Below are 109,277 nucleotides of genomic sequence, written 5' to 3'. Positions count from 1 at the left end.
AGCACCACCAGGTCCTCGCCGCTCGCGCCCTTCTGCGGGCCGTAGACGGTGGCGGCCCCGCGCGGGCCGAGCAGCGGGTTGTCGACGTCGCAGGCCACGATCACCTCGACGCCCTCCAGCGTGCGGGCCAGCGGGCCGGGGACGATCCGCTCCAGCCTTCTCAACGCGGCGCCACCGGGGAGCAGTTCGGCGCCCTCGGCGTCCAGCAGGGAAACCCCGAGCGCCTGCAGCAGACCGGCGCCGCCGTCGGTGCCGGCGCTGCCGCCGAGTCCGAGCACGATCCGCCGGGAGCCCCGGCCGACCGCCCGGCCGATCAGCTGGCCGACCCCGTAGGAGCCGGCCGTCAGCGGGGCGGTCCGGCCTCCGGGCAGCCTGGCCAGCCCGGAGGCCTGGGCGAGTTCGACGACGGCGGTGGTGCCGCGGACGGCGAGCGCGGCGTCCACCGGCAGGCCGGTGGGGCCGGCCACCGTGGCGGGAACCCTGGCGAAGCCGGCCGCGAGGGCGGCGGCCAGGGTGCCCTCGCCTCCGTCGGCGACCGGCAGTTCGCGAACCTCGGTGCCGGGGGCGGCGCGGCGGATGCCTGCGGCGATCCGGGCGGCCGCCTCGGCGCCCTCCAGGGTGCCCTTGAACTTGTCGGGCGCGACGACCACATGACCCTGGTGGCGGTTGGCGGACATGGTGGGGGCCTCACTTCCGGGCTGGGTCTGGCGATGGTTCATCAAGCATGGGCCCCCGCCGGGTGCGAAGCGCCGGGCAGAGGTCGGCACCCGTCGGCCGACGACTGACAGCTGACAGCTGACAAATTTCAGATGACAGATAACAGATAACAGATTCTGTCAGCTGTCAGTCCCGTCCCCGGGCCGGCGACCGCAGCCACCGGGTGCTCCGCGATGCGGAAGAGGAATTCTGTTCCACGGAATCCTCCCCAGCCCGTCGAGCGACCACCAAGGCACCCGCAACCACCCACCCGCCGAATCGAACCGACCCCCCTCCCGCCCATCGCTAGAGTGAGCAGGTGCGATTGATGGTGGAGTTCACGACAGAACCGTTCGAGCTGGAGACCTTCCCGCCGCACGCGGCGGCGGCCCGCCGGGCGGTCGACGAGGCCGGACTGGCCGTCTCGGTCGGCCCGTTCGGCACCGGCGCCGAGGGCGGGGCGGACCAGGTGCTGACCGCCGTGACCGCGCTGCTCCGCGAGAGCCTGGAGGCCGGCGCGACCCGGATCTCGCTCCAGCTCAGCGTGCTCGGCGACGCCGGGAACACGGACGGCGCGAGCGGCGAAGCCGGCGAGGGTGGCAGGCCGTGACCGAGCAACCGCAGCACCCGCTCGCCTCGGCGCTCAAGCCGCTGCTCGACGCGGTCGGCGCGACGGCCGTCCCGCTGGACGAGGCGAAGCCCGAGGACGTCGTCCTGGAGTGGGAGGGCGAGCGGGCGCTGGCCGTCCGCCTGCCGCACCTCGGCAGCGCGCTGGACCGCCTGCTGGCCGAGACGACCCGCCAGTTCGGCGGCCGGCCACTGGCCGAACTGGAGCGCTCCGAGAAGCAGCGCGTGGTCGCCCTCCTGGAGGAGCGCGGCGCGTTCACCGTCCGCCACGGCGTGGAGACGGTCGCGACGGCGCTCGGCGTCAGCCGCTTCACCGTGTACAACTACCTCAACCGCCAGGACGCTTCGAAGTCGAACTGACCCGGAACCGCACCGGAGCCGCCCACGGACCCGCTCCGGGCCGCACGTCAGCCCGAACGGGCACGCCCCGCCGAGGAGGTCACTCCGACCCGCGCCCCGGCGGGGCACACTTGTCTCATCATCCATAACCCGCCCCGGCGGCCAGGCCCGCCGGAGGCGATGACACCAACCGTTCAACAAAGTGTTGACGGCCCGATCCCGCCGATCTAGCTTGTGCGGGTGGCACCACTCCCAGGAGGTCCACTCGTGACCAACCACCCCCGCGCCGTCGACGCCCCTGACGGCCTCGACGCCCTGGCGGCCGCCGACGCCGCCGGGCTGAGGGAGATCCTGCTGGGCGTCTGCGCCAGCCGCGCCTGGGCCGACGCCGTCGCGGCGACCCGCCCCTGGCGGGGCCGCCGGGCCCTGCTCGACGCCAGCGCCGCGGCCACGGCGGCCCTCTCCGCGGCCGGTCTTCGCGACGCGCTGGCCGGCCACGCCCGGATCGGCGTCCCCGGGGCGGGCGACGCCACCACCGAGCGGGAGCAGGCCGGAGTCCGCGGCGCCGACCCGGCCCTGCTCGACGAGCTGCGGAGAGCGAACGCCGCCTACGAGGCCAGATTCGGCCAGGTGTTCCTGATCTGCGCGACCGGCCGCACCGCCGCCACCGTGCTCGCCGCCCTGCGCGAGCGCCTCCCCAACACCCCCGCCGCCGAGACGGAGATCGTCCGGGACGAACTGCGGAAGATCAACGAGATCCGCATCACCCGAATGCTCGACGGAGCCTGACGTGGCGTCGGATCAAGAATCAGTGAGGCCACCCCGCCCATGACCGGTATCTCCACCCACGTGCTCGACACCAGCCTCGGCCGCCCCGCCGAGGGCGTCCCGGTCGAGCTCGCACTGCGCACCGGGGGCGGCTGGACGGTGCTCGGCACCTCCGCCACGGACTCCGACGGCCGGGCCACGGACCTGCCGGCCGTGCAGGCGGGCGCGGTCGTCCGGCTGGTCTTCGACACCGCCGCGTACTTCGCCCGGACGACCGAGGACCAGCCGTTCTTCCCGGAGGTCTCGATCGTCTTCACCGTCGCGCCCGCGCAACACCACTACCACGTGCCGTTGCTGCTGAACCCGTTCGGCTACTCGGTCTACCGCGGCAGCTAGGCCGTTCGATTGAGAGGGGCACCACGCCATGGCCCACGTGCTCGGTCAGAACCAGTACGGCAAGGCGGAGAACCGCATCGTCCGCGTGTGCCGGGATTCCGCCCGCCACGAGATCAAGGACCTGAACGTCTCGGTCTCCCTCTCCGGCGACCTGGCGGACGTCCACCTCACCGGATCCAACGCCAACTGCCTTCCCACCGACACCACCAAGAACACCGTCTTCGCCTTCGCCAAGCAGTACGGCATCGAGTCCGCCGAGGCCTTCGGCATCCTGCTGGCCCGGCACTTCGTGGACCACACCGAGCGCGGGGTCATCCACCGGGCCCGGATCCGGATCGAGGAGTACGCGTGGGAGCGGATCCCCACCTCCGGCACCGCCACCCGCCCCACCGGCTCCGAGGAGGCCGGCCACTCCTTCGTGCGCAGCGGCCAGGAGGTCCGCACCAGCGAGATCGTCTACGACGGCCAGGGCGTCCAGGTGATCTCCGGTCTGAAGGACCTGGTCGTGCTGAACTCCACCGACTCGGAGTTCTGGGGCTACATCAAGGACAGGTACACCACCCTCCAGGAGGCGTACGACCGGATCCTCGCCACCCAGGTCACCGCCCGCTGGAAGTACGGCTACACCGGCCGTGACGGCGAGGCCCAGCCGCACTGGAACGCCTGCTACACCCAGGTCCGGCGGGACCTGCTGGAGGCCTTCGCCGAGACCTACTCCTACTCGCTGCAGCAGACCCTGCACGCGATGGGCACCCGCGTCCTCGACCGCCGCGCCGAGGTCGACGAGGTGCGCCTCGAACTCCCCAACAAGCACCACTTCCTGGTCGACCTGGAGCCGTTCGGGCTCACCAACGACAACGAGGTCTACTACGCCGCCGACCGGATGTACGGCCTCATCGAGGGCACCGTGCACCGCGAGGGCGTCGTCCCGGTCATCCCGGTCGCCTGACCGGCATCTCCCCTGGAGTTCCCATGGCCGTCCAGCCCCCGCCCGCCGACCGGCGGACCGTCATCGAGAACGCGGCGATCGCCACCGTCGACGCCCACGACACCGAGTACGCCCGCGGCCACGTCGTCGTCCTCGGCAACCGGATCGAGTCGGTCGGCGAGGGCCCCGCCCCGGCGTGGCCGGACCCCGCGGCGCGCCGGATCGACGCGCGGGGCCACCTGGTCACCCCCGGCCTGGTCAACACCCACCACCACTTCTACCAGTGGATCACCCGCGGCCTCGCCCAGGACGACATCCTCTTCGACTGGCTGGTCGCCCTCTACCCGACCTGGGCCCGGATCGACGACCGGCTCGTGCACGCCGCCGCCCGGGGCTCCGCCGCCGCCCTGCTCAAGTCCGGCTGCACCACCGCCGCCGACCACCACTACGTCTTCCCCCGGGACGGCGGCGACATCCTCGGCGCCGAGATCGAGGCCGTGCGCGAACTCGGCCTGCGGTTCACCGCGTCGCGCGGCTCCATGGACCGGGGCAGGAAGGACGGCGGCCTGCCCCCCGACCACGCCGTCGAGGACCTCGACGCCATCCTCGCCGCCTCCGAGGAGGCCGTCGACCGCCACCACGACGCCTCCCCCGGCTCCATGCTGCGGATCGCCCTCGCCCCCTGCTCGCCGTTCTCGGTCTCCACCCGGCTGATGCGCGAGTCCGCCGAACTCGCCCGCCGCAAGGGCGTCCGGCTGCACACCCACGGCTCCGAGACGGCCGAGGAGGAGGCGTTCTGCAAGGAGTTGTTCGGCATGGGCCCCACCGACTACTTCGAGTCGGTCGGCTGGCTGGGCGAGGACGTCTGGATGGCGCACTGCGTCCACATGAACGACTCCGACATCGCCAAGTTCGCCGGGACCGGCACCGGCGTGGCGCACTGCCCGTCCTCCAACGCCCGGCTGGGCGCCGGGATCGCGCGGGTGCCCGAGATGCTGGCGGCCGGCGTCCCGGTCGGCCTCGGCGTCGACGGCACCGCCTCCAACGAGTCCGGCGAACTCGGCACCGAACTGCGCAACGCCCTGCTGCTCAACCGCCTGCACGGCTCACCACGGGCGCTCACCGCCCGCCGGGCCCTGCGGCTGGGCACCATGGGCGGCGCCCGGGTGCTCGGGCGGCAGGACGAGATCGGCTCGATCGAGGCCGGCAAGCTCGCCGACCTCGCGCTGTGGAAGGTCGACGGCCTGATGCACTCCTCGATCGCCGACCCGGTCGCCGCGCTCGTCCTCGGCGCGCTGCCGCCGCTGGCGCTCCTCCTCGTCAACGGCAACACCGTCGTCGAGCAGGGGCGGCTGACCACGGTGGACGAGGAGCGGATCGCGCGGGACTGCGCCCGCGCGGCCAGGGATCTCTCCACTCGCGCGATCTGACGCTGTCTCGGACCTCCCCGGAAATCCCGGTGGTACAGGGACGGCGCCGGCTCCCACCCCCGTGGGGCGCCGGCGCCGCACCCGGCTCAGGAGGTCTGCGGCGCGGCCGACCCCCGCACGGCCGCGCCCCGTACCGCCGGCAGCAGCGCGGGACCGGCCAGCGCGAACACCCCCGCCAGCACCACCCAGCCGACCGCCCCGTGGTCCACCGCCATCAGCGTGACCACCAGCGGCCCGATCACGTGCGCGCCCGCCTGCCCGCTCAGGAACACCCCCTGGTACTCGCCGTGCGCCCGCGGATCCGCCAGGTCCAGGCTGAGCGTCCAGCCGCCCGCCGAGGTGAGCAACTCCCCCACGGTGTGCACCAGCGCGCCCGCCAGCAGCGCCGCGGCCGCCGCCCACCCCGGGCCGTACCCCGCCACCGCGTAGGCCAGGCAGCCGGCCGCCAGCAGCAGCGCCCCCTGCGAGCAGGCCCGCGCCGCCGAGGGGACGTCCGCCACGCCCCGGCTCGCCCGCACCTGGAACAGCACCACCAGCAGGCAGTTGACCACGTTCACCGCCGCGACCGTGGCGGCCGGCGCCTCGGTGCCGAGCACGATCCACAACGGCAACCCGACGGTCAGCACGGCGAGTTGCAGCTCCAGCACCGCGTGCAGCACGGTGACCAGCAGATACCGGCGGTCCCGCAGCGCCGTCCAGCGCCCACCCGGGCCGGTCCGGCCAACCCCACCGCCGGCCGCGGAGGTTGCGGGCAGCGACAGCCCCACCAGCAGCGCCGTCACCCCCAGGAAGCTCACCGCGTCCAGCACCGCCATCGTCACGTACCCGGCGTAGGAGTCCGCCTGCAGGGCGAGCGCCGCGCCGCCCGAACCGACCACCAGGCCCGCGTTCGCCACCGACCGCAGCAGCGCCCGCGACCGCACCTGCCCCTCGGCCGGCAGCGCCCGCGCGATCAGCGCGCTGCGCACCGCCGCCGCACCCCGCGAGAGCACCGTCGCGGCGCAGGCCAGCGCCACGAAGGCGGCGAAGGAGTGCACGAAGGCGTAGCCGAGCACCGCCGCCGCCTCCAGCGGGCCGAGCACGAGCAGCAGCCGCCTGCTCCCGGTCCGGTCGGCGAGCCGCCCCATCGGCACCCCGGCGAACACCCCGCAGATCCCGGCGACGGTGAGGCCGAGCGCCACCGATCCGGGCGTCAGGCCGATGGCGCGGGTGAAGAACAGCACGTTCACCGTGACGAACAGCCCGTCACCGACGGCGTTCACCAGGGTCATCAGCGCCAGCCGGCGCAGCAGCGGATCGGCGGGCAGCAGGCGGCGGCCGGGGGCACGCGGGCGTGCCCCCGCAGAGGTGGAGGAGGTCATGGCAGAAGCACAGCGGGGTTCCCGGACGGGCGGAATTCTTTTACCGTTACGGTCAATGTTCGAGTTCCGTCTCGGCGTCGACGACCTCGCCGCCACCTGGTTCGCCTACTCCCCGCTGCAGGAGGCGGTGCTGGGCCTGCGCGCCCGCCGCCGGCCGTCGTACTACCCGGAGCAGCAGCCGTGGATCGCCGGCTGGCAGGACCGCTACGCCACCCTGGACACCGAACTGCTGGACGTGCTGACCGCGCCGAGCGGCTTCGTGCCGGACTTCCTGACGCCCCGCCCGGACGTGCCCCGGCCGGACTTCGACAGCGAACTGGCACGACTGGCCGCCACCCCGCCGGAGGTGGTGCGGGCGGACCTGCTGGCCGCCTACCCGGGCGGCGGATGCCCGCTGCCCCCGGTGCTGGCGGCGCCGATCGACGACCCGGCGGCGCTGGCCGCGCTGACCGCCCGGGCGGCGGAGGCGCTGTCCGGGTACTGGAGACGGTGCCTGGCCCCGGCGTGGTGGCCGCGGGCGCGGTCGGTGCTGGAGGCGGACCTCGCGTACCGGGCCCGGCTGCTCTCCGAACGCGGCGCGGAGGGCCTGTTCGCGGACCTCGACGCCCGGATCTCCTGGCGGGACGGGGTGCTGCGGCTGATCGACCACACTCCGGTGGTCCGGGCGCTCGGCACCTCGGTGGTGGACGTGGCGGGCCGCGGACTGGTGCTGATCCCGACACTGGGCGGACGCGGCGCGCAGACCGACATCACCCAGGACGGCCCGCCGCTGATCACCTACCCGGCGCGCGGCAGGGCCACCATGGCGGAGGGCCTGCCGGGCACCGCCTGCACGGAGGGGCGGGCGCTGCCGGCCGGGCTGGTGGGGCTGATCGGCCCGGCCCGGGCGCGGCTGCTGGTGCTGCTGGCGGCCCCGGCCAGCACCACGGAACTCGCCCACCGGCTGGGGGTGACGCCGGGCGCGGTCAGCCGGCACCTCGGCGCGCTGGCGGCGGCCGGCCTGCTGGAGCGCACCCGGCACGGCCGCCGGGTGCTCTACCGGCGCAGCGGCCTCGGCGACGCGCTGGCGGCAGGCCGGCCCTGAGGCGGCCCCGGTACGGCCCGGGGCGCCCCGGGGCGGCTGACGGCGGCCGAGGGTGCCTGAGGCGCTTGACGGCGGCCGAGGGTGTCTCAGTCCAGCAGGGGCAGCGCGGGCAGGGTCAGGAAGTCCACGAACTCCTCGTCCAGGGCGACCTGTTCGAACAGTCGCGCGGCCTCGTCCCAGCGTCCGGCGGCGTAGCCCTCGTCGCCGAGTCCGGAGCGCAGCGCGGCCAGCTCGTCGGCGACCAGGCGGCGCACCAGTTCGGCGGTGGCCTTCTCGCCGGTGTCGGCGAGGACGACGTCGTTGTGGATCCACTGCCAGATCTGCGAGCGGGAGATCTCGGCGGTCGCGGCGTCCTCCATCATGTGGAAGATGGCGACCGCGCCGAGGCCGCGCAGCCAGGCCTCGATGTAGCGGATGCCGACCTGGACGGCGTTGTGCAGCCCCCGGCGGGTGCAGCTGCCGCCGGCGCCGGCGATGTCGAGGAGCTGCCCGGCGGTGACCTCTCCGGCCGGTCCGGGGGCGTCCTTCTGGTGCGGGCGCCCGCCGAGGACGGCGTCGAAGCAGGCGCGGGCGACCGGGACGAGGTCGGGGTGGGCGACCCAGGAGCCGTCGAAGCCCTGGCCGGCCTCGCGGTCCTTGTCGGCCCTGACCTTCTCCAGGGCGGCCGCGTTGACCTCGGGGTCCTTGCGGCTGGGGATGAAGGCGGCCATCCCGCCGATCGCGTGGGCGCCGCGCCGGTGGCAGGTGCGCACCAGCAGCCGGGCGTAGGCGGCCATGAACGGGGAGGCCATGGTGACGCTGTTGCGGTCCGGCAGGATGTGGTGCGCGCCGGCGTCGCGGAAGTTCTTGACGAGGGAGAACAGGTAGTCCCAGCGGCCGGCGTTGAGGCCGGCGGCGTGGTCGCGCAGTTCGTGGAGGATCTCGTCCATCTCGAACGCGGCGGTGATGGTCTCGATGAGCACGGTGGCGCGGATCGTGCCGTACGGGATGCCGAGTTCGGCCTGGGCATGGGTGAAGACGTCGTTCCAGAGCCGGGCCTCCAGGTGGCTCTCGGTCTTCGGGAGGTAGAAGTACGGCCCGGAGTTGGGGTCGTCCGCGCCGCGCGCGAGCAGCCGGGCGGCGTTGTGGAAGAAGTAGAGGCCGAAGTCGAGGAGGGCGCCGGCCACCGGTTCGCCGTCGACCAGCAGGTGGCGCTCGTCGAGGTGCCAGCCGCGCGGGCGGACGACGACGGTGGCCAGCTCGGCGGCGGGCCGCAGGGTGTAGGCCTTGCCGGCGGGGGTGGTGAAGTCGATCCGGCCCTCGAAGGCGTCGGTCAGGTTGATCTGGCCGCCGAGCACGTTCTCCCAGGTGGGCGAGGTGGCGTCCTCGAAGTCGGCGAGCCAGACCTTCGCGCCGGAGTTGAGCGCGTTGATCGCCATCTTGCGGTCGGTGGGGCCGGTGATCTCGACCCGGCGGTCCCGCAGCGCCCTGGGGGCCTCGGCGACCCGCCAGTCGGCGGCGCGGACGGCGGCCGTCCCGGGGAGGAAGTCCAGGGTGCCGGTGCGGGCGATCTCGGAGCGGCGTTCCCGTCGGCGGGCGAGCAGCTCGCGACGCCGGCCGTCGAACGCGCGGTGCAGACCGGCGACGAAGGCGAGCGCCGGCGCCGTGAGCACCTCCTCGGCCCGGTCGACGGGCGGACCCGCGACCGTGACGGCCGCGGTGGCGGAGGCTCCGGATCCCTGATCTTCAGCCATGAGCACGACACTCCTTGCTGGAGGACTGGATTCTGTAAGGTGGAGATTAGTTTCCGCGATACAGAATTTCAACGGACTGTTGAGCTGATTGCCGGACCGCACCCCTCCCCGACAGCGCTCCTCCCGACAGCGAAGGGACCGCCGGTGGCCCCGACCTCCGACAGCACCGAGAGAACGACGACGGAGCGCGCGAGCGGCGGAGTGCAGTCCGTCGAGCGCGCCTTCCAGCTGCTGGAGGCGCTCGCCGACTCCGGCGGCGTGGCGACGCTCAGCGAGCTCGCCGCCTCCTCCGGCCTGCCGATGCCGACCATCCACCGCCTGGTTCGTACCCTCGTCCAGCAGGGCTATGTCCGCCAGGACTCCGCCCGCCGCTACACGCTCGGCCCCCGGCTGATCCGGCTCGGCGAGACCGCCGGCCGGCTGCTCGGCAGCTGGGCCCGCCCCTACCTGGCGGAACTCATGGAGGCCACCGGCGAGACCGCCAACCTGGCGGTACTGGAGGGCGGCGAGGTGGTCTACGTCGGCCAGGTGCAGTCGCGGCGCTCGATGCGGATGTTCACCGAGGTCGGCCGGCGGGTGCAGCCGCACTGCACCGGCGTCGGGAAGGCGCTGCTGGCGCAGCTGCCGGAGGAGGAGGCCCGCGCCGTCCTCGGCCCCGACCCGCTGCCCGCGCACACCCCGCACACGGTGACCGACCCGCAGGAGCTGATGCGCCAGCTGGCCGAGGCCCGCGAGCGCGGCTTCGTGGTGGACGACCAGGAGCAGGAGATCGGGGTGCGCTGCATCGCGCTCGCCGTCCCGGGCGCGCCGACCCCGACGGCGCTGTCGGTCTCCGGTCCGGAGGCCCGGATCCGGGCCCTGGAGGAGCCGGACGGCGCGGCGTCCCTGGTGCCGGTGATGCAGGCGATCGCGACCAGGCTCGGGCAGGTCCTGGCCCCCTGACAGCCGGCCCCGCGGACGGGGAACGTCCGTACGTCTGGCGTTCGCCCGTTCGAGCCCTCCCGAGGGCGGGTTGCCCCCGGGTTGCCCGGGCCCGGCGGACCCGTCGGCGACGCTGGTCCGGACGCGGCCCGCGACGGCGCGGGGCGCCGGACACGGAGGGCAGGTGGGCGGGATGACCCGCAGTGGATCCGTTCGAGGTCTCCTCGGTAGGTCCTTGGCGGTGGGGTGCGCGGTGGCGGCGCTGGCCGCCGGGCAGGCGTGGGCGGACGACTGCACGGCGGACGACCAGGCTCTCGCACCGGCCGTGAGCGCCCCGGCGGCCGAGCCGGCGGGCGACCAGGCGGCGGGCGACCAAGCCGCGGGCGACCAAGCCGCGGGCGGACAGGCGGCGGACGATCAGGCCGCGGGCGACCCTGCGACGGTGGGCCCGGACGCGGCGAACCCGGGGGCTTCCGGCACCGGCTCGGCAGCGGCGGCCCGGCCGTCGGACTCCGACCTCTACGTGGTCCGGATCGACCCGGACGCCGCCCCGCCCGGCGGCACCACGACGGTGCACGCCTTCATCGGCAACCTCGGCCCGGACACCACGGCCTCGCCGTTCACCGTCGTGGTCACCCTGCCCGATGGCGTCAGCGCCGAGGGCCCGTACTTCCCGGAGAACTGTTACGCCTTCCAGGAGGGCCACCGGGTGCGCTGCACCTTCCCGGCCGGGCTGCCACAGTTCCGCAGCGCGACGGCGCTCGTTCCCGTCCGGCTGGCGGAGACCGTGCCGGCCCCCGGCACGCTGACCGGGGGCTGGGTCTCGGTGCGCAGCGTCGACGACTGCAACGAGGAGAACAACCGGCAGCCGTTCGAGATCGCGGTCGTCGAGACCACCGGTCCGCGACCGGCGGTCTGACCGGCGGACTGGGGGGGGCGGACTGGGGGGGCGGGCTGAGGGGCGGACCGAACGGCACTCCGGCCGCCCGCTGGAGCGGCCGGGTTCTCGGCCTGCTGCCGGGCCGGCGGCCGTCCTCCGCCGGCCCGACGGCCGCCGTGGCCGGTCGGCGGTGGACGCGATCGGCTCCGCCGGGCGTCCCGGCGGACGGCGGAGCGGGGTGCCGGAGCTGTCCGGGGTGGCGGGTCCGACAGGGAAAGTGCGCCACGGAGGCGGGGTGGTCGGATAGGTTGGAGATCCATCCGCGCCGACCGGAACCGTCCGGACCGCGCCGGGCACCTCACCCGGAGACAAGGAGACCCGCCCCACCATGACCGCGTCCCTGCCCGCCTTCGCCGGCCGCACCTACCTGTTCCGGGTCGACAACGGCGCGGCCTTCCGCAACGCCTACTCGGCCGACGGCAAGCGGCTGCGCTGGGAGGGGCTCGGCGAGTCGGCGGGCCAGTGGGAGGACGTCACCCTGCACGTCGCCGAGGTCGGGCCGCAGCTGTACTTCGTGAGCTGGACCGAGGTGAGCGGCATCACCGTCAGCCACGTCATGGACCTGGCCCGGATGACGGTCCGCGCGTTCTGGACCTACGAGGGCGAGGGCGGCCGGGTCGGCGAACTGCACACCGGCACCCTGGAGCAGGTGGCCTGAGCCGGATCCCCGGGCCGGGTCCGCTTCCGGTCCCCGGCTCCTGGTTCCCGGCTCCTGGCCGCTGCTTTCCGGCCACCGCGCTCCGCGCCGGATCCGGTCAGGCCGGCCGGCCGGCGGCCGGGACGGCCAGGCGCTGGGAGATCCACTCCAGCGAGGACGGCAGCAGCCGGCTCCAGGTCTCGAAGTTGTGGCCGCCGGTCTCCAGCATGCTGTAGGAGACCTTCATCGGGCTGTGCGCGGCGGCCACGAACGCCTCGGTATCGCGGCGGTAGTCGCCGTCGCCCTCCTTGGTGCCGGCCAGCAGCACGGCGATCTTGGGCTGCGGGAGGTTCTTGAGCCGCCACATCAGGTCGGCCTCGTTGCGCCGCTGGGCGCTGCCCTTGAAGAGGTCACCGGTGGTCGGGTCCTCGGCCGCCTGGTAGTAGCCGGAGAGCGAGACGGCGGTCGGGAAGACCTCCGGGTGGCGCATCGCCAGCTTGAGCGCGCAGTAGCCGCCGGTCGAGTTGCCCATGAAGGCCCAGGCCTGCGGGTCGGCCGACACCCGGTAGGTCGCCTGGACCGCCGAGGGCACGTCCTTGGTGAAGTACGTCTCGGACTGCGCGCCGCCCGGGATGTCCTCGCACTCGGTGTCCTGCGGCAGCGCCGGGGAGGGGCGAACCAGCACCATCACGGTCGGCTGCATGCGGCCCTCCTGGAGCAGCTTGAGCGCCGCGCCCGGGTAGTTGAGCCGGGTGACGAGGTTCTTGGCGATGCCGGGGAAGCCGGTGCTGACGATCAGGACCGGGAACTGCTTCTGCGCGTACTCCGGCTGGAAGTACTGCGGCGGCAGGTACACGTACCCCTCGGTGGAGAGGCGGGTGGTGGCCCCGTCGATGCGGACCTCGCGGATCTCGCCGGACTTCTCGGGGTCGCGGCCGAGCGCCCCGCCACCCTGCACCTCGGCGTGGCCGATGGTCTCCACGCGCAGCCGCCCGGAGGCGTCCACCTTGTTCTGGATGACCACCGGACCGTTGTCGCCGGTGCCCAGCAGGTCGTCCCAACTGCTGTAGAACGCGAAGTAGTTGTTGGCCACCAGGCCGAGCGCGGCGAGCACGGTCAGCTGGGTGGCGAGCAGGGCGCCGATCCGGCCGAGGACGGCCTGCCAGCTCCGCTTCGACAGTCTGGGCCACAGCCAGACCGTTCCGGCCATCGCCGCGACGGCGATCAGGACGGTCAACGCCAGCACCTTGTGGCTCGTCAGACCCATGTCGTGTTTGCTCCCACGCCTCGTACTCCCCCGCCCCCGGGGGAAGGACACCCGGGAGGGCCGCCCCGGTTCCCCCGTCCGCGACGGGGCCGTCGCCCGGCGCGACCACTCAGCCTAGCGCCCCCGTGAGCCGCTCCGCCCCCGCCGACCAGCGGTGACGGTCTCGCCCTGGAGGAGGAGACGCCGCGCGGAGGTGACGGATGGGGGACGGCGACGGGCGTGGGACGAGCCGTGGGTGGCGCGCGCGGGTGACGCGGGCGCGGTCAGTTGACGTGCTTCCCGAGGTGCTCCCAGAGGCCGAGGCCCTCGGTGAGTTCGCGCACGCAGCGGGCGCCGAGTTCGCGGGGCGAGCCGGGTCCGGTGGCCGGGGCGCCGGAGAGCGCCCACTGCTCCAGGGCGACCCGGATGGCAGCGGTGGCGGCGGCAGCGGCGAGCCGGATCTCCAGGGCATCGGTCCCCGGCGGGCAGCGGTCGGCGATCGCGGCCCGCAGCCGCTCCTCGGAATCGGCGTGCACCCGCTGCCAGACCGAGGCCAGGCCGGGGTCGCGCAGCAGCTCGCGGGTCCAGCGCATGGCCTCGTCGGCCTGCGCGTCGCTCGGGCTCAGCGACTCGGCCGCCGAGCGCTCCAGCGCCTCGCGGACCGGCAGGTCGGCCGCGCTCTCGGTGAACAGCCGCACCCAGCGCTCCCCGCCGGCCGCCAGCAGCGGGGCGATGGCGTCCTCCTTCTCCGAGAAGTAGCGGTAGAAGGTCCGCAGCGAGATGCCGGCCGCGTGGGCGATCTCCTCGGCGGTGGTGGCCTCGGCGCCGCGGGCGGCGAACAGTTCGGCCGCGGCCTGGGCGATCTCCAGCCGGGTGCTCTCGCGGCGGCGCTGGGTCAGGGTGGGGCGTCCGGTCACGGGCTCAGCGTACGCGGACGAAGCGATTGTCGGCACGTCGCGCCGAACCTGCACGTCGAGACTTTTTGGCACGACGTGCCATATGGGCGTACCGTGCCAGTGAGGTCGAGAGACCACGAACGGAACGGAGTACCACCATGGAGCGCTTCACCGGACGCAACGTCCTGATCACCGGCGGCGGCTCGGGCATCGGCCAGGCCACCGTGCACCGGATCCTCGCCGAGGGCGGGCGCGTCGTCGCCGTCGACGTCAACGAGGACGGCCTGAAGGCGACGCTGGACCGCGCCACCGCCGACGGCGTCGCCGACCGCCTCACCACGACGGTGCTGGACGTGTCGGACGAGGCCGCCGTCAAGGCGGGTGTCGCCGGGGCCGTGGCTGCGCTCGGCGGCCTGGACGCGCTGGTCAACGCGGCCGGGATCCTGCGTTCCGCGCACACCCACGAGACCAGCCTGGAGTTCTGGAACAAGCTGATCGCGGTCAACCTGACCGGCACGTTCCTGATGACCCGCGAGGCGCTGCCCGCACTGCTCGCGGGCGGCAAGGGCGTGGTGGTGAACTTCAGCTCCACCTCGGCGACCTTCGCCCACCCCTACATGGCCGCGTACGCCGCGACCAAGGGCGGCATCCAGTCCTTCACCCACGCGATCGCCGCCGAGTACGCCAAGCAGGGCCTGCGTGCCGTCTGCGTCGCGCCGGGCAGCATCGACAGCGGCATGACCCACAACCCGGGCCTGCCAGCGGACGCGGACTTCAGCCTGCTCGCCAAGCTCTCCCCCGCGCTCGGGCAGGGCTTCGCCGGGCCGGAGACCGTCGCCGGCGTGATCGCCATGCTCGCCTCGGACGACGGCGCGTTCGTCACCGGCACCGAGCTGCGGATCGACGGCGGCACCCACATGTGACGCCGGGGCGGCGCCGCCGGAGCAGCGCCGGGCTCAGGCCTGGCCGACCGGGCTCGACGGGCTGACAGCTGACAGATTTCAGATGACAGATAACAGATTTCAGATTCTGTCAGCTGTCAGCTGTCAGCCCCCGCCGGTACCGCCCGCCACGCGACCGCGAAGGCCCGGGCGGGGTTCGCGGTGAGGAGGCGGTGCGGGAGCTCGGGGCCGAACTCGCGGGCCAGGCGGGGCGCGAGGGCGGTGAGCAGGTGGGTGGGGCCCGGGGCGTGGCGGGCGCTGCGGGTGGTGGTGTCGCCGCCGAGGAGCAGGCGGTCGGCGTGGCCGGCCTCCACGAGGGCGGCCACCGTGTCGAACAGGTGGTGGTCGGTCGCGTGGTGCGCGCGGGAGGGACCGTCCAGCGCCAGGAAGGCTCCGGCGGCGGCGAGTTCACGGTGCAGGCGCAGGTCCGGGTGCCGGTTGAGGTGGCCGAGGATCACCCGCCGGGGCGGGACGCCGTGGCGCTCGCACAGCAGGTCGAGGACGTCCGGCGCGGCGGTGCCGAGTTCGTGGTGGACGGCGATCGGCGCGCCGGTGGCGTGGTGCGCCTCGGCGGCGGCCGCCATCACCCGCCGGGTGTGGGCGTCCAGGCCGTGGTAGTCGCCGGCCACCTTGATCAGTCCGGCGCGGACGCCCCCGGGCGCGCCGTGCAGTCCGGTGGTGAGTTCGGCGGTGAAGAACCCGGCCAGCCCGGCGTAACGCCGTTCGAGGTCGGCCGGGTCGTAGTGGACGGCCTGGTGGAGCCCGGTGGCGGCGACCAGGTGGACCCCGGTCGCGCGGGAGAGCCCCGGCAGCGCGCCGGACGCCCGCCCCATTCCGGCGGGCGTCCACTGGACGAACGCCCGGCCGCCGGCCGCCGCGAAGGCGCGCAGCACCTGCTCGGCGGCGGCCGGGTCGTCGAGCTCCTCGCCGGGTAGCCGGGGGCTGCGCAGGAAGAGGTGGTCGTGGGCGTCGCAGACGCCGAGTTCGGCGGGGTCCACGTCACCGAGGACGGTGCGGACGGCGACGGACGGACCGGCGGTGGCGTTCACGCCGTCTCCGCGAAGGTGGCGGCGGCGACCCGCAGTCCGGCCAGTGCCTTGGGGACGCCGACGTAGGGCGCGAGGTGGACCAGGACCTCGGTGATCTCCTCCTTGGTCAGGCCGACCCGCAGGCTGTTGCGGACGTGGTCGGCGAGCTGCGGTTCCACGCCGCCGAGCGCGGTGAGCGCGGCCAGGTTGGCCACCTGGCGGTCGCGCAGGGCGAGTCCGGGCCGCTGGTAGGTGCCGCCGAAGAGCGCGGTGACGATCCAGTCGGGGAATCCGGGGGCGAGGCCTTCGAGCGCGTCCAGGGTGTCGGCCCGGGTCTTCGGCCCCGCGAGCTCGGCGAGCAGGGCGTAGCCGGCGGCCCGGTCGAGCGGCGCGGGAGCGAGGCCTTCGCCTCCGTCGACGCCGGTTCCGGGTTCGGGGGTTGTCGAGGCCGGGCGCATCGGGCTGGGTGGTCCTTTCACCAGTGGCGGCCGACGGGCAGCCGGTCGAGTTCGGGGCTGGAGAGGTGGTGCACGCGGAAGCGGGTGCCGGGCACGGCGTCCGGGGCGGCGCCTCGCCAGAGGGCGAAGCTCAGCAGTTCCCAGCGGGCCGGGTCGACGGCGACGGCGGCGGTGTGCAGTTCGGGGTGGTCCGGCAGCGCGGCGAGGGCGTGCTCGACGGCCTCGGCGGGGTCGGCGCCCTCCGGGAGGAGGTCGATCTGCCGGGTCGCGGTGGCGGGCGCTCCCACGCCGGGTGCGCCCACGGCGGGGCCGCGGCGCAGGCCCGCGCCGAGCCAGTGCCGGACGGCGGGGCGCCCGAAGTCGGCGCCGAGGCCGCGGAATCCGGGGCCCCAGAGGAAGGAGTTCATGCCCTCGGCCGTGCGCCAGAGGTAGAACGGCGCGTACTGGTTGACGGGTGAGCCGTCGAGACCGCGTTCACGCACCAGATAGGCCTTGAGGCCGAGCCCGGGGTGGTCGTCGAGCAGGTGGCCGCGGGTGGCGACCCGCCGGTGGATGATCCCCATGTCGTAGTCGGCGGGGAGGGTGATCTCGTACTGCATGGCATGCACGGGGGGCTCCTCGGGGGTCGGGCCGACGAGGCTCAGTCGGCGCGGTGCGCGGCGAGCAGGGCGAGGGCCCCGCGGACGGCCCGCTCGAACGGTTCGGCGCTGTCGGCGGCGCGGGCGAGCACGTAGCCGCCCTGCACGACGGCGACCACGGCGGCGGCGAGGTCGGCGGGCTCGGCGCCCGGCCGCAGCTCGCCGGTCGCCTGGCCCTCGGCGATCACCTCGGCGATCCGGCCGCGCAGCCAGTCGAAGGTCTCCTCGACGGGCGCCCGCAACCGGGGGTCGGCGATCACCTCCGGGTCCTGGGCCATCCGGCCGATCCGGCAGCCGCGCAGCACGTCGCGCTCGCGCCGCAGGTAGGCGGCGACCCGGTCGTGGACGCCGCCGGGGCCGGAGAGGTCGGCCTCCGCGACGGCGCGCATCTGCTCGGCGCTGCGCCGCAGGGCGGCGGCGGCCAGGCCGGGCTTCCCGTCGAAGTGGTGGTACATGCTGCCCTGGCCGACGCCGGCGCGCTGCTGGATGGCCTTGGGGCTGGTGCCGACGTAGCCGCGTTCCCAGAGGAGTTCCTGGGTGCTCTCGATGAGGCGGTCCTGGGTTGCCATGCCGATCACTGTACCTACAGGTACAGGATGCTGTACATACCAGTAGGTACAGAACGCTGCGGCGGACCCGGAACCACGAGGCCGTGGGCCGCCCCCCGGCGGTCCACGGCCCTGCGTGATCGTCGTCCCCGCCCGGCCCGGCCCGCACTCCTCGGCGGACGGTGGCGCAGATCACCCCGGGCGGCCTCGGCCTGGCAGGATGTCGGCATGACCTACCTCGCCGCGGATGACCGCTACGCCTCGATGTCCTACCGCCGGGCCGGCCGCAGTGGCGTGCTGCTCCCCGCCGTCTCCCTGGGCCTGTGGCACAACTTCGGTGACGCCCAGCCGCTGGACGTCCAGCGGGCGGTGCTGCGCCGCGCCTTCGACCGTGGTGTCACCCACTTCGACCTCGCCAACAACTACGGCCCGCCGTACGGCAGTGCGGAGCGCAACTTCGGCCACCTCTTCGCGCAGGACTTCCGCCCGTACCGGGACGAGCTGTTCATCGCCTCCAAGGCCGGCTACGACATGTGGCCCGGCCCGTACGGCCAGGGCGGCAGCCGCAAGTACGTGCTGGCCAGCCTGGACCAGTCGCTGGACCGGATGGGCCTCGACTACGTCGACGTCTTCTACTCGCACCGCTACGACCCGGACACCCCGCTCGAGGAGACCATGGGAGCGCTGGCCTCGGCGGTCCGGGCGGGCAAGGCGCTGTACGCGAGCATCTCCAACTACCCGGCGGAGCAGCACCGGGAGGCCGTGGCGATCCTGCGCGAGCTGGGCACGCCGGTCCTGATGAACCAGTGCGCGTACTCCGTCCTCAACCGCTACGTCGAGGAGGAGGGGGTGCTGGACGCGGTCGCCGACACGCAGACCAGCCTGATCGCCTACTCCCCGCTGGCGCAGGGCCTGCTGACCGACCGCTACCTGTCCGGGAAGGTGCCGGCCGGGTCGCGGATGTCGATCGGCCGGTTCCTGCGCGAGGAGGCGCTCACCGAGGGGAAGCTGGAGCAGCTGCGGGCGCTCAACAAGGTGGCGGAGCGCCGCGGGCAGACGCTGGCGCAGCTGGCGCTGACCTGGGTGCTGCGGGACCCGCGGGTGGTGTCGGTGATCATCGGCGCGAGCAGCGTGGCGCAGCTGGACCAGAACCTCGACGCGCTGGCGGGCGGTCCGCTGACGGACGAGGAGCTGGCCGACATCGACGCGCTCACCCGGTGAGCCGCTGCTCCGGCAGGGTGCTGACCCGGTGAGTCGCTGATCCGGTGATCCGGTGATCCGGTGAACGGCTGACCTGCCGGGCGGCCCGCCGGGCGGGCATGCCACGGTGCCCGGCCGGTTGACGCGCGATGCGTGACCGGCCGGGCACCGCGCTCGTTGGACCGCGCGTACGGGACCGTCCGTACGCGTCCTTCGAGACCTCGGGAGCCCGCCGTGCGGACGTACCTCCTCCGGGCCGTCGCCCGTTTCGCCCGGCAGCTGGCGCTGACCTCGCCGCTGCCGTTCCCCGTCCTGCTCGGCTCGCTACCGCCGGCGGATGCCCAGCGCTGGTAGCACCGTCTCGGCGACCCGGTGGGCCTCCTCCAGCAGCGGGTTGCCGGAGAGGATGAAGGTGTCCACACCGAGCGACTCGAACTCCTGGAGCCGCTCGATCACCTGGGCCGTGGAGCCGACCACGGCGGTGCCGGGGCCGGGGCGGAACAGGCTCATCCCGGGCCAGAGGTTGGGGTACACCTCCAGCTCCCGCGCCCTCGCCGGGACCTTGCCGCCGTGCTGGCGGAACTGCCGCTGCCAGCCGACCCCGTCCTCCCCGCGCACCCCGCCGAGCTGCCGGGCGTAGGTGGCCTCGCTGGTGACGTCGAGCAGCCGGTCGGCGGCGGCCCAGGCCTCGTCCTCGGTGTCGCGGACGATGAGGTGCAGCCGCAGCCCGATCCGCAGGCTCCGGCCGTGCGCGGCGGCCCGCTCGCGGACCAGGTCGAGCTTCTCCTTCAGCTGCTGCGGCGGCTCGCCCCAGGTCAGGTAGACGTCCACGTGCTCGGCGGCCATCTCGATACCGGCCGCCGAACTGCCGCCGAACCAGAGCGGGATGCCGCCCGGCTGGACCGGGGCGAGTTCGCGCAGGCTCGCCCCGGCGTTCCGCAGGTCGTAGAACTCTCCCTTGTGGTCGAAGACTTCACCGGCGGTGAGGCGCTTGACGATCGACCAGTACTCGGCGCTGAGCCGGTAGCGGTCGTCGTGCTCGACGTGCAGGCCGTACTCGCGCAGCTGCTCGGTGGAGCCGTTGACCACGTTGAAGCGCAGCCGGCCGCCGTGCAGGTGGTCGAAGCTGAGCGCCATCTTCGCCAGCAGGGTGGGCGCGATCAGCCCGGGGTGGACGGCCAGCAGCGGCTTGAACGCCGGGGTGGTGGCGGCGGCCAGGGCGTTGCCGAGGTCCCACACGTCGTAGAGGTCGGTGGCCAGCAGGGCGCCGGTGTAGCCCAGGCGCTCGACGCTGCCCGCGAGTTGCTGGAGGTAGCGGACGTCGACCGGGCGGCGGCCGGCCGGCTCCCACGGGTAGTGGCCCTCGCGCGGGATGATGTACCAGAGGACTTCGGAGGCCATCGGTCAGACCGCCTCGGAGCCGGTGCCGGCGACGGCGACAGCGACGGCGGCGGCCACCGGGGCCTCCAGCGCGGGCAGATGGGCGTCGGCGACGGTCACGGCGCGGTCGATGAAGCCGACCCGGTGGAAGATGTCGGCCGCCTCCTGCTGCTCGGCGACGAACGCGGCGGTCGCCGGCTCCAGGCGCCACGGCAGTGCGGCCAGCGCCGTGTGCCAGTCCTCGGCGGTGCCGCCGAGGTCCTCGGCGGCGATCGCGGCGGCCTCCGGCAGGTGTGCGGCCACCCAGGCGTCCGCGCGGCGCAGTGCGGTGGCGATCGCGGCGACCACCTCGGGGCGGTCGGCCGCGAAGCCGCGCCGGGTGAAGAACACCGAGCGGTCGGTGATCACGTCACCGGTGCGGACCAGCTCGCGGAACTCGCCGCCGCGCCGGGCGGCGGCCAGCTCGGCGCCCTGGGCGATCCAGCCGGCGATCGCGCCCTCGCGCAGCCGCTGCGCCTGGTCCTCCCCGGCGGACGGGCGGACGGCGGTGACGTCGGTGGCGTAGGAGAGGCCCTCCGCGTGCAGGGCCTTGGCGAGCAGGTGGGTCTGCCAGGAGCCGATGGCGAGGACGACGGTGCCGCCCTTGAGGTCGGCGACCGTCCGCACCGGGCCGTCGGCCCGCACCAGCAGCGCGCCGTGGTCGGGGCGGGGCGCGGAGACCGCCGCGTAGACGAGGTCGTGGCCGGCGGCCTGGGCGGTGACCGGCGGGGTGGAGCCGGTGCCGCCGAAGTCGATGGTGCCGTCGGCGAGCAGCTCGCCGGTGCGGGTGCCGTCGCTGTAGTGGTGGAACGCGCCGGTCTCACCGAGCGGGGCCAACTCCTCGTCCAGGTAGTCGAGTCGGGAGAGGTAGTAGAGCGAGGGGTTGCTGGCGTGGACGCCAAGGGTGATGGCCATGGGGATCAACTCCTGTGGTGCGGGCGGGGGTCGGACGGGCAGGCGGGGAGGAAGGGGTGGGCGGTACGGAGGGGCAGGCGGGTGGTTCGCAGGGGTCAGTGGACGCCGAGGTCGGCGAGCAGACGGCGGCGCAGCTCGGCGAAGGCCGGGTCGGCCGGGTCGCGCGGGCGCTCGACGATGACGCGTTCGTCGCGCACCAGCTTGCCGTCCCGCAGCACGGCGACCCGGTCGGCGAGCCGGACGGCCTCGTCCACGTCATGGGTGACCAGCAGGACGGCCGGCCGGTGACGGCGGACCAGATCGCCCACGAGGTCCTGCATGCGCAGCCGGGTGAGCGCGTCCAGTGCGGCGAACGGCTCGTCCAGAAGGAGCAGTTGGGGTTCGCGGACGAGCGCCCGGGCGAGCGCGGCGCGCTGCGCCTCGCCGCCGGAGAGGGTGGCCGGCCAGGCGTCGGCGTGCCGGTCGAGGCCGACCTCGGCGAGCGCCTTGAGCCCGGTCTCCCGGGTGGCGGCGCCGCGCGGCAGGCCGACGGTGACATTGGCGAGCACCCGCTTCGAGGGGACCAGCCGGGGCTCCTGGAAGACCACCGTCCGCACCGGCGGCACCAGGACGGTGCCGGCGTCGGCCCGGTCCAGGGCTCCGAGGATACGCAGCAGGGTGGTCTTGCCGGTGCCGCTGGCGCCGAGCAGGGCGACGAACTCGCCGCGGCCGATGGACAGGTCGACGCCGTCGAGGACGGCCCGGGTGCCGAACACCCGGCGCAGGCCGCGCAGGTGGACGGCGGGCTCGGTGGCGGGCTCGGTGGCGGTGGCGGGGGTGGCGGTGGTGTTGGGGACGGTGGCGGCGGGTGCGGGGGCGGTGCTCATCGGGTGGCTCCCTGGGTGACCTTGCGCCAGGGCATCAGGACGCGCTCCAGGAGGCGCACGACGCCGTCGGCGGTGAGTCCCAGCAGTCCGTAGATCAGGATGCAGACGGCGAGGATGTCGGTGCGCGAGTAGTTCTGGGCCTGGGCCATCAGATAGCCGATCCCCTCGGTGGAGTTGATCTCCTCGGCGGCGATCAGCGCGATCACGCTGAGCGTCATGGACAGCCGCAGTCCGGACAGCAGCGCCGGCAGCGCGCCGGGCAGCACGACGGTGCGCACGATCGCCCAGCGGCCGAGGCCGAAGCTGCGCATGGCCTCGATGAGCTTGCGGTCGGTGGTGCGGACGCCGCCGGAGGCCGACACATACATCGGGAAGCTGGTGGCGACGCCGATCAGCGCGACCTTGGCGGTCTCGGTGATGCCGAACCAGACCATGAACAGCGGGACGAGGGCGAGGAAGGGGACGGTGCGCAGGACCTGGATCGCCGAGTCCAGCAGTTCCTCTCCGAGGCGGAAGAAGCCGGTCACGACGCCCAGCACCAGGCCGGTGGTGGCGCCGATCAGCAGACCGAGGCCGGCCCGGGTGAGCGAGACGGTCAGGGCGTCGGCGAGTTGGCCGTTGCCCCACAGTTCACCGACCGCCTCGGCGACCTGGGCGGGCGAGGCGAGCACGTCCTGGGTGAGGACGCCGGTGGCGGAAGCGAGGGCCCAGCCGCCGAGCAGGGCCAGCGGGCCGAGGGTGCGCAGGGTGAGGGCGAGGGCCCGGGGGCGCGGGGCCTGCAGGCGGGTGCGGGGTTCGACCAGGCCCGCCGCGCGGGCGGCGGCGGTGGCGTGGTCGGCATCCCCGCCGGTGGCGGCGGGTATGGCGGCGGGCGTGCCGGCGGGTGCGGCCGTCGCGCCCAGCGGATCGGTGGTGGTGCTCACTTGGCACCGGTCCCGAGCTTGTCGACGTCGATCAGGTAGGGCTTGACGTCGACGAGTTGCTTGGTGACCTTCTGGTCGGCGAAGAACGCGGCGACGGTGCCGAAGCGGGTGATGTCGCCCTCGGCGATGGCCCCGGCGGCGGAACCCTGCCGGGTGACCGCGATCGCGACGTCCTTCTCGGCGGGGGTGACGGCGGTCGGCCCGGAGTCGGTGAAGACGTTGAGGTAGGCGGCCGGATCGGCCTTCTCCTTGAGGCCGTTCTCGCGCAGGTAGTCGTAGAAGGCCCGGACCACCTCGGGGTGCTTGTCGGCGAACCCGTTGCGGACCGCCCAGACGGCGTAGTTGTCGGAGCCGACCTCCTTGCCGTTGACCAGGAAGTGGGCACCGGAGTTGGCGATCGACGGGGTGGAGAAGGTGTTCCAGGTGGCCCAGGCGTCGACCTGGCCGGAGTTGAAGACGCCCGCGGTCTGGTCGGCGCGCAGGTAGACCCGCTCGACCTTGTCCGCCGGGACGCCGTTCTTCTCCAGCGCCTTGAGCAGCAGGTACTCGCTGGTGCCGCCCTGGCTGACGGCGACCTTGCGGCCGACGAGGTCCTGCACGCTCTTGATCGGCGATTCGTTCTTCACCAGGATGCCCTCGCCGACGCCGTCGGGGGCGGTCTGGGCGAACAGCTTGAAGCCGGGCTTCTGGGCGAGCGCGGCGACGGCGGAGGTGATCGAGCCCTGGGCGACGTCGAGCTGGTCGGCGGAGAGTGCCTGGGCGGCCGGCGCGAACGGGCCGGCGCTGCCGGTCCAGGAGACCTTGGCGTGGACGGCGGCCAGCGCCCGGTCCAGCGAGCCGTCCTTCTTGCCGAGGGCGAGGAAGCCGTTGTTGCCGGGGTCGGGCACCCGCAGCACCACCTCGGCCTTGCCGCCGTCGGCGGAGGCCTTGGCCCCGTCGGCGGACGAGCCGCAGGCGGCCAGGGCGGTGGTGGAAAGCAGTGCGGTGGCGGCGAGGGCGAGGCGGGAGGGCTTCACGGGGTCGACTCCTGAGGAGGGTGTGGCGGGGGGGGTGACGGGGGTGGCGGCGGGTGTGCGGGTGGAGGGGTAGCGGCGCTGGGCGGGAGCGGCTGACAAATGACAGCTGACAGATTTCAGCTGACAGATTTCAGCTGACAGATAACAGATGACAGATTTTGAAATCTGTCAGCCGATCCCCGTCAGCGGCCGTGGGTCCGGCCTTCGGCGCGGCGGGCGGCGAGCAGGGTGCGGGCGGCGTGGAGCGGCTCGGGGTCGGTCCAGGCGTGGACGTCGACCGGGCCGGCCAGGAATCCGCTCCGCTCAAGGAATCGCTTCTGCTGGTCGAGGAGGGTGAGCCGCTCCTCGGAGAGATCGAGGTGCAGGGTGCGGTGGCCGCCGCGCGCGTACGCTCCGGCCACACCCTCCTCCCCCGCACCGGTCTCGGCGCTCAGGATGCGCGCGACCTCCGCCGGGCGGGCGGCGGCCCAGTCGGCGGCCTCCAGCAGCACGGCGAGGAAGCGGGCCACCAGGTCCGGGTGCTCGTCCAGCAGTTGCTGGTGGACGGTGATCGGCCGGGGCGTGCCGTTGTTCACCCGGACGCGGCGGTCCGGCACCTCGTCCAGCTCGACGGCGACCTCCGCCCCGATCCGGCGGGCCGCCTCGACCGCGAGCGCGCCCTTCACGTAGACCGCGTCCACGACGCCGTCGCGCAGCGCCGCCAGCTCCGCGGCCCACTGCCCGCCACCCGGCGCGGCCGGCACGTCCACCAACTCGGCGTCGTCCAGCGTGAGCCCGGCGATCGACAGGGCGCCGTGCAGGCCGGCCAGGGCCATCGCCCGCCAGAAGTCGATCGCTATCCCATGCTGTGGGACGGCCAGCCGGCGGCCGCGCAGTTGCCCGGGCCCGGTGATGCCACTGCCGGCCCGGACCAGGACGACCTGGCGCTCCTCGATCCAGGTGAGCCCGATCAGCCTGGTCCGCTCACCGCGCGAACGGGCCCAGAGCGCCGGCACGTTGCCGCCCTCGCGGAACAGGCCGGTCAGGGCGTGGGTGTAGTGGTGGTCGGCGGCCACCTCCGGCGGCACGTCCTGGAGCGAGCGGACGGCGATGCCGTCGGCGGCGAACTCCCGGCCGAGCCAGCCCTGATCGGCCGCGATGCCGGTCGCGGTGGGCACGGGGCAGCGGGTGAACCAGAGGGTGTCGGGCACGTCGGGGGCGTCGGGGGCGGAGACGCCCGGGGCGGAAGCGGCCGGGGCGGCGGTGTTGTCATGGCTGGGCACGGTGGGCTGGTCCTCTGCGGCAGGGTGCGCGCACACGCGGTGGGGCGCGGCGCGGCACGGGTCACCAGGCGTGACGGGGCGGGGAGTCCGTGGGGTGGTCGGCGCGAACGGGAACGGCGCGTCAGCGACAACAGGCGCAGGGGGCGGGGCACCGGCGGTTCGTCACGGCGCTGCTCCTTCCTGCGGTCGGTGCGCGGTGGACGGGGCTCGTCCGGTGCGCTGTGCCGAGCGTTCCACGACGGACCCGCACCGGACAAGGGCTTGCCACATCATGGGACAGGTTGTTCATGAACGGCATCCTTTTGCAACGCCGTTGACACATTCCCGCAGCACGCGCTGCCATAGTCTGGGAGCGACTCCGGTGAACCGGCCGGAGCCACGGACAGAACGAGAGGTGCCATGGCCGAGGCCGTCACCGCCGTCCAGAGCCCGCCGGCCGGCGCCCAGGCCGTCCAACGGGCCCTCGGGTTGCTGCACTGCTTCCACGACAACGGCCCGGATCTGAGCGCCTCGGACCTGGCCCGCCGGATGGGACTGTCGGTCTCCACCGCGCACCGTCTGGCCCGCACCCTGGTCAGCGCCGGTTTCCTGGAGCAGGACGAGCACACGGCCCGCTACCGGCTCGGCCCGGCCGTCGCGGAGCTGGGCCAACTCACCTTCCACCAGCGGGGCCTGCACCTGGCCGCCCCCGAGCTCGACCTGCTGTCGCGGCGCACCGGCGCCGCCGCCGACCTGGCGATCCGCAGCGGCCCGCACGCGGTGATCCTGGTGGGCGCCTCCGTTCGCCCGGACACCGGGCTGGGGCTGCGCCGGCCGCTGCACTCCACGGCGCTCGGCAAGGTCCTGCTGGCCTGGCCGCGCCCGGGGGACGCGGGGGTTTCGACGCTGGGCCCGCTGCCGCCGTTCACCGACCGCACCATCACCGAACCGGACCGCCTGGGCGAGGAGTTGGAGAAGGTCAGGACGGCCGGCTACGCGCTCAACGACGGCGAGTCGGCGGCCGGGGTGCGCACGGTGGCCGTGCCGGTGCTGGACGGCGCGGGACAGGCCCGCTTCGCGCTCGCCGTCCGCTCGACGCCCGCCCACCTCACCGACGAGCGGCTGGACTGGTTCCTCGGCCACGCGCGGTCCTGCGCCGGCGCGCTCGCCGTCCTGCTGCTGCCGCCGGACCAGCGAATATGACGGACCGCCAGACATGCCGGAAGGGCCGGGCGTTCACGGGAACGCCCGGCCCGGTGGGCGGCGGTCAGGCGACCGGGGTGTACTTGTAGCCGACCCGACGGACCGTCACGATGCTGTCCCGGTAGGCCACTCCGAGCTTGCGGCGCAGCCGGGCCACGTGCACGTCCACCGTGCGGCCGTCGCCGACGTGGCCGTAGCCCCAGACGGCGGAGACCAGGTGGTCGCGGGTGTGCACCCGCTGCGGGTGCTCGGTCAGGTGGGCGAGCAGCTCGAACTCCAGGTACGTGAGGTCGAGCAGCCGCCCGTCCACGTAGGCGTTGCGGCGCTCCACGTCGACCGTGATGCCGCGGCCCGCGGGCCGCACCGGACGGACGGGGGACGCGGTCGCGAACGCGCCCGAGGCGGACGCGCCGGGGACGGAAGGACCGGGGACGGAAGCGCCCGCGACAGCGGGGCCGACGACGGACGGGCCGGCGCCGAACGGCGCGCCGGCGGCCGGAGCCGCGGCGGGCGCCGGGGCCCCGATCGCCGCGACCGGGAAGCCGGTCGCGGCGGCACCGCCCGCCGGAGCGGCGGCGGCGCCGTCGGCCGGGACGAGCACCAGGTAGCCGACCATCGGCTGCCCCGCCGAGGCGCCGAACTGCGCCCCGTACTGGGCGAGCAGGGCCTGCGGCAGCGAGCCCTGCGGCAGCGCGGCGACCACCGCCGCACCCTCCGGCAGCGCCGCGAGCAGCGCCTGCGGCGGGAGCACCGGAACGGCCGGGGCCGGCCCGGGCACTCCCGGGACGACGGACGGGACCGCCGCGGCGGTCGGGACGGAGCCGGGCTGGCCGGGCACCGGGCGCTGCGGACCGGGCCCGCCGTGCCGGCGTTCGGGATTGGCGGGGACGGAGCGGACCGCGCGCAGGTGCGGGGTCGCGGAGGGGAAGGAGAGGGTGGCCGTGGAGGTGGTGGACATGATGCCGCTCATTTCGCGCGTGACGGACGGGGTGGAGTCGTCTGCGCGTCGACCGGGCGTGCTGCCGAAGACTGACCCGAGGTCAGCGGAGGGAGTGCCGGGACGCGCTGGGCGAGCCCGGACACGTCTGATCGAACAGGTGCGGCTGCCGGGACGGCCAGAACGGCTCGAGGTCGGGGTGCCGGCCTCTTCTTCCGTCCGCAGCGTGGTTCCCGCGCCCATCCGACCGGGTGGCCCCCGCGTCGCACCGCATCGTCCCGGCCGCCCCGGCCGTCCCTGCCGCGACGCGCACGGCGGCGCTGACGGTGACGGTGGTGGCGACGGCCGGGTGGAGGGTGGTGCTGGCGAGGTTCACTGGTGCTCTCCGCGAAGCGGGCAGGGACGACGGCGGCCCACCGGACGGCTGGTGTCCGGTGCTGCCGGGTCGACGGTGCGAGGGGCCGTGGGCTTCCGCCGGGCCCGGTCGGGCGACCCGGTCGGGCCGGGCCGGCCGGGAAGGCTCCCCGGGCGGCGGGCTACGGCGACGGTGACGTGGACGGCGAGGGGTGGTGACGTCAGCGACAGCAGGCGCTGCAGATCAGCGCCTGGTCGATGTACCGCCGAACGGTCAGCGCCGGGGTGACCGGAACGGGGCGAGCCGGGAAGGCGGATCCGGCCGCGGCACGTCGCTGGTCGACGTTCACGGTACGGTCCTCCCCCCTCTGGTCTCGATGCGCGGGCACGTCCCTGTGCCGCGCTGCGGCGCGCGCCGGGCGCACTCGGTGCGCGGCACGTTCGAGGCACCCCGGCGACGGGCCGGGCGGCCTTCGTTCCCAGAGCCTTCCACGCCGGGCCGGTCAAGGCAACCTGCCGCGCGTCGATCGTCCGGCATGTGAACACCGGAATGAGACGCTGACGCGGCGCCACCCTCCGTGGCGGGGAGGGCGAACCGGCGCCGGGGCCCGTCCGGCCCTTCTCCCCGCGCCGGGTCCGACCCCGCCCGCGGCCGCCTCAGACCGGGGCCGGCGCGCCCCGGCGGCGGGCGGCGGCGTGCTCGACCAGCGCCACCAGCAGCTCCTTGCCGTCCTCCCGCAGGCGCGCGTCGCAGAGCAGCACGGGGATGCCCGGGTCGAGGTCCAGCGCGTCCCTGACCTCCTCGGGGGCGAAGACCTCGCTGCCCTCGAAGCAGTTCACGGCCACCAGGAACGGGATGCCGCGCTGCTCGAAGAAGTCCACCGAGGGGAAGCAGTCCGCCAGCCGGCGGGTGTCGGCCAGCACCACCGCGCCGAGCGCGCCACGGGCCAGCTCGTCCCAGACGAACCAGAACCGGTCCTGACCCGGCGTGCCGAACAGGTAGAGGGCGAGCCCGGGCCGCAGGTCGATCCGGCCGAAGTCCATCGCCACCGTGGTGGTGCGCTTGGCCTCCACGCCCGCGGTGTCGTCCACCGGGCGGCCCAGTTCGCTGAGCTCCTCCTCGGTGCGCAGCGGGCGGATCTCGCTGACCGAGCCGACCAGGGTGGTCTTGCCCGCGCCGAAGCCGCCGGCGACCAGGATCTTCACCGCGACCGCCGGGCCGCCCCGCCACCGCGGGTCGTTGGCTCGGTCCTCGGCTCGGTCGTCGGCCCCGCTGCCGGCCCGGCCGCGGGCGGGCGGCGGCGGGACGGCGGTGGCGGTCGCGGGCAGGTCAGAGCGCACGGAGTCCATTGATCACGTCTCGCAGCAGGCGCTCGTCCGGCAGCTCGGCGAGCGGAACGGGTCGGGTGACGCTGATCAGGTCGGCGTCGTAGAGGTCGCCGAGCAGGACGCGCACGACGCTGACCGGCAGGTCGGTGTAGGAGCCGAGCTCGGCCACGGAGATCGGCTCCCGGCGGCACCAGGCCAGGATGGTCTGGTGCTCCGGGTCGAGCACGTGCGCGGGCACGGCCCCCGTGGCCGGCGCGGGGTCCTTGGCGATGATCAGCGAGATCAGGTCGAACAGGCCGTCCTCGACCGGCCGGGTGCGGCCGCGGGTCATCGAGTAGAGCCGCACCACCGGGCCGGCCTCGTCGTCGAACCAGCGGTCGTCGACCGGCGTCCGCGCCCGGAACAGGTCGAGCTCGGGCCCGTCCTGCGCCGGGACGGCCGGGCCGATGTCCGGATCGACCGGGACGGCCGGGCCGTCCGGCCCCCGGTCGTCCCGTCCCGGTTCCGGTTCGGGGGGCACCGGCGTCGGGTCCTCGTCCGCCATCGGACCGCTCATCTCCCGGGCGGGGCCACGTCGGCGCGCGGTTCGGCGGCCAGGTGCTCGCCGACCCGCTTGACCAGCAGGGCCATCTCGTAGGCGATCTGGCCGATGTCCGCCTCGGCCTCGCTCAGCACCGCCAGGCAGCTGCCGTCGCCGGCCGCGGTGATGAACAGGAAGGCCTCGTCCAGCTCGACCATGGTCTGGCGCACGCCGCCGACCTTGAAGTGCCCGCCGGCGCCCTTCGCCAGGCTGTGGAAGCCCGCCGCGACGGCGGCCAGGTGCTCGGCGTCCTCCCGGTCGAGGTCGCGGGAGGCGCCGGTGGCCAGGCCGTCGCTGGAGAGGATCACCGCGTGCCGCAGCGCGGCGACGCGTCCCACCAGGTCGTCCAGGAGCCAGTTGAGGTCTCCGGGCGACTGCGTCGAAGTGGTCATTGAATCTGTTCCTTCCGCTGGAGCGGGTGGTGCGGGTGGTGCTCTTGGTGCTTGTCGTGCCGGTGGTGCTCTTCGTGCCGGTGGTGCGGGTCCTGCGGGGTCGTACGGGTCTTACGGATCGTGCGGGCCGGGCGCGGGTCAGACCGGTGGTGCGGGTGGTGCGGTGCCTTCGGACGGCCCGTCGGACAACGGACCGGCGGGTGCGCCCGGTTCCGCCGCCGCGCGCGGAGCACGGACGAGCCTGCTCGGCGGCGGCACGGGGGCGCGGCGGGCGAGCGGCGCCGGCTCGCCCCCGGCGGGGCCGGGCAGCGCCGCCGGGGCGGGCGCCGGGCTGATCGCGCGGCGCGCCTGGTCCGGCGGCTGCCAGCCGGGCACGGGCCGCGCGGCCGCCGCCGAGGCCGCAGGCGGGGCGGGCGCCGGGGAGGTGCCCCGGCCGCGGGTGAAGCCCCGCTGGAACGAGGCGAAGGTGGCCCGGGCCTCCTCGGGCGAGCGCTCGCGCACCGCCTCGGCTCCCCCGTCCGCGCGCTCGCCGGCCGGAGCGGCGGCAGCGGCCTCCGCCGCCCGCTCGCGCAGTTGCGGGGCGAGGCTCGCCTGCCGGACGCGGCGCGGCAGGGCGCCGCCCGGCGAGGCGGTGTCACGCACCGGTGCGGTGTCCTCGGGGACCGTCGCCGCGACGCCCGGCAGGCCGTCCGGCAGGCTGTCGCCCGGCGCTCCGTCCGCCGGGGCCGCCCCGTCGGCCTCGGCGCGCCGGTGCCGTCCGGTGCCCGGTCCGGCCGGCTCGCCGCCGGGCGCCGGGACGAGCACCGGCCCGCCGTTGCCCCGTGACCGGCGCGGCAGTCCGCCGGGCGTGCGCGCGGGTTCCGGCGCCGAGGGGCGCGGCCCCCCGCTGATCCGGTGCCGCCCGCCCGGGCCGTTCGCCGCTTCGGTGCCGTTCGCCGGTTCGATGCCGTTCGGACCGCCGGTGCCGCCGTCCCCGTCCGCGCCGAGCGCCGGCACCGCGACCAGGTCGCGCCGACCCGCCGCCACCCGCCGTCCCCCGGCCGCTCCCGGGCTCGTACCCGTGCCGGGACCGGACCCCGAGCCAGAACCGGAGCCGGAGCCGGAGCCGGTCCGAACCCCCCGGCCCGAACCCGTCGCGGGCGGCTCCGGCAGTCCGTCCGGCGCCTCCGCCAGCAGCTCGCGCGGGATCAGCACCACCGCCGTGGTCCCCCCGTACGGCGAGGGCCGCAGGTGCACCCGGATGCCGTGCCGCCGGGCCAGCCGGCTGACCACGAACAGGCCGAGCCGGTCGGTGTCGGCGAGGTCGAACTCCTGCTCCACGGCGAGACGTTCGTTGATCCCGGCGAGGGCCTGCTCGCTCAGCCCGAGCCCCCGGTCGTCGATCTCCAGCGCGAAGCCGTGCGCCACCACCTCGCCCTGGACGGTGACCTGGGTGGCGGGCGGGGAGTACACCGCCGCGTTCTCGACCAGTTCGGCGACCAGGTGGGTCACGTCCGCGACCGCGCTGCCGAGCAGTCCGGTGCCGGGGAACGGCCGGACGATCACCCGGGCGTAGTCCTCGACCTCGCCGACCGCCGCGCGCACCACGTCCACCATCCGCACCGGCTTGCGCCAGGCCCGGCCGGGCGAGCCGCCGGCCAGGATGATCAGGCCCTCGGCATGCCGGCGCATACGGGTGGTGAGGTGGTCGACCTTGAAGAGGTCCTCCAGCTCCGCCGGGTCCTCGGTGCGCCGCTCCATGGTGTCGAGCAGGGTCAGCTGGCGGTGCAGCAGCACCTGGCTGCGCCGCGCCAGGTTGACGAAGACCGCGGAGACGCCGCGCCGCAGTTCGGCCTGCTCGACGGCGGCCTCGACGGCGGCCCGCTGCACCGCGTTGATCGCCTGTCCGACCTGGCCGATCTCGGCCGGGCCGAACTCCAGTTCCGGGGCCTCGGTGGCGACGTCCACCGCCTCGCCCTTGCGCAGCCGCAGCATCACCGAGGGCAGCCGGGTGCCGGCCAGCTCGTTGGCGGCGTTGCGCAGGCCGATCAGCTCGCGGACCAGGCCTCGGCCGATCCGGTAGGAGATCAGGATCGAGAGCAGCACCGCGACCAGGCCGATCACACCGGCGATGCCGCCGCGCCAGAGCAGGCCGATCGCGTACGCGTGGTCGCGGTCGTCGATGGTGCCGGCCAGCCGGGTGTTGATCGCCGCGAGGTCGCCGAGCGCGTGGTCGGCGATCTGCCGCCAGTCGCTGCCGTTGAGCGCCTGGACCACGCGCTCGGGGCCGCCCGCGCCGACGAAGTCCGCCTCGGCCCGGGAGAGCGCGGCCCAGGCCTCGCCGCCGCGCAGGGCGATGTAGTCGGCCTGGTCGACCGGGTCCAGCTCGGCGATGTAGACGGTGAACAGGGCCTGCTGGTTGTGCAGGGCGTCGAGCGCGACCTGGTACTGCTCGGCCGTGGGCCGGCCGGTCGCGGTGCGCAGCCCCTCCATCGCCGCGTCCTCCTGGGAGAGGTACTCGCGGGCGCGCACCAGCTCGGTCAGGATCGTCCCCTGCCGCGGGAGCTGGCCGCTCTGGCGGGCCACGAAGGCGGACCGGAAGCCGAAGGTGGGCTTGACCAGGTCGGTGTACTGGGCGAGCGCGAACTCCCAGTTGAGCGCGGCCCGGCCGACCTGCGCGCGCAGCGGCGGGAGCTGGTCGGCGGCGGCGAGGATCTGCAGCAGGCGGCCGCGCTGGGCCTCGTCGAGCCGGCCGCTGCGGACGTCCTTCTTCTGCCGCAGGACGGCGAGGTCCCGGTCGGTGACGGCCTGCGCCTGTTCGAGGGCGTCCCGGGCGGCGCGCGAGGCCGGGTCGGCCAGCCGTCGGACGGCGGCCCGGCGCTCGTTCTGCAGGTCGTGTGCGTACTGGTCGACCGGGGTGCCGAACTCCTGGTACGTCCTGCTGAGGTCCAGCCGGCTCCAGACGTCACCGGCGGTGGTGAGCGTCGCGTACGCCCAGAGGGCGGCGAGGGCCACGATGGGCACCAGGAGCAGCGCGATGATCTTCGCGCGGATCGAGCTGCTGCGCAGACGCATGGAGTCCTCGGTCGGAAGTGCCAGGCGCGGACGGGGTGCGGGCGGCGGGGTCGGTGGGGGGCGTGGAGCGGCGCGGACGGGAGGCGGGATGGTACGGACCAAGTGCCGGTCCGGGGGTGGTTTTCAGGACAGGCCGGGAAGCCCCGGCCGCAGGTCTGCGAGACTCTACTACGCCCTGACCACTCGTTCGAGGGTCGAACCCGGCCTCTCTTCGCCCCGGGCCGGATCATGTCCGGATCGGCACCGAGATCACCGGTTTCGCACCGGCGGCGGGCAGCCCCGCGCGGCACCGCCGACCGGCCGCGCCCGACACCGCCGCACGGCCCCGCCCCGCCCCGCCGACCGGCGACGTCGCAGGCGGATGACCGTTCGGCGGCACTTTTCGCACGGACCGGTGCCGATCTCGTCGCGTCACGGTCACAACCCTGGGCAGTCGGCACGCCATCCGATAGTTTCGCTCCACCTGCAGGACGGATCGGGGGGATCGTGCGCGAGTTCACCACCCCCGCCCCGGCCGGAGCACCGGCCACCGGCGGGCTGGCCGACTCGCTCTACGACGCCGCCGAACGCTCGCCCGGCCTGGTCCAGTTGGCCCGTCGTACCCCCGGAAGCGCGCGGGCCCCTCGGGGCGCCCGCGCGGCCGGCGGAACCGGCACCACCGGCGCAGGCGGCGCAGGCGGCACGGACCGCGCGGCCGGCACGGACGGCTGGCAGGACGTCACCGCCGCCGCCTTCCGCGACGAGGTGCTCGCCCTCGCCAAGGGCCTGCTCACCCGCGGCGTGCGCTACGGCGACCGGGTCGCACTGATGTCCCGCACCCGCTACGAGTGGACACTGTTCGACTACGCACTCTGGTCGATCGGCGCGATCCCCGTCCCCGTCTACCCCACCGCCGCGGCCGAGCAGGTCCGCTGGATCCTCGCCGAGACCCAGGCGGTGGCCTGCCTGGTCGAGGACGAGGACCACGCGATGACCGTCGGCGCGGTCTGCGACGCGCTGCCCGAGCTGACCGGCATCTGGCAGCTGGACCGGGGCTGCGTCGCCGCGATCACCGAGGACGGGCGCGGGGTCCCCGACTCGCTGGTCCACCGCCAGCGGCTCGGCGTCACCGCCGACACCGTCGCCACCGTCGTCTACACCTCCGGCACCACCGGCCGCCCCAAGGGCTGCCTGATCACCCACGGCGCCCTGGCCACCGCGGCCGACGCGCTGCTCGCCTGCTGGGACGAGGCGCTGTACGACACCGGCGGCCAGCAGCCGTCCACCGTGCTGTTCCTGCCGCTGGCGCACGTCTACGGGCGGATGGTGCAGATCGCGGCGTTACGCGGCGGCTTCCGGCTCGGCCACGTCGCCGAGGTGTCCACCGACGCCCTGCTGCCCGCGCTCGCCGCGCTGCGCCCCACCTTCCTGCTGGTCGTCCCGTACCTGCTCGACAAGGTGTTCCAGCAGGCCCGGCGCACCGCCGAGGAGACCGGACGCGGCGAACTGTTCGAGCAGGCCCGGCAGGTCGCCGTCGACTGGGCCGCCGGCCGCGAGCAGCGCGCCTTCGGGCGCGGCCCCGGCCCGGGCGCCGGACTGCGGCTGCGCCACCTCGCCTACGAGCGCACCGTCTACCAGCGGCTGCGCGCCGTGTTCGGCGGCCGGCTGCGGACCCTGATGTGCGGCGGCTCGACGCTGGAGCGCGAACTCGGCCTGTTCTACGCCGGGATCGGCTTCCGGCTGTACGAGGGCTACGGGCTGACCGAGACCTCGGCCGCGATCACCGGCAACCCGCCCGGGCGGGCGAAGATCGGCACGGTCGGGCGGCCGGTGCCCGGTGCGACCGTCGCGATCGCCGACGACGGCGAGATCTGGGTGCGCGGCCCGGGCGTCTTCGGCGGCTACCTCAACCACCCGCGCTGCACCGCCGAGTCGCTGTTCGAGGGCTGGTTCGGCACCGGGGACCTCGGCAGCCTGGACGAGGACGGCTATCTGACCATCACCGGCCGCAAGAAGGACGTCATCGTCACCAGCAGCGGCAAGAACCTCGTCCCCGCCGCCCTGGAGATCCGGGTCGAGACCCACCCGCTGGTCTCGCAGTGCATGGTGGTGGGCGACGACCGCCCCTACGTGGCCGCGCTGATCACCCTCGACCCGGCGGCGCTGGCGCACTGGCTGAAGCGGCGCGGGCGCGGACAGGCCGACCCCTGGGCGGTGCTGACCGACGAGGAGCTGCACGCGGAGATCCAGCGCGCCGTCGCGGCGGCCAACACCGCCGTCTCGCGCGCCGAGTCGATCCGCGCGTTCCGGTTGCTGCCCCGGGAGTTCGACATCGACCAGGGCCTCCTGACGCCCTCCCTGAAACTGCGGCGGGCGGCGGTCACCGCGTACTACGCGGCGGACATCGAGGAGCTGTACGGCCCCTGACGGCACGTCTTGTCCCTCTTTCCGCACGGGTGGTACCGGGTCCGGTGGTCGGCACCGGGGGGAATCCGGGGGCGGCTCCGGCACCGGGGGCAGACGGCGGGCCGCCACTCCTTGACGATCGGAGTGGTCCAGTCCATTGTTTTTCTCCGGTCCGAGTGCGGCGCGCCAACGGCTCCCGCCCCCTCCGGGAGCACCCCCACATCCCGTTTCCCGCGCGCCCGCCCCAACGGGCGCGCGTCCCCACGCAGGAGTCCCCACGTGTCCATCTCCTCGCGCATGTCCGCACGCCTGTCGGCACTGGGCGCCTGCGCCGCGCTGCTGACGGCCGGCCTCGCCGGGCCCGCCACGGCGGCGCAGCCCGGGGCCGCCGCGTCCGGCGGCGCCACCGCCCCCACCGTCAACCTGGCCACCAACCCCGGGTTCGAGATCCCCGCCTCCTCGCTCGCCGACTGGGGCAGCGTGCCCGGCTGGCGCTGTTCCGGCGGGCCCGCCAAGGCCTCCGTCACCACCGCCGCCCCGCACTCGGGCGCCTCTGCCCTGGCCGTCGCCCCGGCGGGCGACGAGTCCACCGGCGAGTGCGCCCAGACCGTCTCGGTCCAGCCGGGCACCACCTACACCGCCTCCGCCTGGGTCCGCGGGAAGTTCGTCTTCCTCGGCGCCACCGACGGCACCGACCGCCCGACCGCCCCCGCCTGGACGGAGGACACCCGCGGCGGCTGGCAGAAGCTCACCACCCGTTTCACCGCCGGCCCCACCGCCACCACCGTCCGCCTCGCCGTCCACGGCTGGTACCAGCAGGGCCCGTTCGCGGTCGACGACGTCCGGGTGGACGGCCCGGCACCCGCGCCCGCGACCGGCGCCGCCTCGGTGCCGACCAGCGACAAGGTGGTCTTCTTCACCGTCGACGACGGCTGGCAGACCTCCCCGGAGGCGGAGCGGTTCATCACCGACCACCAGCTGCCGATCACCGCCTTCCCGCTGCCGATGGCCGCCGCCAACAACCCCGGCTACTTCCAGCGGGTCGCCGCCGTGCCCGGCGCCTCCGTGCAGAACCACAGCGTCTCCCACCCCGACCTCACCAAGCTCACGCCCGCCGAGCAGCAGGTGGAGATCTGCGACGCCCGGGACTCGCTGACCCGCCTCTTCGGCACCGCGCCCACCGTGTTCCGCCCGCCGTACTTCGCCTGGAACGCCGACACCCTGCAGGCCGCGGCCAACTGCGGCATGCGCACCGTGCTCACCGCCGACGCGGACTTCAGCTGGGGCGCCTCCAACGTCTGGCACGAGGGCACCCTGTCGCCCGGGGACGTCGTCCTCATGCACTGGAGCGACACCCTCGCCGGTGACCTGCAGCGTGCCCTGGCCGCCGCCGAGGCGGCCGGTCTCAAGCCCGCCGGCCTGACGTCCTACCTGCGCTGAGGACGCCGCACGCCACTCACGCTCCACCTCGCACCACCTCGCACCGCCGGTCCCGCGACGGGGCCGGCGGTGCGCCCTTTCCGCGCCCTGCCCGTGGCCGGGACGAGATCCTCCGCCGTCAGACTCGTCGCCGTGGGGAGACCGGGGGTCCGAACCTTCCGCCGCGGGCCGCGCTCCTTCCCGCCGCACCACCCGCCCGCCGACTGGGCCTCGGACGGCGGGCCGCTCCCGCCGCCCGACGAGCGCCCGCGCCGCTACGGCATCGACGTCCGCACCACCGAACCCGCCGCCTCCCACGTCTCCTTCAGCACCGGCGACCTCGCTGGCCTCTCCCCCCGGACAGGTCTGGGCGCACGCCCGGATCTGGACCCTGGAGGAGTTCGACTCCTACGCCCGCACCTCGTGCTGAGCGCCCTGCGGGCCTCGCTCACGACCCGGGCCCGCCCCGGCCGGCTCGGCCGGCTGACCGCGCGTTGACAGGGCGCGGGCGGGGTGCTCTGATGGGCGCGTGCAGCGTGGCGCCGGCCAAAGAGAAGTGGGCCGGCCGGCAGCCGGGCCGGCACCCGACACCGAGGGACGACGCGTGATGAGTTCGTACTCCGCTCCCCTTTTCCTGACCCTTCGCGCGGCCGCGGCCCAGACCGTGGCCGTCGCCCACCCCTGTTCGGAGATCTGTCCAGGCGCATGCCCATGTCTTCTTCCTCTCCCCAGTCCCTTTCCGATTCCTTCTCCGAGTCCTTCTCCCCCGCCCGGTCGTCCGCTCGGCCGCCGCTGTCGTTCAACCAGAGCGTCATCGAGGAGTTCCGCGCCAACGGCGGGCGGGTCGGCGGCCCCTTCGAGGGCGGAGACCTGCTCCTGCTGACCACCGCCGGTGCGCGAACCGGCCGGGAGCACACCGTGCCGCTCGGATTCGTGCGCGCCGAGGGCCTGCTGCTGATCGTCGCCTCGGCGGCCGGGGCGCCCGAGCACCCGCAGTGGTACCGCAACCTGATCGCCCGCCCGGCGGTACGGGTCGAGCTCGGCGAGGAGGTGTTCGAGGCGACCGCCGTGCCGGCCGAGGGCTCGCGGCGGGACCGGCTCTTCGCGGCCGTCGTCCGGGCCGCGCCCGGGTACGGCGACTACCAGCGGCACACCCGGCGGGTCCTGCCGGTGGTCGCGCTGGAACGCCGCTGAACGGACGGGCCCGCCGGTCCCTCCCCCGTGTGGGGGACCGGCGGGCCCGGGCCTGGTCAGGCCCCCTGCGGATCCGTTCAGGCCTGGGCGGAGAAGACCTGGAGGTAGCCGCCCGAGTGGCCGGCGGCGTTGGGGTGGTAGCTCTCGTCCACCGGCAGCGTGGTGCTGCGCAGCCAGGTGGTGCCGGAGCCGCAGATCTCGTGCTCGCGGTAGATCGAGCGCACGTCACCGAAGGCGAAGCCCGCGTTGGCGGCGCGCTTGGCGAGGACGTCGTCCAGCGCGTCGGCGGCGCCGTTGATGGCGGCCCGCTTGGTGTCGCCGATGCCGAGGATGCAGCTGCCGCCGATCTTGTAGAGGTGCGGGTAGCCGAGCACGACGACCCGGGCGTTCGGCGCCTTGGCGCGGATCGCCGAGTAGACCCTGTCGAGCTGGGCCGGCAGCGTGCTGGTGGCGTAGTTCTTCGCGGTGGCGACGGCGTTGAGGCAGGCGCTCTCGGAGTCCAGGACGCACGTCTGCATCGTGCTCGCGAAGCCCGCGTCGTTGCCGCCGACGCTGATGCTGACCAGCGTGGTAGTCGAACTCAGCGAGGAGATCTGGTTGTTGATGACGTCTCCGGTCTTCGCCCCGGCGCAGGCGACGAACTTGAACGACGACGGCGCGTGCGCGTTCTTCCACAGGTACGCGTACGCGAGGGTGCTGCGCTTGCAGCTCCCGCTCTCACTGGTGTAGCTGCCGGCACCGAGGCCGGAGGCGTACGAATCGCCCAGGGCGACGTAGTTGGCACCGGCGGCGTGGGCCGATCCGGCCGTGGCCAGCGTGGTGAGGGCGAGGAGGGCCGCGGTGACGGCGACGGACATGGCTCGGGCAGGGCGTGACATGAGTCCTCCTGGTCGTGACGTGCGTCACGGAATTTGATACCAGGCGGTAGCTTTCATGTGAAGTTGTCATGCCAAGGCAATTGACGAACAGTCTGACAACCGCCGGGTTAACGCACCCTTTTCTCACCACGCGCGACGGGGCAAGCGCCGTTGGTGACCGAACGGAGCGTCACCCGGCCGGAGGACGGCTGCCGGTGGAGGGTTGACGACCGACCGAGGGGCGGCGGACGGCCGGGCGACGACGACCGGGTGAAGGGCTGCGGCGGCGAGCGCGTCAGCCGGGTTCGCCGTCGTGGACGACGATCTCCAGCTCGAAGCCCTGGCGGTCGATCAGGTGGACCGTCCCACCGGTGTCCACCCGGACCGTCCAGCCGGCGGCGAGCGCGGCGGCCACCGCCGACCGGTCACCGTGCACGGCGAGGTGGTTCAGGCCCGCCCGCAGCCGCTGGTGACCTCCCGGCAGCAGGGCCGGCGACTGCTCGATCACCAGGTAGGCGTCACCGAGGCGCCAACTGCGGCCGCTCGGCCATTGCTGGAACGGCTCGCACCCGAGCGCGAGCAGCACCGGGCCCCACTGCCGCGCCGCGAGCGCCAGGTCGTCCGTCCACAGCTCCACGTGGTGGAACAGGCCGCGGGGGTGCGGCGGTCGAGGAGCGCTCACCGGCCGTCGCCCGGGCCGGTGGAGCCGGTGGGCGCGGCGTCCGGGGCCGCACCGGGGAACACCTCGCAGCCGTCGACCGGCAGTTCCTCGATCGCCTCGTTGGCCGCGGCGGGCACGCCCAGCCACCGGACGGCGGTCGCCACCGCCGCCCGGGCCTGGCGCAGCCCGGGCTCGCCCCAGCCGAGCAGCTCGACGGCGAGACCCGGCGCCACGAGCAGCCGCCGGTAGTGCCGCCCCGAGGCGGGGTCCGCCGCGCTCGGGCCGACCGCCCGCAGCGCGGCCGCCATCCGGACCCGGGCGCACTCGTTCCCGCCGTTGGCCGACCCCACCCGGTCGTAGAGGTAGCCGAGGTAGTACGCCGTGCCGATCAGCGCCTGCGCCTCCTCGCCCGCCTCCCGGGCGAGGGCGGAGCCCGGGTCCCCGGCGTCCTCCGGCTCCAGCGACCCGCCGGGCAGCGAGACGATGCCGTCCTTCGGGTTGACCAGCGTCAGCACCCGGCCGTCGGGGGCGAACAGCCACCCCCACGACTGCTTGACCGCGAGCCCGGAGGGCACCGGCTCGCCCGGCCGCCACGGCCACCCCGCGGTGGGACGCCTGCGCACCCGTCCGAGCAGCTCGGCGATCTCCGCGCTGTACTCGATCCGGCTCATGCGTCCCCCCTTTCGGTTCGGGCTCGCCGGACCGGCGGTGCGCGGGGACGTTCACGGGACGTTCGCGGGACGTTCGCGGTGCGCGGTTCGGGGCCGAGCGGGCAGGCGCGGCGGCGTGGGGCACCGTCCGTTCCCACTGTTGATCTTCCCCGAAATCTTCCCCGAACAGGCGGTCGATGAACAGTCCCCAGCGCCGCTTGGTGGACACCGAAGACCGAACGCGCTGGTCAGCCGGGTCAGTCCAGGGGCTCACCGCCGTCCTGCCGCCTGGGTGACACCGGCAGGGGGAATCCAGGCCCCGGAACGGCGGCCGGCGGGAAGGGCAGCCCGCGTCCGACGTCGTCGGCCAGCTCGTCCAGCACCTCCCGGACGGTCATCGGCCGCAGCCGTCCGGCGTGCAGCGCCCAGCCGCGCACCACCTGCCCGCCGGGCACCGCCGGGTCCCCGTGCAGCACCACCGCCCCGGCGCCGCCGGCGGCCAAGCCCGCCGCCAGCGTCACGCAGAACGCCTCGCCGTCCCGCCCGCCCGTGCCCGACCGGCCGCCTTCCACCAGGAGGTCGGTCGCCGAGGTCAGCTCCTCGCCGTCCTCGGGGCCGTGGCAGCGCACGGTCAGCAGATGGAGACCGTCACCGGCACCCGCCGCCACCGCCGACCGGACCTCGACCGCGTGCCGCAGCACCGCCACCAGCCGCCGCTCCCCCGGCGGCCCCTCGCCGACCGCCGCCAGCAGCGCCGCCATCGCGATGGAGATCCGCACCCTGGCCCGGTGGTCGTCGACCAGCTCCGGCAGCAGGACCGCCAACCGCTGCCCGGCGTAGACGAACGGCTCCCCCGCCAGCTCGGGATCGGCCGCGTACGCGACGCGGGCCGCCGCGCCCCCGGGGTCGAAGCCGAGCGCCTCGCAGTACTCCTCGTAGTCCGCCGGGTCCAGCACCCGCAGATGCACCTCGACGCCGTGCCCGGCCAGCGCCCGGAGCTGGACCGCCACCCGCCGCAGGTAGGCCCGGAAGGACAGCCCGCCGAACAGCCCGTACCCCGCGAGGTCGGCGAAATCGGCGGCACGCACCACCAGGGCCAGCGCCACCGGCTGCGGCGGCGGCGCCCCGCGCGGCCGCCCCGAGCGCCACCCCCGCGCCCCGGGCCCGCCCGACCCGCCGCCCGGAGGCCGTCCACCAGGGCCGCGCGCCCCCGGTCCACCCGGCCCGGGCCGCCGCTGCCCGGCACGCCCGCTCCGCATCCCGTCCCGCTTTCCGTCCCGCACGCCCATCGCGCCACCCTTTCGCTGCCGACACCCGCCACACCGGCCCCACGAGCCCCTCGGCTCCCGGCGACCGCGACCCTACATACCGTCACTGACAATCCACCCTGCGCGACCTCCACAGGTCGCGCGGGAAGCCGCCGCCCCGGCACGGCGGCCACCTTGACTCTCAGCGACGGTGACCCTACACACGGCCACTGACAGTCCGCCCGGTGCGGCACCCGCCGCCGAGGGGTGGACGGGAAGCCGCGACCGGGGACCGGACGGCCGGGGTGCCGCCCGTCGTGCGACGAGGGATCACGCCCCGGCGGCCGAGGGCGCTGCCCCTGCCACGGCCGCGCCGGGCCGCAGCGCTCGCGAGGGACCGTGCGGCGGGCGGGAGTGCATGGCGCGGACCAGGCTCTCGGCACCACCCCCCCATGCACCGACGGGCCTCCCCGAGAACCGCCCCGGCCGCCCAAGGCGGGCGAGACGGCCCGGGGTGGCCGGGGGTGGCAGGCCACGGCGGCCGAGGCGGCGTGGCGGGCCAGGCGAGACGGCCGGGGTGGCGGAGGGCCACTGGGTGGGGTGGGAATCCGCGGTCCGGGGCCGCTTGTCGGTGGCGCCCGTTATGGTCGGGGACCATGCGACTGCTGCATACCTCCGACTGGCACCTCGGGCGATCGTTCCACCGGGAGAGCCTGCACGACGCCCAGCGCGCCTTCCTGGACCACCTGGTGGCCGTGGTCCGGGACCGGGGCGTGGACGCCGTGCTGGTCGCCGGGGACGTGTACGACCGCGCGCTGCCGGGTCTGGAGGCGGTGGCGCTGTTCGACGACGTGCTGCACCGGCTGGCCGGCCTCGGCGTGCCGACGGTGTTCATCAGCGGCAACCACGACTCCGCCCGCCGCCTCGGCGTGGGCGCCGGGCTGATCGGCCGGGCCGGCGTCCACCTGCGGACCGACCCGGGCGAGTGCGCCGAGCCGGTGCTGCTGGCCGACGAGCACGGTCCGGTCGCCGTCTACGGGCTGCCCTACCTGGAGCCGACGCTGGTCCGGGAGCGGTTCGGACTGGCGCGCGGCGGGCACGCGGCGGTGCTCGGCGCGGCGATGGAGCAGGTCAGGGCCGACCTCGCGGCCCGCCCCGCCGGCACCCGCGCGGTGGTGCTGGCGCACGCCTTCGTCACCGGCGGCGAGCCCAGCGACAGCGAGCGCGACATCGCGGTGGGCGGAGTCGCGGCCGTCCCCGCCTCCCTCTTCGACGGCGTGCACTACGCGGCGCTCGGCCATCTGCACGGCTGCCAGACGCTCGCCCCGCACCTGCGCTACAGCGGCTCCCCGCTCGCCTACTCCTTCTCCGAGCACGAGCACCGCAAGAGCATGTGGCTGGTCGACCTCGCGGCGGACGGCGAGGTCACCGCCGAACGCGTCCCCTGCCCGGTGCCGCGCCCGCTGGCCCGGCTGCGCGGCCGGCTCGACGAGCTGCTCACCGACGAGCGCTACACCGCCGACGAGCAGTCCTGGGTGCAGGCCACCCTCACCGACCCGAGCCGCCCGAGCGAGCCGATGGAACGGCTGCGCCGCCGCTTCCCGCACACCCTGCAGCTGCTCTTCGAACCGGAGGAGACGGCCCCGGCCGCCTCCTCCTACGCCGCCCGGGTCGGCGGGCGGACGGACCTGGAGATCGCCGAGGGCTTCCTGCGGCACGTCCGCCCCGGCGCCGAGCCGGACCCGCAGGAGCTGGACTGGCTGCGCGAGGGCTTCGAGCGCGTCCGGGAGACCACCGACCGGAAGGCGGAGCTGCCCCGATGAGACTCCACCGGCTGACCGTGACCGCCTTCGGCCCGTTCGCGGCCACCGAGACGGTCGACTTCGACGCGCTGGCCGCCGGCGGACTGTTCCTGCTGCGCGGCGCCACCGGCGCGGGCAAGAGCAGTGTGCTGGACGCGGTCTGCTACGCCCTCTACGGCGAGGTGCCCGGCACCCGCCGCGCCAACCGGCTGCGCAGCGACCACGCCGCGCCGGACCGGCTGACGACCGTCCGGCTGGAGCTGACGCTCGGTGGGCGGAGGCTGGAGATCACCCGGATCCCTGAGCAGCCGCGGCCGAAGAAGGTCGGCCGCGGCATGACCCTCGAACGCGCCCAGACGCTGCTGCGCGAGTGGTCGGCGGACGGCGCCGGCACCGGGGACGACGCGCCGGGCTGGCGGGCGGTCAGCAAGTCGCACCAGGAGGCCGGGGAGGAGATCCACCGGCTGATCGGGATGAGCCGCGACCAGTTCTGCCAGGTGGTGCTGCTGCCACAGGGCGACTTCGCGCGGTTCCTGCGGGCGGACTCGGAGGAGCGCGGAAAGCTGCTGCGCCGGCTGTTCGACACCGAGCGGTTCCAGTCCGTCGAGGCCTGGCTGACCGAGCGGCGCCGGGCCCAGGAGGCCGCCGTCCAGGCCGGGCGCCGCCGGCTGCGGGATCTGGCGAGCAAGGCGGAGCAGGCGGCCGGCCCGGACGCCGAGCCGGCCGCGGGCCGGGTGCCCGGCGAGGAGGAGTCCGGCCCGGCGGGGGTCCCGGCGGCCACCGAGCTCACCCTGGGTGTGCTGGGCTGGGCGGCGGTGCTGCGCGGCGGCGCGGCCGAGCAGCTGGCCGTCGCCGAGGCGGCGCTGGCGGGCGCGGAGGAGGCGCATCGGGCCGCGCAGCGCGGGCGGGAGGCCGCCGAGCAGCTGGCCGACCGGCAGGAGCGGCACCGGCAGGCGGTGCGGGAGGCGGCCCGCCTCGCCGAGGACGAGCCCGCCCGGGCGGAGGACCGCCGGCGGCTGGCGGCGGCGCAGGCGGCGGTCGGCGTCGAGTCGGTGCTGCACCTGCGCGAGCGCGCGGCGGAGGCGTACCGGCAGGCCCGGGAGGAGGAGCACCGGCACCGCGCGGTGCTGGCCGGGCTCGCCGACGGCCCGGCGGGACGGACCGTCTCGGCGGGACGGACCGTCTCGGCGGGCGGCGATGCCGCGGACGGCGGGGACGGAGACGGTGGGGGCGCCGACGGGGACGGCGGCGCGGCGGGCGGGGGCCCGGCGCTGGCGCACGCCGAGGCCGAGGAGCTGGCCGGGGCCGAGCGGCGGCTGCGCGCGGAGGTCGTCCGGCTGGAGGCGGCCCGGGAGGACGAGCGGCGGTGCGCCGAACTGGACGGCGCGCGGGCGGCGCTGGCCGCCGACCTGCGGCGTGCCGAGGACCTCGCCGAGGAGGCGGGCGACTGGCTCGCCGAGTTCGAGGCCCGGCTGGCCGCCCTCCAGGCGGAGGAGGCGGCCGCCCGGGACGCCGCCGGGCGCGTCGAGCGGCTGGACGCCCGACGGGCGGATCTGGCCGCCCGGCTGTCCGCCGCCCGTGACCGGGACGGGCTGGGCGTGGAGATCGACCACGCCCGGCCACGGGTCCTCGCGCTGCGGGCGGAGGCGCTGGACGCCCGCCAGTACGGGCTGGACCTGCGCGAACGCCGGCTGGCCGGGATGGCCGCCGAGCTGGCCGCGCGGCTGGGCGCCGGGGAGCCGTGCCGGGTCTGCGGCTCGACGGAGCACCCGGCCCCCGCGCGCCCGGCCGGGGAGCCGGTCCGGCCCGAGGACGAGGAGCGCGCCCGGCGGGCCCAGACGGCCGCCGAGCAGGCGGCCGAGGCCGCGGAGCAGAAGCTGTCCGGCCTCCAGGTGCGCCGGGCGGCGGCGGCCGGAGCGGCCGGGGAGGAGCCCGCCGAGGCCCTGTCCGCGGGGCTCGCCGAGCTGGAGCGCGAGCACCGCGAGGCGCTCCGGGCCGCCGAGCGGCTGGCTCCGGTGGGTCTGGCGATCGAGCGGCTCACCGCCGAGCAGGCCGTCCGGCGGACGGCGCTGGCCGGGGCCCGCGAGCGCGGCGCCGAGCTGGCCGCCCAGGCCCGGACCCTGCACACCGAGCAGGAGAAGCTGGGCGCCCGGGTGGCGGCCGCCCGGGGCGACGCGCCGTCGGTGGCGGAGCGCGCGGCCGCCCTGAACCGGCTCGCCTCGGCCGTGGCGGCGCTGGTCGGCGCGGCCCGGTCCGCCACCGAGGCGGCGCATCAGCTCAAGCGGGCCGACGACGAACTGGCCGGCGCCGCGGTGGCGGCAGGGTTCGCGAGCGCGCGGGACGCCGCCGCCGTGCTGCTGCCCCGGCAGGAGCGCGAACGGCTGGAGCAGCGGCTGGACCGGCACCGGGCGGAGCTGGCGGCGGCCGAGCGCCGGCTGGCCGAGCCGGAGCTGGCCGCGGCCGCCGCGCTGCCGGCCGCGGACCTGCCGGGCACCCGCGCCCTGCTCGGGGCGGCCACCGACCGGCTGCGGGCGGCGCACGCGGCACGGGACACGGCCCGGGAGCGGTGCGCGGCGCTCGCCGTGATCGGGCGGCAGCTGGCCGAGCTGGCCCGCTCGCTCGCCCCCGAGCTGGAGCGGTACGCGCGGATCAGCCGGCTGGCCGCGCTGGCGGCGGGCACCTCGGCCGACAACCGGCTGCGGATGCGCCTGGAGTCGTACGTCCTGGCCGCGCGGCTGGAGCAGGTGGCGGCGGCGGCCAGCGACCGGCTGGTGCGGATGTCCGGCGGACGCTACACCCTGGTCCACAGCGACGACCGGGGCGCGGGCAACAAGCGCTCGGGCCTGGCCCTGCGCGTGGTGGACGCCTGGACCGGCACCGAGCGCGACACCGCGACGCTCTCCGGCGGCGAGAGCTTCTTCGCCTCGCTGGCCCTGGCGCTCGGTCTGGCGGACGTGGTCACCGACGAGGCCGGGGGCATGCCGCTGGACACCCTGTTCATCGACGAGGGCTTCGGCAGTCTCGACGAGCACACCCTGGAGGAGGTGATGGACGTCCTCGACGGTCTGCGCGAGCGGGACCGCGCGGTCGGCATCGTCAGCCACGTCGCCGATCTGCGCAGCCGCATCCCGGCCCAGCTGCTGGTCCGCAAGGGCCGGCACGGTTCGACCCTGGCCCTGGCCGGGCGGGAGGACGCCTGACGCGCGTCTGCCGCAGACCTGACGCGCGCCTGACGCGCGCCGCGGCCGGGCCGGGTCGCCCCGGACCGGGCCGCCGCGAACCCGCTCCCGTCAGCCGGAGCAGGCGATCCGCTGGGCCTGCTGCCAGGCGCAGACGGGGCACAGGGTGCTGCCCGGGCGGTCGGCGGGCAGTTCGGTCGGCTCGCCGCACAGCACGCAGTCCGCGCGCGGGCCGGTGAGGTCCGGATCGGGCAGCAGCGCCGCCACGGCGTCGCCGTCGCCCGGGGCGAGGACGCAGACCTGGTCGGCCGCCGAGCCGCCGCCGTCCGCGAGGCCCTCGGGCTCCGGGGCGCGGGCGGGGCGCGGGTCGTCGGCGCGGCCCCTGTCGTTCACGGCAGTTTCGCTCATGGGGCCCTCTCTACTCCTCGGCCGGGCCCCGTGCAAGACGCTCCCGGACGGCCGGTACGGTGGCGGCATGCCCGACTCGCCCGGTACCGCCCCGGATCCCGGCGCCGCCCGCCCGTCCGCCCTCACCCGGCGGCTGCTGGCCGCCCGGGCCGCCGCGCCCAGCTACCGCGAGGTGGGCGCCACCCGCGGCGCCCGGCTGCCGGAGGGCTACGCGCACCTGCGTCGGCGGGTCCACCTCGGGCACGGCCCGGACGTCCTGGCGCGCGCCGGGCGGTTCGTCCTCGGCTGGGGCTGCCAGCTGGGCACCGGCTTCGCCGTGTACCCGTACGCGCCCGCCGAGGCGGGGTCGACCGTGCTGCTGCGCCTCGCCCTGCCCGGCACCCGCCGGCCCCGGCTGGTGATCCCGTGCCGGGTGGTGTGGCGGGTGGACGAGCCGGACCGGATCGGCTTCGCCTACGGGACGCTGCCGGGGCACCCGGAGCGCGGCGAGGAGGCGTTCGTGGTGTCCATGGACGCCGCGGGCGAGGTGTGGTTCGAGGTGAGCGCCTTCGCCCGGCTCGCCGCCTGGTACGCCCGGCTCGGCCGTCCGGTCGCCGTGCTCTGCCAGTACCTGGCGATCGAGCGGTACCTCGCCGCCGTCGTCGAAGCGGCGGCCGGCGAGGTACCGGCCGGTGAGGCCCCGGCGGTCGAAGCCGACGCCCACGCGCGCGACCGCGCCGGCGACCGCGCCGAGGCCGCCTCGGGCGGGCCGGCGGCGGGGTAGGGCCGCCGGCCGGGGACCGTCGACTCGGGTCCGCCGGCCCGGGCCCGTCAGCCCAGGAAGGAGAGCCGGACCGTCCGCCTGGGGTTGTCGCCGTTGGTGTCGACGAGGACCACCGACTGCCAGATGCCCAGCGCGAGCCGCCCGTCGATCACCGGCAGGGTGGCGTGCGGGGCGACCAGGCCGGGCAGGACGTGGTCGCGTCCGTGGCCGGCGCTGCCGTGCCGGTGCATCCAGCGGTCGTCGGCGGGCAGCAGGTCCCGCAGGGCGGCGAGCAGGTCGGCGTCGCTGCCGGAGCCGGTCTCCAGGACGGCGATCCCGGCCGTCGCGTGCGGGACGAAGACGTTGAGCAGTCCGTCCCGCCCGGCCGCGTGCCCGTCGAGGAACCGGGAGCAGCGGTCGGTGATGTCCAGCGCGACCTCCTGGCTGCCGGTGGTGATCTCGAAGGTCTCGGTCCGGAAGGACGTGGAGTGGGGGGTGGTGTGGATGTGGTCCGCCATGGCGTCATCCTCGCCCACGTCCGGGGGCGGGCAGACCAGCCTCGCCGACTCTCCGTGCCGGTGGGGCAAGTCGTCGTACCCTGAGAGGTTCAGACCAATCCGGGCGGCCCCGGGCGGCCCGGTTCCGGGCATGCTTCCGGGCATGCCGAAGACCCGACGGTCACGGGGATCCGTCGGGCCGGTGCTGGTGGGTGCGGGGGGCGGCGGCGCGCCCCGGGGCCGGTCGGCCCCTCAGCCGCGCCCGCCGAAGAGACCGCGGCGCAGCCGGCGCAGCGGCGCCAGCAGCCTGACCCGCGCGTGGCGGCGCGGCGGCGCGGTCGGGGCACCGAGGCCGCTCGGCGTCAGCTCCCTTATCAACCCGAGCGCCTCGGCGGTGTCCACCGCCGGGAGTGCGGGCGCGCCGAGCACAGCCAGGTGTCGGTCGATCCGGCGGCCGGTCGTACCGACACCGCACTGGACCGCCGGCACGCGGGGCCGAGTCCGCACTTGCATGTGTTCCATCTGATTTCCCACCCCTACGAGGCGCCAGGGCCGTGAGGCGAAGACTATCCGCGACAGACGGTCTTCGCGCAACCGTCCCGGTGTTCTGCCACCGTATCGTGCGGCGTCAACTGACACCGCACCAGGGGCTGCCCGGGCGGTCACGACTAGGCATCAATGATGGTGCACGACCGGGCACCCGTCAGCGGGTTCGTCGGAGTACGGGCCCGGCGCCCGGCGCGAAGCCGCGCGCCCGGCACGCGAGGTGACCACTCCCTCACACCCCGTGCCCGCCGGGCGGCCCGCGGGAACCACCAACCCGGGCCCGGATCGGTACGACTATCCGTTTAGGAAGTGAACACAGACGAGGGATTGACGTGGGAGTCGGCTCCAAGCAATATCTGTAGCGACCACGCGGGCGCGAGCCGCGCCCACCATCGTGTTCGACTGATGAAGACTCCGGCTCCCCCGTTCCTACTGCCAGGCCGCCTCGACGCTGCGGCGGCCGGGTTCGGGCGGTGCCCGGACCGGCGGCCGGCCGTAGAGGGTCGGCCGGGCCGCCACCAGGCTGCCGGTGCCACCCCGCACGGGGTCCGGCACCGGCGGCTCCGTCAGCCGCGGCACCGGCGGGTCCGGCACCGGCGACCTGCGGGTTCCCCCGGGCGCCCCGCTCGGTAGACTCGGCCAGCGTGCCAGTCCTCCTCAGCATCGTGCTCCCGGTCCACGGGGTGGAGCGCTTCCTGCCGCGCTGCCTCGACTCCCTCCTGGCGGACACCCCCTCCACCGAGTCCCGGTTCGAGGTGATCGCGGTCGACGACCGCTCCCCCGACCGCTGCGGCGCGATCCTGGACGAGTACGCGGCCCGCGAGCCGCGCCTGCGCGTCCTGCACCTCGCCGAGAATCAGGGCCTCGGCGGCGCCCGCGCCGCCGCCCTGCCCGAGGTGCGCGGCGACTACGTCTGGTTCGTCGACAGCGACGACTGGGTGCCCGAGGGCACGGTGGCCGCCCTCCTCGACGAGCTCGCCGCCGAGGCGCGGCGCGAGGACGGCGGCGAGGCGCCCGCCGACGTGCTGCTGACCGACTTCACGCACGTCTACCCCGACGGCGGCACCGAGCCCAACCCCTGGCGGCACGTGCTGACCGGCTCCCCGCTCGTCGCGGGGTGCACGCTGGCCGAGCACCCCGCGCTGTTCAGGACCGTGATGTCGGTCTGGAACAAGGTGTTCCGCCGGGAGTTCCTGCTCGGGCTCGGCGTCTCCTTCGGCCGCGGCTACTACGAGGACATCTCCGTCACCTACCCCGCGCTGCTCGCCGCCGGGCGGCTGCGCTACCTCGACCGCCCCTGCTACTTCTACCGGCGCGGCCGGGCCGGGGCGATCACCAGCACCGCCTCCGCCAAGCACGCCGACGCCTTCGCCCAGTACGACGCGATCTTCGCCTTCCTGGACCGGCCCGACCGCCCCGGCCGGCCCGTCCCGGAGGCGCTGCGCACCCTGGTCTTCGAGCGGACCGTGCAGCAGGCGCTCACCGTCTACGACACCCCGGGGCTGGTCCCGGTCGGGCTGCGGCCCGAGTTCTTCCGCCGGATCGCCGAGCACTTCGCCCGGCACCGCCCGGCGGGCTACCGCTTCCCCGGGGGCGTGCGCGGGGTGCAGTACCGGCTCGCGGCGCGCGGCGCCCGGCGCGCGTACGCGGAGCTGCGCCGCACGGGGCGGCTGCCGCGCGAACTCAAGCGCGGGGCCCGGGCGGTGGCGCCGGCCCTGAAGAAGGGGGTGCGCAGCAGCGCCCGGTTCACCGCGTACAACGCCTTCCGCCGGATGCCGCTCGACCCCGGGCTGGCGGTGTACGCCGCGTACTGGCACCGGGGCTACGCCTGTAGCCCGGCCGCGATCTACGAGAAGGCGAAGGAACTGGCGCCCGCGATCCGCGGGGTCTGGGTGGTGGAGAACCGGACCCAGGCGGCGGCGCTGCCGGAGGGCGTGCCGTACGTCATCGTCAACACCCCGGCCTACCTGAGGACGATGGCCACGGCGAAGTACTTCGTGAACAACGTCAACTTCCCGCGCACCATGGTGAAGCGGCCGGGCACGGTGCACGTCCAGACGCAGCACGGCACGCCGCTCAAGGCGATGGGCATGGACCTCAGGGACCACCCGGTGGCGGCCGACGGGATGGACTTCGACCGCCTCCAGGAGGCGATCGACCGCTGGGACTTCCTGGTCTCCTCCAACCCGCACACCAGCGAGCACTTCGCCCGGGCCTTCCCCGGCCGCTACGAGATGCTGGACACCGGCTACCCGCGCAACGACCGGCTGGCGAACGCGACGCCGGCCGAGACGGCGGCGATGCGCGAGCGCTTCGGGCTGGAGCCCGGGCAGCGGGCCGTGCTGTACGCGCCCACCCACCGGGAGGCGCGCGGCGGCTACGTGCCGCTGCTGGACGTGCGGGAGCTGGCACGGCGGCTGGGACCGGGGTTCACGCTGCTGGTGCGCACCCACTACTTCCACACCGGCGGCCCGGGCGACCTGACGGAGCAGGAGGGCGCGGCGCGGATCCTGGACGTGTCGGCGCACCCGACCGTGGAGGACCTCTACCTGGCGGCGGACGTGCTGGTCACGGACTACTCGTCGATGATGTTCGACTACGCCGTGCTGGACCGGCCGATCGTCGTCTTCGCGCCGGACTGGGAGGAGTACAAGCGGGACCGGGGCGTCTACTTCGACCTGTTCGAGCAGCCGCCGGGCGCACTGACGACGGATCCGCAGGGGCTCGCGGCGGCGCTGCTGGCCGGGGATCCGGAGCCGGTGGCGCGGGCGGAGTTCCGCAAGCGGTTCTGCCCGTGGGACGACGGCGGGGCGGCGGAGCGGGTGGTCCGCCGGGTGTTCCCGACCACCGGCTGAGAACGGGCCGCCGTACGACACACGGTGGCAGGGGCGCGCGGGAACACGGCGACGGGCCCCGGGGAGCGAGCTCCCCGGGGCCCGTCGGGCGTCGCGTCTCGCGACAGCCCCGGCGCGTGTCGCGTCAGCCCTGGCGCGCGGCCAGGAACTCCTCGAAGGTCAGCTCACCGTCGTGGTCGGTGTCCATCGTCTTGATGACGGCCTCGGCCACGGCGATCGAGGTGGTCAGGTCGCCGAGCTCACGCGCGACCAGCGCGTACTCGGTGGCGGTGATCCGGCCGTCGCCGTTCACGTCGTACTTGTCGAACGCCGCGCGGATGTCGTCGACGTCGGCCATGGGCCCTCCAGGGATGATCAGCTTCTTATGTGTCATTCCGACGGCCGTACCCTACCCGGCCGTGGTGAGCGCCACGGTCGGCGGGAGTGGACGGCCGCCGGGGTGGGTGTCGTAGTCTGCGGGTCTGATCCCGGCCCGGCCGGGCCGACCAACGCCGTTCGTCGTCACCCCAGGCCCGGGCACCTCTCGGGCGTGCTCGTCCAGGGAGGGACCATGCTCGATCTCGTCACCAGGCTGGTACTGAAACCGCTCGCCCGGGGGATCTGGCGGCCCACCATCGAGGGCATGGAGAACCTCCCGCGCAAGGGCGGCGTCATCCTGGCCAGCAATCACCTCTCGTTCATCGACAGCGTGGTGATCCCGCTCACCGCGCCGCGCCGGGTGCACTTCCTGGCCAAGGCCGAGTACTTCACCGGCACCGGCCTCAAGGGCGCGCTGTCGCGCGGCTTCTTCGAGGGCATCGGCGCGGTGCCGGTCGAGCGCGGCACCTACCGCTCCGCGCAGGCCTCGCTGGAGCGGGCGCTGGAGATCCTGGAGGACGGCAAGGCCTTCGGCATCTACCCGGAGGGCACCCGCTCGCTGGACGGCCGGCTCTACCGCGGCAAGACCGGTGTGGCCTGGCTGGCCCTGACCGCCGGTGTCCCGGTGGTGCCGGTGGCGCTGGAGGGCCCCGAGCAGATCCTGCCGATCGGCAAGCGCGTGCCGCGGCTCAAGAAGGTGACGGTCCGTTTCGGCGAGCCGCTGCACTTCGACGAGCTGCACGGGCAGGCCCGTTCGCTCAAGGCCCGCCGCCAGGTCACCGACGAGGTGATGGCGGCGATCCAGCGGCTCTCCGGCCAGGAGGTCGTGGAGACGTACAACGAGGTGCCCCAGGCCGCCTGAGCGAGGATCCCGGTGTGCCGCGGCCCGGCCGGCGGCACACCGGCCGGTGCGGGTCAGGGGGCGACGGCCGCGACCGGGGACTCCGCGACCGGGGACTCCCGGCGCAGCAGCGCGGCGTAGCGGCCGTCCGCCGCCAGCAGCTCCTCGTGGGTGCCGAGTTCGGCGACCTCGCCGCGGTCCAGGACGGCGATCTGGCCGGCCGCGCGCACGGTGGAGAGCCGGTGCGCGATGGTGATGGTGGTGCGGCCCGCCGCCAGGGTGTCGATGGCCTCCTGGACGGCGCGTTCGGTGCTGTTGTCCAGCGCGCTGGTGGCCTCGTCGAGGATCAGCACCGGCGGGTTGCGCAGGATGGTGCGGGCGAGCGCGAGGCGCTGCTTCTCCCCTCCCGAGAAGCGGTAGCCGCGCTCGCCGACCAGGGTGTCGTAGCCGTCCGGCAGGGCGGCGACGGTCTCGTGGATCCGCGCGGCCCGGGCGGCGGCGACGAGCTCCGCGTCGGTGGCGTCCGGCTTGGCGAAGCGCAGGTTGTCGGCGACCGAGGCGTGGAAGAGGTAGGTCTCCTGGGAGACCACGCCCACCGCGCGGGCGAGCGTCTCGAAGGACAGCTCGCGCACGTCCACCCCGTCGATGGTGACCCGGCCGCCGGTGACGTCGTAGAGCCGGGGCACCAGGTAGCTGAGCGTGGTCTTCCCAGAGCCGGTCTCGCCGACCACCGCGAGCGAGCCGCCGGCCGGGATCCGCAGGTCCAGCCCCGCCAGGGTGGGCCGCTCCTGCTCCGGGTCGTAGCGGAAGTCGACGCCCTCGAAGCGGACCTCGCCGCGGACGGTGTCCAGCGTGACGGGGTGCGCGGGCTCGTCGATCTCCACGGTCAGGTCCAGGTACTCGAAGATCCGCTGGAAGAGCGCGAGCGAGGTCTGCACCTGGACGCCGGTGGAGAGCAGGCTCACCGTCGGGCGGAACAGGCCCTGCTGGAGCGAGACGAAGGCGACCAGGGTGCCGACGGAGACGATCGGGGCGCCGCCGGCCGCGGCCAGGCCGGCCGCCCAGTAGATCACCGCGGGCATCGCGGCCATCACGATCTGGATGGTGTTCATCCGCCAGCGGCCGGCCATCGAGGCGCGCACCTCCAGCTCGGCGAGCCGGTCGGACTGGCCGGTGAACTCGCGGGAGAGCGAGTCGGAGCGGCCCATGGTGCGGCCGAGCAGGATGCCGCTGACCGAGAGCGACTCCTGCACCGCCGAGCTCATCGCGGCGAGCTGCTTCTGCCGCTCGCCGGTGATCTTCTTGCGCTCGTTGCCGACCCGCCGGCTGATCCAGACGAACAGCGGCAGGAGCAGCAGCGAGACCACGGTGAGCCGCCAGTCCAGCGCCACCATGGCGACCACCGAGGCGATCACCGCGGTGAAGTTGGAGACCAGGGAGGTGGCGGTGGAGGTCACCGTGGACTGCATGCCGCCGATGTCGTTGGCGATCCGGGACTGCACCTCGCCGGTCCGGGTGCGGGTGAAGAACGCCAGCGACATCCGCTGGAGGTGGCCGTAGACGGCGGTGCGCAGGTCGTGCATGACGCGCTGGCCGACGGTGGTGGAGATCAGCGTCTGCAGCACGCTGAAGATGCTGTTGACCACGGCGGCGCCGACCATGCCGAGCGCCAGCGCGGTCAGCAGGCCGGTACGGCCCTGCGGGATGGCGGTGTCCAGGACGGCACGCAGCAGGAACGGCGTGGTCACCGAGACCACGGCGGAGGCGGCGACCAGCAGGCCGACAACGGCGAGCCGGCCCGCGTAGGGGCGGAAGAGCGCGAGGATGCGGCGCCACTGGGTCGGCGGGCGCGGGTCGTCCTCGGCGCGGGCGGGCGGGGTCCACTGGATGCCTTCGGGGCGCACGGCGGGCAGCCTCCCTCGGACGGCCGGGCGGGCGCGGCCCGGACGGGGACGCGCGCCGACGGCGGGTGAGCGGTCGGGCGGCCGCCAGCATAACGAGACAGGCTCATAGTTAGCAAAGCTAATAGTGAGATGCCCTCTGTGATGCCGGATGCCGGGCCGCCCGACCGGGCCGCCCGCGCCGTCCACCGACCGACCGCGCGGCCGACCGCCCACCCGCCCGTCCGCGCGGCCGCGGCTCAGGTGGTGCGGTAGGTGCGGGCCGCCTTGGAGGAGACGCCGCCGAGCTTGCCCGACGGCAGCACCCGGGCGATCGCCACCGCCAGCTTGTAGCGCTTGCTCGGCACCGAGACCGACCGCCCCCGGGCGAGGTCGCGCATCGCCTCGTCGACCACGCGCTCCGCGGACAGCCAGCCCCAGGCCGGAATGTTGTCGGTGCCCATGCCGGCCCGCTCGTGGAACTCGGTGCGGGTGAAGCCCGGGCAGAGTGCCATCATCCGCACCCCGGTGCCGCCGAGGTCGCGCATCACGCCCTGGGTGAAGCTCACCACCCAGGCCTTGCTCGCCCCGTACGTACCGCGCGGCAGGAACGCCGCCACCGAGGCCACGTTGACGACCGCGCCGCGCCCGCGCTCGCGCATCCCCGGCAGGGCGGCCGTGGTCAGCCGCAGCACCGCCTCGATGTGCACCTTCAGCATGTCCAGCTCGTCCTGCAGCGGCACGGTCGAGAACGCGCCCCGGTTGCCGAAGCCGGCGTTGTTCACCAGCAGGTCCACCGGGCGGTCGCCGTCGGACAGGCGGGCCTCGACATCCGCGATGCCCTTGTCGGTGGAGAGGTCGGCGCCGAGCACCTCCACCTCCACGCCGAACTTCCCCCGCAGGTCCGCGGCGCAGCGCTCCAGGCGCTCGGTGTCCCGGGCGACCAGGACGAGCCGGTAGCCGCTCCGGGCGAGCCGGCGGGCGAACGCGGCTCCGATGCCGGCGGTCGCGCCGGTGATCAAGGCAGTGGTCATGCAGCGACCGTACCTACTTGCGGGTACCCGCGACAGCCCGGCGGTTCCGGTGCGCCGCGCGCCGGCGACTCCCCGTGGTCACGGTCACGGAGCGTGCAGGGGTGGCGCCGTTCGGTTCGTGCTCGTATCGTCGATCGAGGGGGCACCGCCGGACCCGGCGGTGGAGATCCTATGAGGAGGCACTCAGATGCTTGCTCAGACCACCCGTACCACGCGGGCACCGCTCGCCACCCGGGCCGAGATCGACGCGCTCGGTACGTTGATCACGGAGGACGAGGCGGCCGTCAGCGACGCGCCCACGTACCAGCCCGAAGCCGCAGGCCTGCTCCTGCTCCTCGGACTCATCCTGCTCTCGCCGCAGAAGGCGCCCAAGGAGAAGACCCGGTAGACCCGAGGATCCGGTCGACCCGGTCGAGCCCTCGGCCGGGTCAACGGCCCGACCGGGGCCTCGACCGACCGGACCGACCGGACCCGAAGGTCCTGAGCACGCTCCAGACAGGAGAATCCCACTCCATGCCGTTCGCCGACACCACGCTCCGCGACGAGTACGCGGCGGCCGTCGAGCGAGTGGCGGGCCGGGTCCTCGACGCCCTCCGGGGTGCCGGGGACCCGGCCGCGCCCGCCCGCCCGTCCGCCCCGGACCCCACGCGGCCCACCCACCCGACACCCTCCGCGCCCGTGACGCCGTCGACGCCGTCGGCACCCGAGGGCCCCCTGCTGGACGAAGGCCCCCTTCCCAAGGCCTCGCTGGCGGCGGTGCGGGTCCTGGGGCCCGACCTCTTCGCCGCCCCGCTGCTCGCCGGCCTGCCCCCCGACGGGCCGACCGCCGACGCCGCGGCCGAGGCCCTCGACACCTTCCCGATGGCCGAGTCCTCCCCCGCGCACGGCGCCACCACCGCGCACCCGGCCCCGCTGGACGCCGCGCTCGCCAACGCGTGGCGGGACCGGGCCACCGCACGGCTCGTCGAACTGGCGGGCCGCCCCGCCCCGGTAGCGGGACCCGAACCGGCGTGCCTCCCGGAGCCGACGGCGGGCGACTGGCCGCGCTGGTCCGTGGCCATGGCCCGGCTCTCCGCCCTCGCCCTCCCCCGGCTCGACGGCCCCGTGCACGACCTGGCCCGGCGCCACTCGCTGACGCTGGCCCGCGGCGTCACCCGCTCCATGCTCCGCCGCGACTACCGCACCGCCGCCCGGCTCGCCCGCTGGCTGGCCTGGACCGAGGCGAACGGCGGACCGGCGCACCTGGACCTCGGCCCCGTACTGGACCGGATCCGGGCGGTCGGCGACGGCAGCACCCGCATGTGGCTCGAACTCTCCATCACCGAAAGGCTGTCGGGCGCCGGCACGACGGCCGCCGGAACACCCGCGGAGCCCACCCGGCCCGGGAACCGTCCGGCCCACGGAAGCACCGGCGACTCCCCGGACGGAGCGGCGGCATGACGAACGCCCAGATCATCGCCACCGCCCAGCAGGTCGGATCGCAGGCGCTGCGCTGGCTGCACTCCTACTACGACCGCGGCCTCGGCGGCTTCGACGACGACGTCACCATGGACCTCGCCAACCCCAACGACATCTACAAGCCGCTCGGCGAAGTCGCCCTGGCCACCGGCCTGCTGCTGCGCGAGGGGGTCGCCGGGGCCGACGACACGCGGATCGCCCGCCAGGTCATCGACCTCGCCTGGGCCGAACTGCGCGAAGGGGACCTGCTGTACGACCGGCAGCTGCGCTACCCGCTGATGACCGACCCGCTGGAGGTCTACGTCCACTTCGCGCGGGCCGGATACCGCCACCGGCCCCTGGAGGACCAGCTGGCGACGCTGAACCGGCTGCACTCCGTGCGGGCCGCCGAGCAACTCCCCAGCCGCCGCCTGGCCTCCGCCAACGCCCGGCGCGTGATCGGCCTGGACCAGCTCGAGGACTGGGACGCGCTGGCCGGCGCCACCTGGCTGGGCGCCACGCCCGAGCCGTGGCTCATCGACTGGCTCACCGCCTACTACGTCACCCACTCCGTCTTCCACCTCACCGACTGGGGCGCCCGCCCCGAGTGCCTGGCCCCGCACATCCGCGACTACCTGCGCGACTGGCTGCCGGCATGGCTCGAGGTGTGGCAGGAGGTCGGCCACTGGGACCTCGTGGGCGAACTGCTCATCGTCGCCGCCTGCATCGGCGAGCTCGAACAGGGCACGACGGGCTGGGCCGCGCTGGCGTCCGCCCAACAGCCCGACGGGCTCCTGCCCAAGGACGCCAACACGGCGACGGAGGGGGATCCCGCCCAGCTGCTCGCCGACCACGGGCACACCGCCGTGGTCGCCGTGGTCGCCGCCACCACCACCCTGGCCCGCGCGCTCGGCGGCACGACCGGGGCGTCCGCGGGCGCGCCGGCGGTGGCGCTCGGCGCGCCGCCGGAGAACTAGGCCCTCCCTTTCGGATCACGCCGGGCGGTCGCCGCCGGAGCACGCACTCCCCCAGCCTTCGGCCGGGAGGTGCCCCCGTCTCCGCACCGCCGATGCACGCACTCCACCGACACCCGCCGACCCGACGTGATCCGAAAGAGAGCGCCCAGGTGACCACCCTCGACGAACCCGCGCAGGTGAACGACGAGTCCTGGGGCGAAAGGGAGCTGGCGGACCTGGTCCGCGCCGCCGGGCCCGGTGCCAGCGCCGTGACGCTCGCTGTGACGCGGGGCGATCGGCAGGCGGTACGGTGCGCCGGGCGGATGGACCACGCCGCCGGCGAGCCCTGCACACCCGACACCGTCTTCGAACTCGGCTCCATCACCAAGACGTTCACCGCCCTGCTGCTCGCCGACCTGGCCGCACGGGGCGAACTCGCCCTCGACGACCCGGTGGAGCGGCACCTGCCGGTCGGCTGGCAGCCCGCCGAGGTCCGGCGCGGCGGGCCGATCCGGCTGCTCCACCTGGCCACCCACACCTCCGGCCTGCCGAGGCTGCCGCCGGGACTGATCGCCAGCGCCGTCGCGGCCTGGAGCAGCAACCCGTACGCCGCGTACGACGAACGGCGACTGCGGGCGGGCCTTGCCCGGACCATCGTGCGACACCGGCCCGGCGAGCGGTTCGGGTACTCCAACTTCGGCGTCGGGCTGCTCGGGCGGCTGCTCACCGAGGCGGGTCGCAGCACCGGCTACGCGGAACTGCTCGCCGACCGGATCTGCCGACCGCTCGGGATGCGCGCCACCACCTGCTCGCCCGACCCGCCGCACCGGGCGATCGGCCACCGGCACGGGCGTCCGCTGCCACCGTGGCGCATCCCCGGCCTCCCGGGCGCGGGTGCCGTCCGGGCCAGCGGCGCCGACCTGCTCCGGTACCTGCGTGCGCATCTGCGGCCGGGCGAGGGCGGGTCGGCGGACGGGGGCGGCTCAGCACACGGGGGCGCCCTGGCGGACGCCCTGCGGGACGTGCAGCGGCCGCGACTGAGGCTGCCGCGCTCGGGTGACCAGCTCTGCCTGGTCTGGAACCACCGGCGCACCCTCGACGGCCGCGACCTCCTCTTCCACTCGGGCGGCACCCGCGGCTGCACCTCGCTCATCGCGTTCTGCCCGCAGACCGCCACCGCCGTCGCCGCCCTCTGCAACGCCGGCCCGAGCCGGCGGGGCAACTTCGCGCAGGCGGCCTACGACGTGTTCAAGCGGCTCGCCCTGGCGGAGGACGGGGAGTAGGGCGGGGCGCGGGGCTGGGTGGCTGACAGCTGACAGATATTGATATCTGTCAGCTGTTATCTGTTATCTGTCAGCTGTCAGCCACCGTCCGTCAGTGCCGCTCCGAGCGGGCCGCGGTGTCGGCGGCGCCGCCGGCGCCGACCGCGCGCAGGCGGGTGGCGGCGGTCGCGGCGAGCTGGGGCGCAAGCCGGGCCACGTCGCGGGAGCCGACCGCGGCGATCAGCGACGGCAGCATCCAGCGGACCGGCTGCATGCCGCGCAGCCAGGCCTGGGCGTAGACGTGGGCGGAGCGCCGGGCGATCCCGGCGACCAGCCGGTCCACCGCCGGCTCCAGCGGGTACGTCTTGTTCGCCGGCCACGGCAGCCGCGCGCGCATCTGCTTGAGCACGGTGTCCTCGTCGGCCCCGCGCACCATATCGGTGTCGGTCCAACTCAGGTAACCAACACCGACCTTGACGCCCTCGTGGGCGACCTCGGCGCGGATCGCGTGGGCGAACGCCTCGACGCCGGACTTGCTCGCGCAGTACGCGCTCATCAGCGGCGCCGGGGTGAGCGCCGCCAGCGAGGCGATCTGCAGCAGGTAACCGCGGCTCTCCGCGAGCACCGGGAGGAAGGCCCGGGCGGTGGCCACGCTGCCGAGCAGGTTGACCTCGATCACCCGGCTGAACGCCCGGTGGTCGTTCTGCAGCAGCGGGCCGCCGATCGCGATCCCCGCGTTGGCGACGACGGTGTCGATCCGGCCGTAGTGCTCCTTGATCCGCCCGGCGAGCGCGGTGAGCGCCTCGACGTCGGTGACGTCGGCCTCCCAGGCGGTGGCGTCCGGGCCGCACTGGGCGGCGACGGCCTTGAGCTCCTCCGGTTCCAGGCCGACCAGCGCGACCTTGGCACCGCGGCGAGCGAGGCCGCGGGCCAGCGAGGCGCCGACGCCGCGCGCGGCTCCCGTGACGACGGCGACCTGGGCGGAGAGCGGCGGGGTGGCGGTCATGCGACGGCGGTCCTCTCGGGGTCGGTGGTGGTCACAGTTCCGGCGGCGGTGTCGGTGTCGGCACCAGGGGCGCCGGCCGGCTGAGCCGGAAGGTGGGCGGTCGCCATCCGGTCGATCTCGGCGGCGATCTCGGCCGGCCGCTCAAGTGGCGCCATGTGACCGACCCCGGGCAGCAGGAGCAGCCCCTGCGGGTCGGCCAGCGCCGCGACCATCCGGTGCGCGTGCACCGGCGGGGTCAGCCGGTCCTCGGCGCCGACCACCACCGACGTCGGCGCGGCGAGCCGGGCGAGCCCCGCGCGGACGTCCAACCGGTCCAGCACCTGGGCCCAGTTGGCCCGCACGCCGGTCGGGCAGGCGTGCACGATCCGGGCCGCCGCCTCGACGCTCGCGGCGGGCGCACCCGCCCCCATGATCGCGTACCCCAGCGCGGCCCGGGTGAGCGGACCGACCGGTCCGAGCGGCAGCCGCGAGCGCAGGATCTGCCGGTGCAGGAAGCGCCGCACCCCCGGGGAACGCACCGCCCCCGGGACCACGCGCAGTTCCTCGACCAGGTCCGACGGACCGGTGGAGACCAGCACGGCGGCGGCCGTGCGCTCGGCGACCTCGGGCCGGGCGGCGCCCGCCATGACGGTCATGCCGCCCATGCTGTGCCCGGCCAGCACCGCCCGCTCGCCCTGCGGGACGACCCGGGTGAGCACCGCCGCCAGGTCCTCGGCCAGCGCGCGGGTCGAGTAGCGCACCCGGCTGGGCGGGACCTCGCTGCGGCCGTGGCCGCGCTGGTCGTAGGCCACCACCCGGTACCGGTCGGCGAGCCGGTGGATCACCGGCGCCCAGAAGTGGGTCGAGCAGGTCCAGCCGTGCGCGAGCACCACGGTCGGCGCGCCGGGCTGCCCGTGCACCTCGACGTGCAGCCTGGTCCCGTCGGCGGAGAGGACGGCCAACTCCTCGGCGGGGACGGGCGGGAGGAAGTCGGCGGGAATCGTCGGGCGGCTCATACCAGGACCTCCCCGGCCTCGGCGGTGGTCGCGGACAGTCCCGGACGGCCGTCCTGACGGAGGATCAGTTCATACTCGGTGAGGTCGACCTTGCGGGTGGCGCGGCGGAACGAGGTGGTCGATCCCGGCCAGAGCACGGTGTTCTTGCCGCTCTTGTCCAGGTACCAGCTGCGGCAGCCACCGGTGGTCCAGACGGTGCGGTCCATCCGGTGCTGGAGTTCGAGGTTCCAGCGGCGCTGCGCCCGGGCGGAGGGCTGCATGGCGGTCGCGCCGATCTCGTCGAGCGTCTTCAACGCGTCGATCATGTAGTTGAGTTGGGACTCGATCATCAGGATCATCGAGCTGTTGCCGAGGCCGGTGTTGGGACCGATGACGAAGAAGAAGTTCGGGAAGCCGTGCACGGTGGAGCCGCGCAGCGCCTCCATGCCCTCCTTCCACTCCTCGGCGAAGCTGGTGCCGTTGACGCCGAAGACCCGGGAGCCCATGGGCATGTCGGTGACGTGGAACCCGGTGCCGAAGACGATCGCGTCCACCTCGTGCTCACTGCCGTCGGCGCCGACCAGGGCCGAACCGCGCACCTCGCGCAGGCCGCCGGACACCACCTCGGTGTTGGCGGCGGCGAGCGCCGGGTAGTAGGTGTTGCTCAGCAGGATGCGCTTGCAGCCGATCCGGTAGTCGGGGGTGAGCCGGGCGCGCAGGGCCGGGTCGGCGACGCCGTCGGCGATGTGCCGTTCGGCGAGCCGCTGGACCGCCCGGAGCAGGCCCGGGCGCCGGACGAAGGCGTCCACCTGGAGCTCGCGCAGCGCGAACAGGGCGCCGCGGCGGACCTTGGCGGTGAAGGGGAACCGGCCGTGCAGCCACTTCTCCAGCTCGGTGATCGTCCGGTCGCGGCGCGGCAGGACCCAGGCCGGGGTGCGCTGGAAGACCGTCAGCTTCCCGACCTCCGGCTGGATCGCCGGGATGATCTGGGCGGCGGAGGCCCCGGTGCCGACCATCGCGACGCGCTTGCCGGCGAGGTCGAAGTCGTGGTCCCAGCGGGAGGAGTGGAACACCTCGCCCGGGAAGGAGTCGAGGCCGGGCAGGTCGGGGATCTGCGGGTCGGCGAGCGGGCCGGCGGCGGAGACGATGGCGTCGGCGGTCCAGCGGCCGGCCGTGGTGGCGATCCGCCAGTGGGTCCGCTCGACGTCCCAACGGGCCTCGACGACCTCGGTGTTGAGCCGCAGGTGGGGGCGCAGGCCGAAGACGTCGGTGACCTTCTCCAGGTAGGCGCGGATGTCCGGCTGGCCGGAGAAGCTGCGCGGCCAGTCCGGGTTGGGGGCGAAGGAGAAGGAGTAGAGGTGGGAGGGGACGTCGCAGGCGCAGCCGGGATAGCTGTTGTCGCGCCAGGTGCCGCCGACCGAGTCGGCGCGCTCCAGGATGACGAAGCTCGTGATGCCGGCGCGGCGCAGCCGGACGCCCGCGCCGAGACCGCCGAAGCCGGAGCCGATGACGGCGACCCGGACGTGCGGGACGGGCTGGTCGCCCACGGGCTCGGGCCCGGCGGCCCGTTCCTCGGCGGACTGCACCGCGACGGGCCGCTCCGCGACCGGCTCGTCCACGGCGGGCCGCTCCGCGGCGGGCTGGCCCCCGGTGGACGCGGCCTCGTCGGGGACGGTCGCCTCGGCGTCGGACGCGCGAGGGCGGGGGCGCTTGCTGCTGGATGCCATGCGGCGTCCTCCTGGAGGTGGGGGCCGTGGGGCGCGCGTCGCCGCTGCTCGGCTCGGCGCGGCGCGGGTCACGCCAACCGTGCCATCAATCACTGGCACGGTTGGCAGGGTAGCCCTTGTTGACAGTTGATGGAAGAAGCCCGACCGACCCGATCGGACGATCGCCGGTCCTATGCTGAGCGCCGTGGACAAGGTCGAAGCTGCTGCCGAGGACAGACAACGCGAGTTCCGGGTGGAGGAACTGGCCGAAGCGGCCGGGATCACCACCCGCACCCTGCGTTTCTACCGCGAGCGCAAGCTTCTCCAACCGCCGCGCAGGCAGGGGCGGATCGCCTGGTACGGCGAGGCCCACCTGGCCCGGCTGCGGATGATCGCCGAACTGCTGGAGCGCGGCCACACCCTGGGCGGCATCGCCGAGCTCATCGGCGCCGGGGAGAGCGGGCGGGACGTCGCCGAGCTGATCGGCCTGGAGGCGGCGATCGTCGCGCCGTGGTCCGACGAGACGCCGGTCCGCCTTGACTGGGACGAGCTGAAGGCTGCCCTCGGGGACCAGCTGACCGAGGAGAACACCGCCGAGTCCATCGCCCAGGGCTTCATCACGATCGAGGAGGACGGGATCACCCACGTCAGCCGGCGGCTGATGGACGCCACCGTCGCGCTGGTCGCGGAGGGTGTGCCGCTCTCGGTGGTCCTGGAGGCCAGTCGGCAGACACAGGAGCACGTGACGGCGATCGCCGAGATCTTCACCTCCCTGGTGCGTGAGCACCTGCTCGGCGCGCTGGCCGGCGACACTCCGCTGCCGCCCGGCGAGGCCGCCCGGCTGACCGAGCAGGTCCTGCGGGTCCGCCCCCTCGCGCGGACGGTCACCGACGCCCAGTTCGCACTGGCGATGGACCGCCGGGTGCACGCCGACTACGACGAACTGCTCCGCCAGCGTCTGGAGCACCGGGAGGACGGCTGACGGCCGGCGACCCACCGGCCGACGACTGACAGCTGACAGCTGACGAAATCTGTTATCTGTTTTCTGATATCTGTCAGCTGTCATTTGTCAGCCGCCACCCGCCGTGCGCGCACACACGCTGACGCGTAACGGTCCGCGCCGCCGGGCAGGGATGGGACGCCTCGCCGTCTGCCTCCGGAACGGAGTCGCCCGATGCCCGACGCTCCCGGCCACCCCCACCGCCTCCGCACTCCCCCGACCCGCCGCCGGCTGCTCACGCTGACCGCCGGGCTCGCCTCCGGACTGGCGCTCACCGCCTGCGGTTCCGGCGGCCCGGCGAAGGCGGGCGGATCGAACGCCCCGGACGGCCGCGTCGTCCGGCACGCGCGCGGCGAGAGCACCGTCCCGGCCCGGGCAACCAGGGTCGTCGTCCTGGACACCGACGCCCTGGACTCCGCCGTCACCCTGGGCATCACCCCGGTCGGCGCCACCACCGGCACCGCCGGCGCGCCGCTCTCCGCCTACCTCCCCGCCGAACGCCTCGCGGGCGTCAGGACCGTCGGCACCATCGGCTCGCCCGACCTGGAGGCCATCGCCGGCCTCCGCCCGGACGTCATCCTCAGCAACCAGGTCCGCGACGACAAGCGCTACGACGAACTCTCCAAGATCGCGCCGACCGTGCTGAGCAGGACCACCGGCCCGGCCTGGAAGGAGAACGTCCGGCTGCACGCCGAGGCCCTCGGCCGCCAGAGCGAGGCGGCCGCCGCCGAGCAGGCGTACCGGGCGAAGCTGGCCGAGCTGGTCACCGCGCTCGGCGGTCCGCAGAAGGCGGCCGCCCTCAAGGTCGAGATGGCCCGCTTCCTGGCCGGTGCGCCCACCCGCCTGTACCTCAACGACACCTTCATCGGCTCGATCCTCACCGACCTCGGCGTCGGGCGCCCCGCCAACCAGAACAAGCCCGGCTTCTCGATCGAGATCAGCCCCGAGCAGGTCGACCAGGCCGCCGCCGACGTCATCTTCTACTCGGTCTACGGCGACGCGGCCAAGTCCGACCACACGAAGATCGTCGGCGGCACGCTGTGGAACAGCCTCGACGCCGTCCGCACCGGCAAGGTCTACCAGGTCGACGACAACCTCTGGATGCTCGGCATCGGCTACACCGGCGCCGGTCTGATCCTCGACCAGATCCGTCACCACCTCGCCGCCTGACGACAGCCTGACCCGACCCCGCCCGACCCCCCAGCCCGGCCCGCACCGGGAAACCGGATGTCGGCAGGGCGGGCCCGGGCCTACCATCCGGTCATGATCGAAGGTAAGGCAGTACGGCTGCGCGCCCTGCGCGCCGAGGACGCGGAGCACCACCTCCGGTGGCGCAACGACCCCGAGGTGATCCGGCTGGCCGCGGCCGGGGATCCGCTCTTCGGCCCGACCACCGCCGAGGCGCTGGCGGACCGCTTCGAGCGGATCCTGCGGCTCAACGCACGCGAGGCCGGCATGCTGACCGTCGAGGAGACGGCCGGCGGCCGTCCGATCGGCCTGGTCGACTACCGGGGCCTCGACCCGTACGAGGGCGTCGCCGAGGTCGGGATTGCCATCGGCGAGCGGGATTTCTGGGACCGCGGCTACGGCTCCGAGGCGCTCGGCCTGCTGGTGGACCACCTGTTCGGCGCGTTCCCGCTGCACCGCCTGGAGCTGGACACCTGGAGCGGCAACGCCCGCGCCGCCCGCGCGTTCACCCGGCTCGGCTTCCGCGAGGAGGGGCGCCGCCGGTCCGCCGTGCTGGTCGCCGGAGTCCGCTACGACCGCCTGCTGTTCGGCATGCTCCGGCAGGAGTGGGAGGAGCGGCGGCGCTCCGGCCCCGGCCCCGACGGTACTCAGGGCGTCCCGGACTCCCCGGGAGCGGGCGGTGCCGCCGGCGCCTCCAGCAGGTCCGGCGCGTCCCCGGTATCCGGGGCCGGCTGAAGCCCGCCGGACACAACCACCCGCACAAGACCCTCACCCGGCAGCCGGGGTGGCGTCCACGACGGGTCGGCGAAGACGTGCAGCCGCCCCTCGGTGAGCGCGAACCGGGGCAGCGCCACCCCGAACTCGACGGCGAGCGCGGTCAGCAGGCCGTGCTCACCCTGGCGGCCATGGGCGTGCGGACCGAAGTGGCGGTCCGGGTCGAGGGCGGGCGGCACGTCCGCCATTCCGCTACGGCCGATCTCCGGTCCGCGCACGGTGAACCCGTACCGCTCCTGTCCGCCGTCGGCCACGGACACGTGGAAGAAGCCCTCCTCCGGTACGACGAACACGGCGAGGGCCCGCCCGCCCGTCCGGCCGGAGGCCGTCACGGCCGGGGCGGCGATACGCGGCCCCGCCGACCCCGCCGACCCCGCCCAGGTCTGGACCTCGAAGGCGAAGCTCCAGCCGGACCCGCCGTCACCGCCCGCGTGGCCGACGAACGCGGGCTCCGGGTCCTCGGAGGAGAAGACCGTCCGGCCCCGGAGCCGGTCCCGCTCGGCCTCCCAACGGCTCGCGGGCGGCTCCAGGACCGCGCCCTCCCCGGCGAGGACGGCCGGAAGCCCGTCCGGGGCCACCCCCTCCACCAGCACGAAGCGGTAGGGCCGGGGCCGGTCGGATCGCGGCTCCAGGGCGAGCCAGGCGAGGCCGTCCCCCGCGGACTCGGGCTCCTCGCCCCCCGGCTCCCCCGCCGCCCCGTCGGGCAGGCCCCGCGGCGTGGCCAGCAGCTCCCGACCGCGCTCCGCCGTGAGCAGCGGCCCCAGCAGCGGGTCCGCGAGCAGCCCGACCGGTGCGAGGTGGTCCGGCCCGACCGGCGTCCAGTGCGGCAGCGCGGGGCGCAGCGTCCGCCAGGCGGCGTCCGTGGCGCCCCAGCGCGCCTGCTCCCGTGCCCGTTCGACGGCCTCGCCGAACGGGCCGGACGCGGTGTAGCGGTACTGGCGCCCACGCACCTGCCGGAGCACCTCGTCGGCCGCGGCCCGCAGATCGCCGGCGCCCACCCGCAGCCTGTACCCCCACGCGGTCGTGTCCTGCCCGGTCCGCACATGGTGGGCCGCGAGCACCGGCACCACCTCACCGAGGTAGGCGGGATCGCGCGGCAGTTCACCGAAGGTCGGATCGGGCGTCCCTTGCTCGAACCGGCGGAGCTGGTCGAGCATGCCGAGGGCACGCGGCCGCCCGTACGCGACGGCCTCGGCCAGCGCCTCCCGCGCCCGCTGGTACGCCCCGGCCAGCGCGTCCTGCCGGGCGGCCGCGACGCGCGCGTCCTGCTCGCGGGTGGTGGCGTTGACGAACGCCGCGCCGTGCCGGTGGGCGCTCAGGCGGTGGAACTCCTGGTACATGGCCACCATGAACGCCCGGAACGACGGGTACCGCACGGGCGGCGCGGCCCGCCACGAGGCGTAGCAGTACACCGCCCACTCCCCATCGGCGCCGGCGTCGCCCGGATCGAGCAGGACGCGCGTCAGGTCCGACTCGACGTCGAGCTGCAGGGCCCGGTCCCACATGCCCGCCGACTCGTCGTCCTCGAAGTACTCGCTGGTCCCGTCGGCGTCCCGGTGCCAGCGCGCGCCGTCCGTCCCGGCCAGCCGGAAGACGAAGCCACCGGCGTGCCGCCACCCGTCGCTCACCGCGAGGAACTCCCGGTACGACGGCGGCAGCACGCACCCCAGCTCGGCCTGCGCCGCCGCGACCCGCTCCGCCGGGGCCCCGGCGAACCCCAGCCGGCGTGCCCGCCACGCCTCCTCGTCCCCGTCCCGGAGCTCCCCCGGACCGGTGCACGCGCCGGCCCACTCCTCGCTCCAGCGGACGAGGAAGGACCGCCAGTCGAACGCCTGCTCACTCATGGCGGTGATCCTTGCACGCACCACCGACAATTCCCGTCGGTCCGTCAGACAGCCTGTCGCGAAAGGGCATCGAATGGCGTGCCGCGTCCTCGCACCGGGCCCGCTGATCCCTATGCTGTGCGCCGCAGGGACCGGCACCGCACGCCGGTTCCGGAGTCGGAGGGGGGAACCTCGACCATGGACCACGTCCTGGAACTCGCGCGGACGGCGGGTCCGGCGGTCACCGGTCTGCTGCTCGGCACGTCGTGGCAGCGGGTACGCGACGGGATCGTCGAACTGTGGCAGCAGGCCGCGCCGGAGCAGGGTGAGGCGATCGGCGCCGCGCTCGACACCGCGCGTCAGGTGCTCGTCGCCGCGCAGGAGCAGGGGGACGACGGTGCCGCGACGCGCACCGGACAGGAGTGGGAGCAGCGCTTCACCTATCTGCTGGCCCGGAACCCGGAGCTGGCGGACCGCCTGCGCGCACTGCTGGCCACCGAGCGGCCCGTACCGGCGACGGGGCCCGTCGTCGGCGGGCGGGCCCAGTACGCGCACGTGACCGGCGGCGGCTCGGCGTACATCGCCGGCGGCGACATCACGATCACGAAATGAGCACGCGAAACCCCGGGCCCCGGGGCCGTGGGCAGTCGGGAAACGTCTCCGGCGGCGGCTCGGCGTACATCGCCCACGGCAGCATCACCATCACCCAGCCGCCGCCCCCGCCGCCGCGCCGCTCCCGGGGGTGGCTCGTCGTGCTCGCCTGCGCCGTCCTGGCCGGCGCGGCGGTGGCGGGCACGGAGATCGGACAGAGGCTGGTCGGGGACGATTCCAACGACACCGGCGCCCAGGTCACGCAGCCCGTCCCCGGCCCGCCCGCACCGCCTTCGCCAACACCGACACCGACACCGAGCCCGACGCCGAGCCCGACGCCCACGCCCACTCCGCAGCCCCCGGCCCCCGCGGAGCCCGGCTTCACGCTCGCCCCCACGGCCGAGGCCCCCGCTCCACCGGCCCCGCCGGTCACCACCACGGCTCCACCGGCGACCACCCCGGCGAGGCCGTCCCCGGTGGCATCGGTCAAGGAGACCGTGCGCTTCGAGGGGACGGTCCGGCTCGCCGGCTCGGTGGACCTCGACGAGAACCCGCCGCGGGTGCTGAGCAATCAGGAGCCCTCGCTGTACCTCCCGGGGTTCGGCGTCAACTACCCGACCCCCGGCAGCGGCCAGGGCGCGACCGCCGTGGGTGGCGTCGGCGGCTTCCCACCCCTGCCGGCGCTCGCGCCGTACACCGGCCCGCAGGATCCGACCCGCAAGCGGTGCGCCGACCTGCTCAGCTCCCAGGCGACCGAGGCCCTGCTGGTCGAGACGGGCACCCGGTTCTGCGTACGTACCATCAACGGCCGGGTCGGCCTGGTCACCGTGGAGGGCTACGACGGAACCGGGTTCACCTACACCTTCAACGGCCATGTCCTCATCTGGGAGGCCATCGGCTAGGAGAGGGAGCGGGAGAGGGAGGGACGGCATGGCCAGGCGGGACTACGAGGACAATCCCGGGGCTCCGGCGGCGAACAGTCCGGTGCCGGCGGCCTCCGTGGTCGTGGTCGACGAGGTGTCGGGGCGGGTGCTGTTGCAGCGGCGCACGGACAACGGGATGTGGGCGCTGCCCGGGGGGACGATGGAGCTGGGCGAGTCGATCGGCGCCTGCGGGGTGCGGGAGACCCGGGAGGAGACGGGGATCGAGATCGTCGTCACCGGGATCGTCGGGACCTACACCGACCCCTCCCACGTGATGGCCTACGACGACGGCGAGGTGCGGCAGGAGTTCTCGATCTGCCTGCTCGGACGGCCGGTCGGGGGCGTGCTGCGGACGTCCGACGAGTCGTCCGGGGTCGGCTGGTTCACGCCGGAGGAGAGCGACGGACCGGCGATGGTGCCGAGCGTGCGCAAGCGGCTCACGGACTGGCGCGGCGGCGGCGGGCCGGTGGTCCGCTGAGCCCAGGGCGCCCTGGACGGCCCCCGCCGGCGGCCGCAGACTGGCCCACGTGATCGATCTCCGCGTCCTGACGCCCGCCGACCCCGCCGACTGGCCGCTGTGGCGGGACGCCCGGCTGGCCGCGCTCGCCGATGCGCCGTACGCGTTCAAGGTGCGGCTGGCGGACTGGCCCACGGGCGGCGAGGCGCAGTGGCGCGCCCGGTTCGCGCGGCCGGACGCCGTGCACGTGGTGGCGGTGCCGGCGGACGGGCGGCCGGTCGGTCTGGCGGGCGGGGTGCCCGGGGACGGGGACGGGGACGGGGACGGGGACGGCGTGCGCGAGTTGCGCTCGGTCTGGGTCGGTCCGCAGGCCCGGGGGCGCGGGGTCGGGGACCGGCTGCTCGCCGCCGTCGAGGCGTGGGCGCGGCGCGGGGGCGGCACGTCGCTGCGCCTCGCCGTGCTGCCGGGCAACGCGGCCGCCCTCGCGCTGTACCGGCGCCACGGGTTCGTCGACGCGAGTGAGGGCGGAGACGCGGGCGGGGCAGCGGGCGGAGACGCGGGCGGGACGGCGGAGCGCGTGATGGTCAAGCGGCTCACGACGTGACCGGCCCGGCCGCGTCGAACGCCGCGTACGGCAGGACGGCCGCCCCCGCCTCCGCCGGGTGACCGAGCGCCCGGTGCGGTCGGGCAGTTGCCGGCCCGGTTCGCGCTCCAGCTGACGGGTCTGCGCGCTGATCCCGGGTTGCGCGAGGTGCAGGCGCTCGGCCGCCCGGGTGAATCCGCCCCCTCGACCACCGCCACCAGGTACCGCAACTGCCGGAGCTCCATGACCGTCGGTTCCAGGGACCGGAAGAACCGGCTCCTGGACTTCCGGCCACCGCGTCCCGCAGCCTGGTGATCACGCGGAACACCCACCCGCACCGTGCCGCCGACCTGCGCTCCGCGGTCGCCGCCGAGCGGCGCGAACTCGCCGACGTCCTGGACGGCCTGTCCGATGCGCGGTGGAACTCGCCCTCGCTCCGCGCGGGTTGGCGGGTGCGCGAGGTGGCGGCGCACCTGGGCACGGGCTTTCGCCACCGGATGCCGCGGATCGCCGTCGAGCCGGTCCGCTCGGGCGGCGGCCCGCACCGGACGACCGACCGCTTCGCCCGCCGCGACGCCCGCGTGCCCACCGGGGCCCAACTCGCCGCCACCCCGCGGGACAACGCGGACCCCCGTGGACACCGCCGGTCGGCGGTCTCGCCGCCGCGCTGGGGCACGACGTCGTCCACGGCCCGGACATCACCGTCGCACTCGGCCTCGGCCGCCGGGTGCCCGCCGAGCGGCTGCGTCCACTGCCGGAGGACGTCACCCCGCGTACCCTGCGGTTCTTCGGCGCCCGCCCGGACGGCGTCCGGCTGCGCGCCACCGATCTCGACCGGTCGTACGGAAGCGGCAGTCGGACGGTCGCCCGACCGGCCGAGGAGTTGCCGCTCCTCGCGTACGGACGCCGCGTTCCCGGGGCCGACATCTGACCGGAAGCCTCCGGATCGCGGTCAACCAGGGGTAAAGTCAGCGGGCATGGTCGAATCGACGGTTCCGATCCTGCCCTGTCAGGCCCTCCCACCAGTGCTCGAGTTCTACACCGCGCTCGGCTTCGAGGTGACCCTCCATCAGAAAAGCCCCAACCCGTACGCCGTGGTCCAGCGCGGCGCCATCCAGCTGCACTTCTTCGGCATGAAGCAGTACGACCCGGGCGCGTCCTACAGCACCTGCCTGGTCCGCACGGACGACGTGGACGCGCTGCACGCCGCCTTCCAGGACGGCCTGCGGTCCGCCTACGGTCGGGTGCCGACCCGCGGGCTGCCGCGCATCGGCCCGGTCGCCGACACCTCGCACGGCGTACGGCAGTTCCTGGTGACCGACCCCGGCGGCAACTGCCTGCGGATCGGCCAGCCGATCCGCGCCGACCAGCGGCACCAGCCCGCCCCCGAGGAGCCATTCGCGAAGGCGCTGCACCACGCGGCGCTGTTCGCCGACTCGAAGGAGGACCCGGCCGCGGCCGCCCGGGTACTGGACCGCGCGCTGGCCCGGCCGGACGGACCGCCCGCGCCGGTGCTGCTGTTCCGCATCCTGGCGATGCGCGCCGACCTGGCCCACCGCCTCGCGGACGGCGCGAGCGCCCGGACGTTCACCGAACGGGCCGAGGGCGTCGCCGCCGAACTCACCGAGGAGGAACGGGAGTCGGTGCGCGACGACCTCAAGCGGCTGGCCGACGTCCTGCTCTGATGCCCCGTCGGGCACGGCTGGGGCTTGCGACGGTCCTCGGGCAGCGCGAACGGCGTACGCGGCACACCGCCTCGCACCGCCGGCGCGCTGCTCGGGAGTCCCGCCCGGTCAGGAACTCCACCGGCGGGCGCAGAGCACCAGGCGGTAGCCGTCCGGGTCGGCCACGGTGACGCCGTACTCGTCCCAGTAGGGGTTGTGCGCGGGCGCGCGGGTGCCGCCGGCGTCCTCCAGGCGGCGGACCAGCGCCTCGTCGACGGGGGCGCCGAGGTAGACGACGAAGAGGTCGTCGACGGTGGGCGCCGGCTCGACGGGGTGCTGGGGGTCGCGGGTGAGCTCGAAGTGCCAGCCGCCGCCGGAGGGGCCGACCATCAGGAGGTCGTGCCGGCCGGGGACGCGCTCGGTGCTGCGCCACAGGACGGCGAGACCGAGTCCGTCGACGTAGAAGCGCTCGGCCGCGGCGAGATCCCGGGAAGGGCGTGCGACCCGGACGTGGGTGGTGGAGTCGATCACGGGCACCGAGCCTACCCGGCGCGCGCCGGGCGGGCGGCCGGACGGGCCGTCAGAGTCTGCGCAGCCGTTCCTCGTCAGCGGTCCGCGGACACGTGACGCAGGCCCGGGCCGGCTCGACGGCGTAGTAGAGGCAGCAGCCGAGGCGCGTGCGGGTGTGGTGGGTGCGGCCGTCCTCGCCGCGCAGCACGCGGAAGCCGGCGGCACCGGGCAGCGGGTCGGTGCGCCCGGGCAGGACGGCCGCCGCGGCGGCGACGGCGGCGTCCTCGTGGGCCGTGCCGGGACCCGGGGCGCGCGCGTCGAGCCGCTTGCCGAGGTACCAGATCGCCGAGGCGAGGTCGTCGGTGACCATGCCCCACAGCGCGCGGGTGCCGCGCCGGGTGGGGGCGGCGAAGGCGGCGAGCAGCGGTTCGGCGTGGGCGACGACGGCGGCGCGCAGTTCGGCGCGCAGCTCGTCCTCGCCGGGGAGCGTGACATGGGCGCCCGGGCGGAGCGCGAGGTCGCCGGTGGGGGCGTGCAGCCACAGGTCCGCGCCGTCGATCGAGGGGACGCGCCCGCCCAGCCACCAGGGCCCGGCGATCAGCACGCAGAGCGACCAGAGGTAGTGGTGGAGCAGCCGGGAGGCGGCCACGTGCGGGCGCGGGGCGGTGCCGTGCGCGGCGGCGACGGGGGCGATGCGTTCGGCCTCGCCGGCCAGCGCCCGCTCCAGCGCGTCCGGCTCGCGGGCCAGCTGGGCGGCGGAGTACCAGCCCTGCGCGGGCGCGGGGTCGGGTTCGTCCGCCGCGATCAGTCGCACCCGGAGCACCGGGCAGAGGTCCAGCAGCAGCCGGTAGTCGGCGTCCAGCGGGTTCGCGGGACGCGGCGCCACGGGGGCGGCGACCGGCGCGGCGAGCGGTGCGACGGGCGGCACGACGGCCGCCTGGGCACCGGGCAGGACACCGGGCACGACGTCGGGCACGACGGCAGGCAGCGGTGGACCCGAGAAGATCATCGGCACTCCCGAGATCGCATTAGGTGAGGCTCACCTTATAGGCAGTCGGCGACCCGCACATGCCGACCCCGGCCACCCGCCCCGGGGTGTCCCCGGTACGGACCAATCCGCCCAGGACTTCGGCATTAGGCTTGCCTAACCTAATATCTCCCCCCGTGCTGACCACCGATCCGCCGGCTCCCGCTCCCCCGGCCCAGACCCGCCGCTCGCCGGCCCGGCTCCCGCTGGTACTGGCCGCCGGGCTCGGCGTGCTCGCGCTGTGCGCCGCGCTCGGCTCGCGCACGATCCCTCCGCACACCGTCATCGGCGCGCTGACCGGGAGCGAGCACGGCGGCGACGCCGACGTCGTGACGGGGCTTCGGGTGCCGCGCACCCTCATCGGCCTCGCCGTCGGGGCGGCGCTCGGCGTCGCCGGGGCGGTCGCCCAGGGCGTCACCCGCAACCCGCTCGCCTCGCCGGTCACCCTCGGCATCAACGCCGGCGCGAGCTTCGCCGTGGTCGCCGCGATCTACACGTTCGAACTGACCCGCCCGGTCGAGTACGTCTGGTTCGCCTTCGCCGGGGCCGCGCTCGCCGCCGTCGCCGCGTACGCGATGTCGCGCCGCGGCGGGGACCTCGACCCGGTGCGCCTCGCGCTCGGCGGCACCGTGCTCACCGTGGTGCTCACCTCCTGGACGTCCGCGCTGATGCTGACCAGCCACCGCACCCTGGACGAGGCCCGGTTCTGGCTGGCCGGTTCGGTCGCCGGGCGGCATCTGGACACCCTGGCGCCGGTGCTGCCGTTCCTGGCGCTCGGGCTGATCGGCGCGTTCGCCGTCGCGCCCTCGCTCAACGCGCTCGCGCTCGGTGACGAGAGCGCCCAGTCGCTCGGTGTGCCGGTGGCCCGGATCCGGGTGCTCGGCGGCCTCGCCGTCGTGCTGCTCGCGGGCTCCGCGGTGGCCGTGGCCGGCCCGGTCGCGTTCATCGGCCTGGCCGCCCCGCACCTGGTCCGCCCGCTGCTCGGCAACGACCACCGGGCGCTGCTGCCCGGCTGTCTGATCGCCGGTCCGGTGCTGCTGCTCGCCGCCGACGTGCTCGGCCGGATGGTGGCCCGCCCCTCGGAGCTGGAGGTCGGCATCGTGACGGCCTTCCTCGGCGCGCCGCTGCTCGCGGTGCTGGCCCGGAAGGTGGCCCGATGAGCACGGCCCTCGATAAGCCCGACCGGCCCGACGGCTCCGGCAGGACCGAACAGTCCGGCAGGAGCGGAGGGGCCGGAGGGGCCGCGACGGGCAGGACCACCGGCACCTCGGTGGCCCGCCGCCGCGCCCGGACCGCCGTCTGGTCCGCGGCCGCCGCCGCACTGCTGGTCCTGCTCACCGGGATCGCGCTCGGCACCGGGCAGGTCGAGATGACCGCCTGGGAGGCGCTACGCGCCCTGGCCGGGTACGGCGACTCCGGCAACGTCCTGGTGGTCCAGGAGTTCCGCGCCCCGCGCGTGGTCTCCGCGCTGATCGCGGGCGCCGGAGCGGGGAACGGGTGACGACTGACAGCTGACAGCTATTGAAATCTGTTATCTGTTATCTGAAATCTGTCAGCTGTCAGTCGTCAGCCCCCGCCCCGGCCCCCGCCGGACCCACCACCCCCGCGCCCCGCCGCACGCCGCCCGCACTGACGTGCGAAAGTGGTAGCCGGCGAAGGGAGCGGGCACGTGCTGATGGAGAAGGTGGCGGAGATCATCGCCGAGGCTTCGGCCGAGGCGGTGGAGCCCCGGTTCCGGGCGCTGGCGGCCGGTGAGGTGATGGAGAAGGCCCCCGGCGAAGTGGTCACCGTCGCCGACCGGGAGGCCGAGGTGATCATCGCGCGGCGGCTGCGCGAGCTGCTGCCCGTCCCGGTGGTGGGCGAGGAGGCGGTCGCCGCCGACCCGGCCCTCGCCCGGGCGCTGCACGAGGAGCCCGCCGCCTGGCTCGTGGACCCCGTCGACGGCACCGCCAACTTCATCGCCGGCCGACCCGAGTACGCCGTCATGGTCTCCTTGGTGCGCGGCGGCGAGACGGTCGCCTCCTGGATCCGCCAGCCCGTCACCGCCACCACCTACACCGCCGAACTCGGCTCCGGCGCCTGGCGCGACGGCCACCGCCTCACCCGCGTCCCGGCCGGCACCGACCCGGCCAAGTGGCGCGGCTCGGTGAAGAGCCGCTTCCTCGACCCGTCCCGCCGCCGGCTGGTCGAGGCCAACACCGCCGCCTTCGGCGAGATCACCCCGGGCCGCCACGCCGCCGGAATCGAGTACCCGGACGTCACCGAGGGCGCCCTGGACTTCATTCTCTACTGGCGCACCCTCCCCTGGGACCACGCGCCCGGCTCGCTCCTGCTCACCGAGGCCGGCGGCCGCTCCGCCCGCCTCGACGGCACCCCCTACCGTCCCGAGGCCCCCGGCGGCGAGGACGGCCTGCTCGTCGCCGCCGACCCGGCCACCTGGGAGCGCTGCCGGGAGATCCTGCTCGCGCCGTAGAAGCACGGGAGCCCGGGAGCCCGGACGGCCCCGGCCGGGGCCGTCCGGGGCCGTCCGGGGCCGTCCGGGCTAGCGCGCCGCGCTCCACGCCCGGCGGCCGGCGCGGACGACCTCGGCGAGCAGCCCGCTGACCTCCTCGGGGGTGGTGTGCGGGTTGAGCAGGGTCAGCTTGAGCCGCACCCGCCCCGGGCCCTCGCCGGGCAGCTCGGTGCGGCCGACCACGGCCCGGCCGGTGCGCAGCAGGCTCCGGCGCAGCTCGGCGTTGACCCGGTCGAGCGCGGCCGGGTCCTCGGCGCCGGCGCCCGCCCCGCCCACCGGCCGGTAGCGGAACAGCAGGGCGGTCAGCACGGGGTCGGCGTGCAGTTCGAGTTCCGGTTCGGCCCGGACGGTGCCGGCGGCGGCGAGCGCGAGGTCGTGGCAGGCGTCGACGAGCCGGCCGAGTCCGGCGCGACCGAGGGTGCGCAGGGTGACGGCGAGTTTGAACGCGTCCGGCCGCCGGGTGGTGCGCAGCGAGAGGCCGAGCAGGCTCGGATAGCCGGACTCTTCGTCGTCGGCCGGGTTGAGGTACGCGGCGCGGCGGGCGAGCGAGACGTACGTCTCGGCGCGGCGGACCAGGAAGACGCCAGCGGCGGCGGGCTGCCAGCCGAGCTTGTGCCAGTCCAGCGAGACGGAGTCGGCCCGTTCGATGCCGGCCAGCAGCGGGGCGAGCCGGTCGGAGAGCAGGGCGCCGCCGCCGTACGCGGCGTCGACGTGCAGCCAGGCGCCGTAACGGGCGGCGAGGTCGGCGGCGGCGGGCAGCGGGTCGACGGCGCCGGTGTCGGTGGTGCCGGCGGTGGCGACGACGGCGAGGGGGGTGTCCCCGGCCCAGACGGTCTCGGCCAGGGCGCGTTCGAGTGCGGCCGGGTCCATCCGCAGGTCGCGGTCGACGTCGACGGGGACGACGGCCCGTTCGCCGAGGCCGAGCAGGGCGGCCGCCCGCTGGACGGAGAAGTGCGCGGCCCGGGAGGCGAGGATCCGGGGCCGGGTGCCGGGGGGCAGGCCGAGGAGGCCGTCGAGTTCGACGATGCCGTCGAGTTTCTGGTCGCGGGCGAGCATGAGGCCCATGAGGTTGGACTCCGTGCCGCCGGAGGTGAGCACGCCGGTGGCGTGGGCCGGGTCGTAGCCGACCAGGGCGGCGAGTTCGGCGAGCAGCGCGGTCTCCAGCGCGGTCGCGGCGGGGGCCTGGTCCCAGGAGTCCTGGGAGGGGTTGAGGGCGCTGACGGCGAGGTCGGCGGCGGTGGCGACGGCGAGCGGCGGGCAGTGCAGGTGGGCGGCGCAGTAGGGGTCGGCGGGGTCGGCGGCGCCGTGAGCGAGGAGTTCGGTGAGGCGGGCGAGGGCGTGGGGGCCGCGGGCGGCGGCGAGCGCCTCGGCGGTCCGGGCGGCGAGGTCGGCGGGGCGGCCGGTGGGCAGCGGGCCGCCGCGCCGGGTGGCGCCGGTCTCCAGCGCGTCGAGGACGGTGGCGAGCAGCGGGCCGAGCGCGGCGGGGCCGCCGACGCCGCCGGAGAGCGCGTCGAGCGGGCCGGGTCCGCCGAGCGAACCGCCGTCGCCCGCTCCGCCTACAGCGCCGACGCCGCCCGCGCTCACGCGGACACCGCCGGCCCCGCGGCCGAGGCCGCCGCGATGGCGTCGGCGAGCCGGTCCAGCACCGCGGCCGCCTGCTCGTCCGTCACGGTGAGCGGCGGCAGCAGCCGCAGCACGGCGTCGTGCCGCCCGCCGAGCTCGACGATCAGTCCGCGCGCCAGGCACGCCTCGCGGACCCGGACGGCGAGGGCGGGTGCGGCCGGCCGGGCCCCGCAGGCGTCCGGTTCGGCCGCCGGGTCGACGAGCTCCACACCGATCATCAGCCCGCGCCCGCGCACGTCGCCGATCACCGGCAGTTCCCCGGCCAGCGCCCGCAGCCGTTCGGTCATCCGCGCGCCGACCACCGCGGCCCGCTCGGCGAGCCCGTTCGCGGCGACGTACCGCAGAGTGGCGGCGCCGGCCGCCATGGCGAGGGTGTTGCCGCGGAAGGTGCCGGTGTGCGCGCCGGGGCGCCAGCCGTCGTACTCCGCGCGGTAGACGACGACGGCGAGCGGCAGGCTGCCGCCGATCGCCTTGGAGAGCACCATCGCGTCCGGCACGATCCCGCTGTGCTCGACCGCCCACATCGCGCCGGTGCGGCCGACGCCGGTCTGCACCTCGTCGACGACGAGGGGGATGCGGCGTTCGGCGGTGATCCGGCGCATGGCGCGCAGCCAGTCGTCGGGGGCGGGGACGACGCCGCCCTCGCCCTGGACGGCCTCCAGGACCATCGCGGCGGGCGGCACGACGCCGCCGGACGGGTCGTCGAGCAGCCGTTCGACGTAGGTGGCGGACAGGTCGGCGCCCGCCCGGCCGCCGACCCCGAACGGGCAGCGGTAGCCGTAGGGGTAGGGCAGCCGGACCACCTCGCCGCCGCCGGGCAGCGGCTCCTTGACGGCGACGTTGCCGGTGAGCGCGAGGGCGCCGGCGGTCATCCCGTGGTAGGCGCCGGTGAAGGCGAGGGCGCCGGAGCGGCCGGTGGCGGTCTGCATCAGTTTGAGCGCGGCCTCGACGGCGTCCGTCCCGGCGGGGCCGCAGAAGTGGACGCGCGCACCGTCGGCGAAGGCGGGCGGCAGGCTCTCGAACAGCGCGGTGGTGAAGTCGTCCTTCTCGGCGGTGGCGAGGTCGAGCAGGTGGAGCGGGGAGCCGCTGTCCAGGGTGCGGCGGATCGCCTCCAGGACGACGGGGTGGTTGTGGCCGAGCGCGAGGGTGCCCGCGCCGGAGAGGCAGTCGAGGTAGCGGCGGCCGTCGGCGCCCTCGACGGTCATCCCGTTGGCGCGCACCGGGACGATCGGGAACGAGCGCGCGTAGGTGCGGGCGGCGGACTCGCGGACGCGCTGGCGCCGCAGCACGGCGGCGGCCGGGGTGCCGTCAGGGACCGGGGCGGGCGCGAGGCCGGAGGCAGGGGAAGGAGCAGGCACGGGGACGGTCGGACCGGTGGCGGGCTCAGCGGCGAGCGTCAAGGAGGACTCCCAAGAATTTAGGTGAGCCTAACCTTACTTCTCAGGTCCGTCCGGATCCGCCCCCGGGCCACCGGAACCACCCGTGCGGGTGACAGCGGGCCCGTTTGCCCAACGACCGGGCTGCCCGGAGGTCACGGCCCGAGCGGCCCGAGCGGCCCGGCCTCACGCTCCCCGGCCTCGTGCTCCCCCGCCTCGCGCTACCCTCACCGCATGCCGCCGTCACCGTCCACCGAGCCGACGTCCGGGCCCGTGCCCGCGCCCGATCCCGCGTCCGGGCCCACCGCCGAGAGTGCCGCCGAGGCCGAGTACGCCGCCGAACTGGCCCGCACCCGCGCGTTCTTCGCCGTCCGCGCCGCCGGCTGGGACGCCAAGTTCCCCGACGACGGCCCGCGTTACACCGCCGCCGTCGCCGAACTCGCCCTGCGCCCGGGCGACTCGGTGCTCGACGCCGGCTGTGGCACCGGCCGCGCCCTGCCGCCGCTGCGCGCCGCGGTCGGCCCGGCGGGCCGGGTGTTCGGCGCCGACGTGACCCCGGAGATGCTGCACGAGGCCGCCGCCGGCCACCCCGGCACCGCCGACCTGCTGCTCGCCGACTGCGCCCGGCTCCCCCTGCCCGACGCCGCGCTGGACGCCGTCTTCGCCGCCGGCCTGATCTCCCACCTCCCCGACCCGGCCCGCGCGCTCGGCGAACTGGCCCGGGTCTCGCGCCCCGGCGCCCGGCTCGCGCTGTTCCACCCCGTCGGCCGCGCCGCCCTCGCCGCCCGCCACGGCCGCGCCCTCACTGCGGACGACCTGCGGGCCGAGCCCAACCTCCGCCCCCTGCTCGCCGCCGCCGGCTGGCACCTGGTCTCCTACACGGACGCCGACGACCGCTACCTCGCCCTCGCCGAACGGACCCCGCACGGCGCCGGCGGGGACGCCGACGGGAGGACCACCGCCAGGGCCGCCCCCCGCCCATGATCACCGGCGTGCCAGACTCGGAACCCTCCGCACCCACCCCGGGTGCTCGACGAGAGGAACCGCCATGGCGCTCTTCGGCAACGCCCACCGGGTGGACAACGACGAGGCCCAGAAGGAGTTCGCCAAGCTGTTCGGCGAGGGCGAGCACGTCCAGGCCGCCTACCAACTGCTGCGCGACTCCTTCCTGTTCACCGACCGCCGGCTGATCCTCGTCGACAAGCAGGGCATCACCGGCAAGAAGACCGAGTACCACTCGATCCCCTACCGGTCGATCACCCACTACGCCGTGGAGACCGCCGGCAACTTCGACCTGGACGCCGAACTGAAGATCTGGGTGTCGGGCGCGGCGCTGCCGATCTCCAAGAACTTCACCAAGGGCGTCGACATCTACGAGGTGCAGGCCCTGCTCACCCAGTTCGTCACCCGCTGACGGCCCCGGGCCGGCTCACCCCTGCCCGCCGCCACCTCCGCCCCGGCCTCCGCCCGTCCAGCGGTAGCACAGCTCCGGGCGGCCGACGGTGCCGTACTGGGGCTCGCGGGCGGCGAGTCCGGTGTCGACCAGGTGCTCCAGGTAGCGGCGGGCGGTGATCCGCGAGACGCCGGCCGCCGTGCCCGCGGCGGCGGCGGACAGGCCGGTGCGGGCCGCGCGCAGCACGCCGGCGACGGTGTCCAGGGTCGGCGCGCACAACCCCTTGGGCAGCACGGTGCGTTCGGGCGAACGCAGCAGCGCGAGCGCCTGGTCGACCTCGTCCTGCCCGGTGGCCGGGCCGGTCCGGGCGAGGGTGTCCCGGTAGCGGGCGTAGCGCTCCAGGCGGTCGTGCAGCGCGGCGGCGGCGAAGGGCTTCAGCAGGTACTGGACGACGCCCGCGGAGACGGCCTGGCGGACCATCGCGAGGTCGCGGGCGGAGGTGACGGCGATGACGTCGGTGGTGTGCCCGGCGGTGCGCAGCGTGCCGCAGAGCTGGAGGCCGTGCCCGTCGGGCAGGTAGAGGTCGAGCAGCAGCAGGTCGACGGGCCGTCCGGCGGCGCGGGCGCGCTCCAGGAAGCGCAGGGCCTGCGTGCAGCCGTGCACGGTGCCGACGGCGCGGAAGCCCGGTTCGCGTTCGACGTAGAGGGTGTGGGCGGCGGCGGCCACCGGGTCGTCCTCGACGACCAGCACGGAGATGTCCGGCCGCGCCCGGTCCTGCGCCCGGTCCTTCGGTCGGTCCTGCGGTCGGCCGCTCACGGGGCCACCACCAGACGTCCGAGCCCGGGCTCCCCCGAACCCGCGCCCGAACCCGCGCCCGCGCCCTCGCGGACCGGCCGGTCGAGCGGCAGGCGGACGGTGAGCACGGCGCCGCGGTCGCGGCCGACCTCGACGGTGCCGCCGTTGCGCCGGGCGGCCTGGGCGACGAGGGCGAGCCCGAGTCCGCGCCCGTGCCGAGCGTCGCGGCCACCGTCACCGTCACCGCCGCCGTGAGCACCGGGACCGCCGGCCCGCTCGCTCCCCCGCCCGTCCCGCTTGGTGCTCCAGCCGCGCCGGAACACGTCCTCCACCGCGCCCGGGGCGATGCCCTCGCCGGTGTCGGCGACCCGCAGCAGCAGGTGCTCGCCGTCGATCCGGGCGGTGACGGTGACCTCCGGCGGGTCGGGGCGCGCGGCCGCGCCGGCGATGGCGGCGTCCACGGCGTTGTCGATCAGGTTGCCGAGGACGGTGATGAGGTCGCGGGCGCTCAGGTGGGGCGGCAGCACCCCGTCGTCGATGGAGCTGTCCGGGGTGAGCGTCAACTCCACGCCCCGCTCGGCCGCCTGGGCGGCCTTGCCGAGCAGCAGCGCGGCCAGCACGGGCTCGCCGACGGCGGCCACCACCCGGTCGGTGAGCCGCTGGGCGAGGGCGAGTTCGGCGGTGGCGAACTCCACCGCCTCGCGGTGGCGGCCGAGTTCGATCAACGAGACGACGGCGTGCAGCCGGTTGGCGGCCTCGTGCGCCTGCGCGCCGAGCGCCTCGGTGAAGCCGCGCACCGAGTCCAGTTCGCCGCTCAGCGACTGGAGTTCGGTGTGGTCGCGCAGGGTGAGGACGCGGCCGAGCCCGGTGCCGATGGTGGAGGTGTTGAGCACCACCACGCGCTCCGCCGTCAGGTGCACCTCGTCGCGGACCGGCCCGGCCCCCGAGACGGCCGCCACCAGCGCCGCCGGCAGACCCAGATCGGCGACCGGCCGCCCCTCCACCGTCCCCTCCAGGCCGAGGAGTTCACGCGCGGCGTCGTTGCAGAGCACCACCCGGCGGTCGCGGTCGAGCAGCACCAGCCCCTCCCGGACGGCGTGCAGGGTGGCCTGGTGGTACTCGTAGAGGTGGCTGAGTTCGGCCGGTCCCATGCCGTGGGTGTGGCGCCGCAGCCGGGAGTTGGCGAGGTAGGTGCCGATCCCGCCGACGGCGAGCGCGCCCGCCGCGACGCCGACCAGGGCGAGCAGCGGGCCGCGCAGCTGCTCGGAGATGGACTGCACCGTCAGGCCCGCGCTGACCAGGGCGACCACCCGGTGCCGCTCGTCCAGCACCGGGGTGACCACCCGCACCGAGGGGCCGAGCGTGCCGGTGTACGTCTCGCTGCGGGTCTCGCCGGCCAGTGCCCAGTCGATGTGGCCGAGGAAGGTGCGCCCGATCTGCTCGGGCAGCGGGTGCGTCCAGCGGACGCCGCCGGTGTCCATCACGGTGACGAAGGAGACCCCGGTGTCGACGCGCACCTGCTCGGCGTACGGCTGGAGCACGGCCGTCGGGTCGGGCGCGGTGACGGCGGCGCGCACGGCCGGGGAGTCGGCGACGGCGCGGGCGACGGCGGTGACCTGGCGGCGGGCGGCGTCCTCGGTGCGGTCGGCGGTGAACAGGTAGGCGAGCACCGCCCCGCCGGCCACCACGGCGGCGACGATGACCACTTGGACGACGAAGAGCTGTCCGGCCAGGCTGCGCACCAGCCGGCGCGGCGGGGGGAGGGTACGCGCGGACATGCCTGTCAGTGTGCACCACGCCCCGGCGCGCGCCACGGCCGCGGCGGCGCGGACCGGCGGACCGCACCGCGCCGCGGCGTGAACTCTATGAACGCAAGCGTGACCCGCGTCACGCCGCGCCCCATAGTCGGAGCGGCCCACCACCCGGGCCGCCAGGACCGCAGGGCCGCGCACCCCCACGCAGGCGCCCCGTGCGGGCACAGCACGGCGAAGGAGCCGCAGATGCCGATCACCGGAACCGCAGCGGGAGCGGGCACCAGAGCGAAGGACCGCACCCACTACCTCTACCTCGCCGTGATCGCGGCGGTCGTCGCCGGCGTCGTGGTGGGTCTGGCCGCGCCGGACTTCGCGGTGGAGCTGAAGCCGGTCGGCACGGGCTTCGTCAACCTCATCAAGATGATGATCAGCCCGGTCATCTTCTGCACCATCGTGCTCGGCATCGGCTCGGTGACCAAGGCCGCCAAGGTCGGCCGGGTCGGCGGGCTGGCGCTCGGCTACTTCCTCACCATGTCGACCGTCGCCCTCGCCATCGGCCTGCTGGTCGGCAACCTGCTGGAGCCGGGCGGCGGCCTGCACCTGACCGCCGCCCTCGCCAAGTCCGGACACGCCCAGGCCGCCGCCGGGGGCGCGCAGTCCACCGCCGACTTCCTGCTCGGCATGATCCCGACCTCCCTGCTCTCCGCCCTCACCGAGGGCAAGGTGCTGCAGACCCTGCTGGTCGCGCTGCTGGTCGGATTCGCCCTGCAGGCGATGGGCCCGGCCGGCGCGCCCGTGCTGCGCGGCGTCGAGCACCTGCAGCGGCTGGTCTTCCGGGTGATGGCGATGATCATGTGGGTGGCGCCGGTCGGCGCGTTCGGCGCGATGGCGGCGGTGGTCGGCGCCACCGGCACGGCCGCGCTGAAGAGCCTGGCCGTCATCATGGTCGGCTTCTACCTGACCTGCGCGCTGTTCGTGGTCGTGGTGCTCGGCACGCTGCTGCGCCTGGTCGCGGGCGTCAACATCCTCACCCTGCTGCGCTACCTGGGCCGCGAGTTCCTGCTGATCCTCTCCACCTCCTCCTCGGAGAGCGCGCTGCCCCGGCTGATCGCCAAGATGGAGCACCTGGGCGTCAGCCGCCCGGTGGTCGGCATCACCGTCCCGACCGGCTACAGCTTCAACCTGGACGGCACGGCGATCTACCTCACGATGGCCTCGATCTTCATCTCGGAGGCGCTGGACAAGCCGATGTCGGTGGGCGAGCAGCTGTCGCTGCTGGTCTTCATGGTGATCGCCAGCAAGGGCGCGGCCGGGGTCACCGGCGCCGGACTGGCCACCCTGGCGGGCGGGCTGCAGTCGCACAAGCCGGCACTGGTGGACGGCGTCGGGCTGATCGTCGGCATCGACCGCTTCATGTCCGAGGCCAGGGCGCTGACGAACTTCGCCGGGAACGCCGTCGCCACCGTGCTGATCGGGCAGTGGACCGGGGAACTCGACCGCGAGCGGGCCCGGCAGGTGCTGGCGGGCGCGCTGCCCTTCGACGAGCGGACGCTGCTGGACGCCGACGCCCACGGCGCCCCGGTGACCGCCGCCGGGACCGGGACCGGGACGGAAGGCGCGGCCGGAACGAAGGGCGCCCCGGAGCCCGGACCCGCCGCTGCGGGGGCGGTCCCGGCGGCGGCCGCCTGAGCCGCCCCGGCCGCCCCGGCCGCCCCACCCCCTGACTCCCCCGGTCCGGCGCCCCGCCCAACCCCCCGGAATGGCGCCGGACCGGGGGTCCTTCGTCTTCCCGCCGCCCCGCCACCCCGCCGCGTCCACCCCGCCGGACGCTCTGCCCGACGCCCTGCCCGGTGCCCCGGCTGCCACCCCGTCTGCCGCCGCGCCCCGCCGTTCAGACCTCTTCGGACCCGCTGACCGCCCAGCTCAGGCCGGTCGCCGGGTCCTCCAGCGCGAGATGCAGGTGCCGCAACCGGTCCGCCGGGTCGTCCCAGGTGAAGCAGCGCATCCGGGCGACCAGCGCGTCCACCTCCACCCGGTCCGCCCAGCGCGTGCGCCGGACCCCGGTCATCTCCACCAGCACCCGCCACAGCGCCAGCCTCCCGTGCGCCGCGCCGTGCGCCCGGTCCGCGACGCCCGCCTGCACCAGCGCCGGCCAGGCGAGAGCGAACGGCAGGTAGCCGCCGGTGACCAGCCGCCCGGGCGGCGCGAGCTGCGCGGCGGCGAGCGGCGCCGGCCCGCGCACGCAGACCGCCCGCGCCCACCCGGCCAGCTCCGCGAGCGCCCGGGTGGCCGGCTGCCCGGGCAGCCGGGCGCCGGGTTCGGGCAGCTCCACCCGGGCCAGGCCCTCGCGGCTGGCCGGCAGGGTCAGCAGCGCGCTGCGCGACCCGCCGTCGGGCAGGTACTCGCGTACCGGCGCGCCCTCGCCCCGGCCCGCCTCCTCCCACGGCTCCAGCGCCAGCGGGACGCCCTCCGGATCCGGCTCGGCGTCCCGGGCGAGGTCCTCGCCGAGCAGCACCCGGGTCTGCGCCACCAGCCGCCGCACCGGGGGCGGGGCGAGCAGCGGGGCGAGCCGGCGCCAGCAGTGCCGGGTCGCCAGCACCTCCCAGAGCGGTCCGGCGTCGTGGTCCGCGACGCCGGCCGCGGTGCCGGGGCCGCCGTCCGCGTCGAACAGCCGGGCGGCCACCTCGGGCGGCGCGGCGTAGGCGATCAGGTGGCCGAGCGGGGCGGCCGCGGCGGCCGCCCGGCCCTGCGCGGGGCCGTCCGGTGGGCCGCCGCGCTCCGGGGCGAGCGCGACGGCGGCGGCGCGGGCCTGCCGGTAGGCGTCCAGCAGTTCGATCCAACGGCCCTCGTCCGCCAGGGAGCGGAGCCGGTGCTCCTCGTACGTGATCACGGTTCAGCGTACGGGCGGGACCGGCAACGGAGCTGACAGACCGTCAGTCCGGCGCGTCGGGCCGGGCCCCCTCGCGGAGACCGGCCCCGAGGCCCTGGTCGTGCTCGCGCTCGCCCGCGCGCTCGCGCTCGATGAGCGTCCGCAGCCGCTCCAGCGCCCTCCGGCGGGTGAGGGCCAGGGTGGAGCGGTGCACGCCGAGCAGGGCCGCGGCCTCCTCCAGACCGTAGCCGTCGAGGTCGACCAGCAGGACGGCACGGGCCTGCTTGGCCGTCAGGCAGCCCAGCAGCCGGACGACCTCCCAGTGCGCCTGCAGCTCCGCCTGTCCGCCGGCCTCGCCGCCCAGCACCTCGACGTCCTCCAGCGCCTCGTACGGCACCAGCCGGCGGCGGTCGCGGCGCCACTCGTCGCGCACGACGTTGACCATCGCGGTGAACGCGTAGGCGTAGGGCCGCGGATGGCCGAGGAAGCGGGCGGGCCGCCGGGCGATGCGCAGGTACGCCTCGTGGACGACGTCCCCCGCGCCGAACGGATTCCCGAGCAGGCGCGCGGCCGCCCGGTGCAGCCGGGGCAGCAGTTCCGTGAACACCCGGTCGAACTCCGCCGATTCGGCGCCGCGGGACCCGTCCGCCTCGCCGCGACACCCCGGTGCGCTCCCCATGCCGCCCCCTCGGAACTCGGCACCCCGGGGCCCGGCCGGCGGACACCGGCCCGGACCTCCACGACGCACCTCACCTCATGGTTCGCCGTCCTCCTGCCCGCCGTGGGCGCCGGTGATGCCTGCCCGCCCCCGATCGGACGCTCAGCCGCGCGGCGTCAGCCGGACCCGCATCGGGCTCTTCACCTGGAGGGTGATGCCCTGGCCGAGCCGCACGCCGTGGTCGATCGCCTCCAGGTCGAACTCCCGCAGCAGCGAGCCCAGCGCCAGCACCGACTCCAGCATCGAGAAGTGCTGCCCGATGCAGGCCCGCGGCCCGCCGCCGAACGGGTACCAGGCGTAGCGGTGCCGCTCCTTCTCCCGCTCGGGCAGGAAGCGGTCCGGGTCGAAGCGGTCGGGCTCCGCCCAGTGGCCGGGGTGCCGGTGGGTCACCCAGGGCGCCAGGATCACCTGGGCGCCGGCCGGGACCACGTGCCCGTCGATCACCGTCTCCTCCACCGAGCGGCGCCCCATCTGCGAGGCCGGCGGGTAGAGCCGCATGGCCTCCTTCAGCACCCGGGTCAGGTAGGGCAGCGCCTCCAGGTCGGCGGCCACGGGCTCGCGCCCGGCGAGCACCGCCGAGGCCTCCTCCTGCGCCAGGCGGCGCTGCTCGGGGTGCTTGGCGAGCAGGAACAGCGCGAAGGCCAGCGAGGTCGCCGTGGTCTCGTGCCCGGCGAGCAGGAAGATCAGCACCTGGTCGCGCAGCTCGTCCGGGTCGAGCCGCTCGCCGTCCTCGCCGCGGGCCCGGGTCAGCAGCTCCAGCAGATCGTCCTGGCCGGCCGCTCCGCCCTGACCGGCCTGGCCGCCCCGGCCGCTCCCGCCGTCCAGGCCGCCCGGACCGGCCGCGGCGGCCCCGCCGGCGCGTTCCGCCCGCCGGGCCCGCTCGGCGATGATCCGGTCGCACACCGCGTACAGGTCCCGGCGCGCCGCGGCGCCGCGCCGGTTGGACGGCGTCGGCCAGGAGCGGGGCAGCCGCACCGGCGCGAAGCCGCGGGCGAGGACGAGCTCCCCTATCACCGGGAAGCCGCGGTGCACCACCTGCACCGCCGCCTCCACGTCCGCGCCGAACAGGATCCGGGCGACCGTGCGCAGCGCGAAGCGCGACATCTCCTCGGCGACGTCGACCACGCCGTGCGGGACCGCCCGCCACCGGTCGGCCAGCGCCCGGCACTCCAGCCCGACGGCCTGCGCGTAGCCGTCCACCCGGCGGCGGGTGAACAGCGGCTGGATCAGCCGGCGCTGGCGCTGGTAGTCGCCGTCCTGGCTGGTCAGCAGGCCGTTGCCGAGGCTGGTCCGCAGTTCGTCGTAGAAGCTGTTGTCCTTGCGGAAGTTGGCCGCCTCGCTGCCGAGCACCTGGTGCGCGCCCTCCGGGGAGAACACGGCGTAGAACTCGGCGCGCAGCCCGGGCGGGCCGGCCACGAAGCGGACGACGTCGCCGTAGTCGCGGCGGGCGTCCAGGAACGTCCGCAGCGGGCGCCGGGTCAGGTCGAACAGCGAACCCACCACGGGGAGCCCGGGCGGCCCCGGTACCCGCTTCGCGGCGCCGGCAGCGGTGACGGCGGCGGTGACGGCGGCGTCGGTCAGTGTCATGTCCCCTCCTCGGTCGTGTCCCTTCGTCCCTCCAACGTAACTGAGTGGTAATCAGAGCAGAAGGAGCGCGTTGGGCGGCCCGGCGGACGTCACACGGCGCTCGCCGGGCTGTTCGCGCCCCCCTACTCGTACTCCGTGCCACCCTTGCGGGTGAGGTAGGCGTCGCCGACGGCCTTGGCGATGGCACGCCCGCCCAGCACCGGGCTGTGGCGCTCGGCCTCGGGCCGGACCACGACGCCCTCACGCACGTGCAGGTCGCGCCCGGAGACCGTCTCGCACCCCTGCGCGAGCGCCAGCACGGTGTCCACCGCGAACGGCCCGCGCCACAGCTCGGGCACCAGCGGCAGCTCCCCGGCCAGCAGTTCGGCGGCGGGCAGCCAGCGCAGCTGTCCGTCGACCAGCGCCGACACGTCGAAGGCCGCGTAGCCGGGCGCTTCGCCGCGCCCGGACCCGCCGTAGGTGAGGTCCTGCACGCCCGCGCCGTAGACCTCGCCGAAGACGCCGACCCGCTCGGCGCCGAGGCGCGCGGCCAGCCGCGCCGCGACCCGCGCGACGCCGTGCGCCCGCACCGCGCGCCAGTACAGGTTGCGAGCGTCCTCGACGAGCGCCAGCCCGCGCGCGGCCATCCCCTTGGAGGAGACCTGCACCTCGCCGGTGGCGGCGTGGTAGGTGACCAGGCAGCAACTGCCGTGCAGCTTCTCGGTCACCACGACGGGCTCGCCGGGCGCGAAGACGTCCGGGAACCGCTTGAGGTTCTCGACGTCCACCCAGGGCAGCAGGTCCGGGGCCGCGACCACCTCGCCGCTCATCGTGGTGGGCACCGGCGGCTGCCACTTGGTGATGCCCAGCAGGGCGGCGAAGTCCTCGCCGCGCGCGGCGGCGACCGCCAGGTCGGTGCCGGCCAGCGCGCCGGGCCGGCAGACGATGCCCTGGGACAGCTCGCCGCGCAGCCGCACCGCCTTGACCCGGTCGGCCCCGCTCCCGGCGAGCCGGCCGGTCAGGCCCAGTTCGGCGATCAGCGCGGCCGGCAGCACGGCCTGCTCGGGGATGTACACGGCGTGCTCGCCGGTGCGGTAGGCGCCCTTGGCGACCACCGCGCGGTAGAGGCCGACCTGGGCGAGTTCCAGGGCGTCGGCGTTCGGGTGCTCCAGGATGGTCAGCCGCTCGGCGCTGACCCGCAGTGTGGACATGGGTGTACTCCTCCCCCGGGCTCGACCGGTCCGGCCGGCCGGCGTGCGTGTGGGCGTGTGGGCGCGGTCGGGTGTGCGTACAGATGTGCACGCACGTGGACGCGCGGGGTTCGGCCCGGCGGATCCCGAGGGGACGGCCGGGGCGGTCCGGGCGGGGCCACTCTTCCGTCCGGGGGCGGCCGTGCGCGAAGGGTTTTCCTGCCGCCGCGCGCCGCCGCGCGCCGCCGCACGCCTTCCGGCCGCCGGGGCGCCTCCGGCGCCGGCCCTTGCGGTTGCGATGGGCCAGGGGCTCATCGGCTCGTAGCTGCGGCACTATGATCGGCATAAAGGCCGTACCTGCGGCCCGGGACACCGCGCCCTTCCGGCGCGTCCAGGAGGGGAAGCGAAGGAATGACCATCCGCAGATTCACCGCCGCCGGCGCCGCGGCGCTCGTCCTCGCGCTCGCCGCCACCGCCTGCGGCAGCGACGGCGGCTCGGACACCGGGAACGGCACGGCCACGAGTACCGCCACCGACTCGGCCACCGGCTCCGCCACGACCGGTTCCCCGACCGGCGTCCCGAAGGCGTCCGGTTCGATCACCGTGTTCGCGGCCGCCTCGCTCAAGGAGACCTTCACCGACCTCGGCAGGAAGTTCGAGGCCGCCAACCCCGGCACCAAGGTCACCTTCAACTTCGGCGGCAGCTCCGCCCTCGCCGCCAGCATCAACTCCGGCGCCCCCGCCGACGTCTTCGCCGCCGCCAGCCCGGCCCCCATGAAGACCGTCAGCGACGCGGGCGGCGCCGCGGGCGAGCCGAGGACGTTCGTGCGCAACACGCTCGCCATCGCCGTCCCCGAGGGCAACCCCAAGCACCTCACCGGCCTCGCCGACCTCGCCGCCCCCGGGGTGAAGGTCGCGCTCTGCGCCAAGGAGGTGCCCTGCGGCGCCGCCGCGCTGACCGCCCTCAAGGCCGCGAACGTCACCCTCACCCCGGTCACCCTGGAGCAGGACGTCAAGGGCGCGCTGACCAAGGTCGAGCTGGGCGAGGTCGACGCCTCGCTGGTGTACCGCACCGATGTGCGGGCCGACGCCGGGAAGATCGACGGCGTGGACTTCCCCGAGGCCGCCAAGGCCGTGAACGACTACCCGATCGCCGCGCTGGCCAAGGCGCCGAACAAGGACGGCGCCGCCGCCTTCGTCGCCTACATCCAGTCGCCCGAGGCGCAGCAGGTGCTGACCGCGGCGGGCTTCCAGGCCCCGTGATCCGCCGCCGCACCGACCGTTCCGGCCGCATCGACCACACCGGCCGCTCCGGCCGTTCCAACCGCTCCAGCCGCCTGCCGTCCGAGGCCGACCGCCTGCCGTCCCAGGCCGACGGCCGGCCGCGCCGACGGCGGCGGCGGGCGGGCCGGGTGCCGGCCGCCCTGCTGCTCCCGGCCCTGCTCGGCCTGGCGTTCCTCGTCCTCCCCCTGGTCGGACTGCTGGTCCGGGCGCCGTGGAGCACGCTGTCCGAGCAGCTCACCAGCCCGCAGGTCTGGGAGGCGCTGCGCCTGTCGCTGGTCTGCGCGACGGCGGCCACGGGCATCTCGCTGGTGCTGGGCGTCCCGCTGGCCTGGCTGCTGGCCCGCACCGAGCTGCCGGGCCGGCGGCTGGTCCGGGCCCTGGTGACGCTGCCGCTGGTGCTGCCACCGGTGGTCGGCGGCGTGGCACTGCTGCTGGTGCTCGGCCGGCGCGGCATCGTCGGCTCCTGGCTGGACTCCGCCTTCGGCCTGACCCTGCCGTTCACCACCACCGGTGTGGTGATCGCCGAGGCGTTCGTGGCGATGCCGTTCCTGGTGATCAGCGTCGAGGGCGCGCTGCGGGCCGCCGACCCCCGCTACGAGGAGGCCGCCGCGACGCTGGGCGCCTCCCGGCTCACCGCCTTCCGCCGGGTGACGCTGCCGCTGATCGCCCCCGGGATCGGGGCCGGCGCGGTGCTGGCCTGGGCGCGGGCGCTCGGCGAGTTCGGGGCGACGATCACCTTCGCGGGCAACTTCCCCGGCCGCACGCAGACCATGCCGCTCGCCGTCTACCTGGCGATGGAGTCGGACCCGGAGGCGGCGATCGCGCTGTCGCTGGTGCTGCTGGTGGTCTCGATCGCGGTGCTGGCCGGGCTGCGCGAGCGCTGGATGTCCACGCCGTGACGCCGCCTTCGGCCCCGCGCCCCACCCTCGGCCCGCCGGGCCCCGAGCGGCCCGCCCGGCGCCGCGTCCCCGTCCCCGGAAGGCCCCGCCGATGACTCCGCCCACCGCACCCACCGCTCCCGCCACCGGCGCTCCGGAGGCCGGCGCCGGCCTGGACGCCCGGCTGCGGGTCGAGCGCGCCGCCTTCACCCTGGACCTCGCGCTCACCGCCGCCCCCGGGGAGGTGGTCGCGCTGCTCGGCCCGAACGGCGCCGGCAAGTCCACCGCCCTGCGCGCCCTGGCCGGGCTGCTCCCGCTCGGCGACGGCCATCTGCGCCTGGACGGCCGCGTCCTGGAGGACCCGGCCCGCCGGCTGCACACCCCCGCCGAGGAGCGCCCGGTCGGCGTGGTGTTCCAGGACTACCTGCTCTTCCCCCACCTGAGCGCGCTGGACAACGTGGCGTTCGGCCCGCGCTGCCGGGGCCGCTCCAGGCGCGAGGCGCGCGCCGAGGCGGCCGGCTGGCTGGAGCGGATGGGCCTGGCCGAACACGCGGGCGCCCGGCCGGGCCGGCTCTCCGGCGGTCAGGCGCAGCGGGTGGCGCTGGCCCGGGCGCTGGCCGTGCGGCCGCGGCTGCTGCTCCTGGACGAGCCACTGGCCGCCCTGGACGCCCGGACCAGGCTCGACGTCCGCGCCCAGCTGCGCCGCCACCTGGCCGAGTTCGAGGCGGTCGCGGTGCTGGTGACGCACGACCCGCTGGACGCGATGGTGCTGGCCGACCGGCTGGTGGTGATCGAGGACGGGCGCGAGGTGCAGTCCGGCGTCCCGGCGGAGATCGCGCGCCGGCCGCGCACCGACTACATCGCCCGGCTGGTGGGCCTCAACCTGTACCGGGGCACGGCGGACGGGCACCGGGTGACCCTGCCGCAGGGCGCGGTGCTGACGACGGACGAGGAGCTGTCCGGGCCCGCGTTCGTCGCGTTCCCGCCGTCCGCGGTGACCCTGCACCGGGCGCGCCCGGAGGGCAGCGCGCGCAACGTCTGGGAGCTGACGGTGGCCGGCCTGGACCTGCACGGCGACCAGGTGCGGGCCGACCTGGCGGGCGCCGTCCCGATGGCGGCCGACCTGACGCCGGCGGCGGCGGCCGAGCTCGGGCTCGCGCCGGGCTCGGCGGTCTGGGCCGCCGTCAAGGCCGCGCAGACGCACGCCTACCCGGCCTGAGGCGCCGCCTGGCGGGCGGCGGGCTGTGGACGTTGGTCAGCGGGCGTTGGTCGGCGGGCGGCGGGCGGCGGGCGGCGGGCGGCGGGCGGCAGCCTGCGGGGCGTCAGTCGGCGGGGCGTCAGTCGGCGGGCGCCACGAAGCCCGACTCGTAGGCGAGGATGACCGCCTGGGTGCGGTCGCGCGCGCCGAGCTTCGCCAGCAGGCTGCTGACGTGCGTCTTCACCGTCTGCACGCCGAGGAAGAGCTGTGCGGCGATCTCGCCGTTGGTCAGTCCGCGCGCGACCAGCCGCAGCACCTCGGCCTCGCGCCCGGTCAGGGCGGCCCGGGCCATCGCCGCGCGCGCCGCCGCGTTGCCCCGGCCGGCCGCGAGCCGGCGGATCTGGGCGGGGAAGAGCAGCGACTCGCCGGCCGCCACCAGCCGTACCGCCTGGGCGATCTCGGCGGGCCGGGTGCGCTTGAGCAGGAACCCGTCGGCGCCGGCGCGCAGGGCCTGGTAGACGTAGTCGTCGATCTCGAAGGTGGTGACGACGACGATCTTCGGCGCGCGGCCGCCGGGCACGGCGCCGTCGCGGACCAGTTCGCGGGTCGCGGCGAGGCCGTCCGTTCCGGGCATCCGGACGTCCATCAGCACCACGTGCGGGCGCAGCCGGCGGGCCAGGTCGACCGCCTGCGCGCCATCGGACGCCTCGCCGACCACCCGCAGGTCGCCCTGCGCCTCCAGCACCGCCCGCAGTCCGGCCCGGACCAGTTCCTCGTCGTCGGCCAGCAGAATGTCGATCATCACGCGCCCAAGCGTAGGGGGACCCGGACGGCCAGCACCCACTCGCCGGACTCCGCTCCCGCCGAGGCCTCGCCGCCGAGCAGCACGGCCCGCTCGCGGATGCCGCGAAGTCCCTTGCCGCCGCGGCGCGGTGAGCCGCCGGAACGGCCGGGCGCACCGGCGTGCGGGGGCAGGGCGTTGGCGCAGCGCAGCTCCAGCCGGCCGTCACGGACGGCGATCCGGACGCTGATCGGCTCGCCGGGGGCGTACTTGAGCGCGTTGGTGACGCCCTCCTGGACGATCCGGTAGCCCTCGCGGGAGAGCACGCCGGGCAGGCGCCCGGGCGGGACGTCGACCCGGGCCTCGACGGGGCTGCCGGCCGCCCGGGCGGTGTCGAAGAGGGCGGGGAGGCGGTCGATGCCCGGCCGTTCGCGGACGTCCTCGGCACCGGCGGCCTCGCCCGCGTCGCCGGTTTCGCCGGCGTCGCCGGTGTCGCCGGCGTCGCCGGTGTCGCCGGTGTCCCGGAGCAGGGCGAGGGTGCGTTCGAGGTCGTCCATCGCCCGGCGGCCGGTCTCCTCGATGACTTCCAGTGCCTTGGCCGTGAACGCCTGGTCGCCGACCGCGCGTGCCGCGCCCGCCTGAAGGACCGTCACCGTCAGTGCGTGGCCGATCGAGTCGTGCAGCTCGCGCGCCAACAGGTTGCGCTCCAGCAACCGTTCGGCGCGCAGCTCGGCGGCGGCCAGCCGCTGCGCCGGAGAGGGTCCCAACAGTCTTACGGCCATCACGAGTTGGAGCCGCCCTGCCCAGACGACCAGCCAGCCGAGCCCGAACAGGGCCAGCGGTGCCAGCAGCGGCGTCCAGCGCAGGGCGTCCCCGCCCGGCACCCGCAGGCCGAACACCACCGGCTCCGGCCGCACCAGCAGGTCGAAGGCGGCGGCGGGTCCGAGCACCGAGGCCGCGCCCACGGCCCCGCCGAGCACCAGCCGGCCGAGCAGCCAGAGCGCCGTGCGCCACCGGTCGGCCCAACCGCGCGCGGGTTCGGCGGCGATGTCCTGCTCGCGGTCGGGGACGAGCAGCAGCCGCGCCTGCACGCCCTCCGCCCGGCGCATCGCGGGCACCGTCGCGGACAGCACCACCAGCGCGACGTCCACCGGCACCGCCCGCACCAGCACCTCGCCGAGACCGCGTCCCGCGATGCCCGGATAGATCATCAGCATGACGCCGGCGAAGATCCAGCCGATCAGCAGATGCAGCCACCGCGCGTAGGTGACGGGACTCAGCAGGGGCGCGAGTATTCGGGGCACCGCGCCATCCTGCCAGGTCAGCGGCGCGCTCGGCCTCCCTCCCGGGAGGGAGGGCGGTCCCCTCCCCGGCGGGATCCGCCGCGGTGCCCGGATCCGGTCCCATGGAGCCACCGAAGGACAACGGCGCGGCTCGCACGAGGCGGCAGAACGGAGGACGGTCGTGATCACCGTGGAGGGGCTCACCAAGGAGTACGGCGGGACGCGGGTGGTGGACGGCCTCGGCTTCGAGGTCCGCCCCGGGGTGGTGACCGGCTTCCTCGGGCCCAACGGCGCCGGCAAGAGCACGACGATGCGGCTGATCCTGGGACTGGAGCGACCGAGCGCCGGCCGGGCCCTGGTCGACGGCCGCCCGTACGCCGAACTGGACACCCCGCTGCGGCGGGTGGGCGCCCTCCTCGACCCGCACGCCCTGCACGGCGGCCGCACGGCGCGCGGACACCTGCGCTGGCTGGCCGCGAGCAACGGCCTGCCGCAGCGCCGGGTCGAGGAGGTGCTCGACCAGGTCGGGCTGTCCGACGCGGCCGGTCGGCGGATCCGCGGCTTCTCCCTCGGCATGCGCCAACGCCTGGGCGTGGCAGCCGCGTTGATCGGCGACCCGCCGGTGCTGATGCTCGACGAGCCGGTGAACGGCCTGGACCCGGAGGGCATCCGCTGGATCCGCGCCCTGCTGCGCGGCCTGGCCGCCGAGGGGCGCGCGGTACTGGCCTCCTCGCACCTGATGTCGGAGATGGCACTGACCGCCGACCACCTGGTGGTGATCGGCCGGGGCCGGCTGCTGGCGGACGCGACGACCCCGGACTTCATCGACCGTCACGGCCGGACCAGGATCCGGGTGCGGGCCGTCGACCCGGACGCGCTGGCGTCACTGATGGGCCGTTCGGGCCTGGACGCGCAACGCGTGGACGGCGGCGCCTGGGAGGTCACCGGCGCGGCGCCCGAGGAGGTGGCCGCGCTGGCGGCCGCCGAGCGGGTGGTGCTGTACGAGATCGCCGTGCAGCAGGACTCCCTGGAGGAGGCCTTCCTGCGGATGACCGCCGACAGCGTCGAGTACCGGGCGGTGGCCGCATGAGCACCGCGACCCCCTTCACGGCCGGCACGGCCGTCCGCGCCGCGCTGCGCGCCGAACGGATCAAGTTCACCACCCTGCGCTCGCTGTGGATCACTCCGCTGGTCGCCGTGCTGCTCACCGTCGGCTTAGGCGCCGCGGTGGCCGCCGTCGTCGGCGGCGAGGACGACAGCTTCGCCGAGGACCCCGGCCTCGGCATCCACTACGGCCTCAACTTCGGCCAGGCGGCGCTGGTCTGCTTTGCCGTCCTGCTGTTCGGGCAGGAGTTCAGCACCCGCGTGATCGGCGTCTCGCTGACCGCCGTCCCGCACCGCGGCCGCCTCTACGGCGCGAAGCTCGCCCTCGGCGCGGCCGTCGCCCTCGGCGCCGGAGTGCTCGGGACCGCCGGCTCGTTCCTCGGCTACGGCGCGTTCGTGCCGGATTCCTGGGACGGCCCCGCTCTGGTGCGCAGCGCCACCGCCGGGGTCCTCTATCCGGCGCTGCTGGTGGTGTTCTGCCTGGGGCTGACCGCGGTGCTGCGCAGTCTCACCGCGGCCATGGGCCTGCTGCTGCCGGGCGTCTTCCTGCTCTCCCCGCTGCTGTCCGGCGTCCCGGGCGTGCGCGGCGCCGCGCAGTTCCTCCCGGACCGCGCGGGCCAGTACGCGCTGCGCTACGCCGACGACCCGCAAGTCGTGTACGGACACTGGACCGGCCTGCTGATCATGGCCCTGTGGGCCGGCGCCGCCGCTTACGGCGGCCTGTGCGGCCTGCGCCGTCACGGGACCTGACGATTCGTCAGTGCGTGTGGGACCGACTTCCGTCCCCGCCGCCCATGTGCAACCCACGAGTTGCACATGGCGGCGGGGACGTGCGACCCTCGGACGACGGATCGAGGAGGTTCACGGCATGGTCGCCGACAGCATCGAGCGTGAGATCACCATCGCGGCGCCGCGCGGGCGGGTCTGGGAGGTGCTCACCCGGGCGGAGTTCCTGGACCTCTGGATCGGCACGGTCACTCCCGCGCTGATCGAGCAGCTGGAACCGCCCACCGTGCTCGCCGTCCGCCGGCCCCGGGGCTCCGGCCTGGTCACGTTCACCCTGTCCACCGAACCGGGCGACCACACCCGGCTGCGGATGGTCGAGAGCGACCTCACCCCGCCCGGCTCCCCCCGGAAGGCGCAAGCCCCGACACACGCCGGCGGGCGAACCGGCACCGGCTGGACCCGCAGGCTCACCGAGTTCGCCTGCCACACGGAGCGCCTCACGCTCCGCCGGTGACGGGGGCGGCGCTGACAACTGACAACTGACAGATTTCAGCTGACAGATAACAGATTTCAGAATCTGTTATCTGTCAGCTGTCAGTTGTCAGCCACTCAACCGCCGAGCCACTCAACCGCTCAACCGCCGAGCCGATGAACCCCTGAATGGCTGAACGGATGAACGGCTGAACCGCTCAACGTCCTGGCCGATCAGCCCCGCAGCCCCGGGTGGTCCGCCACGACCGTGCAACTGCCCGGGGCGATCTCCGTGAAGCCCGCGTCCTGGACCAGCGGCAGTCCGCTCGCCACCAGCTCCGCCCAGGCCTGCGGGGTCGCCGTGCGGACGGCGAGGGCGAAGCCGCTGTCCGCCCACTCCTTGCGCCGCGCCTCGTCCAGGCGCCACCAGGCGAGCTGCGCGGCGTGGCCGGTCTGCGCCATGGTCTTGCCCGCGCTCATCTCCAGCTCCGGGTTCAGCCAGAGCACCGGCGTGCCCGGCTCCGGGGCGTCGAGCGGGCCGGCCTCCTCCAGGTCGGTGCCCGACACCTGGAGCTTGGCCAGCTCCTTGGGCCAGCCGTCCAGCGGGACCGGCGGGAACACCCGCACCTCCGCCTCCCGGCCGGTCACCGTGACCCCGGGCAGCTCGCCGGCCCGGCGCCACTCGCCGCCGCGCGCCCGCCGGACCACCTTGCGGATCCGCGCGTCCTCCCAGGCCGCGACCCGCTCGGCCCACTCCCCCTCGGCCTCGGCGACCCGCGGGTCGGCCAGCAGCGTCAGCACCGCGCGCGCCGAGGTCTCCAGCGCGTCGGTCCGCCCGGGCGGCGTCGCCCGCTCCAGCCGCACCACCAGCGGCAGCACGTACTGCGGCCGGGCGTCGCGGTCCTCGGGCGTCGGTTCGGGAACGAGGGCGTCGAACGGAGAAGTCACCCGACCAGCATGCCAGGCCGCGCGGCGCCCCTCAGCGGCGGTAGCCGCGCTGCGGGTCCCGCTCCTCCGCGTCGTCGTAGGTCAGGAACCAGCCCTCCGGATGGGTGGCCGTCAGCAGCAGCTCGGCGCGCTGCTCCGCGGTCAGCTCCGGATCGCCGTCGTCCGGCCCGTAGACGCCGAACAGCTCGTCGTGGCAGCCGTCCCAGTCGTAGTCGTACAGGTCGGCCGGCAGGTCGCCCATCATGTCGGCGACCGACTCGGGCTGTGCGCCGAGCAGCGCCCGGGCGTCGACCAGCGCCATCCGCAGCGCGATCTCCTCCGCCAGGCAGCGCGGCAGCGGCCACTCGCCGAGCGCCAGGTCGTCGGCGAGGTCGTCGAAGGTGCGGGCCATCGCGCGGCGCCAGCCCCGGTGCAGCCGCCAGGTGCGCTGCGGCAGCCGCCCGAACACCGTCCAGTCCGCCTCCTCGCCGTCGGCGACCGGCTCGTCCTCGTGCTCGTCGAGGTCGTCGTAGGCGGCGTCGGCCAGCCCGAGCAGCTGGGCGTGCAGCAGGCAGGCGGTGCGCGGGGTGAGCGTCCAGTCACCGGCCGCCCCGCCGCCGTCCTCCTCCTCGCCCTCCAGCGGGAACAGCTCGGCGAAATCGGGGGCGAAGTCCTCGGTGACGGCGATCTCCAGCGTGCCGCCGATCGCCTCCACCCCCGGGATCGCCGCCACCAGCCGGTCCGGGTGGAGCAGCGCGCCGAGCGCCGCGTTGGCGTCCTCGGCCACCTCGCGCAGCAGCTCACGGCGCTGCCCGGCCGGATCGATGCCCTCGAAGTCCAGTTCCTCGACGGCCGCGATGGCCGCGGCGCGCAGCGCCGGCCAGTTCGTGATCCGCAGGCCCAGGACCACCGTCGCCTCGATCTCCTGCGCGCCGGAGTCCTCCGCCGCGCCCGGCCCCTGTGGATGATCGCTTCGCTCGCCCATGGGGCTACGGTACGGCTTTTCGGCCGTCCGATCACCGGTCCGTTCCGGCTACCCTACGCGTTCTCGCCGTTACCGCCCCGCGCGTTCCCGCGCACGCCCCGCGCGCCTCTGTTCGACGACGTCCTGTTCCCCGGGGCAGGATGTGCCCCATGGCAAACATCGACGAGTACGGCGGCGGGCAGCGCCCGGACGCCCAGGTGCTGGTAGTGACCACCAACGACATCCCCGGCTACCGGGTCGATCACGTGATCGGCGAGGTCTTCGGCCTGACCGTGCGCAGCCGGCACATCGGCAGCCAGATCGGCGCCTCGCTGAAGTCGCTGGTCGGCGGTGAGCTGCGCGGTCTGACGAAGACCCTGGTGGAGAGCCGCAACGAGGCGATGGAGCGGCTGGTCGAGCAGACCAAGGCGCGTGGCGGGAACGCGGTGCTGATGTTCCGGTTCGACGTCACGGAGGCGGCGGACGTCGGCACGGAGGTGTGCGCCTACGGCACGGCTGCGGTGATCTCCCCGGCCACCGCCTGATCCCGGCCCGGACGGGGCCGTGGCACCGGGAACCGTGACACCGGTGACCGGGAACACGGCCCGCCCGCGGGATGTTTCACCGGCGTGACTGTTTACGGTGCAACCACTCTCGATGCGACGACCGGCGTCGGCACCCCGGCGCCGGACGCGGGACGCCGGGTCGACGTCCTGGTGATCGGTGCGGGCCAGGCGGGCCTGTCCGCCGCCTACCACCTGCGCCGCCGCGGATTCTCGCCGCACCGCGCGGACACCGACGGCGGGTTCGTCGTCCTCGACGCCGACCGCGCCCCCGGCGGCGCCTGGGCGCACCGCTCGCCGTCCCTGCGGATGGCCACCGTGCACGGTTTCCACGACCTGCCCGACGTCGAACTCCCCGAACCCGACCCGGACGCCCCCGCGCGCGAGGTCGTCCCGGGGTACTTCGCGGCGTACGAGGCGCAGCACGCGCTCCCCGTCGTGCGCCCCGTCAGGGTGCTGGCGGTGCGCTCCGAGTCCGCCCGGCCGGACGCCCGGCTGCTGGTCGAGACCGATTCCGGCACCTGGTCCACCCGGGCGCTGATCAACGCCACCGGCACCTGGACCCGCCCCTTCCTCCCCCACTACCCCGGCCGGTTCGGCGGGCGCCAGCTGCACTACGCCGCCTACCGCGGCCCGAAGGAGTTCACCGGCAAGCGGGTGCTGGTGGTCGGTGGCGGGGCCTCGGCGATCCAGGTCCTGTCGGAGGTCGCCGCGGTCGGCGAGACCGTCTGGGTCACCCGCACCCCGCCCGTCCACCACGACGGCCCGTTCACCCCCGAGTACGGGCGAGCGGTGGTCGCCAAGGTCGAGGAGCGGGTCCGCCAGGGGTTGCCGGTGCGCAGCGTGGTGAGCGTGACCGGGCTCGGCCCGTCGGTCGCCTACCGCCGGGCCGAGGAGCTGGGCGCGCTGCACCGCCGCCCGATGTTCGACCGGCTCACCGAGCACGGGGTCGCCTGGGGCGACGAGGAACTCGCCGTCGACGCGATCGTCTGGGCCACCGGTTTCCGCCCCGAGGTCGGCCACCTGGCCCCGCTCGCCCTGCGCTCCCCCGCCGGCGGCATCGCCCTCACCGGCACCCGCGCCACCGCCGACCCGCGCGTCCACCTGGTCGGCTACGGCCCGTCCGCAAGCACCGTCGGCGCCAACCGCGCCGGCCGCGCGGCGGTCAACGAGATCGTCCGCCTGCTCGGTGCCCCGGCTCGGGACGGGGCCGCGGCGACGGTGCCGGTCGGCGGCTGACCGGACGCCGGCTGCGGCCGGGCCTCACCGCGCCGGCGGGGTCCGGTCGTGCACGGCGGCCCAGGCGCCCAGCTCCCGCACCGCCGCGTGCAGCGATTCGCCGAGGCCGGTCAGCGCGTACTCGACCCGGTACGGGGACTCGGGGCGGGCGGTGCGGCTCACGTACCCCTCGGCCTCCAGGGTGCGCAGCGCGCGGGTCAGCATCCGCCGGCTCAGGTCGGCGACCGCGCGGTCCAGCTCGTTGTAGCCGTGGGGCCGTTCGGCGAGCAGGCAGATCAGCAGGACGCTCCAGCGGTCCCCCACCCGGTGCAGCACCGCCGTCGCCGGGCACGTCGCGCGGTCCTGCGCGGTGACCGGAGCGGGGGCCGACGCGGGGGCCGGGGTCCGGTCCGTGCCAGTGGACATGGATGTTCCTTCTTTCGACGACCCGTCAGGCCCGCCCATGATCGCTCCAGGACATCGTCGCAGTCGAGGAGTTCACATGTTCGCAGTCACCGGGTCCACCGGGCGGTTCGGCCGGCTGGCGCTCGCCGCGGTACTCGACCTGACCGCCGGCCGGACCGGCACGGTCGCCCTCACCCGCGATCCGGCCCGGGCCGGCGCGGACCCGGCCCGGCCCGGCCTGTCCGTCCGGCAGGCCGACTTCGCCCGCCCCGCCACCCTGCCGCCGGCGCTCGCCGGGGTGCGGCGGCTGCTCCTCGTCAGCACCGAGCGCTCGCCCCGCCGGCTCCACCTGCACGAGGCGGCCGTCGAGGCGGCCGTCGCCGCCGGGGTGGAGCACCTCGTCTACACCTCGGTGGTCCGCGCCGCCGACCCGGACAACCCCGTCCCCGAAGCCGCCGACCACCGGCGCACCGAGCGGCTGCTCGCCGGATCCGGTCTGGCGCACACCGTCCTGCGGTTCAACGTCTGGCCGCAGATGCTGCTGCTCTCCGGCCTGGCCCGGCTCGCGGTGGCCCACGGGGAGCTGCCCAGCAGCGCCGCGCACGGCCGGGTCGGCTACATCACCCGCGAGGACACCGCCTGGGCCGCCGCCCGCGTCCTCACCGGCGCCGTCGACACCCTCCCCGCGCCGGGCGCCACGGGGACGGTCCTGGACGTGACCGGCCCGGGCCTGACCGACGCCGAGGTCGCCGCCGCGCTCGGCCGCGCCACGGGGCGGCCGGTGCGGCACCGCCCGGTGGCCGACGCGGACGTCCCGGGCGCGCTGACCGCGCTCGGCGTGCCCCCGGCGCTGGCGGCCGGCTGGGGCGAGAACGACCCGTGGCGCCGCCAGGGCTGGTTCGACGTCCCCGACGACGGCACCACGCGGCGGCTGCTCGGGCGCGCCCCGGTCACGCTCGGCGCGTTCTTCGCCGCCCACCGCGCGGAGCTGCTGGCGGGAACGCCCTGACGGGCCGGCCGGCCGCCCCCGGTGTCTTCCGTCCGCCGCCCGGTCAGCGGTCGTAGTCGACCGTCACCCTGGGCGTCACCGGGCGGGCCTGGCAGGTGAGGACGTAGCCGGCGGCCAGTTCCTTCTCCTCCAGGGCGAAGTTGCGCCGCATCTCCACCTCGCCCTCGGTGACCAGGGCCCGGCAGGTGCCGCAGACGCCGCCCTTGCAGGCGAACGGCAGGTCGGGGCGCGAGCGCTGCGCGCCGTCCAGGATGGAGCGGTCGCACGGAAGTGACAGGGTGCTGCCGCGCCCGTCCAGGACGACAGTGACCTCGCTGTGCCCGGCCGCGTCCGGGGTGTCGTCCGGGCGCTCGGCCACCGGTTCGTCCTCGGCGTGGAACAGCTCCTGGTGCACCCGCTCCGCCGGGACGCCCAGGCCGGCCAGCAGTTCCCTGGCCCCGGCGACCATGCCGAACGGTCCGCAGAGCCACCAGTGGCCGACCGCCGCGGTGTCCACCAGGGCCGTCAGCAGTGCCCCGACCCGCTCCGGGTCCAGCCGGCCGCTGAGCAGCTCGGCGTCCCGGGTCTCCCGGGAGAGCACGTGGACCAGCTGGAAGCGGTCCAGGTAGCGGTCCTTCAGGTCGGCCAGCTCGTCGGCGAACATCACGGTGTCGCTGCGGCGGTTGCCGTAGAGCAGGGTGACCGTGGAGGTGCGGTCGGCGGCCAGCACGGAGGCCGCGATGGACACCATCGGCGTGATGCCGGAGCCGGCCGCCAGCAGCACGTGGTCGGCGGGCTCGGCGAGGTCCGGGGAGAACAGGCCGGACGGCGTCAGCACCTCCACCTCCTCCCCCGGCCGGGCCTCGCGCACCAGCCAGCGGGAGAACAGCCCGCCCGGCACCTCGCGCACGGCGATGCGCAGGGGGCCGCCGACAGGGGCGCAGATCGAGTACGAGCGGCGCTCGTCGATGCCGTCCACCACCCGGCGCAGCGTCAGCGTCTGCCCCGGCCGGAACGCGTACGCCTGCGCGAGCCCCTCCGGCACGGTGAAGGTGACCGCGACGGCGTCCTCGCAGAGCCGCTCCAGCCCGGCGATCCGCAGCGCGTGGAAGGTCGGGCGGCGGGCGGGGCGCACGGCGGGCGGCTCCGCGGGGAGTTCCGCAGGGAGTTCCGCGGACGGCTCCGCGGGCAGGTCCGCGGAGCGGGCGGCGGGCAGGTCCGCGGACGGAACGGCGGCCATTCAGATCTCCTTGACGCGTTCGAAGGGCTCGCGGCAGTCCCGGCAGCGCCACAGCGCCTTGCAGGCGGTGGAGCCGAAGCGGGACAGCTCCTCGGTGTCGGTGCCACCGCAGAGCGGGCAGGTGACGGGCGGCGGCGCGGCGGCGCTCCCGACGGCCCCGGTGCTCCCGCCGTCCCCGACGGCCCCGGCGCTCCCGGCTTCCCCGGCGTCCGCGCGCCGGGTCGGGCCGAGGCTCAGCAGCGCGGGCCCGCTGCGCGCGACGGCGCTCGCGGCGCCGGGCCGGGGCGGGGCGATCCCGGCCTCGGCGAGCTTGCGCCGGCCCTCGGCGGTGATCAGGTCGGTCGACCAGGGCGGGTTCAGCCGCAGCCGGACCCGGACGTCCGCGAACCCGGCCGCGCGCAGCCGCCGGTCCACGTCCGCGGCCATCTCGGCGACGGCCGGGCAGCCCGAGTACGTCGGGGTGAGCCACGCGGTCACCGAGGGACGCTCCGGATCTCCGGCGACCTCGACGTCGGCGAGCACGCCCAGGTCGGCCAGCGTCAGCATCGGCAGCTCCGGGTCCGGCACGGCCGCCGCCACCGCCCAGGCGGCCGACCCGCTCGACGCGCGTGCCCCGGCCACGGCCGTCACCACGTCGCACCCGGGTGGGCGCGGGCCACCACCTGCAGCTCGGCGAGCAGCGGACCGAGCGCCTCGGTGTGCACGCCGTCCCGTCCGGCCCGGCCGCCGACGGACGCCAGCCCCCGCGCGTCCGGCACCGTCAGCCCCGCCTCCGCGCAGACCGCCGCCACCGCCCGCAGCACCGGCTCGCGCAGCGTCGCCGGGTCCACCCCGGCCCGCAGCTCCACCGGGTGCCCGGTGAACAGTTCCTCGGCCAGCGGCCACACGGCGTCCAGCCCGGCCTGCATCCGCGCGGCCGAGTACGGCGTGCCGTCGCCGAGCCGCAGCGTCCACGCGGTGGCGTACTCACGGTGGTAGGCCAGCTCCTTCGCCCCGCGCGCCGCGACCGCCGCCAGCACCGGGTCGGCGTGCCCGGCCAGCGCCTCGTACAGCGCGCCGCGCGCCGTGGCGAACAGCAGCAGACGGGCGATCGAGTACGCGAAGTCCCCGTTCGGCGCCTCGACCAGGCGGACGTTGCGGAACTCCCGCTCCTCGCGCCAGTACGCCAGGTCGTCCTCGGTGCGCCCGGAGCCGTCCGCCTGGCCGGCCCGGGTGAGCAGCTGGCGGGCCTGGCCGAGCAGGTCGAGGCCGAGGTTGGCGAGCGCCACCTCCTCCTCCAGCTCGGGCGCGCGGGTGCACCACTCGATCAGCTGCTGGGCGAGGATCAGCGCGTCGTCGCCCAGCATCAGGCAGTAGGCGGCGAGGTCGGCGCCGTCCAGGCCGGGCGGCACGGCGGTGTCCACGCCGAGCAGCGGGTCGGCGAAGCCCGTCCCGTACGCCCAGCGGCCCTCGCCCTCGGGCTCGGGGGACGCCTCGGTGAGGCTCAGGTACACGTGGTCGTCGGTGGCGGCGCCGGCCGGGTCGGCGGTCGCGGCGTGGGTCAGGTCGTCCGTCATGGTTCGGCTGCTCCCGGTCAGATGTGCGGGACATCCTCGGGGATGTCGTAGAAGGTCGGGTGGCGGTAGACCTTGTCGCCGCTGGGCGCGAAGAACGGGTCGCGCTCGTCCGGGGTGGAGGCGGTGATCGCCTCGGAGCGGACCACCCAGAGGCTGACGCCCTCGTTGCGGCGGGTGTAGAGGTCGCGGGCGGCGAGCAGGGCCATCCGGTCGTCGGGCGCGTGCAGCGAGCCGACGTGCACGTGGTTCAGGCCGCGCCGGGGGCGCACGAACACCTCGTAGAGCGGCCAGCCGGCCTTGGACTCGGTCACTTTCCGTTCTCCTCTTCCGCGTGCTGTCGCGCATCCGTGGTCGCGCCGGCCACGGCGTGCGCGGCTTCGTCGGCGTTCCCGGTGCCCCCGGCGTACCCGGCCTGTCCGGCCTGTCCGGTCTGTCCGGTCTGCTCGGCGCGCCCGTCCTGCCCGGCCTGCTCGGCGCGGCGCTTGGCCGCGTACGCCGTGGCGGCCTCGCGCACCCACGCGCCGTCCTCGTGCGCGGCGCGCCGCCGTTCCACCCGCTGGGCGTTGCACGGGCCCTCGCCGTGGATGACCCGGTTCAGCTCCGACCAGTCCGGCTCGCCGAAGTCCCAGCCGCCGCGCTCCTCGTTCCAGCGCAGCTCGGGGTCGGGCAGCGTGACGCCGAGGTGCTGCGCCTGCGGGACGGTCATGTCGACGAAGCGCCGGCGCAGCTCGTCGTTGGTGTGCCGCTTGATCCGCCAGGCCATCGAGCGGGCGGTGTTCGGCGAGGCGGCGTCCGAGGGACCGAACATCATCAGCGACGGCCACCACCACCGGTCCACCGCGTCCTGCACCATCCGGCGCTGGGCCTCGGTGCCGCGCATCAGCGTCATCAGCAGCTCGTAGCCCTGGCGCTGGTGGAACGACTCCTCCTTGCAGATCCGGACCATGGCGCGGGCGTACGGGCCGTAGCTGCAGCGGCAGAGCGGGACCTGGTTGCAGATCGCGGCGCCGTCGACCAGCCAGCCGATCACGCCGACGTCGGCGAAGGTGAGCGTCGGGTAGTTGAAGATCGACGAGTACTTCTGGCGGCCGGAGATCAGCTTCCCGGTGAGCTCGGCGCGGTCCACGCCGAGGGTCTCGGCGGCGGCGTACAGGTAGAGGCCGTGGCCGGCCTCGTCCTGGGCCTTGGCGAGCAGGATCGCCTTGCGGCGCAGGGACGGGGCGCGGGTGAGCCAGTTGCCCTCGGGCTGCATCCCGATGATCTCGGAGTGCGCGTGCTGGGCGATCTGGCGGACGAGGGTGGCCCGGTAGGCGTCGGGCATCCAGTCGCGGGGCTCGATCCGCTGCTCCGCGGCGATGACGGCCTCGAACGCCTCCTCGAACTCGTCCTCGGGCGACGCCCCGGGCCGCTCGGCCACCTCTGCTGTCACCACGGTCCCCTTTCGCTGGCTCCGTCCCCGGCCGTCCCGCCCGCTCCCGGGCGTCGGCGGCTCGCCCCGACCGTCCGCCGGAGCAACCGACTGACCGTTCGGTCGGTACCATTGTGCGCGGTGGGGAGGGCGGCTGACAAGGGAGGCCCGCCGGGCGGGCCCCCGGGCGGCGGGCGCCCGCCGCCCGGGGCGGAAAACCGGTGGCCCGGGCCGCGGAGCGGGGGCCAGACTCCCCGCATGACACTGCACACGGACGAGATCCCGGCCGACGCGGACCTGGTCCGGTCCCTGCTGCGGGCGCAGCGGCCCGAGTGGGCCGGCCTGCCGCTGGTGCCGGCGGGCGCGGGCACGGACAACAGCATGTACCGGCTCGGCGAGGAGCTGCTCGTCCGGCTGCCGCGCACCCCGGACGGCGCCCGGTCCCTGCGCAAGGAGCAGGAGTGGCTGCCGCGTCTCGCCCCGCTGCTCGGCTGGGCCGTGCCCGCGCCCGTGCACACCGGGGCGCCGACCGCGGCGTTCCCGCTCGCCTGGTCGGTCTACCGCTGGATCGACGGCGAGGAGGCCGGGCCGGCGAGCGTGCGGGACTGGCCGGCCTTCGGCAGCGACCTCGCGGCGTTCGTCCGGGAGCTGCACGGCCTGGACCTGATGGGCGCGACCCGCGCGGAGGACCTCAGCTGGTACCGCGGTGGCTCGCTGCGGGACTGCGACGCGTGGGTCACCCGGTCCCTCGCGGAGTGCCGCGCATTGGCGGGCGCGGGGGCGGGCGCGGACCTCCCCGACGGGGGCGGCGCGCTCGACGTCGACGCGCTGGAACGGCTGTGGCGGGCCGGGCTCGCGCTGCCGGACCCGTCCGCGCCGCACCGGTGGCTGCACGGGGACCTCAAGCCCACCAACCTCCTGGTCCGGGGCGGCGCGCTGGAGGCGGTCATCGACTTCGGGTGCCTGTCCGTCGGCCACCCGGACGCCGAGCACGCGCCCGTCTGGGACCTGCCGCCCGAGGCGCGCCGGGCCTACTGGGACGCGCTGGACCTCGACGGGCCCACCTGGACGCGCGCCCGCGCCTGGGCGATCGCGGTCGGCGCCGGCGGGATCCCCTACTACTGGCGCACCTATCCGGCCTTCGTCGCCGAATGCCTGGCCCGGCTGCGGGCGATCCTCGCCGACGCGGACCGGGGGTCCGACGCGGGCCCGGCGGCCGGCTAGGGCCCGGGGCCGGCGGCCGGCCCCGGGTCCGCGCCAGGTCAGGGCCCCCGCCAGGTCAGGCCCCGCACTGGGGCAGGTCAGCGCAGGGCGGCCAGTTCCTCGGCGCGCGCCGCCCGCTCGGCGAACACCTCCGCCTTGCGCTCCTCCATGCGGCGCAGCGCGGCACGCCGGCCCCGGGCGGCGAGGCGGTCGATGTAGAGACCGCCGCCGAGGTGGTCGCTCTCGTGCTGGAGGCAGCGCGCGAAGTAGCCGCGGCCCTCGACGACCAGTGGCCGGCCGTCGAGGTCCCGGCCGCGGACGACCGCCGTGTCGGGGCGGGCCAGTTCCATGTACGGGCCGGGGACGGAGAGGCAGCCCTCCGTGCCCTCGACGAGCCGGCGCGCCCCGGGCGGCAGGTCGTCGAGCACCGGGTTGAGGATGTGGCCGACGTGGCGGACGCCGTCCTCGTCGTGGCAGTCCCAGACGAAGGCCTGGAGGTCGACGCCGATCTGGTTGGCCGCCAGCCCGACGCCCGCGGCGACCCACATGGCGGCGAACATGTCGTCGATCAGCCGGGCCAGCTCGGGCGTGCCGAACTCGTCCTCCGTCACATCCCGGCACCGCCGGTGCAGGACGTCCTCCCCGACGACGGTGATGCGCCGCACCTCGCCCCGCAACGCCTCCGGCGGCACCTCGGGGTACCCGCTCACCACTTCGCCCCGCACCCGCACCTGCCCCCGGACCCGCATCGCCCGCTCGGCCCGTTCCGCCGATTCGCGTCGTGCCACGACCCGCTCTCCCCTCCGTGCTCTCCGTGCTCTCCGTGGTCCCCGTCTCACCGCATCGCGTCCCGGGCGCCGCCGCCACCGCCTGCCGCTACCGGGCCGTCGCTTCCTGCACTTTGCAGAGTCTGCGCTTTGCAAAGTGCAGCGCGAAGGAGTCGGCGGAGCCGAACGACACTACGTGGTGCCATGTTCTCCCAGGTCAGCACCCCATGGCATCAGGCGGTGTGCTCGACACTTGCCAAGACACTTTGCAAAGTAGCATCTTTGCAAAGTGACCACCCGCCAGAATCCCGCAGAACCGGCCACCTTCCCGGTCGGGGCGCCCACCCGGCCGCTGCCGCACCACGCCGTCCGCGTCGCGCTGCTCGACCTGATCGCCGAGTGGGGCAGCATCACCTCGAACCAGGCCGCGCAGATGATCCGCCAGAGTTCCGGGACGTGTTCCTTCCACCTGCGCCAGCTGGCCCGGTACGGGCTGATCGAGGAGGCGCCGACCGGGGACGGCCGCTCTCGGCCGTGGCGGCTGCGCTGGGAGGGCTCGCTCATGCCGCCCGGTTCGGCCGAGGAGCCGGCCGGCCGGAGCGCACACGACCTGAGCCCCGAGCTTGCGGGCGATCTGGAGGACGGCAGCTACCGGAACTGGCTCGCCAACCGGTCCGCCGCGCCCGCCGACTGGCAGCGGGACCAGACCTCCAGCGACGTCCTGCACCTCACCGCCGACGAACTCGCCGACCTCGGCGCCGCCGTCCGCGCCCTGCTCGCGCCCTACCGGCAGCGCGGGCCGCGCGCCGGGACCCGCCCCGTGGCGGCGGTCACCCGACTCTTCCCCCTGCTCGCGAACGCCGAGACCGAGACCGGCACGGACACGGACGCGGGCGCCGGCCCCGGGGCCGGGGGCCAAGCGGGTCCGCACTGACGGACGGCGGTCGGCAGATCCCGGGCCGGCGTCCCCCCCCGCCCCGCCGAACCCCACCCCCCCCCCCCCCCCCCCCGCGCCGAAGCCCGGCGGGCCCCCCCCCC

107 protein-coding genes and 3 pseudogenes (1 of these 110 running past the window's edge) are annotated in these 109,277 nt (G+C 75.4%); 53 read left to right on the top strand and 57 right to left on the bottom strand.

The genetic code is table 11. From position 1 onward, the window contains the following. Positions 1 to 677, bottom strand: the 5' portion of a protein-coding gene (locus ABT238_RS08515; RefSeq protein ID WP_350756190.1) for a glycerate kinase. The gene continues 466 nt to the left of window position 1, outside the view; 677 of the gene's 1,143 nt are visible here — the first part of the coding sequence; the start codon lies at positions 675 to 677; its stop codon lies beyond the left edge, outside the window. A gap of 347 nt (positions 678 to 1,024) precedes the next feature. On the opposite strand from ABT238_RS08515, the gene ABT238_RS08510 reads away from it, so the two are divergent. From ABT238_RS08510 to ABT238_RS08485, 6 genes are all read left to right on the top strand, one after another. Beyond that, positions 1,025 to 1,306, top strand: a complete 282-nt coding sequence (locus tag ABT238_RS08510; RefSeq protein ID WP_502884141.1) for a thiamine-binding protein — start codon at positions 1,025 to 1,027, stop codon at positions 1,304 to 1,306. After that, entirely contained in the window at positions 1,303 to 1,683 is a 381-nt protein-coding gene (locus ABT238_RS08505; protein WP_350756188.1) for a helix-turn-helix domain-containing protein, read from the top strand. The genes ABT238_RS08510 and ABT238_RS08505 overlap by 4 nt, the downstream gene beginning before the upstream one ends. 246 nt (positions 1,684 to 1,929) lie before the next feature. Beyond that, on the top strand, positions 1,930 to 2,451 hold the full coding sequence (gene uraD / locus ABT238_RS08500; RefSeq protein WP_350756186.1) for a 2-oxo-4-hydroxy-4-carboxy-5-ureidoimidazoline decarboxylase: 522 nt from the start codon (positions 1,930 to 1,932) through the stop codon (positions 2,449 to 2,451). A 39-nt stretch (positions 2,452 to 2,490) separates the two neighbouring features. Then, the gene (uraH, locus tag ABT238_RS08495) at positions 2,491 to 2,826 is read left to right on the top strand and encodes a hydroxyisourate hydrolase (protein ID WP_350756184.1); all 336 of its coding nucleotides are present in this window, start codon (positions 2,491 to 2,493) and stop codon (positions 2,824 to 2,826) included. Positions 2,827 to 2,854: 28 nt separating this feature from the next. Continuing rightward, entirely contained in the window at positions 2,855 to 3,775 is a 921-nt protein-coding gene (gene pucL, locus ABT238_RS08490) for a factor-independent urate hydroxylase (protein ID WP_350560703.1), read from the top strand. A 23-nt stretch (positions 3,776 to 3,798) separates the two neighbouring features. Next, positions 3,799 to 5,184 carry an 8-oxoguanine deaminase gene (locus ABT238_RS08485; protein WP_350756182.1) on the top strand — a complete coding sequence of 462 codons (1,386 nt, stop codon included), beginning with the start codon at positions 3,799 to 3,801 and terminating at the stop codon, positions 5,182 to 5,184. An 86-nt stretch (positions 5,185 to 5,270) separates the two neighbouring features. Here ABT238_RS08485 and ABT238_RS08480 read toward each other — a convergent pair whose 3' ends face one another. Next, the gene (locus ABT238_RS08480; protein WP_350756180.1) at positions 5,271 to 6,545 is read right to left on the bottom strand and encodes an MFS transporter; all 1,275 of its coding nucleotides are present in this window, start codon (positions 6,543 to 6,545) and stop codon (positions 5,271 to 5,273) included. Positions 6,546 to 6,600: 55 nt separating this feature from the next. On the opposite strand from ABT238_RS08480, the gene ABT238_RS08475 reads away from it, so the two are divergent. Continuing rightward, positions 6,601 to 7,629: an ArsR/SmtB family transcription factor gene (locus ABT238_RS08475; protein ID WP_350560709.1), complete on the top strand. Its 1,029-nt coding sequence runs from the start codon at positions 6,601 to 6,603 to the stop codon at positions 7,627 to 7,629. A gap of 86 nt (positions 7,630 to 7,715) precedes the next feature. Here ABT238_RS08475 and aceB read toward each other — a convergent pair whose 3' ends face one another. Next, positions 7,716 to 9,362, bottom strand: a complete 1,647-nt coding sequence (gene aceB / locus ABT238_RS08470) for a malate synthase A (RefSeq protein WP_350756178.1) — start codon at positions 9,360 to 9,362, stop codon at positions 7,716 to 7,718. A gap of 144 nt (positions 9,363 to 9,506) precedes the next feature. On the opposite strand from aceB, the gene ABT238_RS08465 reads away from it, so the two are divergent. The 3 genes from ABT238_RS08465 (at position 9,507) to ABT238_RS08455 (ending at position 11,881) form a co-directional block, all read left to right on the top strand. Continuing rightward, positions 9,507 to 10,304, top strand: a complete 798-nt coding sequence (locus tag ABT238_RS08465; protein WP_350560713.1) for an IclR family transcriptional regulator — start codon at positions 9,507 to 9,509, stop codon at positions 10,302 to 10,304. 214 nt (positions 10,305 to 10,518) lie between these two features. Beyond that, complete coding sequence (locus ABT238_RS08460) at positions 10,519 to 11,202, top strand: hypothetical protein (RefSeq protein ID WP_350756176.1); 684 nt, start codon at positions 10,519 to 10,521, stop codon at positions 11,200 to 11,202. Positions 11,203 to 11,551: 349 nt separating this feature from the next. Then, complete coding sequence (locus ABT238_RS08455) at positions 11,552 to 11,881, top strand: MoaF-related domain-containing protein (RefSeq protein ID WP_344337676.1); 330 nt, start codon at positions 11,552 to 11,554, stop codon at positions 11,879 to 11,881. A gap of 97 nt (positions 11,882 to 11,978) precedes the next feature. Here ABT238_RS08455 and ABT238_RS08450 read toward each other — a convergent pair whose 3' ends face one another. Then, on the bottom strand, positions 11,979 to 13,127 hold the full coding sequence (locus ABT238_RS08450) for an alpha/beta hydrolase (protein ID WP_350560718.1): 1,149 nt from the start codon (positions 13,125 to 13,127) through the stop codon (positions 11,979 to 11,981). A gap of 263 nt (positions 13,128 to 13,390) precedes the next feature. After that, a complete protein-coding gene (locus ABT238_RS08445; protein WP_350756174.1) occupies positions 13,391 to 14,023 on the bottom strand; it encodes a TetR/AcrR family transcriptional regulator in 633 nt (210 codons plus the stop codon). A 137-nt stretch (positions 14,024 to 14,160) separates the two neighbouring features. On the opposite strand from ABT238_RS08445, the gene ABT238_RS08440 reads away from it, so the two are divergent. Continuing rightward, a complete protein-coding gene (locus ABT238_RS08440) occupies positions 14,161 to 14,925 on the top strand; it encodes an SDR family NAD(P)-dependent oxidoreductase (RefSeq protein WP_350560722.1) in 765 nt (254 codons plus the stop codon). Between the two features lie 116 nt (positions 14,926 to 15,041). Here the strand turns inward: ABT238_RS08440 and ABT238_RS08435 are convergent, their stop codons facing one another. The 4 genes from ABT238_RS08435 to ABT238_RS08420 are packed head-to-tail and all read right to left on the bottom strand — an operon-like array spanning position 15,042 to position 17,636. Continuing rightward, the gene (locus tag ABT238_RS08435; RefSeq protein ID WP_350756172.1) at positions 15,042 to 15,992 is read right to left on the bottom strand and encodes a phosphotriesterase family protein; all 951 of its coding nucleotides are present in this window, start codon (positions 15,990 to 15,992) and stop codon (positions 15,042 to 15,044) included. Then, on the bottom strand, positions 15,989 to 16,429 hold the full coding sequence (locus ABT238_RS08430; RefSeq protein ID WP_350560726.1) for a carboxymuconolactone decarboxylase family protein: 441 nt from the start codon (positions 16,427 to 16,429) through the stop codon (positions 15,989 to 15,991). The genes ABT238_RS08435 and ABT238_RS08430 overlap by 4 nt, the downstream gene beginning before the upstream one ends. A gap of 17 nt (positions 16,430 to 16,446) precedes the next feature. Further along, a complete protein-coding gene (locus ABT238_RS08425; RefSeq protein WP_350756170.1) occupies positions 16,447 to 17,037 on the bottom strand; it encodes a DUF4865 family protein in 591 nt (196 codons plus the stop codon). A gap of 32 nt (positions 17,038 to 17,069) precedes the next feature. Beyond that, the gene (locus tag ABT238_RS08420) at positions 17,070 to 17,636 is read right to left on the bottom strand and encodes a TetR/AcrR family transcriptional regulator (RefSeq protein ID WP_350756168.1); all 567 of its coding nucleotides are present in this window, start codon (positions 17,634 to 17,636) and stop codon (positions 17,070 to 17,072) included. 207 nt (positions 17,637 to 17,843) lie between these two features. Here ABT238_RS08420 and ABT238_RS08415 point away from each other — a divergent pair, with 207 nt between their 5' ends. Next, entirely contained in the window at positions 17,844 to 18,836 is a 993-nt protein-coding gene (locus tag ABT238_RS08415; RefSeq protein ID WP_350756166.1) for an aldo/keto reductase, read from the top strand. Between the two features lie 303 nt (positions 18,837 to 19,139). On the opposite strand, the gene ABT238_RS08410 is transcribed toward ABT238_RS08415, so the two are convergent. The 6 genes from ABT238_RS08410 to ABT238_RS08385 all read right to left on the bottom strand — a co-directional run bounded on the left by ABT238_RS08410 (position 19,140) and on the right by ABT238_RS08385 (position 25,144). After that, positions 19,140 to 20,216, bottom strand: coding sequence for an LLM class flavin-dependent oxidoreductase (locus ABT238_RS08410; protein WP_350756164.1), 1,077 nt, complete (start codon positions 20,214 to 20,216; stop codon positions 19,140 to 19,142). A 3-nt stretch (positions 20,217 to 20,219) separates the two neighbouring features. Then, on the bottom strand, positions 20,220 to 21,149 hold the full coding sequence (locus ABT238_RS08405; protein WP_350756162.1) for an ABC transporter substrate-binding protein: 930 nt from the start codon (positions 21,147 to 21,149) through the stop codon (positions 20,220 to 20,222). 95 nt (positions 21,150 to 21,244) lie between these two features. Then, the gene (locus tag ABT238_RS08400; RefSeq protein ID WP_350756160.1) at positions 21,245 to 22,015 is read right to left on the bottom strand and encodes an ABC transporter ATP-binding protein; all 771 of its coding nucleotides are present in this window, start codon (positions 22,013 to 22,015) and stop codon (positions 21,245 to 21,247) included. Next, positions 22,012 to 22,878, bottom strand: a complete 867-nt coding sequence (locus tag ABT238_RS08395) for an ABC transporter permease (RefSeq protein ID WP_350756324.1) — start codon at positions 22,876 to 22,878, stop codon at positions 22,012 to 22,014. Before ABT238_RS08395 ends, ABT238_RS08400 begins: the two co-directional genes overlap by 4 nt. 56 nt (positions 22,879 to 22,934) lie before the next feature. Beyond that, a complete protein-coding gene (locus ABT238_RS08390; protein WP_350560740.1) occupies positions 22,935 to 23,954 on the bottom strand; it encodes an NrtA/SsuA/CpmA family ABC transporter substrate-binding protein in 1,020 nt (339 codons plus the stop codon). A 182-nt stretch (positions 23,955 to 24,136) separates the two neighbouring features. Continuing rightward, positions 24,137 to 25,144 (bottom strand): ABC transporter substrate-binding protein, encoded by a 1,008-nt coding sequence (locus ABT238_RS08385; RefSeq protein WP_350756322.1) that lies wholly within the window; start codon positions 25,142 to 25,144, stop codon positions 24,137 to 24,139. Positions 25,145 to 25,615: 471 nt separating this feature from the next. Between ABT238_RS08385 and ABT238_RS08380 the strand changes: the two genes are divergently transcribed. Then, a complete protein-coding gene (locus ABT238_RS08380) occupies positions 25,616 to 26,398 on the top strand; it encodes an IclR family transcriptional regulator (RefSeq protein ID WP_350560742.1) in 783 nt (260 codons plus the stop codon). A gap of 64 nt (positions 26,399 to 26,462) precedes the next feature. Here the strand turns inward: ABT238_RS08380 and ABT238_RS08375 are convergent, their stop codons facing one another. The 5 genes from ABT238_RS08375 to ABT238_RS08355 all read right to left on the bottom strand — a co-directional run bounded on the left by ABT238_RS08375 (position 26,463) and on the right by ABT238_RS08355 (position 33,044). After that, positions 26,463 to 27,356: a winged helix-turn-helix domain-containing protein gene (locus ABT238_RS08375; RefSeq protein WP_502891412.1), complete on the bottom strand. Its 894-nt coding sequence runs from the start codon at positions 27,354 to 27,356 to the stop codon at positions 26,463 to 26,465. A 990-nt stretch (positions 27,357 to 28,346) separates the two neighbouring features. Continuing rightward, complete coding sequence (locus ABT238_RS08370; protein ID WP_350561131.1) at positions 28,347 to 28,895, bottom strand: GTP-binding protein; 549 nt, start codon at positions 28,893 to 28,895, stop codon at positions 28,347 to 28,349. Positions 28,896 to 29,019: 124 nt separating this feature from the next. After that, entirely contained in the window at positions 29,020 to 29,562 is a 543-nt protein-coding gene (locus tag ABT238_RS08365) for a DUF742 domain-containing protein (RefSeq protein WP_350560744.1), read from the bottom strand. Between the two features lie 8 nt (positions 29,563 to 29,570). Then, the gene (locus tag ABT238_RS08360; protein ID WP_350542745.1) at positions 29,571 to 29,990 is read right to left on the bottom strand and encodes a roadblock/LC7 domain-containing protein; all 420 of its coding nucleotides are present in this window, start codon (positions 29,988 to 29,990) and stop codon (positions 29,571 to 29,573) included. 138 nt (positions 29,991 to 30,128) lie between these two features. Then, positions 30,129 to 33,044: a sensor histidine kinase gene (locus ABT238_RS08355; RefSeq protein WP_350756158.1), complete on the bottom strand. Its 2,916-nt coding sequence runs from the start codon at positions 33,042 to 33,044 to the stop codon at positions 30,129 to 30,131. Positions 33,045 to 33,530: 486 nt separating this feature from the next. Here ABT238_RS08355 and ABT238_RS08350 point away from each other — a divergent pair, with 486 nt between their 5' ends. From ABT238_RS08350 to ABT238_RS08335, 4 genes and pseudogenes are all read left to right on the top strand, one after another. Further along, positions 33,531 to 35,450: an AMP-dependent synthetase/ligase gene (locus tag ABT238_RS08350; protein WP_350756156.1), complete on the top strand. Its 1,920-nt coding sequence runs from the start codon at positions 33,531 to 33,533 to the stop codon at positions 35,448 to 35,450. Positions 35,451 to 35,708: 258 nt separating this feature from the next. After that, positions 35,709 to 36,869 (top strand): polysaccharide deacetylase family protein, encoded by a 1,161-nt coding sequence (locus ABT238_RS08345; protein ID WP_350756154.1) that lies wholly within the window; start codon positions 35,709 to 35,711, stop codon positions 36,867 to 36,869. 132 nt (positions 36,870 to 37,001) lie between these two features. Further along, positions 37,002 to 37,346 (top strand): hypothetical protein, encoded by a 345-nt coding sequence (locus tag ABT238_RS08340; protein WP_350756152.1) that lies wholly within the window; start codon positions 37,002 to 37,004, stop codon positions 37,344 to 37,346. A 294-nt stretch (positions 37,347 to 37,640) separates the two neighbouring features. After that, positions 37,641 to 38,036: pseudogene (locus ABT238_RS08335) on the top strand (nitroreductase family deazaflavin-dependent oxidoreductase); the annotation flags it as partial. Between the two features lie 83 nt (positions 38,037 to 38,119). Here the strand turns inward: ABT238_RS08335 and ABT238_RS08330 are convergent. From ABT238_RS08330 to ABT238_RS08315, 4 genes are all read right to left on the bottom strand, one after another. Then, positions 38,120 to 38,920 (bottom strand): SGNH/GDSL hydrolase family protein, encoded by an 801-nt coding sequence (locus ABT238_RS08330; RefSeq protein WP_502884134.1) that lies wholly within the window; start codon positions 38,918 to 38,920, stop codon positions 38,120 to 38,122. A gap of 274 nt (positions 38,921 to 39,194) precedes the next feature. After that, entirely contained in the window at positions 39,195 to 39,581 is a 387-nt protein-coding gene (locus ABT238_RS08325) for a VOC family protein (protein WP_350560754.1), read from the bottom strand. Beyond that, positions 39,578 to 40,231 (bottom strand): hypothetical protein, encoded by a 654-nt coding sequence (locus ABT238_RS08320; protein WP_350756150.1) that lies wholly within the window; start codon positions 40,229 to 40,231, stop codon positions 39,578 to 39,580. Before ABT238_RS08320 ends, ABT238_RS08325 begins: the two co-directional genes overlap by 4 nt. 236 nt (positions 40,232 to 40,467) lie before the next feature. After that, on the bottom strand, positions 40,468 to 41,316 hold the full coding sequence (locus ABT238_RS08315) for a DUF8829 domain-containing protein (protein ID WP_350756148.1): 849 nt from the start codon (positions 41,314 to 41,316) through the stop codon (positions 40,468 to 40,470). Between the two features lie 797 nt (positions 41,317 to 42,113). Here ABT238_RS08315 and ABT238_RS08310 point away from each other — a divergent pair. Continuing rightward, positions 42,114 to 43,280, top strand: coding sequence for an exonuclease SbcCD subunit D (locus ABT238_RS08310; protein WP_350756146.1), 1,167 nt, complete (start codon positions 42,114 to 42,116; stop codon positions 43,278 to 43,280). Next, complete coding sequence (locus tag ABT238_RS08305) at positions 43,277 to 46,459, top strand: AAA family ATPase (RefSeq protein WP_350756144.1); 3,183 nt, start codon at positions 43,277 to 43,279, stop codon at positions 46,457 to 46,459. Before ABT238_RS08310 ends, ABT238_RS08305 begins: the two co-directional genes overlap by 4 nt. A 90-nt stretch (positions 46,460 to 46,549) precedes the next feature. On the opposite strand, the gene ABT238_RS08300 is transcribed toward ABT238_RS08305, so the two are convergent. Continuing rightward, entirely contained in the window at positions 46,550 to 46,846 is a 297-nt protein-coding gene (locus ABT238_RS08300) for a hypothetical protein (protein WP_350561168.1), read from the bottom strand. A gap of 67 nt (positions 46,847 to 46,913) precedes the next feature. Here ABT238_RS08300 and ABT238_RS08295 point away from each other — a divergent pair, with 67 nt between their 5' ends. Then, a complete protein-coding gene (locus ABT238_RS08295) occupies positions 46,914 to 47,609 on the top strand; it encodes a DUF1990 domain-containing protein (protein WP_350756142.1) in 696 nt (231 codons plus the stop codon). 47 nt (positions 47,610 to 47,656) lie between these two features. Here the strand turns inward: ABT238_RS08295 and ABT238_RS08290 are convergent, their stop codons facing one another. The 3 genes from ABT238_RS08290 to ABT238_RS08280 form a co-directional block, all read right to left on the bottom strand. Beyond that, the gene (locus tag ABT238_RS08290; RefSeq protein WP_350560766.1) at positions 47,657 to 48,106 is read right to left on the bottom strand and encodes a YjbQ family protein; all 450 of its coding nucleotides are present in this window, start codon (positions 48,104 to 48,106) and stop codon (positions 47,657 to 47,659) included. 231 nt (positions 48,107 to 48,337) lie between these two features. Beyond that, the gene (locus ABT238_RS08285) at positions 48,338 to 48,607 is read right to left on the bottom strand and encodes a hypothetical protein (RefSeq protein WP_350560768.1); all 270 of its coding nucleotides are present in this window, start codon (positions 48,605 to 48,607) and stop codon (positions 48,338 to 48,340) included. Between the two features lie 453 nt (positions 48,608 to 49,060). Beyond that, the gene (locus ABT238_RS08280) at positions 49,061 to 49,186 is read right to left on the bottom strand and encodes a hypothetical protein (protein ID WP_350542761.1); all 126 of its coding nucleotides are present in this window, start codon (positions 49,184 to 49,186) and stop codon (positions 49,061 to 49,063) included. An 89-nt stretch (positions 49,187 to 49,275) separates the two neighbouring features. Between ABT238_RS08280 and ABT238_RS08275 the strand changes: the two genes are divergently transcribed. Beyond that, positions 49,276 to 51,486 carry a bifunctional glycosyltransferase/CDP-glycerol:glycerophosphate glycerophosphotransferase gene (locus ABT238_RS08275; protein ID WP_350756140.1) on the top strand — a complete coding sequence of 737 codons (2,211 nt, stop codon included), beginning with the start codon at positions 49,276 to 49,278 and terminating at the stop codon, positions 51,484 to 51,486. A 124-nt stretch (positions 51,487 to 51,610) separates the two neighbouring features. Here ABT238_RS08275 and ABT238_RS08270 read toward each other — a convergent pair whose 3' ends face one another. Then, positions 51,611 to 51,823, bottom strand: a complete 213-nt coding sequence (locus ABT238_RS08270) for an EF-hand domain-containing protein (protein ID WP_350560772.1) — start codon at positions 51,821 to 51,823, stop codon at positions 51,611 to 51,613. Positions 51,824 to 52,036: 213 nt separating this feature from the next. Between ABT238_RS08270 and ABT238_RS08265 the strand changes: the two genes are divergently transcribed. After that, a complete protein-coding gene (locus ABT238_RS08265; RefSeq protein WP_350560774.1) occupies positions 52,037 to 52,705 on the top strand; it encodes a lysophospholipid acyltransferase family protein in 669 nt (222 codons plus the stop codon). A 53-nt stretch (positions 52,706 to 52,758) separates the two neighbouring features. Here the strand turns inward: ABT238_RS08265 and ABT238_RS08260 are convergent, their stop codons facing one another. Continuing rightward, positions 52,759 to 54,588 carry an ABC transporter ATP-binding protein gene (locus ABT238_RS08260; protein ID WP_350560776.1) on the bottom strand — a complete coding sequence of 610 codons (1,830 nt, stop codon included), beginning with the start codon at positions 54,586 to 54,588 and terminating at the stop codon, positions 52,759 to 52,761. 236 nt (positions 54,589 to 54,824) lie between these two features. Then, positions 54,825 to 55,598 (bottom strand): SDR family NAD(P)-dependent oxidoreductase, encoded by a 774-nt coding sequence (locus tag ABT238_RS08255; protein WP_350560778.1) that lies wholly within the window; start codon positions 55,596 to 55,598, stop codon positions 54,825 to 54,827. Between the two features lie 187 nt (positions 55,599 to 55,785). Here ABT238_RS08255 and ABT238_RS08250 point away from each other — a divergent pair, with 187 nt between their 5' ends. From ABT238_RS08250 to ABT238_RS08235, 4 genes are all read left to right on the top strand, one after another. Beyond that, positions 55,786 to 55,986 carry a hypothetical protein gene (locus ABT238_RS08250; RefSeq protein ID WP_350560780.1) on the top strand — a complete coding sequence of 67 codons (201 nt, stop codon included), beginning with the start codon at positions 55,786 to 55,788 and terminating at the stop codon, positions 55,984 to 55,986. A 125-nt stretch (positions 55,987 to 56,111) separates the two neighbouring features. Continuing rightward, positions 56,112 to 57,038, top strand: coding sequence for a hypothetical protein (locus ABT238_RS08245; RefSeq protein WP_350756137.1), 927 nt, complete (start codon positions 56,112 to 56,114; stop codon positions 57,036 to 57,038). After that, positions 57,035 to 58,012, top strand: a complete 978-nt coding sequence (locus tag ABT238_RS08240; protein WP_350560784.1) for a DUF6895 family protein — start codon at positions 57,035 to 57,037, stop codon at positions 58,010 to 58,012. Before ABT238_RS08245 ends, ABT238_RS08240 begins: the two co-directional genes overlap by 4 nt. A 149-nt stretch (positions 58,013 to 58,161) precedes the next feature. After that, positions 58,162 to 59,274: a serine hydrolase domain-containing protein gene (locus tag ABT238_RS08235; protein ID WP_350756135.1), complete on the top strand. Its 1,113-nt coding sequence runs from the start codon at positions 58,162 to 58,164 to the stop codon at positions 59,272 to 59,274. Between the two features lie 91 nt (positions 59,275 to 59,365). Here the strand turns inward: ABT238_RS08235 and ABT238_RS08230 are convergent, their stop codons facing one another. The 3 genes from ABT238_RS08230 to ABT238_RS08220 are packed head-to-tail and all read right to left on the bottom strand — an operon-like array spanning position 59,366 to position 62,960. After that, positions 59,366 to 60,259, bottom strand: coding sequence for an SDR family oxidoreductase (locus ABT238_RS08230; protein WP_350560788.1), 894 nt, complete (start codon positions 60,257 to 60,259; stop codon positions 59,366 to 59,368). Beyond that, positions 60,256 to 61,254, bottom strand: coding sequence for an alpha/beta fold hydrolase (locus ABT238_RS08225; protein ID WP_350756133.1), 999 nt, complete (start codon positions 61,252 to 61,254; stop codon positions 60,256 to 60,258). Before ABT238_RS08225 ends, ABT238_RS08230 begins: the two co-directional genes overlap by 4 nt. Beyond that, positions 61,251 to 62,960 carry a flavin-containing monooxygenase gene (locus ABT238_RS08220; protein WP_350756131.1) on the bottom strand — a complete coding sequence of 570 codons (1,710 nt, stop codon included), beginning with the start codon at positions 62,958 to 62,960 and terminating at the stop codon, positions 61,251 to 61,253. Before ABT238_RS08220 ends, ABT238_RS08225 begins: the two co-directional genes overlap by 4 nt. Positions 62,961 to 63,144: 184 nt before the next feature. Here ABT238_RS08220 and ABT238_RS08215 point away from each other — a divergent pair, with 184 nt between their 5' ends. The 3 genes from ABT238_RS08215 to ABT238_RS08205 all read left to right on the top strand — a co-directional run bounded on the left by ABT238_RS08215 (position 63,145) and on the right by ABT238_RS08205 (position 65,862). Next, positions 63,145 to 63,921 carry a MerR family transcriptional regulator gene (locus ABT238_RS08215; RefSeq protein ID WP_350560794.1) on the top strand — a complete coding sequence of 259 codons (777 nt, stop codon included), beginning with the start codon at positions 63,145 to 63,147 and terminating at the stop codon, positions 63,919 to 63,921. A 192-nt stretch (positions 63,922 to 64,113) separates the two neighbouring features. Then, positions 64,114 to 65,109 (top strand): ABC transporter substrate-binding protein, encoded by a 996-nt coding sequence (locus ABT238_RS08210; protein WP_350560796.1) that lies wholly within the window; start codon positions 64,114 to 64,116, stop codon positions 65,107 to 65,109. A 93-nt stretch (positions 65,110 to 65,202) separates the two neighbouring features. Further along, entirely contained in the window at positions 65,203 to 65,862 is a 660-nt protein-coding gene (locus ABT238_RS08205; protein WP_350560798.1) for a GNAT family N-acetyltransferase, read from the top strand. Here the strand turns inward: ABT238_RS08205 and ABT238_RS08200 are convergent. Beyond that, positions 65,775 to 67,745: an SMI1/KNR4 family protein gene (locus tag ABT238_RS08200; RefSeq protein WP_350560800.1), complete on the bottom strand. Its 1,971-nt coding sequence runs from the start codon at positions 67,743 to 67,745 to the stop codon at positions 65,775 to 65,777. The genes ABT238_RS08205 and ABT238_RS08200 overlap by 88 nt on opposite strands. 177 nt (positions 67,746 to 67,922) lie before the next feature. On the opposite strand from ABT238_RS08200, the gene ABT238_RS08195 reads away from it, so the two are divergent. Genes ABT238_RS08195 through ABT238_RS08180 form a run of 4 tightly spaced genes read left to right on the top strand, consistent with a single transcriptional unit; the run spans position 67,923 to position 70,299 of the window. Continuing rightward, complete coding sequence (locus tag ABT238_RS08195; protein ID WP_350560802.1) at positions 67,923 to 68,336, top strand: hypothetical protein; 414 nt, start codon at positions 67,923 to 67,925, stop codon at positions 68,334 to 68,336. After that, positions 68,333 to 69,217 (top strand): hypothetical protein, encoded by an 885-nt coding sequence (locus ABT238_RS08190; RefSeq protein ID WP_350756129.1) that lies wholly within the window; start codon positions 68,333 to 68,335, stop codon positions 69,215 to 69,217. Before ABT238_RS08195 ends, ABT238_RS08190 begins: the two co-directional genes overlap by 4 nt. Before the next feature lie 28 nt (positions 69,218 to 69,245). Next, positions 69,246 to 69,716 carry an NUDIX domain-containing protein gene (locus ABT238_RS08185; protein WP_350560806.1) on the top strand — a complete coding sequence of 157 codons (471 nt, stop codon included), beginning with the start codon at positions 69,246 to 69,248 and terminating at the stop codon, positions 69,714 to 69,716. Between the two features lie 49 nt (positions 69,717 to 69,765). After that, a complete protein-coding gene (locus tag ABT238_RS08180; protein WP_350756127.1) occupies positions 69,766 to 70,299 on the top strand; it encodes a GNAT family N-acetyltransferase in 534 nt (177 codons plus the stop codon). A gap of 22 nt (positions 70,300 to 70,321) precedes the next feature. On the opposite strand, the pseudogene ABT238_RS08175 reads toward ABT238_RS08180, so the two are convergent. After that, a pseudogene (locus ABT238_RS08175) lies at positions 70,322 to 70,523 on the bottom strand (LysR family transcriptional regulator); the annotation flags it as partial. Between the two features lie 66 nt (positions 70,524 to 70,589). Here ABT238_RS08175 and ABT238_RS08170 point away from each other — a divergent pair. The 3 genes and pseudogenes from ABT238_RS08170 to ABT238_RS08160 form a co-directional block, all read left to right on the top strand. Next, positions 70,590 to 70,931: pseudogene (locus ABT238_RS08170) on the top strand (maleylpyruvate isomerase N-terminal domain-containing protein); the annotation flags it as partial. A gap of 74 nt (positions 70,932 to 71,005) precedes the next feature. Further along, complete coding sequence (locus ABT238_RS08165; protein ID WP_350756334.1) at positions 71,006 to 71,209, top strand: hypothetical protein; 204 nt, start codon at positions 71,006 to 71,008, stop codon at positions 71,207 to 71,209. Positions 71,210 to 71,255: 46 nt separating this feature from the next. Further along, positions 71,256 to 71,963, top strand: a complete 708-nt coding sequence (locus ABT238_RS08160) for a bleomycin resistance protein (protein ID WP_350756318.1) — start codon at positions 71,256 to 71,258, stop codon at positions 71,961 to 71,963. Between the two features lie 108 nt (positions 71,964 to 72,071). On the opposite strand, the gene ABT238_RS08155 is transcribed toward ABT238_RS08160, so the two are convergent. Then, the gene (locus tag ABT238_RS08155) at positions 72,072 to 72,473 is read right to left on the bottom strand and encodes a VOC family protein (RefSeq protein WP_502891411.1); all 402 of its coding nucleotides are present in this window, start codon (positions 72,471 to 72,473) and stop codon (positions 72,072 to 72,074) included. A gap of 49 nt (positions 72,474 to 72,522) precedes the next feature. After that, positions 72,523 to 73,428 (bottom strand): (2Fe-2S)-binding protein, encoded by a 906-nt coding sequence (locus ABT238_RS08150; RefSeq protein WP_350756122.1) that lies wholly within the window; start codon positions 73,426 to 73,428, stop codon positions 72,523 to 72,525. Positions 73,429 to 73,616: 188 nt separating this feature from the next. Between ABT238_RS08150 and ABT238_RS08145 the strand changes: the two genes are divergently transcribed. From ABT238_RS08145 to ABT238_RS08135, 3 genes are all read left to right on the top strand, one after another. Beyond that, positions 73,617 to 74,639 (top strand): FecCD family ABC transporter permease, encoded by a 1,023-nt coding sequence (locus ABT238_RS08145; RefSeq protein WP_502891410.1) that lies wholly within the window; start codon positions 73,617 to 73,619, stop codon positions 74,637 to 74,639. Further along, a complete protein-coding gene (locus tag ABT238_RS08140; protein WP_350756120.1) occupies positions 74,636 to 74,980 on the top strand; it encodes a hypothetical protein in 345 nt (114 codons plus the stop codon). Before ABT238_RS08145 ends, ABT238_RS08140 begins: the two co-directional genes overlap by 4 nt. Positions 74,981 to 75,154: 174 nt before the next feature. After that, positions 75,155 to 75,952: an inositol monophosphatase family protein gene (locus tag ABT238_RS08135; protein ID WP_350561139.1), complete on the top strand. Its 798-nt coding sequence runs from the start codon at positions 75,155 to 75,157 to the stop codon at positions 75,950 to 75,952. A 69-nt stretch (positions 75,953 to 76,021) separates the two neighbouring features. Here the strand turns inward: ABT238_RS08135 and ABT238_RS08130 are convergent, their stop codons facing one another. Then, positions 76,022 to 77,575, bottom strand: a complete 1,554-nt coding sequence (locus ABT238_RS08130; RefSeq protein ID WP_502891409.1) for a pyridoxal phosphate-dependent decarboxylase family protein — start codon at positions 77,573 to 77,575, stop codon at positions 76,022 to 76,024. Continuing rightward, positions 77,572 to 78,972 (bottom strand): diaminobutyrate--2-oxoglutarate transaminase family protein, encoded by a 1,401-nt coding sequence (locus ABT238_RS08125; RefSeq protein ID WP_502891415.1) that lies wholly within the window; start codon positions 78,970 to 78,972, stop codon positions 77,572 to 77,574. The genes ABT238_RS08130 and ABT238_RS08125 overlap by 4 nt, the downstream gene beginning before the upstream one ends. A gap of 252 nt (positions 78,973 to 79,224) precedes the next feature. Between ABT238_RS08125 and ABT238_RS08120 the strand changes: the two genes are divergently transcribed. Both ABT238_RS08120 and ABT238_RS08115 read left to right on the top strand, forming a co-directional pair. Continuing rightward, entirely contained in the window at positions 79,225 to 79,974 is a 750-nt protein-coding gene (locus ABT238_RS08120; protein ID WP_350560816.1) for a class I SAM-dependent methyltransferase, read from the top strand. A gap of 64 nt (positions 79,975 to 80,038) precedes the next feature. Next, entirely contained in the window at positions 80,039 to 80,404 is a 366-nt protein-coding gene (locus ABT238_RS08115) for a PH domain-containing protein (RefSeq protein WP_350560818.1), read from the top strand. Positions 80,405 to 80,419: 15 nt separating this feature from the next. Here ABT238_RS08115 and ABT238_RS08110 read toward each other — a convergent pair whose 3' ends face one another. Together ABT238_RS08110 and ABT238_RS08105 are read right to left on the bottom strand one after the other, a co-directional pair. Then, positions 80,420 to 81,199, bottom strand: a complete 780-nt coding sequence (locus ABT238_RS08110; RefSeq protein ID WP_350560820.1) for a response regulator — start codon at positions 81,197 to 81,199, stop codon at positions 80,420 to 80,422. Beyond that, positions 81,196 to 82,956 carry a sensor histidine kinase gene (locus ABT238_RS08105; protein WP_350756118.1) on the bottom strand — a complete coding sequence of 587 codons (1,761 nt, stop codon included), beginning with the start codon at positions 82,954 to 82,956 and terminating at the stop codon, positions 81,196 to 81,198. Before ABT238_RS08105 ends, ABT238_RS08110 begins: the two co-directional genes overlap by 4 nt. A gap of 222 nt (positions 82,957 to 83,178) precedes the next feature. Between ABT238_RS08105 and ABT238_RS08100 the strand changes: the two genes are divergently transcribed. Further along, positions 83,179 to 84,621 (top strand): cation:dicarboxylate symporter family transporter, encoded by a 1,443-nt coding sequence (locus tag ABT238_RS08100; protein WP_350756116.1) that lies wholly within the window; start codon positions 83,179 to 83,181, stop codon positions 84,619 to 84,621. A 202-nt stretch (positions 84,622 to 84,823) separates the two neighbouring features. Here ABT238_RS08100 and ABT238_RS08095 read toward each other — a convergent pair whose 3' ends face one another. From ABT238_RS08095 to ABT238_RS08080, 4 genes are all read right to left on the bottom strand, one after another. After that, positions 84,824 to 85,822 (bottom strand): hypothetical protein, encoded by a 999-nt coding sequence (locus tag ABT238_RS08095; RefSeq protein ID WP_350560826.1) that lies wholly within the window; start codon positions 85,820 to 85,822, stop codon positions 84,824 to 84,826. Positions 85,823 to 85,865: 43 nt separating this feature from the next. Then, on the bottom strand, positions 85,866 to 86,480 hold the full coding sequence (locus ABT238_RS08090; RefSeq protein ID WP_350560828.1) for an RNA polymerase sigma factor: 615 nt from the start codon (positions 86,478 to 86,480) through the stop codon (positions 85,866 to 85,868). 141 nt (positions 86,481 to 86,621) lie between these two features. Beyond that, positions 86,622 to 88,106, bottom strand: a complete 1,485-nt coding sequence (locus ABT238_RS08085) for a cytochrome P450 (RefSeq protein ID WP_350756114.1) — start codon at positions 88,104 to 88,106, stop codon at positions 86,622 to 86,624. Between the two features lie 122 nt (positions 88,107 to 88,228). Next, positions 88,229 to 89,296, bottom strand: a complete 1,068-nt coding sequence (locus ABT238_RS08080; protein WP_350756112.1) for an RNA ligase (ATP) — start codon at positions 89,294 to 89,296, stop codon at positions 88,229 to 88,231. 390 nt (positions 89,297 to 89,686) lie between these two features. On the opposite strand from ABT238_RS08080, the gene modA reads away from it, so the two are divergent. From modA to ABT238_RS08065, 3 genes are all read left to right on the top strand, one after another. After that, positions 89,687 to 90,538, top strand: a complete 852-nt coding sequence (modA, locus tag ABT238_RS08075; protein WP_350756110.1) for a molybdate ABC transporter substrate-binding protein — start codon at positions 89,687 to 89,689, stop codon at positions 90,536 to 90,538. Positions 90,539 to 90,612: 74 nt separating this feature from the next. Next, on the top strand, positions 90,613 to 91,458 hold the full coding sequence (locus tag ABT238_RS08070) for an ABC transporter permease (protein ID WP_502891414.1): 846 nt from the start codon (positions 90,613 to 90,615) through the stop codon (positions 91,456 to 91,458). A gap of 91 nt (positions 91,459 to 91,549) precedes the next feature. Then, positions 91,550 to 92,656 (top strand): ABC transporter ATP-binding protein, encoded by a 1,107-nt coding sequence (locus tag ABT238_RS08065; protein WP_350560836.1) that lies wholly within the window; start codon positions 91,550 to 91,552, stop codon positions 92,654 to 92,656. A 118-nt stretch (positions 92,657 to 92,774) separates the two neighbouring features. Here the strand turns inward: ABT238_RS08065 and ABT238_RS08060 are convergent, their stop codons facing one another. Together ABT238_RS08060 and ABT238_RS08055 are read right to left on the bottom strand one after the other, a co-directional pair. Then, positions 92,775 to 93,437, bottom strand: coding sequence for a response regulator transcription factor (locus ABT238_RS08060; protein WP_502884144.1), 663 nt, complete (start codon positions 93,435 to 93,437; stop codon positions 92,775 to 92,777). Next, positions 93,437 to 94,720 (bottom strand): sensor histidine kinase, encoded by a 1,284-nt coding sequence (locus ABT238_RS08055; RefSeq protein WP_350756108.1) that lies wholly within the window; start codon positions 94,718 to 94,720, stop codon positions 93,437 to 93,439. Before ABT238_RS08055 ends, ABT238_RS08060 begins: the two co-directional genes overlap by 1 nt. A gap of 160 nt (positions 94,721 to 94,880) precedes the next feature. Here ABT238_RS08055 and ABT238_RS08050 point away from each other — a divergent pair, with 160 nt between their 5' ends. From ABT238_RS08050 to ABT238_RS08040, 3 genes are all read left to right on the top strand, one after another. Continuing rightward, positions 94,881 to 95,789, top strand: a complete 909-nt coding sequence (locus ABT238_RS08050; protein ID WP_350560842.1) for an ATP-binding cassette domain-containing protein — start codon at positions 94,881 to 94,883, stop codon at positions 95,787 to 95,789. After that, the gene (locus tag ABT238_RS08045; RefSeq protein ID WP_350756106.1) at positions 95,786 to 96,553 is read left to right on the top strand and encodes an ABC transporter permease; all 768 of its coding nucleotides are present in this window, start codon (positions 95,786 to 95,788) and stop codon (positions 96,551 to 96,553) included. Before ABT238_RS08050 ends, ABT238_RS08045 begins: the two co-directional genes overlap by 4 nt. Positions 96,554 to 96,671: 118 nt before the next feature. Continuing rightward, entirely contained in the window at positions 96,672 to 97,043 is a 372-nt protein-coding gene (locus ABT238_RS08040) for an SRPBCC family protein (RefSeq protein ID WP_350756103.1), read from the top strand. A gap of 191 nt (positions 97,044 to 97,234) precedes the next feature. Here the strand turns inward: ABT238_RS08040 and ABT238_RS08035 are convergent, their stop codons facing one another. Next, positions 97,235 to 97,948: an aminoacyl-tRNA hydrolase gene (locus tag ABT238_RS08035; protein ID WP_350756101.1), complete on the bottom strand. Its 714-nt coding sequence runs from the start codon at positions 97,946 to 97,948 to the stop codon at positions 97,235 to 97,237. Between the two features lie 31 nt (positions 97,949 to 97,979). Further along, on the bottom strand, positions 97,980 to 98,912 hold the full coding sequence (locus tag ABT238_RS08030; RefSeq protein ID WP_350560850.1) for a hypothetical protein: 933 nt from the start codon (positions 98,910 to 98,912) through the stop codon (positions 97,980 to 97,982). Between the two features lie 149 nt (positions 98,913 to 99,061). Here ABT238_RS08030 and ABT238_RS08025 point away from each other — a divergent pair, with 149 nt between their 5' ends. Together ABT238_RS08025 and ABT238_RS08020 are read left to right on the top strand one after the other, a co-directional pair. Continuing rightward, complete coding sequence (locus tag ABT238_RS08025; protein ID WP_350560852.1) at positions 99,062 to 99,436, top strand: YbjQ family protein; 375 nt, start codon at positions 99,062 to 99,064, stop codon at positions 99,434 to 99,436. A gap of 168 nt (positions 99,437 to 99,604) precedes the next feature. Further along, complete coding sequence (locus ABT238_RS08020) at positions 99,605 to 100,693, top strand: NAD(P)-binding domain-containing protein (RefSeq protein ID WP_350756312.1); 1,089 nt, start codon at positions 99,605 to 99,607, stop codon at positions 100,691 to 100,693. A 24-nt stretch (positions 100,694 to 100,717) separates the two neighbouring features. On the opposite strand, the gene ABT238_RS08015 is transcribed toward ABT238_RS08020, so the two are convergent. Beyond that, positions 100,718 to 101,098 carry a winged helix-turn-helix transcriptional regulator gene (locus tag ABT238_RS08015; protein WP_350756099.1) on the bottom strand — a complete coding sequence of 127 codons (381 nt, stop codon included), beginning with the start codon at positions 101,096 to 101,098 and terminating at the stop codon, positions 100,718 to 100,720. A gap of 76 nt (positions 101,099 to 101,174) precedes the next feature. Here ABT238_RS08015 and ABT238_RS08010 point away from each other — a divergent pair, with 76 nt between their 5' ends. Continuing rightward, positions 101,175 to 102,086 (top strand): NAD(P)H-binding protein, encoded by a 912-nt coding sequence (locus ABT238_RS08010; RefSeq protein ID WP_350756097.1) that lies wholly within the window; start codon positions 101,175 to 101,177, stop codon positions 102,084 to 102,086. Positions 102,087 to 102,129: 43 nt separating this feature from the next. On the opposite strand, the gene paaE is transcribed toward ABT238_RS08010, so the two are convergent. Genes paaE through paaA form a run of 5 tightly spaced genes read right to left on the bottom strand, consistent with a single transcriptional unit; the run spans position 102,130 to position 106,290 of the window. After that, positions 102,130 to 103,305, bottom strand: a complete 1,176-nt coding sequence (gene paaE / locus ABT238_RS08005) for a 1,2-phenylacetyl-CoA epoxidase subunit PaaE (protein ID WP_350756095.1) — start codon at positions 103,303 to 103,305, stop codon at positions 102,130 to 102,132. Beyond that, positions 103,306 to 103,938 carry a 1,2-phenylacetyl-CoA epoxidase subunit PaaD gene (gene paaD, locus ABT238_RS08000; protein ID WP_502891408.1) on the bottom strand — a complete coding sequence of 211 codons (633 nt, stop codon included), beginning with the start codon at positions 103,936 to 103,938 and terminating at the stop codon, positions 103,306 to 103,308. Next, complete coding sequence (gene paaC, locus ABT238_RS07995; RefSeq protein WP_350756091.1) at positions 103,932 to 104,861, bottom strand: 1,2-phenylacetyl-CoA epoxidase subunit PaaC; 930 nt, start codon at positions 104,859 to 104,861, stop codon at positions 103,932 to 103,934. The genes paaD and paaC overlap by 7 nt, the downstream gene beginning before the upstream one ends. A gap of 17 nt (positions 104,862 to 104,878) precedes the next feature. Beyond that, positions 104,879 to 105,172, bottom strand: a complete 294-nt coding sequence (gene paaB / locus ABT238_RS07990) for a 1,2-phenylacetyl-CoA epoxidase subunit PaaB (RefSeq protein WP_350560864.1) — start codon at positions 105,170 to 105,172, stop codon at positions 104,879 to 104,881. Continuing rightward, positions 105,169 to 106,290 carry a 1,2-phenylacetyl-CoA epoxidase subunit PaaA gene (gene paaA / locus ABT238_RS07985; RefSeq protein ID WP_350756089.1) on the bottom strand — a complete coding sequence of 374 codons (1,122 nt, stop codon included), beginning with the start codon at positions 106,288 to 106,290 and terminating at the stop codon, positions 105,169 to 105,171. Before paaA ends, paaB begins: the two co-directional genes overlap by 4 nt. A 237-nt stretch (positions 106,291 to 106,527) precedes the next feature. Between paaA and ABT238_RS07980 the strand changes: the two genes are divergently transcribed. Further along, complete coding sequence (locus tag ABT238_RS07980) at positions 106,528 to 107,493, top strand: aminoglycoside phosphotransferase family protein (RefSeq protein ID WP_350756087.1); 966 nt, start codon at positions 106,528 to 106,530, stop codon at positions 107,491 to 107,493. Between the two features lie 77 nt (positions 107,494 to 107,570). On the opposite strand, the gene def is transcribed toward ABT238_RS07980, so the two are convergent. Then, positions 107,571 to 108,221 (bottom strand): peptide deformylase, encoded by a 651-nt coding sequence (def, locus tag ABT238_RS07975; RefSeq protein ID WP_350756310.1) that lies wholly within the window; start codon positions 108,219 to 108,221, stop codon positions 107,571 to 107,573. Between the two features lie 307 nt (positions 108,222 to 108,528). On the opposite strand from def, the gene ABT238_RS07970 reads away from it, so the two are divergent. Further along, positions 108,529 to 109,173 (top strand): winged helix-turn-helix domain-containing protein, encoded by a 645-nt coding sequence (locus ABT238_RS07970; protein ID WP_350560870.1) that lies wholly within the window; start codon positions 108,529 to 108,531, stop codon positions 109,171 to 109,173. Positions 109,174 to 109,277: the final 104 nt, after the last annotated feature.

This window comes from Kitasatospora sp. NPDC001527 (genome assembly GCF_040298605.1).
In the GTDB taxonomy this organism is placed as follows: domain Bacteria; phylum Actinomycetota; class Actinomycetes; order Streptomycetales; family Streptomycetaceae; genus Kitasatospora.
Note: the sequence above shows the minus strand (reverse complement) of the source record. Positions and strands in the feature narration are given on the sequence as shown.

What these genes read in the sequence shown, in the direction of transcription:
- pucL (WP_350560703.1), top strand. Translation starts at nt 2,855, where the DNA reads ATGGCCCACGTGCTCGGTCAGAACCAGTACGGCAAGGCGGAGAACCGC.
- ABT238_RS08065 (WP_350560836.1), top strand. Translation starts at nt 91,550, where the DNA reads ATGACTCCGCCCACCGCACCCACCGCTCCCGCCACCGGCGCTCCGGAG.
- ABT238_RS08185 (WP_350560806.1), top strand. Translation starts at nt 69,246, where the DNA reads ATGGCCAGGCGGGACTACGAGGACAATCCCGGGGCTCCGGCGGCGAAC.
- ABT238_RS08265 (WP_350560774.1), top strand. Translation starts at nt 52,037, where the DNA reads ATGCTCGATCTCGTCACCAGGCTGGTACTGAAACCGCTCGCCCGGGGG.
- ABT238_RS08115 (WP_350560818.1), top strand. Translation starts at nt 80,039, where the DNA reads ATGGCGCTCTTCGGCAACGCCCACCGGGTGGACAACGACGAGGCCCAG.
- ABT238_RS08220 (WP_350756131.1), bottom strand. Translation starts at nt 62,960, where the DNA reads ATGGCATCCAGCAGCAAGCGCCCCCGCCCTCGCGCGTCCGACGCCGAG.
- ABT238_RS08420 (WP_350756168.1), bottom strand. Translation starts at nt 17,636, where the DNA reads ATGGCAACCCAGGACCGCCTCATCGAGAGCACCCAGGAACTCCTCTGG.
- ABT238_RS08225 (WP_350756133.1), bottom strand. Translation starts at nt 61,254, where the DNA reads ATGAGCCGCCCGACGATTCCCGCCGACTTCCTCCCGCCCGTCCCCGCC.
- ABT238_RS08455 (WP_344337676.1), top strand. Translation starts at nt 11,552, where the DNA reads ATGACCGCGTCCCTGCCCGCCTTCGCCGGCCGCACCTACCTGTTCCGG.
- ABT238_RS08200 (WP_350560800.1), bottom strand. Translation starts at nt 67,745, where the DNA reads ATGAGTGAGCAGGCGTTCGACTGGCGGTCCTTCCTCGTCCGCTGGAGC.
- ABT238_RS08430 (WP_350560726.1), bottom strand. Translation starts at nt 16,429, where the DNA reads ATGCGCCCGGCCTCGACAACCCCCGAACCCGGAACCGGCGTCGACGGA.
- ABT238_RS08295 (WP_350756142.1), top strand. Translation starts at nt 46,914, where the DNA reads ATGCCCGACTCGCCCGGTACCGCCCCGGATCCCGGCGCCGCCCGCCCG.
- ABT238_RS08415 (WP_350756166.1), top strand. Translation starts at nt 17,844, where the DNA reads ATGACCTACCTCGCCGCGGATGACCGCTACGCCTCGATGTCCTACCGC.
- ABT238_RS08290 (WP_350560766.1), bottom strand. Translation starts at nt 48,106, where the DNA reads ATGGCGGACCACATCCACACCACCCCCCACTCCACGTCCTTCCGGACC.
- ABT238_RS08140 (WP_350756120.1), top strand. Translation starts at nt 74,636, where the DNA reads ATGAGCACGGCCCTCGATAAGCCCGACCGGCCCGACGGCTCCGGCAGG.
- ABT238_RS08485 (WP_350756182.1), top strand. Translation starts at nt 3,799, where the DNA reads ATGGCCGTCCAGCCCCCGCCCGCCGACCGGCGGACCGTCATCGAGAAC.
- ABT238_RS08405 (WP_350756162.1), bottom strand. Translation starts at nt 21,149, where the DNA reads ATGGCCATCACCCTTGGCGTCCACGCCAGCAACCCCTCGCTCTACTAC.
- ABT238_RS08210 (WP_350560796.1), top strand. Translation starts at nt 64,114, where the DNA reads ATGCCCGACGCTCCCGGCCACCCCCACCGCCTCCGCACTCCCCCGACC.
- ABT238_RS08190 (WP_350756129.1), top strand. Translation starts at nt 68,333, where the DNA reads ATGAGCACGCGAAACCCCGGGCCCCGGGGCCGTGGGCAGTCGGGAAAC.
- ABT238_RS08080 (WP_350756112.1), bottom strand. Translation starts at nt 89,296, where the DNA reads ATGTCCACACTGCGGGTCAGCGCCGAGCGGCTGACCATCCTGGAGCAC.
- ABT238_RS08105 (WP_350756118.1), bottom strand. Translation starts at nt 82,956, where the DNA reads ATGTCCGCGCGTACCCTCCCCCCGCCGCGCCGGCTGGTGCGCAGCCTG.
- ABT238_RS08380 (WP_350560742.1), top strand. Translation starts at nt 25,616, where the DNA reads ATGGCCGAGGCCGTCACCGCCGTCCAGAGCCCGCCGGCCGGCGCCCAG.
- ABT238_RS08135 (WP_350561139.1), top strand. Translation starts at nt 75,155, where the DNA reads ATGGAGAAGGTGGCGGAGATCATCGCCGAGGCTTCGGCCGAGGCGGTG.
- ABT238_RS08360 (WP_350542745.1), bottom strand. Translation starts at nt 29,990, where the DNA reads ATGACCACTTCGACGCAGTCGCCCGGAGACCTCAACTGGCTCCTGGAC.
- ABT238_RS07980 (WP_350756087.1), top strand. Translation starts at nt 106,528, where the DNA reads ATGACACTGCACACGGACGAGATCCCGGCCGACGCGGACCTGGTCCGG.
- ABT238_RS08010 (WP_350756097.1), top strand. Translation starts at nt 101,175, where the DNA reads ATGTTCGCAGTCACCGGGTCCACCGGGCGGTTCGGCCGGCTGGCGCTC.
- uraH (WP_350756184.1), top strand. Translation starts at nt 2,491, where the DNA reads ATGACCGGTATCTCCACCCACGTGCTCGACACCAGCCTCGGCCGCCCC.
- ABT238_RS08085 (WP_350756114.1), bottom strand. Translation starts at nt 88,106, where the DNA reads ATGACACTGACCGACGCCGCCGTCACCGCCGCCGTCACCGCTGCCGGC.
- ABT238_RS08300 (WP_350561168.1), bottom strand. Translation starts at nt 46,846, where the DNA reads ATGAGCGAAACTGCCGTGAACGACAGGGGCCGCGCCGACGACCCGCGC.
- ABT238_RS08045 (WP_350756106.1), top strand. Translation starts at nt 95,786, where the DNA reads ATGAGCACCGCGACCCCCTTCACGGCCGGCACGGCCGTCCGCGCCGCG.
- ABT238_RS08440 (WP_350560722.1), top strand. Translation starts at nt 14,161, where the DNA reads ATGGAGCGCTTCACCGGACGCAACGTCCTGATCACCGGCGGCGGCTCG.
- ABT238_RS08120 (WP_350560816.1), top strand. Translation starts at nt 79,225, where the DNA reads ATGCCGCCGTCACCGTCCACCGAGCCGACGTCCGGGCCCGTGCCCGCG.
- ABT238_RS08400 (WP_350756160.1), bottom strand. Translation starts at nt 22,015, where the DNA reads ATGAGCACCGCCCCCGCACCCGCCGCCACCGTCCCCAACACCACCGCC.
- ABT238_RS08355 (WP_350756158.1), bottom strand. Translation starts at nt 33,044, where the DNA reads ATGCGTCTGCGCAGCAGCTCGATCCGCGCGAAGATCATCGCGCTGCTC.
- ABT238_RS08475 (WP_350560709.1), top strand. Translation starts at nt 6,601, where the DNA reads ATGTTCGAGTTCCGTCTCGGCGTCGACGACCTCGCCGCCACCTGGTTC.
- def (WP_350756310.1), bottom strand. Translation starts at nt 108,221, where the DNA reads ATGCGGGTCCGGGGGCAGGTGCGGGTGCGGGGCGAAGTGGTGAGCGGG.
- ABT238_RS08025 (WP_350560852.1), top strand. Translation starts at nt 99,062, where the DNA reads ATGGCAAACATCGACGAGTACGGCGGCGGGCAGCGCCCGGACGCCCAG.
- paaE (WP_350756095.1), bottom strand. Translation starts at nt 103,305, where the DNA reads ATGGCCGCCGTTCCGTCCGCGGACCTGCCCGCCGCCCGCTCCGCGGAC.
- ABT238_RS08160 (WP_350756318.1), top strand. Translation starts at nt 71,256, where the DNA reads ATGGTCGAATCGACGGTTCCGATCCTGCCCTGTCAGGCCCTCCCACCA.
- ABT238_RS08305 (WP_350756144.1), top strand. Translation starts at nt 43,277, where the DNA reads ATGAGACTCCACCGGCTGACCGTGACCGCCTTCGGCCCGTTCGCGGCC.
- ABT238_RS08015 (WP_350756099.1), bottom strand. Translation starts at nt 101,098, where the DNA reads ATGTCCACTGGCACGGACCGGACCCCGGCCCCCGCGTCGGCCCCCGCT.
- ABT238_RS08240 (WP_350560784.1), top strand. Translation starts at nt 57,035, where the DNA reads ATGACGAACGCCCAGATCATCGCCACCGCCCAGCAGGTCGGATCGCAG.
- ABT238_RS08255 (WP_350560778.1), bottom strand. Translation starts at nt 55,598, where the DNA reads ATGACCACTGCCTTGATCACCGGCGCGACCGCCGGCATCGGAGCCGCG.
- ABT238_RS08040 (WP_350756103.1), top strand. Translation starts at nt 96,672, where the DNA reads ATGGTCGCCGACAGCATCGAGCGTGAGATCACCATCGCGGCGCCGCGC.
- ABT238_RS08090 (WP_350560828.1), bottom strand. Translation starts at nt 86,480, where the DNA reads ATGGGGAGCGCACCGGGGTGTCGCGGCGAGGCGGACGGGTCCCGCGGC.
- ABT238_RS08060 (WP_502884144.1), bottom strand. Translation starts at nt 93,437, where the DNA reads ATGATCGACATTCTGCTGGCCGACGACGAGGAACTGGTCCGGGCCGGA.
- paaC (WP_350756091.1), bottom strand. Translation starts at nt 104,861, where the DNA reads ATGACGGACGACCTGACCCACGCCGCGACCGCCGACCCGGCCGGCGCC.
- ABT238_RS08365 (WP_350560744.1), bottom strand. Translation starts at nt 29,562, where the DNA reads ATGGCGGACGAGGACCCGACGCCGGTGCCCCCCGAACCGGAACCGGGA.
- ABT238_RS08320 (WP_350756150.1), bottom strand. Translation starts at nt 40,231, where the DNA reads ATGAGCCGGATCGAGTACAGCGCGGAGATCGCCGAGCTGCTCGGACGG.
- ABT238_RS08270 (WP_350560772.1), bottom strand. Translation starts at nt 51,823, where the DNA reads ATGGCCGACGTCGACGACATCCGCGCGGCGTTCGACAAGTACGACGTG.
- ABT238_RS08450 (WP_350560718.1), bottom strand. Translation starts at nt 13,127, where the DNA reads ATGGGTCTGACGAGCCACAAGGTGCTGGCGTTGACCGTCCTGATCGCC.
- ABT238_RS08480 (WP_350756180.1), bottom strand. Translation starts at nt 6,545, where the DNA reads ATGACCTCCTCCACCTCTGCGGGGGCACGCCCGCGTGCCCCCGGCCGC.
- ABT238_RS08250 (WP_350560780.1), top strand. Translation starts at nt 55,786, where the DNA reads ATGCTTGCTCAGACCACCCGTACCACGCGGGCACCGCTCGCCACCCGG.
- ABT238_RS08245 (WP_350756137.1), top strand. Translation starts at nt 56,112, where the DNA reads ATGCCGTTCGCCGACACCACGCTCCGCGACGAGTACGCGGCGGCCGTC.
- modA (WP_350756110.1), top strand. Translation starts at nt 89,687, where the DNA reads ATGACCATCCGCAGATTCACCGCCGCCGGCGCCGCGGCGCTCGTCCTC.
- ABT238_RS08230 (WP_350560788.1), bottom strand. Translation starts at nt 60,259, where the DNA reads ATGACCGCCACCCCGCCGCTCTCCGCCCAGGTCGCCGTCGTCACGGGA.
- ABT238_RS08375 (WP_502891412.1), bottom strand. Translation starts at nt 27,356, where the DNA reads ATGTCCACCACCTCCACGGCCACCCTCTCCTTCCCCTCCGCGACCCCG.
- ABT238_RS08410 (WP_350756164.1), bottom strand. Translation starts at nt 20,216, where the DNA reads ATGGCCTCCGAAGTCCTCTGGTACATCATCCCGCGCGAGGGCCACTAC.
- ABT238_RS08510 (WP_502884141.1), top strand. Translation starts at nt 1,025, where the DNA reads ATGGTGGAGTTCACGACAGAACCGTTCGAGCTGGAGACCTTCCCGCCG.
- ABT238_RS08285 (WP_350560768.1), bottom strand. Translation starts at nt 48,607, where the DNA reads ATGGAACACATGCAAGTGCGGACTCGGCCCCGCGTGCCGGCGGTCCAG.
- ABT238_RS08330 (WP_502884134.1), bottom strand. Translation starts at nt 38,920, where the DNA reads ATGTCACGCCCTGCCCGAGCCATGTCCGTCGCCGTCACCGCGGCCCTC.
- ABT238_RS08310 (WP_350756146.1), top strand. Translation starts at nt 42,114, where the DNA reads ATGCGACTGCTGCATACCTCCGACTGGCACCTCGGGCGATCGTTCCAC.
- ABT238_RS08100 (WP_350756116.1), top strand. Translation starts at nt 83,179, where the DNA reads ATGCCGATCACCGGAACCGCAGCGGGAGCGGGCACCAGAGCGAAGGAC.
- ABT238_RS08195 (WP_350560802.1), top strand. Translation starts at nt 67,923, where the DNA reads ATGGACCACGTCCTGGAACTCGCGCGGACGGCGGGTCCGGCGGTCACC.
- aceB (WP_350756178.1), bottom strand. Translation starts at nt 9,362, where the DNA reads ATGGCTGAAGATCAGGGATCCGGAGCCTCCGCCACCGCGGCCGTCACG.
- ABT238_RS08205 (WP_350560798.1), top strand. Translation starts at nt 65,203, where the DNA reads ATGATCGAAGGTAAGGCAGTACGGCTGCGCGCCCTGCGCGCCGAGGAC.
- ABT238_RS08030 (WP_350560850.1), bottom strand. Translation starts at nt 98,912, where the DNA reads ATGGGCGAGCGAAGCGATCATCCACAGGGGCCGGGCGCGGCGGAGGAC.